Below are 115,343 nucleotides of genomic sequence, written 5' to 3' on the forward strand. Positions count from 1 at the left end.
CTGACCGACAAAGGATATTGCTCTACTAAAAGCTTGTATTATTATGGTGTGAAATTACACGCATTGGCTTTTAGACGCTTAGATAAAATCCCTTTTCCTGAGGAAATTCAAATAACTCCTGCCTCAGTAAATGATTTAACTGTATTCAAAGAAGCTTGGTCTGAGAAAACTAACAGGAATTTTTTTGGAGATAAAATATACAATAATCTAGATTTTTTTACTGAATTAGAGCAAAAGAAAAATTCGATTATGATGACTCCAATCAAAGGAATTAAAGGGCAATGTCAAGAAATCAAAAATAGAGATAAAGCTGCAAATGATTTGTTTTCGACAGCAGTATCAAGAGTTAGACAACCTATAGAAGCATTTTTTAGTTGGCTAATTCAAAGAACAGATATTCAAAGAGCTAGTAAAGTGAGGTCTGCCAAAGGACTGTTGATTCATATCTTCGGCAAAATCGCTTCCGCTTTTATAAACTTAACATTTTAACCCTTGATTCGCATAATATAATAGAAGAGAATCTAACTATTAGTTTTAATATGTTGTAGTTTCGCTTTTTTTAATGTCCCTTTTACCTGATTCTAATAGTATGTTGTTATTTTTCTTTTTAGCTTTTTCTTTTTCGGGAATATTATGTGCTTTTATTCTTTTAATTTTAAATAGGGTTGATGTATTTGCAAATCGGTTATTAGCGATGGGTTTGTTTAATATTTCTGTTGTTATTGTTTTGAACGGTTTAACGTATGTTGATGGTTTTTATCTTTCTTACCCACATTTGTATCGATTAGGTGTTTTTTCACAATATTTGCTGGCGCCTTTTTTTTATTTATATGTGCGAGCGACTATTAATAGAGAAGTTCGCTTTCGCAAATGGGACTGGCTTCATTTTATGCCGGCCCTGTTGCATTTTATTGAGTTTATTCCTTTTTATTTTATGCCAACAGATGAAAAAATAGCGTATTTAAAAATTGCTTTTTCTCATGTCGAAATACTTTCTGAGCAAAAAGAAGGTTTATTGCCAGCGAACCTTCATCCCCTTCTTAAAACAGGAACCGGTATTGTGTATGAGTTTTTTCAGGTACGTTTATTGTTTTTTTTCTACAAAAATGACTATAAATGGTCGAAAAAAAATAAAAGAGTTTGGAATTGGCTAATTTGTCTCACTTTTTTCCATAGCTTAACCTATCTTTTTGTTTTTGTTTTGTCTATTTTTCATATTGGAAGCGATATAAGAATATATGCGATTTTAACACTAAGTGTGGTTCAGTTTTTTTGTGTAATTACTTTAGTGTTTAATCCAAGAGTGTTGTATGGTATGAAAGAAACTTTGAATATGAATACAGCTATAGATGCGGACGATCAAACAGAATCAAGTTCAAAAAAATTTATTCTTTCTTCCGATAAAAAGAAGCTGTATAAGGTAGCATTGGAGTCTTTTATTGAGAGTCAAAAACCGTATTTAAAAAAAAATTATTCGATACGAGAATTTGCGATTGATTGTAATATCCCTGTTCATCATTTGTCTATTGTTATTAATGGGGAGTATGGTTGTAACTACACTGATTTTATTAATAGTTACCGTATCAATTATATTATTGTTCATCGGTATGATGAAAACTGGAGTTCCTTTTCATTCGAAGGGCTATCTTCTGAGGCTGGTTTTAATTCACGGAGCTCTTTTCTTAATGCATTTAAGAAAGTAACCGGTCAAACACCTTCGGATTATTTTGCGCAAAAAAAGCATAATAGTATAAAAAGTATTAAACCGATTTCTTTTCTGTAAAAACGGATCATCGATACATCTCCTTTAGCTACGCTGTAGACACAAGTTTAAAATAGAACACAGATAACACAGATTAACGTAGTTTTTTCTTTTTTTCGTAAAAATAAAACCTATCTGGATTCGACTTTACGTGAATTAATTTGTGATAATTTATGAAAGTTGAGTCTGATTTTTTTTTAATATTGGTGTCCAGACGGTAGCTAAAGGAGAAGGGGGTGTAATAAGGCTATCTTATTTATGTCTTTGGTATAACTTCTTGAATTTGAAATTTCTAATACTTTATTTTTTCCTCATAAAAGCAATTTTTAAGTTTAGTATCTTCCTTTGTATTGAATATTTGCATAATGACTAGTGCTGTAATCGTTTAAATTATTTTGACTCGTAAAGCAGACTGAGTAAATTTCCTTTTAGCCTCAGATTTAAAATATTTTCACTGTTTGTTTTCTAATAAACGGTTCTTTTTGCTGTATTCCGGTAAAATCCGTATAATCCTGGACGGAAATAAGCAACTGGTATTAGTAACGGATAGTCATAAAAGATCAGACTCCAAATTCCCGGATCACAATGGGGAAGCATTTTTTATTGTTTCTCAGTTTGGTCAAGAGTATAAATACCGTCCGCAATTAGTGGGACATTCGAAGTTGTCGTTATTGTATATAAGCACAATCTTTTTTAACTAGTATAATTTTTGGACTTCTCTCAAGAGAGGTATAAGTAATTAGAAAGATACAGTGTCGTAATATAAAATACGAGACCAATTAGTAAAAAGAGTTTTTGCCAATAATTTTAAGAATTAAAGAGATTTTTGGGCTAGCTGGCAAATTAATCTGCGGCAAAGAATATATTTAGGGCTCCATTACACTAAGATATTAAATTTTAGCCATTACTGAATTGGCATTAGGGAAAATTTTGGCATATGAAATGGTAACTAGAATGGACCATTTTTTTACATTAGATTCTGAGCTGTTTGTTGTAGAATTAAGTACCACAGTAGCCTAAATTATAATGGATTTTGTTTCAGTGCTTGTGACAGGTGTCCTTCATGCAAGCGATTAATTTTAAAAAATTTGTAAAACGGACTAAATAACCACTCATAATTGCTTCGTTTCGCCAAACAAGGCAGCAAATTCGCATCGTTTGACGAAATGAGGCAACAAATGCAGCAATGTAGTATTGGGGAATATTATTTACGTTTTACTTTTGGATCATATTTATGGCACTCGCAAATGTGTTGTGTTTGTCATTTATACTTTAAAAAGTAACAATTATAATCTGTCAGTTACAATTGTTGCTTTTGAGATTTGGTTTAAAAATGCCTGTTTGGGGTTTTTAAAAGACTAGACTTAATTCTTATACTTTAGACTCGAAATTTGAGGATATTTTTTTTAAAATAAAACTAATTAAAAATAATTACTATGAATGCACATTACAATATCACGATAATTGACGACGACTTTATTGATGTTTTAGCTTTAAAAAAAATAATTTCAGCGTATTGTATCAATATTAATTCAGTCATTCATATAGCCACTATCCAGGAGGCAATTATTGAACTTAACGAGAATAAGCCTGATATCGTTTTTATGGATGTTATATTTAAAGATTCAATTATTTTTGATTTTTTAGATGAGTTTAGTTTAGAGGATGTTCCGGTAGTGTTTATTTCTTCAGAAAAAGCGTATGCGGTAAATGCTTTCGAAAATAATGCTGTTGATTTTATTCTAAAACCATTTAAAGTAGAGAATGTAATTTTGGCAATCAATAAAGCAGTAAAGAGAATCAAGATGAATAACTTGTATTTGCAAGCTGATTTTTCTGTAGAAAATAGAAATACTCATAATGATTATTTAGCTATTTCATCTTTAAATAAAATTGATTTTATAAAAAAAGAGGATGTTATGTTTTGTATGGCTGATGGTAAGTACACTACTTTTTTCTTATTAGGGGGTAAAAAAATTGTATCAAGTAAAAATTTAGGAGAGTATGAGAAAGTCTTGGATAGTTCCTATTTCTATAGGATTCATCACGGATATATTATAAATATCAGATTTTTAATAAGTATTATCAAAAAAGACGGTGTTTATTGTGAACTAGCGAATAAAATTACCATACCAGTTTCCAAAAGGAGACAGGAAAGCTTTAACAAATTCATTAAGCTTAAAAACTAAATGAATATAGTAGTATTGAGGTCGGTATTTAAGCACATATCATTTCTTGATGAGTAATATTCTCTGATTTCACCATTCTTTTGATTAAATTGTTAAAGATTGTGTCTTTGTTTTGAGAACGATTAATTAGGTAACAAAATTCAGCAAAATATCTGTTAATATTATTCTCACTTACCCAAGAATAAGTTGTTCTTATCCAAGATTTCACTGGATGAATCATAATATGTAATGCTTTAAAATTAGACCCTTTATCACTTAATATTTGTGTTAGGTCATAATCCTTAGCAATAGGATTGTATCCTTTCCATTTGTCGGTCGTTATTCTTGCGTGTAAATCTATATGTTTTTCGAACATTTTTCTTAAAGATTTAGCGGAGTAATCGAGGATTTGAAAGGTATAAAAACGTTTTGCTTTTCCGTTATCTGTAAGTTCCAAAGCACATATGGCTTTTTTCTTTGTACTGTCATAACTTCGTCCGTGTTTACCTTCTTCATAGCCACCTACGACATATTCATCAACATTAATTACGCCAGTCATAGGGAAATTTCCACTTGATTTCATAGCCTCACGCACTTTATGCATAAATAACCTAGCGGTTCTTTGGTGAACGCCAAAACGAACTGCAGTTTGAGAAGCGGAAAGACTTTTTGTACTAGTTGACATTTCAAAACAAATAAAAAATGCTTTTTTCAAACCAAATTTTACTTTGTGGAATAAAGCGTTAGCCATTGCCGATTCAGTATCGCTACAAATATTACAAGTTCTCGCAAAATCTTTGCGGACTTGACTTTTTGTATAACCACACTTACTACAAACACAGTGCTCTGACCATTTTATTTCTGAAAGATATTCTCTACAATCTTGGTCTGTTTTGAATCGTTCAGCAAACTCTATGAGATTTTGTCCTTTAAAAATTTCCATTTTTTATATGTTTTACTAGACTTTAAAGGTGTGAATTTAAATGCCGACCTCAATAGTAGTATATTTTAGCCATGTGATTTCTGGAGGGGTTAACTTTAAATTTTCAATATAAATATAGAGCGATCATATGAATAGCCTATTTAATAAAAGATTGTGGATGTAGTTGCGGGAGAGTTCTTTACTTTCATATTTGGGCAATTATACTCCTTTTATTTACACTTGTTACTTTTAGATAGGAGTTATTATTGAAAATAGTAATATTTGAAAAAAATAGTTGTCATGCCACCTTTTTATCCATTTGAGTTTGGAACGTGTGTACAAAAGTTTTTTGTTTTTTGAAAAATGTCTGAGAGTACTTTTCGTTAAAGTTTTTTTTTATCAAGTTACAGGGGTAGTAGGTACTTCAATTTTTTTGGTTTGTTTACTTGAAAAAATGCAACATTTTTTTCTATCCTGTACGATGTTATTTTTTTGATAAACAAGCTTGGATTAAGTAGTATTTCAATTTAAGTATTTTAAATATTTTAGCAATGAAGAAGATAATTAAATATGTTATTAGTGCGGATGGAATTCCGATTTTGTTTAGTTGTGATATATTACATGCTGATGTGTTGCAAAGCAGTTCTATATCCGCAGGTTTTTTGATTCTGAGGTATGATGTTGCAAAGGCTGCTTTTTTAGTAAAATGTTTTGGAGAAAGTAGCTCTTTAAAAGTGAAATCAAAACTTGAAGTTGATGAAAAAATAATCGAAGATTTTTTTAATTTTTAGTTTAGGATTAGAAAAAAACGTATTTAGATTATTGGGATATTTAGCGCATTTAATGCAGCAGTAATTGATGGAATTTAGGGGTAACTAGCTCAGATGGTTTAAGGAAATGAATAGAAGAGGGCATTAAGTAATCAGCATTTTTTTAGGTTTTCGGATCACGTTCTAAAATTAATAATTGTTTACGATAGGCCAGGAAATAATGGTTTGCTAAGAAGCAAAAAAAATAAGTATGTGTGAAAAATAAACTCCTGATTTATGACTTTTCAAACGGTTGTAAATTCATTATTAAAAAAAATGAATTTGATTTCAAGAGCTTTTTTGAATACATAAGGGAGGAAGTTATTGATTATAATGATTTTGTTGCAGTGATTTTTATTGTCAACTATAGACTGTAGAACTTTTGGATATGATGCGGATTTATAAATAGGAGTGCTGATTTTTTTAAGGACTCGGATAATGCAAATCAGTAATGCTTTAGAAGAGTTAGAGGATACTATTTTTCTTGATTTACAACTAAGTCGTCAGGAAATGATAGATTATATAAAGTTTAATTTGAGGCTTTCCGGGGCTTCTAAGGTAGGTTAAACAACAAGATAAAAACACATTGTAATCCCTCTATTTATTGAGTTGTAAAGAGTTTTTTTATGTACAATTCTTATTTTAATTTGTTGGACTACCAATGTTGTTCGTTAATTAGTCCAATTGGGAGTTCAAGCGCAATGTTAGTAAGGTAAGGTTTATTTTGTCATTGTGAGGAAAGAAGTAATTACATCTGTTGCTCTAGTTAGGAGTTTTCATTTAAATGTCAGTTCGAGTGATTTTATAAATTATCGATAGCAGTTTATAAAATTGTATCGAGAACCGTTGTTTACTAAATAGCTTCTCGATACATTTTGACTTATTACGTTGCTGTTTTCTACCACAATCCTACAAGTCAAAATCCCGAAGTCTCGGGACGAAGTGACGTTGCTTGAAGATGCATACAGTCTGCTCAGCGTTTTTAGATTCAAAATCCTGTTTTAATTTTGATTAGCATGCGGCACATGATTTCAGTTCGCTTTTTATAAAAAACGTGTTATGTTTTTTTGAGATTGAATAATGCCGATATTGATACGGTTATTCCCTGAAAAGTGCACTTGTTTATTTAGGATGGTATTTTCACAAGAAAATGATTTTATTTGAGGTCATTATTACTGTAAAACTTAAAAACGTATGAAAAAATTTTTATTTATCATTGTGTTGTTCATGGGATTGTCGAGCTATGCGCAAGTAGGGGTTGGAACTTCTAATCCGGATACATCAGCTCAACTCGATGTGGTTTCGACAAATAAAGGAATTTTGATTCCTCGAATGAAATTAACGGGAACCTCGGATGTTAGTACTATAGCCAACCCAAAAGAAAGTTTGTTAATTTATAACACGGCAACTGCTGGAGATGTTGTTCCAGGATTTTATTACTGGAATTCGCTTAAGTGGGTTACTTTAGCAGGAGGTCTTTCAGGGAATGTTGCAATAAGTAGTGGAGGAACAGGGGCGACTACTGCTCCGGCTGCTTTGGCTAGCTTAGGAGCGCAGTCAATCGCTAATATTACTACAGTATTAGGAACTACCTTGGATCATTATCCTTCAGAAAGTGCGGTGACAACGTACGTCGATACCGAAGCCACTAGAGCTGCTACTGTTGAGTCGGGATTGCAAAATCAGATTTTTTCCGAAGTAAGTAGAGCTACTACTGCCGAATCGGGATTGCAAACTGCAGTTGGTTTAAAAGCATCAACGGCTAATGTAACTGCTGCGGTAGCTACTGAAACTACAAGAGCCACTGCTGCCGAAGTTGCATTGCAAGCGAACATAGATACTGAAGCAACAACGGCTAGAGCAGCAGAATTATTAAATTCTACAGCAATAACTAATGAAGCAACCACAGCTAGAGCAGCAGAATTATCAAATTCTACAGCAATAACTACTGAAGCAGCTACAGCTAGAGCAGCAGAATTATCAAATTCTACAGCAATAACTAATGAAGCAACCACAGCTAGAGCAGCAGAATTATCAAATTCTACAGCAATAACTACGGAAGCAACCACATCTAGAGCAGCAGAATTATTAAATTCTACAGCAATAACTACGGAAGCTGCTACAGCTAGAGCAGCAGAATTATTAAATTCTACAGCAATAACTAATGAAGCAGCTACAGCTAGAGCAGCAGAATTATTAAATTCTACAGCAATAACTACTGAAGCAGCTACAGCTAGAGCAGCAGAATTATTAAATTCTACAGCAATAACTACTGAAGCAGCTACAGCTAGAGCAGCAGAATTATTACAGCTAGAGCAGCAGAATTATTAAATTCTACAGCAATAACTACTGAAGCAGCTACAGCTAGAGCAGCAGAATTATCAAAAGAAGATAAAATTAACAAGACTATTGTTATTGACGCTACTGCTAATGATACAAAATATCCTAGTGCATTAGCTGTAAAAACGTATGTTAATGCTGTTCCTTCTTTTTATAATGCTGATGGTACTTTAACTGGAGCAAGAACAGTAACGCAGAATAATAATAACTTAACCTTTACTACAGGGACTGCACAACTAGTTATTGATGGTGCTTTGAAATTGAATGCGGCTGTTATACATAATTTTGTAACGACTACAGCTAATGCATATACTATTCCTGATAATGCAAATACGGTTTTATATAATGGTGTAGGGGCCTCTATTTTAACTTTGCCGACACCTTCTGCTGCAAATACGGGTATGGAAATTAAAATCATTAATGCCTCTGCTTCCGCAATTAATTGTACTGGATCTATTAGTGCTGCTTTTGTTCTTAATATTCAAGGAGGTACAGTTTGTCATGCTTTTTGTGATGGTACTTCATGGTTATTATATCAAAGTTCATTATAATAATTAAATTACCTAAAGGATGATACAGAAAATTTTTATAGTTATGTGTTGTTTGTTGTTGGTTCAAATTGGTTTTAGTCAAATAAAGATAAATACTAATATTGGTACTACAACTATGAATACGAACTCTGCTTTTTTGGATGCTTCTAGTTCACCTAGTTGGAATAATATTACTAATACTAATTTAGCTAAGGGGTTAGTTTTTCCAAGAGTCGATTTGACAACTATGGCGAATATGGCTCAGGCGGGAACTACGGGGCCTACTAATAATCCAAATCGTTTTGATGGGATGTTAGTGTATAATACCGCCACAGGAACATCAGGTATTGGATTAGTTGCGGTAAAACCCGGGTTTTATTATTACAGCAATAAATCAGTTACTCTAAACGGGGGGACCTGGCTTGCAGTTGTGTCTAAGGACGCTGTTGTGGCTACAAGTGTGGTAACTAAAACGGCCTCTTATGTAATTGTCGATAGCGACTCTACGGTATTGTGTAATGCTACTGGGGGTGGGTTTACGGTGTCATTACCTGATGCTGCCATTAATTCCGGGAAAACCTTTATAATTAGTAAAACAGATACCAGTGATAATGCACTAACGTTCTCTCCCTCCCTAAAATTTGCCGAGGGAGTTCTAGTCAGTGTTTTAAATTATACAAAAACACTAAAAGTGCAAAGCGATGGCACTAGTTGGGTTGTTGTCAATTAAGTAACAATTCGTAAAATAAATGGAATATTCTTAAATAACAATTAATAAATAACACATTATGAACAACAAGTACACAAAAGCATTAGCGATTTTATTATTCGCAGCTGCAGGAATTACAACGGCATCAGCACAAGTTTCTCAAAAGATAGGAGCAAACCCTTTTGCTCTTACAAAAAGTGCCGCTCTGGAGATCGAGAGTACTACAAAAGGTTTTTTGCCTCCTCGTATGACACCAGCACAACGTGATCTTATTGCTACCCCGGCAACGGGATTAACGATTTATAATATCACTGATAATTTATTGCAAGTGAATACAGGAACAACAGCGTTACCAGTGTGGAGTGCCGCTACAGTTACTGCAACTACACTTCTGGCAAAAGTTCTTGATTATACCGTACTTGGTACTGATGCTACCGTTTTGTTTGATGTTTCTGCTGCATCAGCAGGGCTAACCGTAACATTACCGGATGTTCTTGCTAACAAAGGTAAAATTTTCACCATCATTAAAATAGATGCATCAGAAAATAAATTAAAATTTGTCCCAGCATTAGTTTTTAATATAGAATATCCTGCGGTTAGTGAATTGAACTATGCTAAGGCGGTTAGAATTCAAAGTGACGGTTCAAAATGGAATGTTATTAATTAATATTTTTCATTTATGAAATTAAGGTTAACTGGGTTTATCCCAAAAACTAACTAACAATTTGAATCAAGGGTTGCGTTTATACTTTTTTTGGGGGTAAGTCACGGTCCTCATCCGTTTTTAAAGCGGGTGGGGTCTATTCCTCAAGAATAGCGGTATTTTATTTTAACCCTCTATAAACATTAATAAAGAATACCATTCTGACTATAAAACACTTAAAATCAGCTACTAATTAATCAAATCAATGGAGTACACCATTTTTTTTAACATTAATTTTCACCCAAAAGTTACAGTAAGAATTTTGAATGATTATTTGTCTATTAGGGTTCAAAGTGACAGAACAAACAGGAATGTTGATGATTACTTTTTAGGGCATTAATGCTAGTGGGTTATTTATTTTAATAGCCTTTATGTATTATGCTTAGAATGGGTTTATAGTCTCTTAATGCAGCATACAATAATTTATTTGCCATTACGGTATAGAATGCAAACAACAACAACAACAATAACAACAAAAGGAGCAATTAATGTGATTTCTCCAATTGTACAATGCTATATTAATTTTAAAAATTAATAGATCATTAAAATTTTACCCCAGCCCTCAATGTAATAAATTGGTAATTAAGTAATTGTTGAATAACATTCTCGGTTGCTTAATTTTAATTTTTAATCTCTATATTATTATGTATTCAAAAATAACAAAAATAGGTTTATTTTTTCTTTTCATTTGTTGCTGCATAAACAACGCATCGGCGCAAACGGTTCAGAAAATTGGAGGTACTCCTTTTAACGTAACCAAAAGTGCCGTCTTCGAACTAGAAAGTACAACCAAAGGATTTTTACCACCCCGAATGACGACCCTTCAGCGTAATGGTATTATAACTCCAGCTGTAGGATTGACTATTTTTAATATTGATACTATTGCATTAGAGATAAATACAGGAACGACACTACAACCGGTATGGAGTTCAGTGAAAGGCTATTTGCCTTTGGCAGGAGGAACGATGACGGGAGCTGTAGGTGTTAATGGGGCAACATTGACTTTAAATACGGATACTGCTGTTGCCAATACAAATACCACTACCATAGGAGGTGGGCTTGGCACAGGAACTATCACCCTTGGAGGTACAGCAACTCAAGCGATAAATATTGGTACTGGAGCAACTGGTACAAGTGTAAAAACAGTTACTGTAGGGAGTACAGTCAATTCTAGTGATACAACAATTCAGTCCGGTACAGGAGCTTTAAATTTAACACCAGCCGCAACAGGATCTATAGTTATAGGTAATGCAGCAGGATATGGAGAAGTCTCTTTAGGATCCTCTAGTAACACTCATGTTACTAGTGTAGGTGCAGCAACATCAGCAGGTGTATCTACTGTTAACATTGCAACAGGTGGTACAGGTAATAATAAAGTTAACATTGCAACAAGTTCAGCTGAAAATTTAGTTACTATTGGTAGTAGTGCATCACAAGTTGGTGTAGGCGGAACGCCAGTAACTTATGCAGCTTTGGCAGTGACTTCAACGACCAAAGGATTTTTGCCACCCCGAATGAATTCTGGAGAGCGAGATATTCTTGGAGGGACTCTTACTAAATTAGTAGATAAAGGAATGGTTATTTTTAATACAACTAATAATGCATTAGAGGTAAATACAGGAACTCCAGGTGCTCCGGCATGGACAGGTTTATCTAATTCGTACTTGCCTTTGGCAGGAGGAACGATGACAAGTACGGCAGTAATCCAGGGATCAGCATTGAAATTAAATGATGGAACCACTGGTAATCTTGTTAATACAACAGACATAGGAATTGGAGGTACCACAGGAACTATCACCCTTGGAGGTACAGCAACTCAAGCTATAAACATTGGTACTGGAGCCACTGGTACAAATGTAAAAACAGTTACTATAGGTAGTACAGTTGGTGCAAGTGCTACAACAATTCAGTCCGGTACAGGAACGTTAGGTTTAAAGCCAACAGGTACAGGATCTATAGTAATAGGTAATGCAGCAGGAACAGGAGATATTACTTTGGGATCCTCTAGTAATACTCAAGAGACTCATATAGGTGTAGGAACTGCTACTGGAATCGCTAAAGTATTCATTGGATCAAGTCGTGGAGGTGGTACTGGCGGTAGTGATGTTAACATAGGAAATATTGCTACCAATGTTTCTACTTATCCTTCCACTGTAAGAATTGCATCAGGAGCAGGTATAAATACGGTTCTTCTAGGGGGGGTTAGTGAATCAAGTACTACGACGATTCAGTCAGGTACAGGAACTTTAAGTTTAACACCAGCAGAAACAGGGCCTATTTTGATAGGTAATCCAGCAGGAACAGGATTAGGAACAATCACTTTGGGATCATCTACTGCTGCTCAAACTACTAATATAGGAACTGGAACGGGTATATCTACGGTAAAAATTGCTACAGGTTCAGATACTAATGCAAATTTAGTTACTATAGGAGGCGGTCTGTCACAAGTTGGTGTAGGCGGAGCGCCAGTAACTTATGCAGCTTTGGCAGTGACTTCAACGACCAAAGGATTTTTGCCACCCCGAATGAATTCTGGAGAGCGAGATATTCTTGGAGGGACTCTTACTAAATTAGTAGATAAAGGAATGGTTATTTTTAATACAACTAATAATGCATTAGAGGTAAATACAGGAACTCCAGGTGCTCCGGCATGGACAGGTTTATCTAATTCGTACTTGCCTTTGGCAGGAGGAACGATGACGGGTACACTTGGTATCAGTGGGACAGCATTGAATTTAAATAATAATGCTTCTACAAACGCCACTACCATAGGAGGGGGTAGTACCTCAGGTGCTATAACCCTTGGAGGTACAGGAACACAAATTATAAATATTGGTACTGGAACAGGGACAAAAACAGTTTCTTTAGGGAGTGATGCCAGTACGAGTGCCACAACGATCAAGTCCGGTTCAGCAGCATTAACGTTAACACCAGCCGCAGACCTAGCAGGAACAATAGTTATAGGGAATGCAGCAGGACTGGGACCTATCACTTTAGGATCGTCTACTGCAGCTCAAACTACTAATATAGGAACTGGAACGGGTGTATCTACGGTTAATGTTGGTACAGGAGGTACGGGTGCAAACTTAGTTACTTTAGGGAGCACTACTTCACAAGTTAGTATAGGTGGAATTTCATCAAGTACTACAGCGGCCTTAGATATAAATTCGACTACAAAAGGTTTCTTGCCACCACGATTGACTGCTTTACAGCTAACAACACTTAATAGTACATTACCAGCTTCAGGATTGACTATTTATAATACAGACAATTCTGCATTAGAGGTAAATATAGGAACTCCTGCTGTTCCGGTATGGAAATCAGCTACTAGTAATCCGTCTATAAGAATTCAAACGCTTAGTACTCCTCAACTTACATCAGCAGATTCGACTGTTTTGTTTGATACTACAAGTGCTAGCTTGACTGCAACTTTGCCAACTGTTACTACTGCATTAACCGGAAAGATATTTTTTATACGTAAAAATGATAATTCAACAAATACGTTGACTATTTCACCAGTATTAAAATTATCGGGAGTTACAACAACTGTTGTTTTAAATTATGCCAAAACTATCAAAGTGCAATGTGATGGTACTAATTGGATAATCATTGATTAATTTTTAGATATATAGAAGCAAAACTTAAGTGGGCAGGGAAGGCCTTCGAGTACAAAAAATAAGTTTACTCTTTGGGTTACTACAGCAGGAAAAATATAAAGTCTCTAGGTTCCGGTACACAAAGTGTATCGACTAGAGGAGTCTTACGGTTTTTGAGGGGCAATTGCTTGTAAGAATTTATTCGCTTTATTTTCCTGTTGGTGGTGGCCATCAACCGAGAGAGATGCTGTTTAAAATAAAACAGCATTGTAATTGTAAAGAAGGAAACTGGATACTGATACCACCGGATAGCGATTACATACAGAATGAATAAAAAAAGTAGTGTATAAATAGAGTAACTGATATTGATTATGTATAACAAACAATTAAAAAAAATTGTGTTGCTTCTTTTGATAGGAAGTTTCGCTGGAACGGTCTCTGCTCAGACTGCGTTAAAGCTGGGAAAGAATCCCTATCTGATCAATGCCAAAGCAGCACTTGAGGTAGAGAGTATTACCAAGGGTTTTTTGCCACCGCGCATGACTAAGGAAAAACGCGATGCGATTACCGCTCCACCTGCCGGATTACAATTGTGGTGTACGAATTGTAAAGATGCTGCACGTCCTGTAGTAGGTCAGCTTTGTGTTTATACAGGTACAAGTTGGATTGCGCTACCCACGATAACAATTCCTATTGTGACTACAATAGGTGTTGTTAAATCTAATGGAAATACTACTGCTACCATTACTGGTAAATTAGTAGACACATTTGGTAATAGTTCGCTTGAATCTGGGGTTGTATATAGAGTGTACACTTCAGATACTGATTTGCCAACTCTTGTAGCGGCTACAGGAGCAGCTACTGCACCTAATATAAAAATTATTTATCCAGGAGTGTTACCAGATATATCAGTAATAGTAAATGGCTTAAATGCCTCAACGATTTATTATTGGAGAACTTTTGTAAGGACTGCTGATGGTATTGGGTATGGTGATGCTAAGATGTTATAGCTTGCATACCTAATTTTGGTATAAATAATCCGTTGGATACAAGGAATAAAAATTTCGATTCATCGCGTAAATAAAAAATGAAACCACATAGAAACATAGAAAAAAGTGTTGGAGGGATATCCCAATTTTTGGTTTCACAGCGCTGTTGTTTTCTTGAAGTAGCGTCAAATGTCTTTCGAAATAAATGAAATCGATGGCTCTATGTGGTTAAAAAAGGAAACAAATTAAAGTACAACCAACGGGTTATATAAATTAATCAATAGAGTAACTGATACGGATTATGTATAATAAACAATTTAAAAAAATTGCATTGCTTCTTATAATAGTAAGTTTTGCAGGCACCGCCGTTGCGCAGGCACCAACTGATGTTCAGACTTTGCTAAAGCTGGGAGATAATCCCTATACAATTAATGACTATGCAGCGCTTGATGTAGAGAGTACTACCAAGGGGTTTTTGCCACCGCGTATGACTCGGTTACAACGTAATAATATTGTATCCCCAGTTGCGGGCTTACAGATTTGGTGTACCGATTGTAATGGTGCATCAGGATTACCCTATATCTATACGGGGACTGCTTGGGCTACTATTGCTTCAAGTGTCGCGACGAGTACGCTGACTACCGGAAAAAAATCAGACTCGAATTTTCCTACAATTTCTGATTGGAATGTTGTTACAATTAATGGTGTTTTGGTTCAACCTTCTCAGGCTTTGCCCACTGAAACTGGTTTTGTCTGGAAAGAGATTGTAAATGATGACTTTACTAGCTTACCTTATCTAGATGCTACTGGTACCGCTTCTGTCCCTGTTTATAAAAAAACCTCTACTACAACGCCAGTGACTACGGCAGGTAGTGCATTTACATCAGGAAACATTACTTTAACAACTCTATCATCCTGGATGAGCCCCTTTTATTTTAATACCTATGCAAAGACACCTTTAGGTATTGACTATGGGAATCCAATAGTTTTGAGCAATTGGCCAACTGCACCTCCTAATCCAACAGTTACGTTTGAGAACGGCAGCTCTTTGATGCCTGTATTTGATGGAATACTTACTATAAATGCAGGAACGCCTTTAGGTAAAGTAAAAGAGTATGGTTATATATGCAGTACAAATTCTGGTGCATCACCAACAACAGCAACGGCAGATACAAAAGGGGTGCTTTCTACACCTACTTCTCTTACTAATTTGGAAACCTATCTTTCAAGTGATACTTTTACAGCAAACTATAAGATAACACTTCCTACAACTAAATTTTTTGTTCCTGCTGTGGGTACTTACTATTTTAAATATTATATAATTGTTACAGTAGCAAACGTAGATCGAGTTGTGTATAGTGCTACCCCATATTCCTGGTACGCTGCTGCAGATCCTGTTACGGGCGGTAGTGCAGTAGCAACCTATGTTTCTGTAGGGGCTTTGACGCCAGCGCTTAACTTAGGTGTGCCTGCGTCTGCTGATTGTAGTTTTCCGGTTGTTTTTAATGTTAAAAAGACAGGGAGTTATTTAGGTTTTCAGTTTTATAATGCCACAAAAAGTGGTGCTACAACAGGTTTGAGTACTAGCAATGGTTCTAGTGGTACTTTTGAAGCTCCTCTTGGAAATAAAACTATTAATTTTAAGGTGACCGGTACTCCAGGAACCTCGTTGTTAGGGAATACTTTTGGTAGTATTGATAGGTTACCAGCAGCAGTGATTTTTGATACAGGCAAAATGCCTGAGGCTAAGGCTGTTTGTGATGGAACATCACCAACACCAATTGTTGAAGTTACTGGGCCCTCAGGAAGAATTTGGATGGACAGGAATTTAGGAGCCACTGCTGCTGCTGAGGCTTTTGGCGATATTAGGGGTTTTGGGTGTTTGTTTCAATGGGGTCGAGGTAATGATGGTCATGCCAATGTTACTTGGGGAGGAACTGGGGTTTTTACTAATGGCACCACTACAACATTATCCCCTACACTTACTCCGGAGCATAATAAATTTATACTTTCTTCAAGTGTTCCTTATGACTGGATGGCAACGAAGACTGATTTTCCTTTGAATTATATTAACAATCCATGCCCTTCAGGATTTAGATTACCTAATATTAATGAGGTTTTGAACGATTTTGGAAGTTTCGCTTCTGTGAATTCCGGCGACGGTTATGCAATGCTTAAGCTTATTGCCGGAGCTGCTGGGGCTCCTAATCATGGTCTTATTCAAGATATTTATGGACAGGTTACGAGGTATTCGACTCTTGATTGGGCGGGAGAATCGTATGTTCTAAACATACAATTAAGTAGTGGGGCTAAAGGGAGTGTTAATCAATGGCGCGGTTCTGGAATTCCAGTGCGCTGTATCAAAAATACGGGTTTTTTACCAACAGTTTACACAGGAAAAAGATCAGATTCTACGAATGCTCCTGTTTATGTATCTGAAAGCAAGGTGACTATAAAAGGAACTTTGCTTACACTTCCGGGTAGCGATTATGATGTCAATATAAGAGAAAGTGGAATTATCTGGAGAGAGATTACAAATGACTTTACTGCATATCCTGTGCTGCCAGCTAGAGGGCTTGTTGCTCTCCCGGTTTATAAGAGTGCTACTTCGTCTACAGTGAGTACGGTTAATGGATCAATAGAGGTAACGACACCATCTACTTATAACGGTATTCCTTATGTTTTAAACGCTAATCCTTATTATTATAGAGCCTATGTAATTAGTTTGAATGGTAATGTTGGTTATGGAGATCCGGTAATTTTTAATGTTGCACCTCCTAAATTTACAATCCCAACGGTTACCCCAGGAACTACAAAACCTACATTGGCAGGAACACTAACCGTTAATGCGGGTACAGCTCAAAATGTAGTAACGGAGTATGGTTATTGTGTAAGTACAACAAATCTGCCAACAAATAAGGTGCTGCTTTCTACAGCTGCTACTATTACTGGTCTTAATAGTTCACTTTCGGCAGAAACCTTTACGGCTAATCCCGTTATAAATCTGCCTGTAAGCAGTTATACCGTTACGCCTAATGTTACCAATTATTTTAGGTATTATGTTGTTGCAAGGGGAGTTACTACTTACAGTGATACTGTTTCCTTTATCCCAACGGGGTTATGATACAGTTGTACAAGGTGTAGTCATTGTTTACTATACTACAAATTATAGTTTAGATTTTCCCTTAGCAGGATTTATTTACTGCTAAGGGATTTTTTTTATTGCAGCGTGATGATTGCTGAATCAGTGGACTAAAAATTTCCCCGCATATTTCGCAGATGGAGCTGATTTGTGTTTGTAAAAAAAGGGTTCTGTAGGCCATGGATTATTTTAAGTTTTAGGACCGTAAGCTAAGCGGACTAACGATTAAATACTCGTACACGGATGACACTGATTTATATATAAAAAATCCGTTTTTAATCCGTTTAAATCCATGTCCTCCATGTACCATTTTCAACATTGGTACAAGTAACGGATTGTCAGAGTAAGTTTTAAAAGAATCGGTAAAAATTGGTGTAATTGCTTCGCCTGTTCGTTCGGGTCGTGGCTAACATTTTTTAAATAATTGGTCAAGAATTCGAAATAGTAGTAAGGACTATAAAATCACTGAATCTGAGCTCTAAATAGCTTCTCGATACATTTTGACTTAAGAAATTTGGTCTTTCTAACACAATCCTGCAAGTCAAAACACTCGAAGAGACGTTGCTTGAAGAGCGTTATGAGCTAATAATATTTTTTACTTGATGTCTCCTTGTTGTGGACACGCAAAGTATTTTTGCACTGTCGTTGCGTTGAGATCCGTTTTGGGGAATGGCGATGCACTGTAATCTATAATTTCGTATCAGTTATCCGTTGTAACAGACCAGTTGTTTATTTACAATTCTAGTTGGTTTGGTTTAGGTTATTTTTGTTTTTAAATCAGCATTTTAATGTTGCTATGTTTTTTTTTTAATAAACCACACATAATTTTATAAAAAAATCGAATGTGCTAAAAATCCGAATCGAAAATGAATTGGACCCAACACGTAAATAAATAAATCCAGTAACTAATACGGAACATGTATAATAAACAATTAAAAAAAATAGCATTACTTCTTATAATAGGAAGTTTTGCAGTAACGAGTTCTGCGCAGGAGGGGCTTGTGACCTTGTTAAAGATTGGGGAAAATCCTTATACAATCAATGATAAAGCGGCGCTTGAAGTAGAGAGTACTACCAAGGGTTTTCTGCTCCCTCGCATGACTAAACAACAACGTGATGCTATTGCTACTACTCCGCCTGTAGGTTTGCAGGTATGGTGTTTGGATTGTGATGGTACTACAGTGCCTGCATCGGGGCAGCTATGTGTTTATATGGGTACCTACTGGGCTCCTATTAAATTAGTTGTTCCATCCTGTAGTCTCACTACCGGAAATATATCAAGCGCGAGTAACTCTCCTGCCCCTGTAAGGGTGTCTGCTACTTCTGCCACAATCAGTGGGAAATTGGAAGAAGTGTCTAGTAATTTACCAACAGAAACAGGAATTGTTTGGAAAGAAATTATAGGAACCGACTTTGCTTCGTTGCCCTTTCTGGATGCTCTGGGTGCCGCTACTGTTCCTGTTTACAAAACTCAGGGTTCGACTGTGACTACGGTTGCTACTGTATTTTCAGTAAATATACCTACATTAACCTCTACAACATCAAATAAAAGTCCTTATTATTTTAGAACCTATGCCAAGACTGCCGCAGGCATTGAATATGGTAATCCCATAGTTTTTAGTTGTGATGCATATCCTGTTATGTCAGATCCAGTAGTTACTAGAGGAACGACTGCAAATCCTACGTTTGCAGGTACACTTACTGTTAATGCAGGTACACCTCAATCTTCAATAACCGAATATGGCTATTATAGCGGTGGAACTAGTTCACCAATAACAAATAAGGTGGTGCTTGGTTTTGGAACCTCTTTTGCGGCACTTAATGCGGATGCCTTTACGGCTAATCCTAAATTGAATATTGCTGTAAATAATTATGTTAATTCTGGTGGTGGTACTGTTTTTTTTAGGTTTTATGCTGTTGTATCCGGAACTCCTGTATATAGCAGTACTGTTAGTATTGCTCTAGAAGCTAATGCAATTTGTGATGGAACAGCTTCAACTTTTTTTTTACCTGTTACTTCTCCCACAACAGCTAAGATTTGGATGGACAGGAATTTAGGAGCTAGCCGTGTTGCAACTGCTATCAACGATAATTACGCTTATGGGTGTTTGTATCAATGGGGTAGAGGTAATGATGGTCATGCCAGTATTGCCTGGACTTCTAGTACCGCAGGAACTGCTAGTGCAACTACAACTACAGTGGCAACAACAGACACTCCTGGAAATGCCTCTTTTATACTTTCAAGTGACGACTGGGTTTCTCCTTTAAATAATAATTTATGGCAAGGGATTAGCGGGGTTAATAATCCCTGTCCTTCAGAGTATAGAATTCCTACTTCCGCAGAGTTTACCGCTGAGACTGCTATTACGAATAGTACAACAGCTTATAGTTCTGTCTTTAAGCTCCCGGCTCCAGGAGGACGCATGAGTTCTAGTGGGTCGCTATATAATACAAGTTCTAATGGAATTTATAGGACTAGTACCAGTACTGCGAGCACTTCGGGTGGTGGTATTACGGCATATTTTCTAAATATTGCTTCAGGTTCTGCTGTTCTTCAAGCTAATGGTGGGCGTGCTTATGGATTTTCTGTTCGTTGTATTAAAAACTAAAGCTTTTATTTTCTGTTCTTGGGGCAGAAAGTTTTAACCCGTATTGTGAAAAAAAAGGGGGTTTAAGACCATAAAAAAAGTCAAATCAAGTTTGTAATGGGTATAAACCTATTGGTATAGATTTTCCCTTAGCATGATTTTTTTCCTGCTAAGGGATTTTTTTATTGTAGCGTGATGATTGCTGAATCAGCGGGCTAAAAATTTTCCCGCAGATTTTGCAGATCCAGTAGAATGGTGATAGTAAATAATTATGTATCGAATTTACTAGTCTCGTAAATCTGCAATCAAATGGATTAAGTCAAAACCTAGTGAATCTCTGCCTTTAATGGCTTCTCGACACATTTTTACTTATTACATTTCTGCTTTCAAACATATTCCTGCAAGTCAAAACACTCGAAGCGACGAATTCCTGACTTAATGACATTATCCCATTTTTGCGATACGGTACAGAAGTGTCACCCTGAGGGAACTCGAAGGCTTTTACGGTGAACGTACCTTTGTACACTTAACAAGACTATTTAGATTCCCCCCACTGGCTTCAGTACGAATATTGCCTGTAATTTGCGGCAAATAAAGGGGCTCTTGAGGTCTTTCAGTCAGATCGCTAAAATGATGAGTTTTAATTGCATCGTGGGAGGTAGGATTGTGACAGGGCTGACTCAGTTATCATAAAACGTAATCTCTGGTGATTACTGTAATTTAAAATACCGCATCAGTTATTCTATATAACCTATCAGTTGTTTATTTTATAATTCTAGTTGGTCTGGTTTAGGTTTATTTTTGTCTTAGAAATCATCAATTTTTTTGTTTTAATGTTTTTTACGAATTATAAAAGCATTTTTTATTAAACGTATTGTATTGATTTAAACGGGATATATATATACTACTATGCAAATGAGAACAATTTCTTTTATTCTTTTTTTTCTTTCGGTTAGCGCTTTTTCTATTGCGCAATCACAACGCACTATTGTGGGGTTTTTACCTCAGGCAGTCGATAAAGAAATTATAATCAGGGGTTTTAATGTTGAAGGTGATAGTGAGTTAGCTACGGCTAAGACAGATGCACAGGGTAAGTTTAAGCTCGTGTATCCGTCGAGTTATGTTGGGGCTGCTTTGTTTGAAATTAAAGGGGCTAAAAGTGTTATTATATTATTGAATAACGAGGATTTTGAAATTAATTGGGGTAATCTTGAGGATTTTTCTAGCTTAAAGTTTATGCACTCTACAGAGAACAGTGATTTGTCTCGCGGCTTGCAATTGTATCAAAACATTGAAGGAAAAAAAGCCGGATTGATTTATTTAATTCCGCTTTATGTACTCGAGCCTTCTAGTCAGGCATTTTTTCAAAAAGAATTAAAAGTACAGGAGCAATTGTTTCGGGCTTTTTTAGAAGTGCTTCCTAAGAATTCGTATGCTGCATATTATATAAAATTGCGAAAACTGATTTCAGATATGCCGTTGACGGCAAGCAGGTATATGGATCGATTTCCGGAAAACGAAAAAGAATTTAATGCTTTGGATTTTGGAGATGCAAGAATGGAGCATTCCGGTTTATATAAAGATTTATTTGAGGGGTACGTTCAGCTAATGGAAAGTTTTGCAGGCGCTGATATGAATGCGTTAAATACGCATCTTAATGCAAGTATTGATGTGGCTCTTAAAAGTTTGAAAGATAAGCCATTGTTGTTGCAGGATATGAGTCAAAATTTATTTAACCTGTTAGAGAAACGCAGTTTGTTTTCGTCCGCAGAGCATTTGGCGCTGGCCATGTTAGACGAGAGCAGTTGTCAAATTGATGAAAAGCATCAGGCTTTGTTTGAGCAATACCGTAAAATGGCAATAGGTAAAATAGCACCTGATATTGTATTTCCGGAAGAGGTGAAAGGATATGATAAATTATCAGCGATAAAATCAAAATATAAGTTGGTCGTTTTTGGGGCGAGCTGGTGTGCAAAATGTACAGAGGAGTTACCTAAACTGAAGCCTTTGTATGAAAAATGGAAAAAGGAAGGGGTAGAAGTTGTTTTTGTTTCGCTAGATACTGACAAGACTGCTTTTGCTAGTTTCACAAAAGACTTCCCCTGGGTTTCCAGTTGCAATTATCAATCCTGGGATGGGCAGGCGGTTCGGGATTACTGCGTGTTTGCAACACCTACAATGTATTTGTTGGATGGTACTCAAAAGATCATGGCAAAACCATTATCGGCAGATCATCTGGAGGCTATTCTAGAAAGTTATAAACGGGATGTAGCAAAATAACAGGAGGTGTTTTACCACTTATATAGTGTGATGAACCACTTGTAACCTCTTGGCTTGTTTGAGTTGCGCAGGATGGTATATTTACTTTAATAAAGGGAGAACTAAGATGTTTCGAATCTGTTTAAAGTAGGTAGGAGGAAAATAATATAAATAGAAATTAATACTTAATTGATTATGGTAAAAAAAGAAAAAAGTAGAGTTAGTCTGTTGTCTCTTATAGCATTGGTACCTTGTTTGTGTCTTTCACAGTCTGCAGTTAACGACGCAAGTATTACAAGTAATATGGGTGTTGTTAGTGTAAAGGCTAATACAATTTTGAGTACGGTTTATTCGTTAAAAAATAATTTAGGGGCTGAGCTTATCAATGATGGGGAGTTGTTCGTATATGCTGACTTTAAGAATGATGGTAAGGTAGGATTTTCTCCTGGTCTGTCTTCTGGAATAACACGGTTTTATGGACAAAAATCTGAGGATCAGTTAATTTCGGGATTAGAAACAGCAGCTGTTTATAATGTGGAGTTTAATGGGCAGTCTGGTTTTAAAATGTCAAATGGATTGAATGTTTTTGGTAAGGCAGATTTTCAAAATGGGATTGTTAATTACGAGGCTTTGGCTTCGGGTATGGGGTGGCTTAATCAGTTGTCTTTTGAAAAAGGCGCAACTGCAGTAAATGCTGATGATGTCAGTTATGTTAATGGAGGTGTTATCAAGAAAGGAAATACCGCGTTTAGTTATCCAATTGGGGGTGGGGGTAAATACAGGCCAACTACTATTTCTGCTCCAAATGAATTAAATGCTGCTTTTGTATCAAAATATGTTTTTGAGAATCCAAATACTGTGGATCCCTTAGCGGCTAATTTAGATCCTTCATTGAGTTTAATTGATAATACTGAATATTGGGTGATTTTGAGAACGGATCCTGGTACCAGTAATGTTTTTGTGACTTTAAAATGGGATGAAGCAACGACTCCTTCCGCTGTATTTGCTGATCCTGTTGAAGATATTCATGTTGTGAGATGGGATAATGTAAAAAAGCTCTGGATAGATGAAGGTGGGGTAGTGGATTTCTCTAAAAAAGAAGTGGTTACCGTTTCACAGACGTTGGGTAATTACGGCGTGTTTACCCTGGCAAGAGTTGCGCCAATTGTAGCGCCCGAAAATATAGTTTTGTCTCATCCTGGTATTTCTCCTAATGGTGACGGTGTTAATGACGAGCTGGTAATTCAAGGTTTAGAATCTCACTCAGATAATAGAGTAACTGTTTTTGATCGTTTTGGTAAAATTATTTTTGATACCACTTCATACAATACGAAAGGAAATGTTTTTAAGGGATATTTAAATGAAAATAGCAATACAATTTTACCGTTAGGGGTTTATTTCTATACTGTTGATTATCTGAATGAATCTACTGGGCTTAGGGTTAAAAAATCGAATTATTTATATATAAATTTAAGGTAATGATGAATTTTACATACATAAAAAACAAGGTTACTTTTTTTTTATTTTTAATTGGTATTTTTGTCGTAAATGCTCAAGAGAATGAGCGATATACGCAATATTTATACAATCCAATAGGTATAAATCCTGCTGCTGCTGGAGCAAGTGAGATGAATACTTTATTTACTTCTTATCGTACACAGTGGGTAGGGGTTGCTGGCGCTCCGGAGACTATGGCGCTATCATTTAATGGTGCTACTAAAAATGAAAATGTGGGCTTGGGAATATCTGTAATGAATGACCAGATAGGTCCGTCTGTCCAGAGTGCTTTAGCGGTAGATTTTGCTTACAGTTTGAGATTGAATCCAAATTATAAGTTAGCTTTTGGGTTAAAAGCATCTGCTAACTTACTCAATGTAGATTTTACTAAATTGTATTTAAAGGATGGTACAGAGTCTGTTTTTGAAAATAATATTGATAATAAATTTTCTCCAAATATTGGAGTTGGTTTGTATCTGCATTCTGATAAAACTTCTATTGGTTTATCTGTTCCTAATCTGTTGGCAACAAAATTTTATGATAAATACTCCAGTAATGCAAGTAACAGTAGTATTGCTACAGATAATTTGAATATTTTTCTTACAGCGAATCATTTATTTGAGTTAGATTATAATTTAAAATTTAAGCCGGCATTACTGGTTAAAATAGTTCAAGAAGGTCACGTGCAAACGTATGCATCAGCAACTTTTTTAGTCAATGATGTATTCACCTTCGGGACGTCATATCGTTTTGGTGGAACCATAAATAGTCTTGTAGGGTTTCAGATTAATAATAGAGTTTTTATTGGGTATGGATATGATTTAGAAACAAGAAGTATGCGCAATTATAATACTGCTTCGCATGAAATTTTTATTAAGTTTAATTTATTTTCTAAAAATCAAATGACATCGATGTAGGTTCTTTTTTTTAATTGAGATTACGTTAACATTAAATTGAATGAATTAGTTTAGTGTTTGTTGGGTAGGTTGATAGGACCATTGAGATTTTTTTAAAAGTTTAGTTTTCTTTATTTTCTACCTAAAAATTAAATTCACTAATGTAATACTTGTTAGTTAATGAGTTAACAAGACCTAAAGTTTTTTGAATTAAATTTGTTTTTTATTTTGAGTCTGTCTTTTTTATTTTGAAAACGCATTTTTTGTGTTCAAAATATAAATAAGTCAGGCTCATTTTATTTTTAAGTGTTTTTTTGTAAGCTGTTGTGTTCATAAGGTAAAAAGAATAACGAGTCAATTATCGGACAGAATAAAATATTTTTGATACTCATTTTTTTCTTCATGATACAATTTTATCTGAAAAATGACCGCCACTTACGTATTTATAATGATAATTGTTTTGAGTTTTTTGACAGGTCTCTAGTGTCGTGACATAGTGTTTATATAGCGAGTTATTAATGTGCTTTTTATTGGTCTCAAATTATAGTTTGTAACGATATTATTAGCATAAAAATCAGATATAGGCAACAGATACCACCTACATTCCTATTGCAAAAGGATTTATGTATTTGACTGCGATTATAGATTTGAACACAAGATTTGTTTTGAACTGTAGTGTAAGCAACACAATGAGTGCCGACTGATGCGCCTTAAATTTTCAATACAGATTATAGTAGTCAATACACCAGTAAGGTTGACACCAACGTATTCTTCAGAATTAAACCTGATAGAAATTCTATGGCGTAGAATAAAATATCAACGGTTAGTTTTGATGCTTATAAGAAATACCAAAGCCTCAAAGAAAAATTATACTTTGTACTGAATAATTTTGAAAAAAAATACGACATTAAATTTTAACTATTACTTAGATACCAAGCGATTTGTAAAAATAATAATTTGTTAGCTCTTTGCCAATTTATTTAAAATTCGCAAAATTCAATTAATCCTTTTATGAAAAAATTCCTACCACTACTATTTTTATTCTGTTATGTCGCTTGTTTTTCTCAATCAGTAACGATCAACACAACTAATTATTCGGTCGAACAATTGATTAATCAAATTTTAATTAATTCTCCTTGTGTATCCGGAACTAACGTTAAATACAAAACAGGTTCGCAGTATGGCTCAACAAATGGTATTGGATATTTTGAAAACACCAATGCTAATTTTCCCTTTTCTAATGGTGTTGTTTTGTCCACCGGTGATGTTACAAAAATTGTAAGTCCAAATAACACTATTTTAATCGACGGAAATGCTGCTTGGACTGGTGATACAGATTTAGAGGCTAATTTACTATCACAATCAGGAATAACTATGAACTCTGTTAATGCGAGTTATATTGAATTTGATTTCAAACCAAAATCTCCAAATTTCGATTTCTCCTTTCTTTTTGCTTCGGAAGAGTATGGTACTTCGCAATGTAATTTCTCAGATGCATTTGCATTTCTTTTGAAAGATGTTACTGCTGGTGGCTCAAATGTAAATTTAGCTGTAATACCAAATACCACAATACCTGTTTCAGTGGAAACGATAAGAGATAATGCTTATAATACCAATTGCCTTTCTGCAAATCCAAGCTATTTTGGAGCTTTTAACGGCAGTGGATTTGGTCCTGCGATTAATTTCAATGGACAAACAATTCCGATGATAGCCTCAGCAACTGGTTTAAACACGAGCCACATTTACCGTATTAAATTAGTTATTGCTGATGGTGGAAATAATACGGCTTATGATTCTGCAATATTTATTAAAGCAAATAGTCTTAACATTGGACAAAATGTTTTGGGATTAGACTATACCGATGCTAACAAAAGTACAATTTGTCCCGGAAGCATTTTACCAATATTATCTGCTGCCAGTTTAGGAACCGGAACTACATTTGTATGGAAAAAAGAAGGAGTTGCCTTTTCACCAGCTCAAACGGGAGCTATTTTAAATCTCAATACTATTACTCCGTTAATAAGTTCTGGGAATCATACCTTTAGTGTCACTTACAAGGAGCCTGGTTGCACTGAAATAACTGATGAAATAACGATCAAAATTTATCCTACTATCGGAGCTATTGCAACTGTCCCTAATATTTACATCTGTGATACAGGAGCTGCTATTTATGATTTTGATTTAACAAAAAACACCTCTATTATAGTAGCGGGCAATAACAAATCAACTAATGCAGTTGGTGTTTTAGATGATTTACCTGCTGGAACAATTATCTCTTATCATCTTACAAATGCAGATGCAAATGCTGGGACTGAACTAATTGCAAGTCCTTTTACTGTTTTGAGTTCTGAAAGCGGAAAAAAAATTTATGTCAGAACACAAAATCCTACTACATTATGTTATGAAATACGCTCTTTTCAACTCCAGATTGTTCCACCTCCAACAATTGCAACTATTCCCGATAATATAACGGTATGCGCCAGAAACATAACGGATATACCTCTAAAAGCAAACTTCGACTTAGCGCCACAAAAATCTTCAATATTTGGATTGCAAAATACCACTTACAATATAATCTCTTATCATTCCTCTTTTGCGGGAGCCAATAATAATACAAATATAATAAATACTGGCGGTAGTACTATTTTACTGTCTTCTAGTACTACAATATGGGCTAGGCTCCAAAATATTTCAAATGATAACTGTTTTGTGGTTACCAGTTTTCAAATTACCGTAAGTCCACTACCGCTAGTCGATATTTTAAAAGATGTATTTGTTTGTACTTCGTATACTTTGCCAACATTAATAAATGTGGGAGCTGAATACTGGACAGATAAAAATGGAAGTGGTACACAACTTTTTGCTGGAAGTAGTATCGATGCCACTAGTGATATTTATGTTTTTAACCAATCTGGAATTTGTTCGAATCAAGATTCTTTTAAAGTTACCGTTGTTGATTTGGATGAAATAACCTCTAGATCATTTGTATATTTGACAGAATATAGACTCCCAGGATTACCTTATGGAAAATATTTCACACAGAGTGGTGGTACGACTACTCCAGGAAATACGGTATTAGCAGCTGGAACAATTATTAATACATCCGGAATAAACACCATATATGTCAGGTTTGAAGACAATACAGTCACACCACCATGTATAAAAGAAACTTCTTTTGTCATAACGATAATTCCAATCGCACTACTACCGGATTATACAAATCAATTTGGCTGTAGTTCATACACATTACCTAGTGATCCAAATGGAGGAATTTATTATTCGGGACCAAATAAAGGTCTTCCTATAATGGAAGCAGGTACTGTTATTAACTTGACCAAGACGATATACGTTTATAAAGATTTCTTGACCTTTTCTTCTGAAAAAACATTCACAGTTTATATTGGCCTTTCTGCTATTAATCCTCCATCGGATATTAATTCCTGTTCTGCTTATATTTTACCTTTATTAATAGTTGGTGATTATAGAACCAATTCAGGAGGAGATGGTTCACTTGTCGCTGCAGGAACATCAATTGATGCAACAACGACACTTTGGTACTATGTCAACGAAGAAAGTTGTATTACTGATTTACCATTTACGGTTACCATAAACACAGTACCATTACCAATTATGATTGATACAACTCCTCAATGTGATGTCTATTATTTACCGCCAGTAGCACATTCTGGTAATTATTTTACAGGCCCTTTAGGAACTGGAAAGATGTGTCCTGTAGGATTCCCTGTCACTACTACACAAACCATGTATTTTTATGATAAGGCTGTAACTCAAACTTGTTATTTAGAAGAAAAGTTTCTCATTACCATTAGTCCTTCACCATTGATTGATGCAAGGCCGGTAGAAGTTCTAAAATGTGGAGAAAATTATGTACTAGATGATTTAATAAATGGAGAATATTATGAATTTTCGGGAGGTCCTTCGCCTACAAATCCGATATTACCTCCTGGTTACACCATTTCATCTTCAAAAACAATATATGTTTACGCTCCTGCAGTTGCACCAAATACTTGTATCTCTGAATATAGTATATTACTTTTGATAAATCAAGTGGTAAATATTCAAAATCAATACGCATGCAATACGTATGATTTACCGGTAATAATTGGTCCTGGTGATTACTATACGGATACCAATGGTCCTCATGGTGCAGGTATAAAATTATCACTTCCCTACGCTCCGATAACCAGTACGACAAAATTATATATATACGCAGAAGAGAATAATAGAATTGCCTGTTTTGATGAAGATGATTTCACGGTTACCATTTACAATAGCCCTGTAATTCCTGCTATTGCTCCTGTAATAAGATGTGAATCATACGAATTACCTCCATTTATAGCTCCAATAACTAGCTACTTCACTCAATCAGGAGGGCCTGGCAAAACCAATATAAAGAAATTTCCCGGCGATTTAATTACAGCATCAAGAACCATTTATGCTTATGCAGAAGAGGGTATTCTATCAACCATTATTTGTCCGGATGAAAAACCAATAGTAATTACCATTATGTCAAAACCAAATCCAGTACTTGACGTGACTGTTATTTGCCATGATTTTGAAACTGGTATAGTTACTAATTCACATAGTATAAGTGGATACAATGCCCCTCAATATGCGTTTGAATGGAAAACGGAAGATGGTACTTTGTTAAGCACTGCTTCTGATTTTTCAACAAGTCAAATAGGGAAGTATACATTAACAGTAACCGATTTGTCTATATTTGGTTGTACATCGGATGCAGTTCCATTCACTGTTATTGAGTCTTCACCTCCAGCTTCCATATCCTTGACAACTTCTGGCTGGTTTACAGACAGTCAAACTATTACCGTAAATGCAATACCAAGCTTGGGTGACGGAAGTAATTTTCTTTACTCATTAGATGGAAGTTCTCCGCAAACTAGCAATATATTTACAAATGTAAGTCCTGGAACTCATGAAATAAGCATAAGTGATGCGCTAGGTTGTGGAGCTACAATTCCAGTTGTAATCAAACTCATAAATGCTCCTAAATTTTTTACTCCAAACGGAGATGGATTTAACGACACTTGGAATATAAGTGGAATACCAAATGGAGAAAACTTAAAATTATATATTTTTGACCGATATGGAAAATTGTTGAAAGAACTTTTTCCGAACGATTCCGGTTGGGACGGAACTTTCAAGGGATATTCGCTCCCAGCAGATGACTACTGGTTTTCTATCTCGTATACCGAAGACAATGTTTCTAAAGAGTATAAATCACATTTTTCTTTGAAAAGATAAAGTTTCGCGTTTATATATTGACAAATTCAAATTATAGAAAGATTAACTTTGCAATAATTTCCAATACAAGAGAGACAAGCAACAATACAATCTTTAATATCATGTTATTTTATTTTTATCATAAAATCACTAGTGTCCACTATAGATTAAAAAAAGTTCTTTGCAATTATCGTAAATCTGTATTTTAAGTCTCATTTTAGAGCGTGAGGATTTGAAATGAATCCTGTCATAAAATATTAATAGATGAAATAAAAGCGGCTTACCTTCAATCAAATTATTGTTTGGATATTCTACTTCTTCCTATTTCGATTTTTTTTAAGACATATGCGTTAATTCACTTTGCTCCGGAATCACATGCACAGTTTAAACCGGAATGGGGTGTTCAGTTTGCCCCGGAATATCCATTAATTGTCTCTTATTCAATTATCGATCTATTTTGTTTTTATAAATACAAGTAATAATTCAATGTTTTAAAATATTAATAATTGTATTTTTGTATGACATCTAAAAACAATAAAATCATGAAAAAGCATTTAATAGTAGGGGTTTTAGCTCTAGGTATTTTATCTTCTTGTGCAACTAATCCGCTTACAGGAAAAAAAAACTTAAATTTTGTTCCCAATAGTGAGTTGTTTCCAACCTCATTTCAGCAATATGGTACTTTTTTAAGTGAAAACAAAGTAATTACTGGAACTGCTGATGCAAAAAAAGTGGAAACAGTTGGTCTTCGAATTAAAGCTGCTGCAGAAAAATATTTAATATATTTAGATCAATCACAATATTTGAAGGATTACCGTTGGGAATATAAATTAATAGACAATAAAGATGTGAATGCCTGGTGTATGCCAGGAGGAAAAATTGTAGTGTATACCGGAATACTGCCTATAACTAAAGATGATGCGGGTTTAGCTACCGTAATGGGACATGAGGTTTCGCATGCATTAGCCAATCATGGAGCTCAACGTATGAGTGCTGCTCAATTGCAACAATTAGGTGCTGTAGGAGTTGCTGTTGCAACGGGAGGAAAAAGTGCTGAGAATCAACAAATTTGGCAACAGGCTTACGGAGTAACCACACAATATGGCGGAATGTTACCTTTTAGTAGAGGTCATGAAACAGAGGCCGATAAAATAGGACTTACTTTAATGGCTATTGCAGGATACAATCCAGAGGAATCAGTTGTTTTTTGGCAAAGGATGTCAGCGCAATCCGCTGGGCAAGCACCGCCAGAATTCATGAGTACACACCCCTCTGATGCTACCCGAATTGCGAATTTGAAAGCATTAATTCCTGAAGCTAAAGCAACAGCTGTAAAAGTTGGAATTATATACAGATAAAAATCATATTAATTAGTAAATCTAATTTTATACAAAAGCTTTTCTTTTTCAGAAAAGCTTTTTTTGTTTATCCTAACGGCGTGCTTATGATAACGGATTATTAATGTACGATTTCATCCCGTTTTGTCTAATGTTAAACAAAAAATAAATAAATTCGTAGCATAAATAAATGAAATATGAAAGGATTACAAAAAGGAGATAAAAAGCTTATTAACGCTTGGGCTTTTTATGATTGGGCTAACTCCGTTTATAGTTTAGTAATTTCGACAGCTGTTTTTCCCATTTATTATGAAACGGTAACAAGCGGAAACAATGGGATTGTTCATTTTTTTGGAACAGAATTTATTAATTCAACTTTGCTATCTTACTCTTTATCATTCTCATTTTTAGTAGTTGCTCTCTTATCACCAATATTGTCTGGAATTGCTGATTATACGGGTAACAAAAAACGATTTATGCAGTTTTTTTGTTACTTGGGTTCGTTATCAGTCATGAGTTTATTCTTTTTTAAGGGACAGGACACATTGTGGATTGGAATTTTAGGTACCATTTTAGCCAGTGTTGGCTTTTGGGGAAGTATTGTTTTTTATAATTCTTATTTGCCAGAAATTGCTTTTCCAGAACAACATGATCGAGTAAGTGCAAAAGGATTTATGTATGGTTATTTTGGTTCTGTAATTTTATTGGCGTTTAATTTGACGATGGTTATGATGCCTCAATGGTATGGGATAACAGATTCTTCTTTACCGGCGAGGATTTCGTTTTTATCTGTTGGTATTTGGTGGATTGGTTTTGCCCAAGTAACTTTTTATTATTTGCCTAATAATGTATTTCATAAAAAACCCGAAAAAGATTATATTTTTAAAGGATTAATAGCGCTTAAAGTTGTTTCAAAAAGTATAAAGAAACTAACAAAATTAAAACAATTCTTAACCGCTTTTTTTCTTTACAGCATAGGGGTACAAACAATGATATTATTGGCTGGTATTTTCTTTAAAAAAGAACTAGGAATTAGTACGAGTAAATTGATTATTATAATTTTATTAATAAATGTAATTGCTATTTTCGGCGCTTATTTATTTTCAAGAATATCAGAGAAAATTGGAAATATAAAAACACTAAAACTTACTGTAGCAATTTGGGCGTTTATTTGGTTTACGGTCTACTTCTTAGATGCTAAAAGTACATATATTGATATCCAAATTTATGCGCTTGGAGGAATGATAGGAATGGTTTTAGGGGCTATTCAATCCTTATCACGTTCAACCTATTCCAAGTTATTGCCTGAAACGGAAGATCATGCTACCTATTTTAGTTTTTTTGATGTTACTGAAAAAATTGCCATAGTGCTTGGTACATTTATTTTTGGTTTTGTAGCTTCAATTACAAACTCGATTAGGAATTCAATTTTTATATTGGCGATTTTCTTTGTATTGGGTTATATTGCTCTTAGTTTTATGAGTAAAAATGAAGACGGAAAAGATTAGTATATAATTATTATAACTAATTTTTCTCTCCTTCAGGATTAATCCAAAACTAAAATTTAATTATCAACCAGACAAATTACAAAAGCTGTTTCTTTACCTTCATTTTGATATGCCAAATACCCTCCGTGCGCTTCGACTATACTTTTAGATAAAGTCAAACCTATTCCGGCTCCTTCGTTACGAGTGGTAAAAAAAGGTAAGAATATTTTGCTTTCTATTTCTTTTTCAATGCCTTTTCCGTTATCGGTAATCTTAATAAAAATTCTTTTTTCTTTAACTTCTGCCGAAATAATAATCCGCTTTTTTTCTGTATCTGCCAGGGCGTAAATACAATTCGTCAAAAGATTAATCAATACATGTTCCATTTGTTGCATGTCAACATTTAGCCTGTGGTCGAAAGCAATCGTGTTTATGACTTCTATTTGTTCTTTTTTGAAAATTGGATCCATAATTTGGAAACTGTTTTCAACCATTTTCAACAATTCTGTTTTTTCTTTTTTGGGAGAAGGCAGCATGGCCAGTTTGCGGTAACTTTCAACAAATTGCTGTAGATGGTCGCTCCGCCTTAACATCGTGGCAACACTACTTTTCATATCGTCCAAGTCTTCCGTTGAAATGGTTTCCTGCTGAACTAAATCCTGTAGATTCTGAGAAAGTGACCGAATGGGAGTAATCGAATTCAACAATTCATGAGAAATAACTTTCATCAGATTGACCCAAGCCTCTTTTTCTTTTTTCTCGATTACATTTTGAATCGAATCCAGCAAAACGATAAAATAATCCTGATTGTAAATTTCACTCCTCGAAGTCTGCAGTACAAATGTTTGTCTGTCTTGTTGATTCACACGGATCTCTAATGACGTTTTAATTTCCTGAAAATCTTGCTCCTCGATAACTTCACACAAAGAAGGCAACTGATTTTTTAGATATTTCCATTTGGAAACTTTTGGAACGTTAAAATGTTTGGAAAAATAATCATTCATCAAAAATATATTCCAATCGGTTTCCTGTTTTTGCAGGATAATAATTCCAGTTTCAATATTGTTCAAAATAGAACGGTAAATAATGTCTTTTGAAACTTCTTCGTTTTGTTTGTTTTTTAGATTTTCATACAATTTGAATACGTTGGAATAATTTTTATACGATTTATGCTTTGAAAAATCAGAGGTGAAATCATTTTGCAAAATAGAAGTAATCGTTCTGTCGAAAAGTAAAAAGGCTTGTTTTACATAAAAATACATTTCAACGAGCAGTATAAAAATGATAAGGACACCAAATACGGCCGTGAAAACCAATCCTTTTTGAAAAAGAAAGAAGGAAATTCCGGTAGTCAAAAGAATAAGTAGCAATCTTATAAAAAGGAGATGGTATATTTTCCAGGATGTAAACATATTAGTTGGTGCTGATGTTATATTTTTCAATTCTTCGGTATAAAGCACCTCTTGACAATCCCAATTCCTCCGCCGTTTTACTGATATTGTTGTTGTTTTTCAATAGCATCTTTTCGACGGCTGCTTTTTCGATAGCCGACAGCTGAATATCGTCTGGATTATCCTCGTAAGTTGTTATTTGTTCTAAATCTAAGTCGGAAACCGAAATATGATTGTTCTCGCAAAGAATCACGGCGCGTTCTATTCTGTTTTCCAATTCTCTGATGTTTCCGTTCCAAGCATGTTTTTCGATTTGTTCCAATGATTTTTCATCAAAAGCGATTTCATCTCGTCCGTACTTAGCCATCATTTTTTGCAAGAGATAGTGAGCCAAAGGGATCTTGTCTTCGTTGCGTTCTCGTAATGGAGGCAAAACAATTTCCATAGTGTTAATGCGATAATATAAATCCTCCCTAAAGTTTTTATCTGCTACTTCTTGCTTTAAATTCAAGTTGGTGGCGGTAATAATACGAACATTCAAAGGTCTTGATTTGGATTCGCCCAATCGGGTTACTGTTTTGGTTTGAATAACCTGAAGGAGTTTAGCCTGCAGATACAAAGGAACATTTCCTATTTCATCTAAAAATATAGTTCCATTTTCAGCCAATTCAAAACGTCCCGGAGTATCTGTTTTGGCATCGGTAAAAGCTCCTTTGGCGTAACCAAATAGTTCGCTTTCAAAAATATTGGCATTCAAGGAACCTAAATCAACGGGAATAAAAGCATTATTTTTTCTTTCGGACTGCAGATAGATGTGATGTGCCAAAACAAATTTACCGGTACCATTTTCTCCAAGGATTAAAACATTGGCATCTGTCATTGCTACTTTATCAGCCAGTAAATAAGCTTTTTTTATAGCCTCTGAATTACCAATAAAGAAATCGTCAGTAGTAGCAACATCGATTAGTTTCTTTTGTTCTTTGCGTGATTTACTAACAGCTTGTCTTACAAGATTAAGCAATTTTTCGTTGTCCCAAGGCTTTAAAATATAATCAAAAGCCCCTGATTTTAATCCTTCAACAGCCGTTTCTACTTTACCAAAAGCGGTCATTAAAATAACAATGGTTTTTGGCGAAAGCGTTTTTATTTCCTTTAACAGATACAAACCTTCTCTTCCGTCCTCGAAACCTATTCTGTAATTCATGTCGAGTAAAACCACATCGATGGTGCTTTTTGACAATAATTCAACCACATTTTTTGGATTAGTGAGTGTATAAATGTTCTCAAAATGTTTTTTAAGCAGCATCTTAGCCGCAAAAAGGATGTCTTCCTGATCGTCAATCACTAAAATGCTTGCGTTTGTCTTTTTCATTAACTGTTCATTTTTGGACAAAAAGTGTTCAATACTGAACACGTGAAATTTGTATTAAAAGTAAAATATTTAAAAATCAGGCGATTGCAAGGTTTAAAATTTTGGCACGAAATTGCTTTGTACACTTGAAAATAGCAACAATGGACACCATCCTTCCTCGTAAAAATAATAAAAATAAGTATCTATTCATCGCATTGCCGCTTTTTTTGGTTTTTGGCTTTTTGGTTTATTCTTCAGTGACTAAAAAAAGGAGCCTGAATGTCAAAAGAGCAGAAATTACTATTAAAACAGTCGAAAATAATTTCTTTGAAGATTTTATCGTGTTTCAGGCAAAAGTAACGCCATTGAATTCTATTTTGATTAATATTACCGAAGGTGGCGCTGTTCAGGAAATTTATGTTGAAAATGGGGCGATGGTAAAAAAAGGACAAGCTTTGGCCCGACTTTACAATCCCAACACCGAGTTGAATTATATGCAACAAGAAACTGCCATTATCGAACAAATCAATAATTTGAACAAATCAAAACTCGATTTAAGAAACCAGGAGTTGAATTTGGCCAAAGATTTAATTGCAATAGAGCACGATTATTTGGATTCTAAAAATTTATACGATTTAAATAAGAAATTATTTGAGCAAGAAATCCTTTCTAAAAATGAATGGGAAAAAACAGTAGAAAATTTACGTTTCCAGAAAGAAAGAATGAAAATCATTAAGGAAAGTGTTACCAAAGAGAAACGGGCGAATCAAATCCAAATTGGACAACTGAATCAATCTATCGCTTTCATGGATAAAAGTTTGGGGATTTTGAGAACAAACAAGCAGCATTTTTTAATCTCAGCCCCGCTTTCAGGAAGACTTTCTTCTTTTGAACCGATCCTGGGGAAAACATACATTCAGGGACTAAGTATTGGGACAATTGATGTAATGAAAGGCTATAAATTGCTTGCCGATGTGGATGAGTTTTATTTGAACAAAATCACTGATGGCCAAAAAGGAACAGTCGATTTTAATGGAAAACCAATCCGTGTTCAGATTACGAAAGTCATTCCCGAAATAAAAAGTGGACGATTTGTGGTCGAATTGAATTTCACTTCCTCAGAAAGTTTGAATTTACAACAGGGATTGAGTTTTGGGGTTAAATTAAATTTGTCAGAAAAAACAAAAACAGTAGTGCTTTCCAAAGGAAGTTTTTATGAAGAAACCAATGGGAAATGGATTTTTGTTGTCAACGGCAGCAAAGGAGAACGAAGAGCAATCAAACTTGGGAAAGAAAATCCATTATATTATGAAGTTCTTGGCGGATTGAAAGCTGGCGAAAAAGTAATCACGTCATCGTACAAAGATTATAAACGGGCGGAAATATTAAATTTAGAATAAGAAATAGTAGGAAACATAAAAATAGCATCAATCAAAAAACGAACAATAGTATGATTCAAATTAAAAATCTTTCAAGAGTATTTAGAACCGAGGAATTAGAAACGAAAGCATTAAGTGAAGTTTCTATAACCATAAATCAAGGTGATTTTGTGTCCATCATGGGGCCTTCGGGAAGTGGAAAATCCACTTTATTAAATATTGTAGGATTGCTCGACAGCGCTTCCAGTGGAAGTTATCAATTGTTAAATCAGGAAATGATTGGATTGAAAGAAAAAGGAAAATCGAAAGCCAGAAAAGAAAATATTGGTTTTATTTTTCAGAATTTCAATTTGATAGACGAATTATCGGTTTATGATAATATCGAATTGCCATTGATTTATAACAAAGTTCCTTCTTCAGACAGAAAGAAAAAAGTAGAAGCAATTGCCGATAAATTAGGGATTTCACACCGATTAAAACATTATCCACAACAGCTTTCCGGAGGACAACAACAACGTGTGGCCGTGGCAAGAGCTTTAATTAACGATCCGAAAATCATCCTTGCCGATGAACCTACAGGAAATCTAGATAGCAAAAATGGAAATGAAGTTATGGAATTGCTCACTGATCTACATTCCAACGGAGCAACGATCCTGATGGTTACACATTCTGAGTACGATGCGTCTTTTTCCCAAAAAACAATTTTGATGAAAGATGGAATGATACTTTCAGAAAAAACAAATAGTCGTAATGTTGATGTGTTAATCAACCAATAAATTCTATCAATCATGCTAAAAAATTGGACACGAATATTTTTATACCATCTCAAAAACGAGAAGTTGTTTGCTGCTTTGAATGTTTTCGGCTTAGCGATTGGAATTGCAGGATTGATTTTCGCATTGCTTTATTGGAATGACGAACAAAGTTATAACGCTTGGAATCCAGAAAAAGATAATGTATTTCAGGTATTGATTGAAATGCCTGATGGAACCGTATCTGCAAATCAACCTCCGATATTAAAATCTTTGTTAGAAAAAGATCCTGAAATTGAAACTATCTTATATATGAAAGGGGATTATGTAAATGACCGAATTTTCTATAACGGAAAGAGTGAAGAAATCAACAAAATCATCAATGTTCAAAGTAATTTCTTTTCGTTTTTTCCTTTTAAAATTATTAAAGGAGACGCTATTTCAGCATTGAAAGATGAAACGAGTATTGCCATTTCGGAAGATGTTGCGAAAAGAGTTTTTGGTAACGAAAACCCTATCGGTAAACAACTAAAAGTTTTTTACGGAATGTTTGTTGTTCGCGCAGTTTATCGTATTCCTGGAAATTCGTCCATTGTTCCAGAGATATTGATTGACAGGATAGGAAGGAATTTAGATTCAAATAATATCCAACGAGATATTTTTAATTTTAAAGTCTTTCTAAAACTAAAAGCCTATTCTAACGCAGAGGATATCAAAAAGAAGATTGAACAAATATATTATAATGAATTAACGCTAAACAATGCGAAAGAACAAGGAATTACACCTGATGATGTAATTAAAAGAGATGGCCGTATTAAAATTATTTTGGAACCGCTCTCAATCGCCAGATTGCACTCCGTTGTTGATGGCTATCCAGAGGGGAGAGGTAACTATCAGTTTCTACTTATAATGGTTGGTTTATCTGTTTTAATTCTCATTTTATCCATTTTCAATTATGTCAATATGGCTACGGCCAATGCCATAAAGCGAGCCAAAGAAGTGGGTGTGCGTAAAGTAGTTGGTGCATCAAGAGGCAATATTATTAGTCAATTCATTTTTGAAACAATCCTTATCAGTTCGTTTTCTATTTTATTGGCATTGGTAATTGTAGAGTTAGGGTTGCCTTATTACAATGAATTTTTGGAAAAAGAATTAATAATAAACGGCAATGAATTTTATTTGCAATTACTTGTAATTTTTATGATTACCATTTTGGTTGCAGGGATATTTCCAGCGGTTTATATTTCCAATTTTGAAACCTTAAAAGTATTGAAAGGGAATTTCGGAAGAAGTAAAAGTGGCGTTTGGTTGCGCAACGGTATGCTGGTTTTACAATTTTCTATTGCGACATTTTTTATTATTGGATCTCATATTGTCTATCAGCAAGTCAACTATTTAAGCAATAAAGATCTTGGATTTAAGGGAGATCAAGTAATGTCTATAACTTTTACTCCCCCTGCTTCAGACTATTATCAGGAAGCGCCTTTATTGCAAAATATATTCAATAGATATACTACTATTAAACGGGAATTATCTAAGATAAAAGGAGTTGAACAGGCTTCGACAGGTATTGTTAAGTTTGGTGATGGCGCAATGTCTTCAAACGTTGCATATAAAGAGGTAAATTTTCAAGGACAAAATATGGCTGTTGATTTTGGTATGCTTGACATGATGAAAATTAAAGTGATAAAGGGCAGAGGTCTTGACGAAAAATTTGCTAGCGACACAATTAATTCAGTTATCATAAATGAAACAGCTCTCAAAATGATAAAGGAGAAAAATCCGTTGGGAAAAGAAATTGAATTGCTTGGAAAAAAATTAAAAATAGTTGGAGTCGTAAAAGATTTCAATCTATTTAGTCCAGAAGACCAAGTTCCGCCAATGACAATTTTTCATGCTACTTCCTTCAATATGTCTTACTCAGCCATTCGTCGAGTGTATGTAAAACTAAAAGCTGATGATATGGAAAATAGCATAGCCGATATCGAGAAATTATGGACTTCTAAAGTCAATACTGAATACCCATTCAAATATGATTTTGTTGATAAGGAGTACGCCAGAACCTATGAAACCTATGTAAAACAAAAGAATCTTTTTTCATTGTTAAATATTGTGGTAATTGGTATTGCGCTTTTCGGGCTGTTTGCTTTGGCTTCTTATTCGATACAAAGTCGGATGAAAGAAATTGCTATCAGAAAAACTTTGGGTGCAGAAACCAATACTTTGCTTAAAGAATTATCAAAACAATATATTTTGTATTGCATCATTGGGTTTTTAATCGCTTTGTTTCCAGTGTATTATTTGTTGAACAAATGGCTCGAAAATTTCGCCTTTAGGATTGACATCACTGTATTTCCATTTATTTTTGGATTCCTCATACTATTAGTTTTAACATTGATAATTGTGCTTTTAAAAGCCTATCAAGCAACAAAAACAGATGTTTTGAAATATTTAAAATATGAATAGAAAAACAGTTATAACACTTTTATTTTTAATTTTTAGTGCTTTTGCCAGCGGTCAAGAAAATTCTTGGTCGCTTACAAAATGCATGGAAACGGGTTTGCAGAATACTATCGAAATAAAAATTAGGCAGCTAGAAATAAAAAGAACAGAGCGATCACAAAATTCGGTTTTAAATCGAATGTTGCCAACTATCAATTTAAATGGACAACAAGGGTACATTTTAGGTTCCACGATTGACCCAGCCACTAATGCAAGGGTAAGTTCTAATTTTCAAAGTGATAATTTTTATCTCAATTCCAGAACGAATCTGATTGATTTCGGCGCATTTGCGAATGCTCAAAAAGATAAAATCAATATCGAACAAGCCAAAGCCGAAAAAGAAGTTTTAGAAAACGAATATAAACTGCAGCTTTTGGAAAGCTATTATCAGGCACTTTATACTCAGGAATTATCTAAAATCCAAAATGAACAACTGAAACAAGCTGCTTTTAATTTGGACAGAGTAACTAAAGAAGTAGCAATTGGTAGCAAACCTCAAAGCGATTTGTATGATATGCAATTGAGCTTTTCGGAGGAAGAAAACCGAAATTTGGAAACCGAACAATTGTATACTATTAAAAAAATGCAATTGTTCCAACTCATGAATGTTAGCGATACGAGCCTTTATGATGCAATTGTATTGGTGTCTTATTTTAACGAAAGAGCCACCGAAGATTTTGATCAACAAATATTTAATCCTAAAATAAAGCTTGCGGAACTCCAATACGAAAACAGTTTGAAATCAATTACCGTAGAACGCGCGCTCAATTTACCGGTGTTATCAGCCTATTATGGGTTTTCCTCTTTTTATTATAAAACTTTAAACCAGGGAAACACAATCGCGGACCCTTTTTTTACGCAACTACAAGCTAATAAAAGTCATCAGATTGCGATGCTATTGACAATTCCGGTTTTCAACGGATTTAGGAATACTAAAAAAATTAGTGCTTCAAAACTAGGTAGTGAAAAATCAAAGTTGGTTATAGAACAGACAAAACAACGGTTGCACAATCAAATAGAATTAGAAAATCAAAACAAAAGAAATTATACGGAGTTTCAAGATAAATTGAACCAAAAACAGTCTTATGCGAAGGCGTCTCTGGCCACTACCCAAGCCAAATTTGAAAGCGGAAAAGTGGAAGCTATTTTATATTCATTCGTAAAAAATCAATTTATTTCTGCAGAATATGAAGTGCTAAAAAACAACCTTCAGCTGCAATATGTAGACCTGAAGATTAATTTGTTAAAAAATAATAGTCTGTAAATTATAGGATGCAATTTAAAGCCCATTTAAATTGCAATGCTAACTTATTTAAATCCGGTAAAAAACGGTTTGTAAGTTCAGTATGAACCACAAAAAAACTCCATTAGAAATAATGGAGTTTTTTAAGTTTAAAGAAAATTACTTTTAAGAGTTTGAATCCTTAGAATGCAATTGGTGCTGCAAGGCAACTATCCGGAATGTCAAATGCTTTTACTAATGAGACAGCATCCGGCCTTATTTCCCAGCAAAGCTGATTGATCATCTTGCGTATGGCTTTTGTTTTTATCCCCTCCATGTAGCCATCTTCAAGATACCAGCCTTTATTTTTCTCCATTTGTGAAAGCGCATACAACTGGCATAATTTTGTCACTATTTCCTTGTTTTTCTGATCTTCAATAGCTTGTACGGCTTTTTGAAACTGCTCCAGAACAATTCGATCCAGATATGCCTGAGCCACATCAATCATTTGGTGCTGCACCACATTAAAGGCATCATAAGGTTCAAGTCCGCCATCAATCAGTTTTTTTAATCGTTTTGCTGCCGATGCCAATATTGTTTTTTCCCTATATTGAAAGGCATCCAGATGAAAGGCATCCTCTAATAAATGATCCTCATCTGTTTTTCGGGTTATAATAGGATTTTTTTTAGCAATAGCAGTTTTAGCAGTCTCAAAAACGTAATTTATTATACCCATAGCATCCATTTCTCCAAATGTCTTGCGGAATTCCGACAACCTGTTTTTAGCAACTAATTGCATTAATACCGTATTATCCCCTTCAAAGGTTGTGTAGATTTCGGTATCATTTTTCAAGGCATCGATCCTGTTTTCTGATAGGTATCCTTTGCCACCGCAGGCTTCACGGCATTCCTGCAAAATAGCAGTAGTACTCCAGGTTGAATACGCTTTCATTCCGGCAGCCAAGGCTTCAATTTCTGGCATTTCAGTTTCTGTTCGTTCTAGGTATCTATTTGTCACGTATTGCAACGCAAAATGAATGGCATACGTTTTTGCCAGCAAAGGCAGTAGCCTGCGTTGGTGTATTCTGTAATTTAAGATTGGAACTTCTGAACCGCCTTCGGGTCCAAATTGCCTGCGTGAGTCGCTATACTGTATTGCTATTGTTAATCCGGATTTGGCTGCCGCCAAAGCAGATCTCGGAATCCCAATTCGGCCGCCAACTAAAGTGCCTAACATCGTAAAAAAACGGCGATTGTCACTTGGAATTGGACTTTCAAATTTTCCTTCATCATTTACCGAAGCAAATCGATCCAACATGTTTTCTTTTGGAATAACGACATTTTCAAAACGAATGGTACCGTTATCAACGCCATTAAGTCCCATTTTATGTCCGCAATCACTAATAGTAATGCCTTTCAGGATTGTACTATTAGTATCCCGTATTGGAACAATAAAGGCATTTACGCCGTAATCCATTTCATCAATAATCAATTTAGCAAATACCGTAGCCATTTGACCGTGTACTGCCGCATTGCCAATGTATTCTTTCTGCGCCTTTTCATGTGGTGTATGAATGATAAACGTTTGGTTGTCGTGGTTATAAGTAGCAGTTGTTTCTAATCCTTTTACATTTGAACCGTGATTGGTTTCGGTCATGGCAAAACAGCCGGGCAACTTTAGCGAACCAATATCTTTTAAGTATTTGCTGTAATGTTTTTCGGTACCTAGTGATTGTATGCTCATTCCCCAAAGCCCGAATTGCACTCCAAATTTAATAACCAGACTTAAATCATGGTAGCTTAATGTTTCCATTATAGCAAAATAATCGGCACTATTTTCACCGCCGCCGTATTTTTTAGGATACGCCATATTTCCCAGATTTTCTTTTGCAAGAATTGTGCACCAATCGTATACTTTTTCACGATAAACCGCTATATCAGTCGAAGTTTCATAGGCAAAATCTGGTCGACTGATGACCGTTTTTACTTTTTTAATAATAGCAGCCTGTTTGCCATCCAGAATCTGAGTTAGTTTTTCTATGTCGAATGTGTTGCTCGTATGATAATTTGAAGTAACGGTTTTTGCCGTTTTTTTTAAATTTGAAACGGCTTCTTCACCTAAAATTCCCAAATCGTTTTCCAGTTTCATAAAATCAGTCGCAAGATCTTTGATAACAGAATTTTTTTCTGCAAGTACCATTGAAACATCAAATATAGATTTCAGCAAAGGATTCTGATCAATAGCAGTATCTATTTCAAATTTCCACTCCGCAAGTTCTATTCTTGAAGGAGGTGCTGAAACCGTTACTTTTGAAAGTAGATATTCCTGCTCTTTTCTGGAAATCCATTGTTGTGAGCGTATGAACTCTTGCAAAGTAACAAACTCTTTTTGAGTTAAAAGATCGTCTGACCAAGCAAGGTAAAATAAAGGAATAAAGGCTTTGAGTTTTGAATTTTCCATAGCACACTTTAATTAAAATAATATTTTCAGTTGGGTTAAGATAGAAAAAATTAATGAATAAAATGACGTAACAACGGGATACTTCTGTATTTAGAGCGGAAAATAACTCTCAAAAAGTATCAAAAAAATTAGAAAATACTGCAATTGGTTTTTCTTTAAGATTCATTAATTTTTATCAAATGAGAAGTATTAGTACTAAAAAAAGCTTTTAATTAATTCAAGGTCAAAGCTCCTAAAATTTCTTCTGATAAAAAAGGACCTCCGGGATATCTGGCCGTATAATCTAAATTCATCCAGATTTGGCCGCGTTCATCAACATGATAAAAGAGTTTTTTTTCTTTGCTTTCATTTACAAAAAGGATATTTTTAATTAGAAAATTTACTTTTTCTAAATCAGTAACTGAACCAATCAAAATTTCCGGATAAATATGCCCTTTGGTATGAATCAATCGCGGTGTACCGCCAATAGCTTTGATGCTGGCTGCCATTAATATCGAATGGTCATCGCAATCACCCGAAAAATAAAGTAAGGACTCCGTGGCTGTTGCTATATAATCCCCGCCTTTTGGATCGCTGACGTAGTTCCACCGATTGTTAATTTCTTTGAAAACTGCAAAACACTGGATAATAGTCCTGTAATCCGAATACCCTTTTATATCTTTAAAATGTTTTGACGTTGCCATAATTGCAAAATTTCTAATTTTAGGATTTTGATATTCTATCGCATTAATAATCTTAGATTTACTAGGGAAAGGAAGTAGCTTAGCAATGATAATATCTTGCGGATATGGATTGTCTGACATGGTATACATGATAGAATTGTAATCTTCAAAAACGCTGTTAAACCCATAATTTCCTATAGTAGAACCATAAATTAAAATTAAAAAATAAAGGATAATACAAAAAAGAATAATCGTTCTCATGAACCGCAAGAGCACTTGAATAACGACTATCATTACTATAAACAGAACGACTCTATCAATATTAAGAGGCCAATTTGGGTTGATTAAATTCTGATGTAAGATGATAAAAACCGGAATGGCAATCAATATGTTCAGGACAAAAATAATAACGTCGTCCCAAGGTTTTGCAACCTGAAATTTTTGTTTAATTCCTTGAAAATTGATTTTTTTTATTTTTATCATGGTAGCATAAAAACAATAATCTAGACTGCTTTTACAATGTCTTCAAAAGTACCTTTTTTCTCGATAATTTTAAGTTGAAAAAGCTGATTTTGAATTTTGTTTAACATTTCAACAGTTAATGGTTTTTGTGACCACTGTGTTAACGACAGCCATTCTTGAATATCTTCTATTTTTTGATTATAATTTAGTGCTAATGTTTTATCTATATTGGGAATATCTTTAAATTTACTCGTAGTTTGGTTTATAATTGATAAAATTTTTGAAATAACATCTGAATGTTTTTCAAGAATTTCTTTACGTACCGCTATTACAAAGCAAGGCCAAGGTGTTGGGCAATCCGCAATTCTACGAAAAATACCTTTATCAACTAATGGTTTGGTCATGAAACGTTCCCACATAAAATAATCTGCAGTTCCGTTTGTCAAGGCCTCGACAGCTCCATCAATAGTATTTACAATTTCAAATTGAAGAGTATCTGTTTTCCATCCCGAATGTAGACGGGACTGATTATCGGCATTGACATACGCCATTAATTGCGATCCAGAACCCAACCTAGAAATCGCAGCTTTAGTGTTTTTAAGATCAGCTAAAGTGTTGTATTTTGAATTTGCAGCTACGTGTATCCCCCAAATTAAGGGACTCTCTACATAAACTTGAACTATTTTACTTGAATTTCCAGCAACGATATCTTTTACGATTCCTTCGGTTAGTATTACAGCAATATCAGTTTCACAATCACGCAGCATTTGACACATTTTTCCGGTTCCTTCGGGAACATCGGTCCATTGTAAATCAATATTTTCTTTTTTAAAATCGCCGCTTTCAATGGCTAAATGCCAAGGTAAATTGAAATGTTCTGGAACACCCGCTATTTTTATTGTAGTCATTATGCGTTAGGATTATTTAATTCATACCAATTCCAAGAAACGCCTTCCTCCATATATTTTTCGGTCATTTTTAGTCCAATTTTTTGTAAAATTCTATTAGAAGCAATGTTTTCTGTATGTGCTGCTGCTTCCATAATTTTGATATGCATCTCATTAAAACCATAATCCAACCAAGCAAAACTCGCCTCACTGGCATATCCTTTACCCCAGAATTTTTCGTTTAATCGATAGCCAATGTCATAAAAATTAATTTTGTTGTTGACTATTTCTGTATTGAATTTTAAACCTGCCCAACCAATTAATTCCTTAGTTTCTTTTAAAATAACTACAAATCGTCCAATGTTATTTTGGAGGTATTGTGCTCTAACCAGTTTTATATAGGAATGTACTTCGCTAATATCCGTTAATGGTTTGTTCCAAAGATATTGATGGACCTTAGGGTTGCTGTCCATTTCAAATAATGCGTCGGCATCTGAAAATAGCATTTCTCTTAAAATTAATCGGTCGGTTTCTAAAATAAGATTCATGGCTTACTAAAAATTTCATGGTTAACGATTTAGTCTGGTAGCAGTGGTATTATGTCATTGCGAGGAATGAAGCAATCACACATTTATATCTTTAAAATTATTCAATTTTGCATACCGAATCATATTAGTGAAGGCTTCCTGATCTAGTTTGGGTATTTCCAGAATGGAGTTCAACAAAGTGGTATCGTATTCGTTGGCAGCTGTAGTAAAATACGGATTTAAATGTTTGCCAATGCTTTCATAATACAGTTTTTCGATGGTGTTTTTATATGCAAAATCCAGTGAATTTTGTATCAAAGTAAAATTAGTGTACTCCACTTCCCTCATGATTAACTGTAATCCATCTGCCATATTGAAACTTTTATGATGTACAATATTAAGCTGTTCAATATCGTCTCTTTGAAACGTATTTACAATCACTTTTGCCACATAATCCACCGGAATAATGTTCAAAACGGTGTCTTCGTTAACGATAAAACGCACATTTTCTTGTTCTCCTTTTCGTTGGGAAGTAAAATGAAAAAATTTTGCCAAAAGATAAAAAACCATATATTTTGAAATAAAATACGGATTTTCAGTTCCTAACATTTTGCCTCCAATCACACTTGGACGCAGAATTTGAAAAGGCAAACCAATTTTTTTACATTCTTGTGCTATAAAATTTTCCGAATGGAATTTAGCATTTTCATAGGCATTGCGATGCTCGGGTTTGAATCCTAAACTATGAAAATCATTGTCAATTAATCCTTTTCGGTTTCCAGATGAAAAAGCAGTTCCGATGTAGATAAACTTTTTTATGAAAGGATGAAATAGATTGAAAAGGGATTTTGTGATTTTAGTATTCTCTTCAAAAATCTTTTCGCGTTGTTCTTCATCGGTAGATAAATTCACAAATCCAGCCGAATGAATGAAATACGCATCTTTTATTTGGCTTGAAAAAGTGTCCTGAATGACAGCCAAATCAGTATCAATGATTTCAATGTATTCGTGCAGTTTTGCTATCCCTTTGTCTTTTATGATTTGTGGTGTATAGCTGCTGGATAAAAGTTCGTTTATTCTATCTAAAGCGGAGTTTTTTCCTTTATTTCGGGCAATAATAAATAGTTTTCCATCAATTTTAGTGTTGATGAAAAACTCCAGAATTTCATACATAATATGAGATCCCAAAACTCCTGTTGCACCTGTAAGTATTATTTTCATTATCATTTTGTTCTAAAAACAAATGTAGTTTTAAAAAAATTAAACAGCACTTTTTTAAAACTACAAATGGAGAAGATTTTGAAAATTAATTTCTCTATCCTAAAGCAATTTTTTCTAATGTATACGCAATCAATTCATCAACGGCTTTGTATGGATCTTTGCTAAATGTTCCCGAAGCACGATTGGCAATAATGGCGTTTAATGACAATGCATTGTGCCCTAAAAGTGCCGATAGTCCATAAATTGCTGCAGTTTCCATCTCCAAGTTCGTGATTTGGTTGTCACCGAATTTAAAATTATCCATTTTAGAATTCAGCGCTTCATCTTGAATATTTAAACGCAATACGCGGCCTTGAGGTCCGTAAAAACCTCCAGCAGTTGCTGTGATTCCTTTGTGCATTTTATTGCTTTCTATCATTTTTTCCAATTTTTCGGAACATGCGATTACGTATGGTTTTCCTTTTCGTAAATCCCAATTGGTGTGTTTTACAAAAGCATCTTCCATTTCAAGATTCGAAACTTCGTCAATCAAATAGGAGCGGAGCATGTTATCCAATCCTAATCCGAATTTTGATAGTACAAAACTGTCCACAGGAATATCCGCTTGTAAAGAACCCGAAGTTCCAATTCGGATGATATTCAATGAAGTTAGCTTTTCTTTTGGCTGACGGGTTTCTAGATCAATATTGACCAAAGCATCCAGTTCGTTAATAACGATATCAATATTGTCAGGACCAATTCCTGTGGACATTACAGTAATTCGTTTGCCTTTGAAAATCCCGGTTTGGGTTTTGAATTCTCTTTTTTGTGTCGAAAATTCAATACTGTCAAAAAACTGTGTGATTTTCTCCACGCGATTTTGATCTCCTACAAAGAGGATATCGTGTGCAATATGTTCTGGTTTTAAATTCAAATGGTAAACGCTACCGTCTGGATTTAATATTAATTCGGATGATTGTATCATTATTAAAGTATTTTTTCCTCTCCTTAGCCCTCTCCAAAAGAGAGGGAGCCGATTCCTGATTTAGATTGTATTCTTTTATTTCGTTTTGGTTCCTTCCCTTTGGGGAGGTTAGGTGGGGATTACCCTCCCACACGTTTTACTTTAAAGCCTTTTTCTTTTAAAATAATCATTATTTTATCGCGATAATCACCTTGAATAATGATAGAATCATCTTTAAAAGTACCGCCAACACTCAATTTAGTTTTAATTTCCTTAGCAAGAACTTTAAAATCGGCGTCGGTTCCTTCATAACCCTCAATTATAGTGGTTGCTTTTCCTTTTCGTTTTTCGAATTTGCAAATCATAGGCTCTTTTTGAACGTATAATTCGTGTGTCATTTCTTCAATCGGCTCTTCAGGCGATGGTTCGTGATCTGGAAAAAGGTTTTTTAATTGGTCTTGTAAGTCCATATTATATTTAAATTATTTTTTACCACATAGAATCATAGCCATATTTCATAGAATGATGCGTTTTACTTTTTTACAGTAAAACATTGCTATGTAAATTCAAAAATGGTTTGTATTATTCTGTTCTATCTATGTTTCTATGTGGTTAAAATTATGCTGTTTTCTTTAAGTCTCCACCATTAAAAAAAAACAAAAGACATTAAGCATACACTTAATGTCTTTTGGTATCTGAAGTAAATTTAAGTTTATTTTTTAATAAGTCCCAAATCTACTAAACGTTCGTATAAATAGGCTCCCGAAGTAATGTCTTCGAATTTTTTTGGATGTTCTGCATCAATACAGTTTTCCAAACAATTCAATTTCATATCACTCACCGGATGCATAAAAAACGGAATAGAATACCGTGAAGTTCCCCATAACTCTCTTGGTGGGTTTACCACCTGATGAATGGTCGATTTCAATTTGTTATTCGTATGACGCGATAACATATCACCCACATTGATCACTAATTCATCCGGTTCTGCAATGGCATCAATCCATTCTCCGTTATGATTTTGCACTTGTAACCCTTTCCCTTGCGCACCCATCAACAAAGTAATCAAGTTGATATCACCGTGAGCAGCAGCACGAATAGCATTTTCTGGTTCAGACGTGATTGGTGGGTAGTGAATAGGTCGTAAGATTGAATTTCCATCTTTGGCATATTGGTCAAAATAAAATTCATCCAAACCAAGGTGAATTGCCAAAGCTCTTAAAACATAAACACCGGTTTTCTCCAGCATTTGATAGGCCTCCTTACCGGCTACATTAAAACGAGGCAGTTCTTTTACTTCGACATTTTCAGGATATTCAGAAGCATATTTTGAACCTTCGGATACGTATTGTCCAAAGTGCCAAAACTCCTTCAAATCGCCTTCTTTTCTGCCTTTGGCATGCTCTGTTCCAAAAGAAATATACCCTCTTTGTCCGCCAATACCAGGAATTTCATACCCGTGTTTTGTTTCTAAAGGTAAAGCGAAAAAATTTCTGATTTCACCATACAATTCATCAACCAACTGGTCGTTTAAAAAATGCCCTTTGAGTGCTACGAAGCCAATATCTTCAAATGCACTTCCGATTTCATTTACAAATTTTTGTTTACGTTTCGGGTCGTCCGAAAGGAAATCACGCAAGTCAACACTAGGAATGTTTTGCATACTTTTAAATATTTTTTAATAACTTGAAGGTTAAAAACCTTGCAGATACAAATGTAAAGAATAATTTTATATCTGAATTTTAAAACGTACAAACAATGTAAAAAAATATAACAAAACAATATCAAACTGTTATATTTTTTTATCTTTGAACCATATAATAAAACGGGAAAAATGACCTTTGACAAAAAAAATCTTACTGACGATCAATTATTAGATTTATATAAAAGAATACTGAAACCAAGACTGATAGAGGAAAAAATGCTGATTCTTATCCGTCAGGGAAAAGTATCAAAATGGTTCTCTGGAATAGGTCAAGAGGCAATTTCTGTTGGTGTTACGGCAGTTTTAGATTCGGATGAATACATTTTGCCAATGCATAGAAACCTAGGAGTTTTTACCGGAAGAAACATTCCGTTGTACCGTCTTTTTTCGCAATGGCAGGGCAAAGCCAACGGTTTTACTAAAGGACGTGATCGCAGTTTTCACTTTGGAACCCAACAATATAAAATTATAGGAATGATTTCGCATTTAGGTCCGCAATTAGGTGTGGCTGACGGAATCGCTTTAGCCAATAAACTAAAGAAAAACGGAAAAGTTACTGCCGTTTTTACAGGCGAAGGAGCAACAAGTGAAGGCGATTTTCATGAAGCGTTGAATATTGCTTCGGTTTGGGAATTACCGGTTTTATTTGTGATAGAGAATAACGGGTATGGGCTTTCAACACCTACAAATGAACAATACCGTTGCGAAAACCTGGCCGATAAAGGAAAAGGCTACGGAATGGAAAGCCATATTGTTGATGGAAATAATATTCTGGAAGTTTATAATTTATTATCTGAATTAAAAGCTTCGATGAAAGAAAATCCACGTCCTGTTTTATTGGAATTTAAAACCTTCCGGATGCGTGGACATGAAGAGGCGAGTGGGACTAAATACGTTCCGCAGGAATTAATGGACCTGTGGGCGATTAAAGATCCAGTAGAAAATTATAGAAAATACTTGTCAGAAAATGGGGTTCTTACCGCGGATTTTGACGCTGCTTTACATGCTGAAATAAAGAAGGATATTGATGAAAGTTTGGCTATTGCCAATGCCGAACCAGAAATTGAAGCTACTTTAAGTGAAGAGCTAAATGATGTTTATAAAACGCATGTATTTGAACAAGTTAACCATTCAGAAAAAAAAGAAAATATTCGTTTTGTAGATGCCATTTCTGCCAGTTTGAGACAATCGATGGAACGCCATGAGAACTCAGTAATCATGGGTCAAGACATTGCTGACTATGGTGGTGCTTTCAAAATCACAGATGGTTTTGTAGCGCAGTTTGGCAAAGAGCGTGTCATCAATACGCCAATTTGTGAAAGTGCAGTGGTTTCGGCAGGAATGGGATTATCTATAAATGGCTATAAAGCAATTGTGGAAATGCAGTTTGCCGATTTTGTTTCGACAGGATTCAATCCAATTGTGAATTTATTAGCCAAATCACATTACCGATGGTTAGAAAAAGCAGATGTTGTAGTCCGAATGCCTTGCGGTGGCGGAACACAAGCTGGGCCTTTTCATTCGCAGACCAATGAGGCTTGGTTTACTAAAACACCGGGATTAAAAGTGGTTTACCCAGCATTTCCGTATGATGCGAAAGGATTGTTGAATACTTCCATAAACGACCCAAATCCAGTACTGTTTTTTGAACACAAGCAATTGTACAGAAGCGTTTATCAAGAGGTTCCTTCTGATTATTATACGATTCCACTAGGAAAAGCTGCTTTGTTGAAAGAGGGAGATCAGGTTACGATCATCTCGTTTGGTGCCGCAGTGCATTGGGCTTTGGATACTTTAGCAAAAAACCCTGAAATTTCAGCGGATTTATTAGATTTAAGAACTTTACAACCTTTGGATACCGAAGCTATTTTTGCTTCGGTAAAGAAAACGGGAAGAGTAATTATTTATCAGGAAGACAGTATGTTTGGTGGAATTGCCAGTGATCTTTCGGCAATGATAATGGAAAATTGTTTCAAATACTTAGATGCTCCTGTAAAACGAGTGGCAAGTTTAGACACACCAATTCCGTTTACTAAAGCATTGGAAGATCAATATTTGCCGAAAGGCCGATTCGAAAATGACCTAAAAGAACTATTGACGTATTAATTTTTAAATTATAAGTAGGTTATTTTTAGCATTTTAATTCTAAAAATAACCTAATATCCAATAAATAATTATGAAAATTAAAATTGTACCAAAACAGCCGCCGCCTAGTTTTTTGGCACCGTAACCTGCGAGAATTGTTTTAAAAAATCCGTTCATCCGTTTAAATTATTAAGGGCATAGTTCCACTTTATTTTATCGATTATTCAATTTTGCTTTTTCTTTAATGATATCGCTTATTTTTCGGTTTTCGATTTTGCTTTCTAGCCAAGAAATAATATCCAAATAAAGGAAAGCTCTTTTTTCATAGGTGTTTTTCTCCAGTTCTATAAATCTTGTTCTCATTTTTACAAATTCTTTTTTGATATCTGTTGGATAAATGGAGTTTAAATTTTTCAAAAACTTAATAATTTCTTTTTGCACTTCATGCAAATCATTCATTTTGATTAGGAATTTATAGGTGTTTTTCAATTGATTTTCCAGATAATAATCTTTTCCTAATTCATAATGAGCTATCAAACAGAGTAATCTGGCAAAACACATTAAATCTTCTCGCATGGAAAGATTTTTATTGTTTATGATTTTCTCCAAATAAAAAATACAATCTGTATATTTTTCATTCCCAAAATATATAGAAGCAAATTTATAGTAAAACAGCATTTCGTGGTGTTCATCAAGATGATCGGTATGTATTTTCAACTTGCCTAGAACTTCAGGAATTAAGTATTCTCCTTCTGCAAAAGTACCTTCCAGTATATGATAATTCAATTTATTATTATATAAATACAGAAATGATAAAGATGCAATATTATCATTTACAGGAAAATGGGAATCTTTTATGGTATTTTCCAGCAGTAATAAATATTTTTTGAATTTTGATTTGTACTTCAGCATGTATAGAGACTCCAATAAATAATGATTGCCTTTCAGGAAAAACACCGGATTTAAATGAATCATACTTGGGTTGTCATAAAAAAGAGTCACCCACTTTAAAGCATATTTGTAACAGGATAAAAAATCCTGAACTAAAAAGCTTCGCCAAAGATTGGCATTGTAAAACCAATATTTCTCTCTGAAACCGAACTTTTTCTCGTCAAATCTTGAAATATGCTTGTTGAAATAATCATCTATATAGGTGTATTCTTCGTCGCTTTTTACATATCCGGTTTTAAGCATAATACCGTACAATTGCAAGGATAAATTAGATAATTTACTGGAAATGGTATTGCGATAATTCAGTTCTTTAGCCTGAATAACCAATTCATCTGCGCGTCCTTGAATACTTCGGGTTATGTATTGGGATTCAATGAGTTTCTCAAATTCTACAATTTCATAGGCCATGAGTTTTTCGTCATTTTCCAACGCTAAAATCTTTGTTTTATCCAAGATTTTTAAACTTTGTTTGTACAGCCCTTTATTGTACAAAATAGCAGCAAAATCAATTTGTTCTCTAAGCTGATATCGAATATTCTGACTGGGAATATTCAATCGGATGCTTACTAAAATTTGTTTATATAAATACGATTTCAGATTGGATAATTGTACTTTTTTGATAATCCCACTTTTCAAAATAAGCTTCTCCTCATAGACTTCTGATTTGTCTAAAACATTAAATAATTCGATGAATTTTGTATTGGAACTGGTTTCTAATCGGCTGGCAAAAATCTTAAATTGTCTTTTTTCAGATTTTGAAAGCGATTTAATTAATACGAACAAGAAATCTTTTTGATGGTTAGCCATTGTAGAATAGTGTAGCTTAATGTTTTGTAATTCAATTGTTTACTAAGTTTTTTATTGCTTTATAAACAGTATATTTCATTAAATTGAGTTTTATATTAACGTAATGAAAGATATTTTTGTTATCAAGTTGTGAAATTACATTAAATAAATGAAAATGAATAGAGAGAAAGTTCAAATTTTTGATACCACCTTGAGAGACGGCGAACAAGTTCCGGGATGTAAATTAGATACCAATCAAAAACTAGTCATAGCCAATCGACTGGACGAAATGGGTGTTGACATCATCGAAGCGGGTTTTCCGGTATCTAGTCCAGGTGATTTTTTATCTGTTTCAGAAATAAGTAAAATTGTTAAGAATGCAGTTGTTTGTGGATTAACCAGAGCGATAAAAAATGATATAGATGTTGCGGCACAAGCCTTAATACATGCAAAAAGACCAAGAATACATACCGGAATAGGAACTTCGGAATCACACATTGTACACAAGCTGAATACTACCAGAGAAGATATTATTGCCCGAGCAAAATTTGCCGTTTCCCATGCCAAATCGTATGTTGAAGATGTGGAGTTTTATGCGGAGGATGCTGGCAGAACGGACAACGAGTTCTTGGCTCGAGTCTGTGAAGCAGTCATTAAATCAGGTGCTACCGTGCTTAATATCCCAGATACAACTGGCTATTGCTTGCCGGAAGAATATGGCGCAAAGATTAAATATCTAAAAGAAAACGTCACAGGAATTGATAAAGTAATCCTGTCATGCCACTGTCATAATGATTTAGGAATGGCTACCGCAAATTCAATTGCAGGAGCGGTAAATGGAGCCAGACAAATTGAATGTACCATAAACGGAATAGGCGAAAGAGCCGGAAATACAGCACTGGAAGAAGTAGTGATGATTTTCAAACAACATCCGTATTTGAATTTAGATACCAATATCAATACCCGTCAGCTGAATGAAATGAGCCGATTAGTATCTGAAAGTATGGGAATGATGGTGCAACCCAATAAAGCAATTGTTGGAGCTAACGCTTTTGCACACAGCTCCGGAATTCATCAGGATGGGGTAATCAAAAACAGAGCGACTTATGAAATCATGGATCCGTTGGAAGTTGGTGTCAATGAATCATCAATTGTTCTTACCGCCAGAAGTGGCAGAGCAGCATTGGCCTACAGAGCCAAAAAAGTTGGATATGAACTTTCAAAAATACAATTGGATGTTGTGTATATTGAATTTTTGAGGTTTGCCGATATCAAAAAAGAAGTCCTTGATGATGATATTCATCAAATAATTGAAGCCTGTAAAATGAGTAAGGAATTAATCCTCACCTAAAATATTTTGATTTCTATTACAATTTAAATCGCACTATTATGAATTTAAAAATAGCAGTACTTTCAGGAGACGGAATAGGTCCTGAGGTTACCTTACAAGCAAAAAAAGCGTTGTATGCAATTGGTGTGGTTTTCGATCATGAGTTTGTATTTGAAGACGCACTAATAGGTGCCGTTGCGATTGAAAAAACAGGAAATCCATTGCCAGAGCAAACATTGAATCTTTGTCTGAATACCGATGCTGTATTGTTTGGCGCTGTTGGCAATACAAAATACGACAACAATCATGATCCAAAATTGCGCCCTGTAAACGGCTTATTGAAATTGAGACAAGCATTAGGATTATATGCCAATATAAGACCTGTTAAACCGTATAAGGATTTATTAGATTTATCCCCTTTGAAAAGAAAAATCATTGAGGGTACTGATTTTGTGATTTTCAGGGAGCTTTCCGGGGGATCTTATTTCAGTGAAAAAAAGACGAATGCACAAGGCACATTAGCCTCTGATTTATGTGAGTATTCCGATGAGGAAATTATTAGGGTTAGTCATTTAGCGTTTAGAACAGCTCAGAAAAGACAAAAAAAAGTGACTCTGGTAGACAAAGCTAGTATTCTTGAAACGTCACGATTATGGCGAAAAGTAGTCCAGGAAATCAGCGAAAATTACCCTGATGTAACTTTAGATTTCCTTTATGTTGATAATGCCGCGATGCAAATCATTATTAATCCAAAACAATTTGATGTCATTTTGACCGAAAATTTATTTGGCGATATTTTATCGGATGAAGCTAGTGTAATCACAGGAGCCATTGGATTATTGCCATCAGCATCTCTAGGGAATTCCAGTGCTCTTTTTAAACCGGTACACGGCACTTTTTCTCAGGCAAAAGGCAAAAATACGGCCAATCCAATTGCCTCAATATTATCTGCTGCTATGCTTTTAGAACATTTTGGACTTCAGTTAGAAGCTAAAAAAGTATATGAAGCGGTAGAAAAAGCAATTGAATTAAATGTCGTCACAGCAGATTTGAATCCCTATTCTAAATTTGGCACCAATGAAGTAGGTGATTTTATATCCAATTATATTTTGAGCAAAGATGAATTATTGTATTTCAATAACGACAATGTTTACATAGGACAATCGACTATTGTTTAGGCAACACTCGTTGACTTTCAATAATTTTAAACAGATAAAAACCGACACAAATAAACCGACAATGGAATTAAATAAATACAGCAAGACCATAACACAAGATGAAACACAACCTGCAGCACAAGCAATGTTGTACGGTATTGGTTTGACTGAAGAAGATTTAAAAAAAGCACAAGTTGGAATTGTTAGTATGGGATATGAGGGAAATCCCTGTAACATGCACCTGAACGGCTTGGCTAAAAAAATAAAAACAGGAGTCTGGAAAGAGGACTTAGTAGGGTTGATTTTTAATACTATTGGTGTAAGTGACGGTATTTCAAACGGTACTGATGGAATGCGTTTTTCTTTAGTTTCCAGAGATGTAATTGCAGATTCTATTGAAACCGTAATGGGAGCACAATGGTATGATGCACTAATCGCTATTCCAGGCTGTGATAAAAACATGCCCGGTTCCGTCATGGCTATGGGAAGAGTCAATCGTCCTTCTATCATGGTTTATGGAGGCTCAATTCATTCTGGAAAATGGAAAGGGGAATCGTTAAATATTGTGTCTGCCTTTGAAGCATTGGGAAAAAAATTTAACAATACAATCGCTCCGGAAGATTTCAAAGGAGTGATTCAAAACGCATGTCCCGGCGCAGGAGCCTGCGGAGGTATGTATACGGCCAATACGATGTCTTCGGCTATTGAAGCTTTAGGAATGAGCTTGCCCTACAGTTCTTCTAATCCGGCATTAAGTGACGAAAAACAACAAGAATGCATTGATGCTGGAAAAGCAATCAGAATTTTGTTAGAAAAAGATATAAAACCTCGAGATATCATGACACGTAAAGCATTTGAAAATGCGATTACCATGGTAGCTGTTTTAGGCGGTTCTACGAATGCAGTAATGCACTTAATCGCTATGGCACATGCTGTAGATATTGAAATTACACTTAAAGATTTTCAAGATATAAGTGACAAAACACCATTACTTGCCGATTTGAAACCGAGTGGAAAATACCTGATGGAAGATCTCCATGAAGCTGGAGGAGTTCCCGCAGTAATGAAATATTTATTAAAAGAAGGATTGTTACATGGAGACTGTTTGACAGTAACTGGAAAAACTTTAGCTGAAAATTTAGCTGCTGTTCCGGATTTGAACGACGGTCAACAAGTAATACACGAAATCCAAAAAGCACTAAAAGCAACAGGAAACATTCAAATTTTGTATGGAAATCTTGCTGAGGAAGGCTGTGTGGCTAAAATTAGCGGAAATGAAGGGGAGTATTTTGAAGGAGATGCCATTGTTTATGAAAATGAACATGATGTAATAACTGGGGTTCGCGGGGGTGAAGTCAAACCAGGGAATGTAGTGGTCATCCGGTACTGTGGTCCAAAAGGTGGCCCCGGAATGCCTGAAATGCTTAAACCTACTTCAGCTATCATGGGTGCTGGTCTTGGAAAAAGCGTAGCCCTGATTACTGATGGCAGGTTTTCTGGTGGTTCACATGGATTTGTTGTGGGACATGTTACACCCGAAGCTTTTGAAGGAGGCGGTATAGCGCTCGTCAAAAATGGAGATATTATCACTATTGATGCAGTCAAAAATACAATCAATTTAAAAATATCGGATGCAGAGTTTGCACATAGGAAAGCAAATTGGATTCAACCTGAATTAAAAGTAAATAAGGGAGTTTTATTAAAATACATCAGAGCGGTCTCGAGCGCTTCGACAGGATGTGTAACTGATAAATAACTTCAAAATCAACGCCAATAGCAATAGCAAAATTGACATAAGCCTAAAAAAATAATAATGAAAAATAATACAATATCCGGCGCCGAAGCCGTTATTAGATGCTTATTAGAAGAAGGAGTAAATTTGGTTTACGGCTACCCAGGTGGTGCGATTATGCCCGTTTACGATGAATTATATAAATTTAAAGATCAATTACACCATGTTTTAGTACGTCATGAACAAGGCGCTACCCATGCAGCACAAGGTTTTGCAAGAGCGACTGGTAAAGTAGGAGTAGCGATAGCCACTTCAGGTCCGGGAGCCACAAATTTAGTTACCGGAATTGCAGATGCACAGATTGATTCGACTCCCATGGTGTGCATCACGGGACAAGTAGGGAAACATTTATTGGGATCTGATGCCTTTCAGGAAACAGATATTATTGGGATATCGACTCCGGTTACCAAGTGGAATTATCAAATTACCGAAGCTTCTGAAATTCCGGAGATCATGGCAAAAGCTTTTTATATTGCTAAATCAGGTCGTCCAGGGCCCGTATTAATTGATATTACAAAAAATGCTCAGTTTGACCAAATGGAATTCAGCTATAAAAAATGTACCAGCATCAGAAGTTACAATCCAAAGCCGATTTTAAATCTGGAAAAAGTTAAGGAAGCAGCTGCAATTATTAATACGTCCAAAAAACCTTTTATCGTATTTGGTCAGGGAATTATCCTTGGTGAAGCCGAAGAACAACTCAAAGCATTTGTTGAAAAATCAGGAATTCCCGCCGCTTGGACTATTTTAGGACTTTCGGCATTGCCTACTGATCATCCGCTGAATGTAGGGATGTTAGGGATGCACGGTAATTATGGTCCTAACGTTTTGACGAATGAATGTGATGTTTTGATTGCCCTTGGAATGCGTTTTGATGATCGTGTCACCGGAAATCTGGAAACCTATGCAAAGCAAGCAAAAGTAATCCACTTTGAAATTGATTCAGCCGAAATCGATAAAAACGTAAAAACAACGGTAGCCGTTTTAGCAGATGTAAAAGAGTCTTTGACCGCTTTACTTCCTTTTATCGAAAATAACACACATGAATCCTGGCACAATGAATTCAAAGAAAAATATGAAATTGAATTAGAAGCCGTAATCAATGACGAGTTAAAGCCTAAGAAAGAAGGAATTTCTATGGGAGAAACGATTGAAATGATTAACAAGCATTCTAAAGGAGATGCCATTATGGTTTCGGATGTAGGACAACACCAAATGTTTGCCTGTCGGTATGCCAAATTCAATTCGACCAAAAGTAATGTCACTTCAGGTGGTTTAGGAACCATGGGATTTGCATTGCCTGCTGCGATTGGTGCCAAAATGGGAATGCCAAATCGAGAAGTAGTAGCCATAATTGGAGATGGAGGGTTTCAAATGACCATTCAGGAATTAGGAACTATTTTCCAGACTAAAGTTCCTGTGAAAATTGTGGTCTTGAACAATGAATTTTTAGGTATGGTTCGTCAATGGCAACAATTGTTCTTTGACAAAAGATACGCTTCGACCGAAATGATCAATCCTAATTTTATAGCCATTGCTGAAGGCTATTACATCAAAGCAAAAAAAGTAACCAAAAGGGAAGATCTTGATGCGGCTGTTGCCGAAATGATGACTTCAAAAGAATCCTATTTCCTGGAAGTTATGGTAGAAAAAGAAAATAACGTATTCCCAATGATTCCAACAGGAGCATCGGTATCTGATATAAGATTGAGTTAATCCCCATCCCAACCCTCCCCGAAGGGGAGGGAGATTGAAAGAGAAATTGTTAATAGATTATATTTTTGAATTAGTAATAAAAATTATAAACATACCCTAAGCTAGTTTCGGCACTCCCTCTTTTGGAGGGGGCTGGGGGAGGATAAAAAACATGGAAAATAAAACATTCACCATTTCTGTTTATTCAGAAAACAACGTTGGCTTATTGAACAGAATATCTGGAATATTCTTGAAACGCCATATCAATATTTTGAGTTTAAATGTATCCGAATCGGAGATAGAAAGTGTTTCCAGATTTATTATCGTGGTGAATACTACCGAAAAATGGGTACATAACATTGTAGGACAAATCGAGAAACAAATTGAAGTCATCAAAGCTTTTTATCATATTGACGAAGAAACTATTTTCTTAGAAAATGCATTATTCAAAATTGAGTCGAGCTTGCTATTTGACGAAAAACAAATTCAGAATATCATCAAAGAAAGCCATTCCGAGATAGTTACAGTAGCCAGAGACTATTTTGTGATTTCAAAATCGGGACAACGTGCTGAAATTGAATCATTGTACGATAAATTAAAACCTTTTGGAATCATGCAATTTGTTCGTTCCGGGAGAATATCAGTTTCCAAAGCAAAAATGGAGATTTCAACATTATTAGAAAAACTTTCTTAAAAGTGTTCAGTCGCTATGTAGTTTGTCATTCCGACCAAGGAAGAATCTCAATCTAATAAGCATTAATTATTACAATTATTAAATTTTACAATCATTAAACAATAAAAAATGGCAAATTATTTCAATTCATTACCACTCAGATTACAATTAGAACAATTAGGTGTTTGCGAATTCATGGATCAGTCTGAATTCGTAGACGGAATTAAAGCTTTAGCAGGAAAAAAAGTAGTCATTGTAGGGTGTGGAGCACAAGGGTTGAACCAAGGGTTGAACATGAGAGATTCTGGTTTGGATATTTCTTATGCTTTACGCGCCGATGCAATTTCGGAACAAAGAGCTTCGTTTAAAAATGCGTCTGATAATGGATTCAAAGTGGGAACGTATGAAGAATTAATTCCAACAGCTGATTTGGTATGCAACCTTACACCAGACAAGCAACATACAGCTGTAGTTACGGCAATCATGCCTTTGATGAAAAACGGATCAACGCTTGCTTATTCTCATGGTTTCAATATTGTAGAGGAAGGAATGCAAATTCGGAAAGATATCACTGTAATTATGTGTGCGCCAAAATGCCCTGGATCAGAAGTACGTGAAGAATACAAGAGAGGTTTTGGTGTACCCACTTTAATCGCGGTTCACCCCGAAAATGATCCAAACGGAGCTGGTTTTGAACAAGCAAAAGCGTATGCGGTTGCTACCGGAGGCCACAAAGCAGGAGTTTTAAACTCTTCATTTGTAGCCGAGGTAAAATCAGATCTAATGGGAGAACAAACCATTCTTTGTGGAATGTTGCAAACCGGATCTATTTTATGTTTCGATAAAATGGTTGAAAAAGGAATCGAGCCTGCTTATGCTTCAAAATTAATTCAATATGGTTGGGAAACAGTTACAGAAGCTTTAAAGCATGGTGGAATTACAAATATGATGGATCGTTTGTCTAATCCCGCAAAAATTGAAGCGTATGAATTAGCAGATAAATTAAAAGACATCATGCGTCCGTTGTTTCAAAAACACATGGACGATATTATCTCTGGCGAATTTTCCAAAAATATGATGATTGACTGGGCTAATGATGATATCAATTTATTGACTTGGAGAGCTGCAACTGCAGAAACTAACTTCGAAAAAACAGCGCCAACAGCTGCACATATTTCAGAACAAGAGTATTTTGACAATGGTGTTTTGATGATTGCCATGGTGAAAGCGGGTGTCGAATTGGCTTTTGAAACCATGACTCAAACAGGAATTATTGAAGAATCAGCGTATTATGAGTCTTTACACGAATTGCCTCTGATTGCCAATACAGTAGCCCGAAAAAAACTGTATGAAATGAACCGAATCATTTCGGATACTGCAGAATATGGTTGTTATTTATTTGATCACGCCTGCAAACCATTGTTGATTAATTTTATGAAAACGGTAGATACTAATGTGATAGGGAAACCTTTTTCAACTTCAAATGGAGTTGACAATGCGGTTCTTATTGCAGTAAACAAAAGCATTCGTCAACATCCAATAGAAGAAGTTGGGGAGTGGTTGAGAGAATCCATGACTGCGATGAAAAAAATTGGATAAAAAAATTAGGAATTACCACACAAGAGGGTGTGTTGGGATTAGCGCTATACCATTGGTTTTATAATATTTTGAATTAGTTAAAATTTATTAAAGAAATAGTATGAATATAGTCGCTTTTACATTCACTTAACGTCGAGCGAGATTGAACGTTAAGTGAAGTAATCCCTAATGATTTATAAAAATGGTGCAGTGTAATAATGATTGATCTTAAATAAATCAACGCGAAAATTTTTTAACAATTGGTGTTTTATTACAACTGAATAGGTTGGTTATAGTTCAAATAAAATACTATTTGTCGTTGCTAAATTAATTGTTAGGGATTTTTTGTTGATACAAAAAGCGGAGGTATTTATATATTTCCGCTTTTTGTGTTTTACATATCCCCTCAAAAAAGTAAAAATTAATCATATTAGTAATTAAAAGCTATTTATATTGAATAATCCATTTTTTTTCCTGGGTATTTATAGTCTAAATAGTATTAGGAATAGACTTAGATTTAATACTTTTATAAAAAATTAAAACATGAGCTACTATAAAATTGAAAATTTAGAACAATATTTTAAACATTACAATAAATCAGTTCGTGAACCTCGAAAATTTTGGGGAAAAATAGCAGAGGAAAATTTTACATGGTACCAACAATGGGATAAAGTTGTTGATTTTAATATGGCTGAAGCCGACATAAAATGGTTTACTGAAGCCAAAGTGAATATTGTAAAAAATTGTATCGACAGACATCTTGCAAAAAGAGGCGAAAAAACGGCTATTATTTTTGAGCCGAATGATCCTTCAGAAGCAGCATTGCATATTACCTATAATGAATTGCATCAACGGGTCTGCAAAATGGCAAATGTGTTGCGTGAGCAAGGCATAAGTAAAGGAGATCGCGTTTGTATTTATTTGCCTATGATCCCAGAATTAGCCGTTTCAATATTAGCATGTGCCAGAATTGGCGCCATACATTCTGTTGTTTTTGCTGGTTTTTCAGCTTCTGCGGTATCAGCCAGAATTAATGATAGTGAATGTAAAATGGTTATTACTTCTGATGGTGGATTTCGTGGTAACAAAACAATCGACTTAAAAGTAATTGTTGATGAAGCGTTGGAAAAATGTCCTTGTGTTGAAAAAGTTTTAGTAGCCAAAAGAATTCATTCAAAGATCAATATGAAAGCAGGTCGTGACCAATGGTTGGAACCACTTTTGGATCAGGCTTCAGATAATAATGTAGCCGAAATCATGGATGCTGAGGATCCGTTGTTTATTTTGTACACCTCCGGTTCAACAGGAAAACCCAAAGGAATGGTTCACACCACTGCAGGGTATATGGTGTATACTGCCTACACTTTCAAGAACGTATTCAATTATGAAGAAAATGATGTTTTTTGGTGTACCGCTGACATTGGCTGGATTACCGGACATTCCTATATTCTTTACGGCCCGTTATTGAACGGAGCTACAACCGTAATTTTTGAAGGCGTTCCGTCTTATCCTGATTTCAGTCGCTTTTGGCAAACCATCGAAAAACACAAAGTTACCCAGTTTTACACGGCGCCAACTGCTATTCGTGCGCTTGCCAAAGAAAATATAGATTTTGTATTAAAATACCCATTGAAGTCCTTAAAAGTTATTGGGTCAGTTGGTGAACCTATAAACGAAGAAGCTTGGCATTGGTACAACAATCATGTTGGGGACAGAAGATGTCCTATTGTAGATACTTGGTGGCAAACTGAAACAGGAGGAATTATGATATCGCCTATTGCATTTGTTACCCCAACAAAACCTACTTATGCCACGTTGCCATTACCCGGAATTCAACCCGTACTAATGGATGAAAAACGAAATGAAATAGAAGGGAATCAGGTCGTTGGTAGTTTGTGCATCAAATTTCCATGGCCAGGAATTGCCAGAACAATCTGGGGTGATCATCAGCGCTACAAAGACACGTATTTCTCTGCCTTTCCAGGTAAATTTTTCACAGGAGACGGTGCTTTACGTGATGAGGTTGGGTATTATAGAATCACAGGAAGAGTAGATGATGTGGTAATTGTTTCCGGTCATAATCTGGGAACAGCACCTATTGAAGATGCTATAAATGAACATCCTGCTGTTGCGGAATCAGCCATTGTAGGTTTTCCTCACGACATCAAAGGGAATGCATTATATGGTTTTGTAATCCTTAAAGAAACCGGAGAAACCAGAAATAAAGAAAACTTAGCCAAAGAGATTAATCAGCATATTTCAGATCATATTGGGCCTATTGCTAAGTTAGATAAAATTCAGTTTGTTACCGGTTTACCAAAAACACGCTCCGGAAAAATCATGAGACGAATCCTTAGAAAAATTGCAGAAGGAGATTATTCTAATTTTGGAGATATTTCTACCTTATTAAATCCAGAGATTGTAGAAGAAATAAAAGAAGGAAAGTTGTAATGCCATTTATGTCAAAATAACAATTAGAACATCCAATTTATTAAATAGCGTCTTTTAATTCAAAACCCTTTCAAAGTTTAAACTTTGAAAGGGTTTTTTAGTTTAAAATGCAATATGACAAGATTGTATTTCATTCAAAGAAAATAAAATAGCTGTAAATACTAGTAGAAGATGTTAATGTAAACACAATGCGGAGCTGGTTTTTGACTGCTTAGAATAGGTAACCTATCTTTACCTTTAAAGCTAAATTTACTATGATTCAAATTGAAAAAAAATACAACATCGCACTCTGGTTAGACAAATGGTTTATTGAAGATTTTGGTTTAGATCCAATAGTGGCTTTGTATTTGAAACTTTTGACGCTTATTTTTGTATTGTTTATAATAAGTTTTTTGTCTTGGTATTTAACGAAAATAATTATAGTTCGTTTTGTGCACAAATTTTTTTTAAAAACAAAAGTAGTTTGGGATGATGTCCTGATAGAAAGAAGAGTTTTTGAAAAAATAGCCTATTTAGTCCCTGCTTTCATCATTATCATGGTTGCTCCATACATCTTTGGAGATTTTCCAAAAGCAATTGAGTATATAATTATTCTATCAAATATCTTTATAATTTTAGTAATAATACATTCTGTTATTACTGTATTATCAGTCTTTGATGAAATAGTGTCCAATACCTTAATTTTAAAAGACAAACCGATTAACAGTTACATTCAGGTACTTAAAATTGTAGTCTATTTTATTGGAGGAATACTGGTTTTATCCATCATGTTAGGCAAAAGTCCTTTCTATTTTCTAGGGGCAATGGGCGCCATGACGGCTATTTTACTTTTAATTTTCAAAGATACCATTCTGGGGTTTGTTGCCAGTATTCAAATGTCCGTGTATGATATGGTTCGGGTAGGGGACTGGATTTCGATGCCAAAATATGATGCGGACGGCGATGTGATGTCAATCAATTTAAATACTGTAAAAGTTCAAAATTGGGATAAAACGATCACTACAATACCCACTTATGCTTTTATCACAGACTCTTTCAAGAACTGGCGAGGTATGAGTGATTCTGGCGGGAGACGAATAAAAAGAGCTATTTATTTAAAAGTCAGTAGTTTTCAGTTTTGTGATGAAAAAATGCTCTCGCAATTCAAAAAATACAAACTAATTCAAAATTACATCACTCAAAAAGAAAATGAGGTACAAAAAACTAATTCGGAAATATTGGACAATGAGATCGTTTCAGTAAATATCAGGAGGCTGACTAATATAGGCGTTTTTAGAATCTATGCTGAAAAATACATTACGGCTCATCCCAGTATTAATAAAGACATGACTATAATGGTGCGTCAGCTAGAATCTACATCGAAAGGATTACCACTAGAAATTTATTGCTTTAGCGCAGAAAAAGAATGGTTAAAATACGAGACTATTATATCTGATATTTTTGATCATCTATTTACCATCACTTCTGAATTTGAACTCGAGGTTTTTGAGGAACCTACAGGAAATGATTTTCGGAATTTCAACCGGTAATTTAAGGGGTATCTTCAAAGACAATTGATGAAGCAATTGCATGTATTAACTAAAATTAAACAATAAGGCCAGTTTTTTTATCATTTGTTATACCCATACTAGCAAACAAATCCATAAATTTACTTTTGTATGAAAGATAAACAAGTAGTAATTATTGGTGGTGGGTTAGCTGGACTGACTTCGGCTATACATTTATCTAAATTAGGGCTTCAGGTGACGGTTATTGAAAAGAATAGTTATCCAAAACATAAAGTGTGTGGCGAATACATCTCTAATGAAGTGATGCCATATCTCAATTGGTTGGATTTAGATATAGCCCATTTAAAGCCGACACACATTACAAAACTTGAGTTTTCTACTGCAAGAGGAAAAACAATACAAAGTATTTTACCTCTTGGTGGTTTTGGCATCAGCCGTTTTGTTTTAGACGAATATTTGTATAAAAAGGCTATCGATAACGGGTGTACAATACTAAAAGATCAAGTAGAAAATGTTCATTTTGAGCAGGATAAATTTATAATAACCACGACAAATTTAATGGTTTTAGAGTCCCAAATGGTGATTGGTGCTTTTGGCAAACGTTCTATTATTGACCAAAAAATGAATCGAGAATTTATTCATAAAAAATCACCTTGGCTGGCCGTAAAAGCACATTATTCTGGGAAATTTCCCAATGATGTAGTGGGTTTGCATAATTTTAAAGGAGGCTATTGCGGTGTTTCTAAAGTTGAAAACGAAGTGATTAACATGTGTTATCTAGCCGATTATAAAACGTTTAAGCAGTTTAAAAACATTACTGAATATCAAAATACTATTGTTTCTCAAAACCCACACTTAAAAACCCTTTTTGAAACCAGTACATTATTGTTTGAAAAACCATTGACCATAAGCCAAATCTCTTTCAAAAAGAAACACGCCGTGGAAAACCATGTTTTAATGATTGGCGATACAGCCGGATTAATTCATCCTTTGTGCGGAAACGGAATGGCTATGGCAATTCATAGCGCCAAAATCGCATCAGAATTAGTAGTTCAATTTTATAACACCGAGATTAAATCCAGAGCCGAATTAGAAAAGCGATACCTGCAAGAATGGAATTTAAATTTTAAGGGAAGACTTAAAATGGGACGGTTTTTATCCAATATTTTACAAAAACAAAAACTTTCAGCAGTATTGATGCGCATATTAATTATATTTCCATTTTTATTGCTAAAAATTATAAAGAAAACACACGGAAAACCAATCACTCTTCACTCGTAAATGACACTAAATACCAAATATAGAACTGATAAACCGGAAATCATGGATGATTTTACCATGGAAGGTGAGATTTTACGTGATGCCTTAGATAAAATTGCCCGGATCAATCAGCTTTTAGGAGGAAACCAGTTAACTCTAAGAGGAGTACAAGAACTTGTTCAGGATTCCAAATCTAAAGAAATTGTTATTATAGACGTGGGTTGTGGTAATGGGGATATGTTGCGAACCCTGGCTGATTTTGGTCTTAAAAACAACCTAAATTTCCAGTTAATAGGCATCGATGCTAACAATTTTACAATTTCACATGCACGACAATTATCAGATAAATATGCTAATATCAGTTATCGCTGCGAAGATATTTTTAATGAATCATTTAATGATCTAAAGTATGATATTGTTTTGTGCACTTTGACGTTACATCACTTCAAAGACGATGAGATTATTCGATTATTGAAAGTTCTTTATAACAATACATCCATCGGAATTGTAATCAATGATTTACATCGTAGTGCCATTGCCTATCGATTATTTCAGGCATTATGTGTTGTATTTCAGTTGAATGCTATGTCACGAGAAGATGGATTAATATCAATTTTAAGAGGTTTTAAGAAAGAAGAATTGATAGCGTTCTCGAAAAAATTAAATTTTAAAAACTATAAAATTCATTGGAAATGGGCTTTTAGATACCAATGGATAATTTCAAAAATATGAGTGTAAAAATTAAAACCGTAACCAAACAGCTGCCTAAATATTCCAGAACAACAGCTGAAATAATTCCTTTTTTGGATGCTTGGCTAGTGGGACAAGACGAACGATTCATCAGAAAAGTAAAGAAAATTTTTGAAGGTGCAGCTGTTGACAAACGCTATTCCATAATGGATCCGATAGAGGTGTTTACCAAAACTTCATTTGAAGAAAGAAATGCTATTTATGTTCGTGAAGTCATTGATTTAGGTGAAAAAGTATTAGCAAAAGCTTTAAAAAAAGCAAATTGGAATCCGCAAGATTTAGATTATATCATCACGGTAAGCTGCACCGGAATTATGATTCCGTCTCTCGATGCGTATTTAATCAATACATTGAAGTTGCGTCAGGATATAGTAAGGCTTCCCGTGACCGAAATGGGTTGTGCCGCCGGGATTTCAGGAATTATTTATGCTAAAAATTTCTTGCAGGCCAATCCCGGAAAACGAGCTGCGGTAATTGCCGTAGAAAGTCCCACGGCTACGTTTCAACTCGATGATTTTTCGATGGCAAATATCGTAAGTGCTGCGATTTTTGGTGATGGTGCCGCTTGCGTTTTACTTTCCTCACATGAAGATGACGAAGGTCCTGAGATTGTAGCAGAGGAGATGTATCATTTTTATGATAACATCCACATGATGGGTTTTAAACTCACCAATTCTGGATTGCAGATGGTACTTGATATTGAAGTACCGGAAACGATTGTTTCTCATTTTCCAGATATTATTCATCCTTTTTTAGAAAAAAATAATTTAAAAATGGAGGATATTGACCATCTTATTTTTCATCCCGGTGGAAAGAAAATTGTGCAAACCGTTGAGGCTTTATTTTCTGGTTTGGGAAAAAATATTGATGATACCAAAGAGGTTTTGCGCTCCTATGGAAATATGTCCAGCGCCACAGTTTTGTATGTTTTAGAACAAATCATGGATAAGCAGCCTAAAAAAGGAGAAAAAGGATTAATGCTGAGTTTTGGACCCGGATTTTCGGCACAACGAATTTTATTGGAGTTTTAGCTCCCAAATGGGGAATAGAAAAACTATGAAAAAAGAAGAAATTATAGCCAAATTACCGTATTCCAAATCCTTTTTGTTTGTGGATGAAATTCTCCAAATCGATGAAAACGGAGTGGAAGGAACCTTTACTTTTGATGAAAATCTTGATTTTTACAAAGGTCATTTTAAGGAATTTCCAGTTACTCCAGGTGTAATTTTGATAGAAGTCATGGCGCAAATTGGATTGGTTTGTCTTGGCATTTTTTTGTTAGATAATTCATTTAGTTCTAGTACTTCAATTGCCTTAACATCAAGTGAAATAGAATTTTTAAAACCTGTTTTTCCAAATGAAAAAGTGATTGTAATTTCAGAAAAAATATATTTTAGATTTGGAAAATTAAAATGTAAGGTCATCATGAAAAACGAAAAAGGAGAAAATGTTTGCACAGGAACAATAGCGGGAATTATCCTCACCCCAACCCTCTCCAAAGAAGTGGGACTCAAAACCGAATTAAAATAAATTAAGCAACAGTATAATTTGATTCTTTTCAATATTTTGTCACTGTAGTACTCTATTTGGTAGTATTAAAATTATTATTTTTTTGCCATTGTTATTGAAATTGAATATTATTTAACATTAAAAAATGAACAAAAGAGTAGTTATAACGGGTCTTGGTGTAGTTGCACCAAATGGAGTAGGTCTTGATGCGTTCACTCATGCCATCAAAAACGGAATTTCCGGGATCAGGCACGACGCTGAGTTGGAGCGATTGCAATTTTCTTGTCAAATTGCAGGAAAACCCGAGGTTTCTGCGGAATTAGCAGGGCATTATTTTACGGAACTAGAACTTAGAAACTTCAATTCAACAGGGATTTTATATGGCGTAATTGCCGGAATTGATGCCTGGAAGGATGCCGGATTATCATTGGAAATTAACGAAGAACCGGATTGGGACAGCGGAACTATTTTTGGAACAGGAACTTCCGGAATTGATAAATTTCGCGAAAGCATTTATAAAATAGATGATTTACAAACGAGAAGACTGGGAAGTACAGCCGTAGCGCAAACAATGAATAGTGGTGTGAGTGCGTATCTGGGTGGAAAATTAGGACTTGGAAATCAAGTCTCTACTAATTCTTCGGCCTGCACGACTGGCACCGAAAGTATTTTAATGGCGTATGAACGCATCAAATCAGGGCAGGCAAAACGTATTTTAGCCGGAAGTACCAGTGATTCCGGCCCGTATATTTGGGGCGGATTTGATGCTATGAAGGTATGTACTTTTAAACATAATGAAACACCAAAACAGGGTTCTAGACCAATGAGCACAGCTGCTTCCGGATTTGTTCCCGGAAGCGGAGCAGGTGCTTTGGTCTTAGAAGATTTAGAAAGTGCGATTGCACGTGGCGCACGAATTTATGCGGAAGTTTTAGGTGGAAATATCAATTCAGGAGGGCAGCGCGGTTTAGGAACCATGACTGCACCAAATCCGGTTGCGGTGCAAAGATGCATTCAAAATGCTTTGACAAATGCCGGGATTTCAGCCAGTGAAATTGACGCAATCAACGGTCATCTGACAGCCACTTCCAAAGATAGTCTTGAAATTCAGAATTGGAGTGAGGCTTTAAATCGAAAAGGAATTGATTTTCCATACATCAATTCTTTAAAGTCGATGGTTGGACATTGTTTAAGTGGCGCCGGTAGTATTGAAAGCGTGGCTTCGGTACTGCAATTGCATCACGGATTTATTTTCCCGAATATCAATTGTGCCGATTTGAATCCAGAAATAACAGCACTAATTGATGAATCAAGAGTTCCACGACAACGACTTGATATAGAAATAAATACATTAGCAAAAGCCAGTTTTGGTTTTGGTGATGTGAATGGGTGTGTAATTTTTAAGAAATTTAAAAAATGAAAAAATGAACCGTAAATTCCCCAATTTGTGGTAATTTTTTTTGGCGTTAGAAAACGAAATGTACTTAAGTGCTGTAAAATCAATATTAATTATGAACAAACAAGAAACTATTCAGGAGCTAAAAGCCATTGTAAAACCATATATTCTGAATCAAGAAGCTTTTGACTCACTCACTGAAGATACGGATTTCATCAATGATTTAAAGATAAACTCCGCTAATTTAGTAGATGTTATTTTGGATATAGAGGAAAAATATAATATTTTGATTGATAACGAATCAATGGAACGCATGATAAATGTAAAAGCAGCTATGGCTATTATTGAAACCAAATTAGCTGAAAAAAGTAGTGAATCACCAGAAAAATGATAGGAAATGACCTTGTCGATTTGGCTTTAGCCAAAAAAGAAAGCAATTGGCAACGTAACCGCTTTTTAGATAAAATATTTACTAAAAACGAACAGCTGTTAATTTCTAATGCCGTAAATCCAGAAGTAATGGTTTGGAATTTATGGTCCAGAAAAGAGGCGGCTTATAAAATCTACAATAGGGAAACAGGAATTCGAGGTTTTTTTCCTTTGCAACTGGAATGTTTTTACGAAAACACAACATTAGGAACTGTTTGTATAAAAGGAAAAATATATTTTACCCAAACTAAAATAGATCAGGATTGCATTCATACCATTGCTGTTGCCGGGAAAGAGTATTTCAAAAAAATTGAAAACTTGAATTCCGCCGATGCTATCTTTAAAAAAAATGGAATTCCTTACCGTATTGATGCGCATTCAAAAATGGAGAAACCCGTTTCCATCAGCCATCACGGTCGTTTTTGGAAAGGAATAACCCTATGATTTTTTTGCAAAAAGCACTTTTTTTTTCATACAATAGGGCGAGATTTATAAACAATGGTTACATTTGAACCTGTTGCAATTTTAAAAACAACAAAAAGTATCTTTTATAACGTATAGCAATTTATATTTAATGCAAATCATTCATAAAATAGACGATTTTCTATTTACGCTTTTCCCGAAATTAGTCGGGGGGGGGGTAATTCATTATTAATCAGTGAATTAGAATCGTATTATACTTTTGGTTCTTTTGCCCCAAAAGTTTCCATTACTGAGGATTGGGTTACCATAACCATTGACACTTCGGCAATCCTGCTTCAAGAAAATGATTTCCGCAAAACGGTAGTCCTTTGTGAAAAAGGAAACTATCAAGAAGCAAAACCCATTTTACAAAATCTTATCGAGAACAATCCTACCAATTCGGAATTCCATCGAATTATGGGACAAATCCTGTCTGATCAAGGTCATCAGGATGCAGCGATAAATAGTCTGATTGATGCATTGCGCTGGGATTCTAAGAATCATTGGGCGTTGCTGATGATGGGAAATATTTTTGCTAAGTTCAAGAATGATATTCCTACGGCAATGTTGTACTATGATCAGGCTTTGGTGGTGAATCCAAAAGATGCTATTACAATGAATAACATTGGAGCAAACCTTATGCAACAAGGGAAGTTGGATGAATCCAAAAAATATTTTTTGGAAGCTATAAAAATAAATGATCACTATCCAAATACTCATTTTGCTCTTGGAATGTTAGCCGAAATTCAAAATGATTTAGAATCCGCTTTTGACAGTACTTTGAAAGCTATAAAATGCAATCCAAATAAAGATATACTGTACAAGAATTCAGTAAATCAGGCTTTTGATGTTGCCAATAAAATTATTTCTAACACTGATGGGAATTCGCTTTTTGCAGAATACAAGCATCAATTAGAATTTGATTGCGGAAAAGAAATTGATGTTCTAGTAGATTCTGAAATTCCAACGGCAGCCAAGATTGAGTTTGCTGAAAACTACAATCGGATTAAGCACATCGTTCGGTATAAACCCAATTATCCTGCCGTAGCACACTTGGTTCTGCACGAATTAGCGCATCTTGATTTTGTAATTCAAGCGAGAAAACGGGGATTAAATCAGCTTTTTACGGCTACTCCACAAAACAGAGCTGTTTTTTTGAAAACGGTACAACCTACTATTGCCAAGTTGCATGGAATGAATATTCCAGAGCAATCGATTACTCAATTCTGTACTGGTTTATTTGACGGGTTAAATTTGCAAGCCTACAATACTCCAATAGATTTATTCATTGAGGATTTTATATACAACGAATTTCCCCAATTGAGATCGTATCAATTTCTGTCGCTTTACGCTTTGATTCAAGAAGGCTTGAAAGCCGTAACTGATGTGACTGTTATTGAACTTTCGCCTGCAACACTACTTTCTAAATCTAAGATTTACAACTTGGTAAATGCCTTACAGTTTAAAGCATTATTTGGTTTAGATTTTATAAACGATTTTAATGCCACTCCAGCCGAATTGCGCAAAGCCGAAGATTTTTATGCTGAATTTCTCGAATACAAAGACAATCGTAAACCTGCCGAAGAATATGAATTGGTACAACATTGGGCCGAAGATTTACAGATTGACTCTTATTTTGAATTGGAAAATGAGGACGAATACCGCAAACGATCTGATGTAGATACTTTTATTGAAAAATTAGAAAAAGATCCTTTTGGTCTACACGACGATACTGCTTTCAAAGAGAAGGAAATGGAACAGTTTCTCAAAAACCAAGAACATATTGGGACTAATATGGCAGTCACGATGTTTATGGTTGATGCTTTGCAGTATTTTAAGGATGTACCGCTAGAGGAAGTCAAGAAAATAGCCTTTGAAATCGCAATGCAAGGGACACAAGGTTTTGACCCAAATCAAAAAAACTACATCGTAGGTAGCATTCCAAACAAACGGTTTTCGGGTTATCACATTTTAGCATATTATTATGTGAGTTGGATGTTAGCTGTTCCTGAAATGGTTTCTCAGTTGCAATTGCCTTTTGAAGAGGAATATAAAGTAGCATTGACACTTTTTAAATCGAAATAAAATGAATGATATTCCGAGCATTATTCAAGAATTAATAAAATTTAGAAATGAAAGAGATTGGGAACAATTTCATAATTCGAAAGATTTGGCTTTAGCTCTATCTATTGAAGCAGCGGAATTAAATGAATTGTTTCTGTGGAAAAAAGCAGAAGATGTAAATATTGATAAGCTAAAACAAGAATTGGCAGATGTTTTTGCATACGCTTTTTTGTTAGCCGAAAAATACAATTTAGATGTAAAAGAAATTGTACTTCAAAAGATTACGCAAAATGCAGCTAACTATCCAATAGATAAAGCAAAAGGGAACGCAACCAAATATGATGAATTATGATGCAATCATTTGAATTGTCTATTGAGGTTTCTGAACAATATGATTTTAATAAAGATTCATTGCCTAAAATAGCTCAAAATCCTTGGGTAAAAAATCAATGACCTTTGGTTTACTTTATACAAAATGAAACTAAACGAATTGCCTATGTAGGAGAATCAACAAATGCCTCTAGTAGAATCAAAAATCACCTAGCAAATCCAAAAAAAGCAGATGCATTTACAAAAATTTCAATAATTGGGAGTGATAAATTCAATAAATCAGCAACTCTTGATATTGAATCAAACTTGATTCAATACATCACTTCTGAAGGAACTTACGAACTTCAAAATGGAAATTACGGTTTAGTCAATCATAATTATTACCAACAAGATTTGTACAAAGATCTTTTTAAAGAAATTTGGAAAAAACTAATTGATAAAAAGATAGTTAGCAAGTCACTGGAAGATGTTGAGAATTCAGAACTTTTTAAATATTCCCCTTATAAATCTTTAAATGAAGATCAATATAGTTCTGTTCTTCAAATTCTTGATGGATTGTGTATCAAAAAATCCAATAGAATTTTTATAAAAGGGAGTGCTGGAACTGGAAAAACAATTTTGGCTACTTATTTAATTAAATTACTTAATTCAGATATTTCGGATGCTAATTTTGAAGATTTTAGTGATGAAGAGCTCAAGGAGATCAATTTCATTATTGCTTTTCAAAATAAATATCCAAAAGCAAAAATTGGATTGGTTATCGCCATGACTTCTTTAAGAGAATCATTACAAAATGTTTTCAAAAAAATTCCTGGTTTAAAAGCGTCTATGGTTTTAAATCCATCGGATACCTTTAAACTCAATGACAAATATGATTTATTAATAGTAGACGAAGCGCATCGGTTACGGCAATATAAAAATATAAGTTGGATGGGAGCCTTCCGGAAAAATAATCAAAAATTAGGATTAGATGACACCGGAACAGAGCTAGACTGGATAATTTCGAATAGTAAGAATCAAATTTTCTTTTATGATTCAGCGCAATCAGTAAAACCTTCCGATATAAATGAGGATCAATTTACCAGACTTTTGAATCAAGATGATACTTTGAAAATCGAGTTAACTTCTCAGATGAGAGTTAAAGGCGGAAATGATTATATTCGTTTTGTAGATCAATTACTTCATGTAAATCGCTTGGAGAAAACTATTTATTCACCAAATGAGTATGAGTTAATTGTTTTTGATTCTTTAAAAGATCTTTATAGCGAACTTGCAAAGAAGGAAGAAATAAATGGTTTGTGTCGTTTAGTTGCTGGATATTCTTGGCCTTGGTTATCCGAAAAAGATAAAACTGTAATGGATATTGAAATTGATGGTTTACAATTTCAATGGAATCAAACCCCTAAGGACTGGGTTAATTCACCAAATGCTTTTAAAGAAGTTGGCTGTATTCATACGACACAAGGATATGATTTAAATTATACAGGAGTTATTTTTGGAAAAGAAATAATTTTCAATGAATTTACACAGGAAATTGAAATTAATCCGAAGTTGTATTTTGATAAAAATGGAAAAAAAGGGATCTCAAATAAAGATGATCTTAAGGCTTACGTAATAAATATATACAAAACTATAATGTATCGAGGAATCAGAGGTACTTATGTTTATGCTTGTGATACTTCTTTAAGAAACTATTTAAAAAAGCATATTGATGTTTATAAAAAAGATTTTCCGTTCAGAATCGTACCTTTTGAGGAGGTAAAACCGTTTGTGAATTCAGTTCCATTAGTAAATATTTCAGCTGCAGCAGGTTCATTTAGCGATTTACAAGTTCATTCTGATTTTGAATGGGTCGAGTTACCCTTTAATACTTCAGTAAAAGAAGGCTATTTTGTATGTAAAGTAGTGGGCGAATCGATGAATAAAATAATTCCTAATGGCTCCTACTGTTTGTTTAAAAAAGATAGTGGTGGCAGTAGAGAAGGAAAAATTGTTTTAGTTGAAAGCACTGGCATACAAGACGCAGATTTTGGTTCAGGATATACAGTAAAAGAATATCATAGTCAAAAGAATATCGGTACTGAAAATTGGAGGCATGAATCCATATCGTTGAAACCATTATCTTTTGAATCAGAATATGAAAATATAGTATTAGATTCAGACAATTTAGTTGATTTTAGAGTTAAGGGAATTTTTATTTCGGTATTGTCTTAAATTTTTAAATAGTAAAGTTTAATTCCTCCAAAATGCGCTAAAAGGACAAAATTGAAATGCTATAAATGGAGCTACATATGTGATTCCCCCTTCGTCGGAATGACAATACTTTATAGAAATAGAGGCAAACCTATTAATAATAAGGTGTTTAAAATCAATTGTATGCAATATAGCAACCAAAATTTAAATCACTTAATCCCCAGTCTTGATTTTAATTTCAAAAACAACAAAGCGGTTTTATAAGCATCCTCAGCAGCTGAATTCCGTTCACTTACCGGAATATTATAAGCCGCACAAAGTTCCTCCAGAGAAAATTGTTTGTCATTGATATCAAGTAGTTTTCTGTGCATGACATCAATATCCAGTGCCTCATTTTTTAATCTGCCGCAGTCTAGTCTTTCCAAGGCCGCATTGATCATTTCCACATCAAAATCAATGTGATGTCCAACTAAAATGGAGTTCCCAATAAATTCAATGAATAATTTTATGGCATCTGCTTCTCCTAATTTTTTCATTTTACTTTCTACCAAAAACGTATTAGAAAGTCCATTATCATGAAAAAATTTATACTGTAATAAAACAGCTTCAAAGTTATCACCTATGACAATACTATTATCAATTACTGAAAAAGAGCCTATTGATAAAATAACATCTTTATCTGGATTCAAACCAGAAGTTTCTGTTGATACCACCACAAAGCGGGATGACTTTTTCTCAAATTTAGAAAGATAGGTTTTCCAAAAATCAGGATATTCTTTATTAATCTTTTTTATCCAGTCTAACATAATTATGAAAATTGAGTAAGTTGAAATTTACTTTTTATTAATTCTTCCAGTTCTCTCATAGGGAGTAAAGCATTTTTCAGTTTTTCTCGGTCAATTTTTGATAATTCCTCCAAATTTATAAATTGGCCTGAATCATCATTTTTTAACCCTTCTAAGGTTCGGAATTTTGATAAAGTCAAAAAGGCTTCGGCACAATTGAGATAAATTTCAGCATGTTTGGGATCCGTAATTGATAATTGTTTGAATCGTTGAAACGTATTGTTAATTCCTCGGATGTCGAAACTCAAAGTAAACAAACGGGCGCCATCAATCAATGGCATTAAAGCCTTAGTTTTAATATCAAATTTATCTTTATTTCTACCTTCTTCTTCGACATTGAATTTTTTGAAAAAACTAAGTGGAGCGTTTTTTCTTAAGGCATCATTTCCTAAGAAATCAAAAAATAACGTATTGTTTTTGGCATTTTTAAAGACTACATTACTTATCGCATCTTCAATTTTTTGCTCTCCAAAAATAATTTCATAATCAAAGAAAATACTGCTCAAATCAGTGCTGTTCTCACCAGGAGTATTCATCCAGCTGTCATATTGTTTGATCCAGTCCGTCAATGATTTACACCAAAGCATAGTACTTCCCATGTGACCATTTGGACAGAATTCATAGCCGATTTTTTCTAGAGTGGCTGTGGTTTTTTTTCCAAGTTTAAGAAAATAGTCTTTTACGTCACGATATTTATCAGCAGCCACATCTTCAAAAATCAAAATGCTGTCTTGATCCGTTAATAAAAGCTGTTCTTTTCGTCCTTGACTGCCAATACTTAACCATGCAAAACGGGCAGGAGGGGAACCTAAATCCAAAATGGATAATTCCACCGAGCGTTTAATGACTGCCAAATTAATTTCGCTGGCAATATTAAAAACGTGTGATAGCGGAATATTTTTAGAAATTGAAGTCTGAATCAGATCTGTTAATCGTTCCCGTATTTGTTTTAGTTCTTTTGGTGATTGACACCGTTTGATTTCTTTTATTAAAACTCCGGGATTATTTGCTTGAGCCACAATCAAATCGTGCTCAGAAATGATTCCTTTCACACTGGATTTATCTGTTCCATCCTGAGTTACACACAAATGAGTCACATTGTGTTTTAGCATCAGCAACTGTGCTTCTGCCAGAGAAACGTTTTCAACCACCGTGATAACAGGGGAGGACATAATTTTATCTACTGTAACGGTTACTGGATATCTGCCGGTAGCAATTTTTGATCGCATATCCGCATCAGTAATAATGCCCAAAGGGATAGTATTATCACATACGAGGATATTGTTTTTTAACGATTCGGTCATTATTTGAGCCACGTCTTTTACAATTGCTGTACTGGTCGTTTTTAAGGGAGCTGTATTATAGGCTAGCGATTGAAAATATTGCATTTCAGATTGCTGATCCGAATAGAATACATTATCAGAAATTAATTTTCCAATTAAATTTTCTTTATCTTTTGGATTTCGGGTGTTTACGGCAAAACTTTCTAATAAAAAGTTTAAAACTTCAGAATTATTAGCTACAAAAGGCCTGAAAGTAGCAATGGGAATAGCATAAACAATGCTTTCTTCTCTTGCTTTGGCCGTCATCATATAATTATTTTTGGCAAAAAAGGGACGCAGGCCAAAAATATCGCCTTCGGTACATTTATTTAATAGCGTTTCCTCAGCATCTGCTATGACCGATAAATTGATAACACCGGAAGCCACCACATAAAAACTGTCATGCAAAAGATCATTTATTTGAAATAATGTTTTGTGTTTTTCTAAATTTACAACGCGAATATTTGCTGCTATTTCAGATAATTCTTCAAAAGTTAAGTAGTTAAACGGTGGGTATGCTTTTAAAAAGTCAGCAATGTGCTCAGCAATTGAATTCATAATTTATGGAATAAATAAGTATCGATTGTAAAAATAACAAATTTAAAAATTATAACACCGCCATTATTGCGGCAAAACAATTAAATTATAAAATCCTTAATCTTTTCATAAAATAAGTATGGATTTTAAGGAATTAAAAGCTACTTGTTTTACTTTTATACGATAACTAAAACATTTTAAATCATGAAATTATTTAGAAAAATGCATTTTTCGTTTATTGCCTTATTAATTGTAAATTGTATAGCTGCTCAAGGAAAACCTACCAGCAGCAAAGAAGTAGCCACAGGGAAAATTAATGGTGCTACAATTACCCTCAATTATGGGAGTCCATCAGTCAACGGAAGAGAAATTTGGGGAAAATTAGTTCCGTTTAATAAAGTTTGGCGTGCCGGAGCAAATGACGCAACAACATTTGAAACAGATAAAGAGTTGACAATTGAAGGTACTAAATTGCCAGCCGGTAAATACTCTTTTTTTGTTATACCAAATGAAAAAGAATGCGTGCTTATTTTTAATAAAGAAGCCAAACAGTGGGGAGCATATAAGTATAAAGAAAAAGAAGACCAACTACGTATTACCGTTAAGCAAGAAGTTGCTGCTTCAGCTGCTGAAAAATTAGTTTATACGATCCGTGCTAATACTGTTGTTTTGAGCTGGGGCAATTGGAATATACCTTTTTCTGTAAAATAAAATATGACTAAGTAATAACCATGGTATAATGTCGTATTTTAAAATCAGGATAAAATTATGTAACAATATGATTTAAAGCTGTTTTACTTAAAGTTAATTCTTTTGACTTTACGACTTTTAAACTTTCGACTTACTTAAGTGTAACTAATCCCAATTAATTATTCCAGTCATGAAGTACCTGAGTTACCCTGGATTTCTATTTAATTACAAAAAAAATGATGTAATTCGTGGCATACTTTTTTAGAAATAATTTTTTAATAAATTTAGTACGATTTGCGGATTGTCACGAAATAAGTAATACCTATGGTATAATGTCGTATTTTAAAATCAGGATAAAATTATGTAATAATATGATTTAAAGCTGTTTTACTTAAAGTTAATTCTTTTGACTTTACGACTTTTAAACTTTCGACTTACTTAGAATTACTTTTAAATAGGAGGCTGTCTCAAAAAGACAGCCTCTTTTTTTTATAAAAAATTTTCTAAAATGTTTAAATTAAGTTTTTCTTAATGTAATTGAAACTGGTTACAGCAGATTCTATTGGATTTGGTTTGTAGTTAGATTCGTGTTCCAAAAAGAAACGTTTCAGTCCGGCACGTTCCGCTTGAGCAAAAATCCCCTTGAAATCTATTGTTCCTGTGCCAATTTCTGCATTCCAATCCGGATTTACTTTATCCATATCTTTTACGTGCCACATTTTGAAACGTCCCGGATATTTTTTGAATAATTCTAATGGATCATGTCCAGCACGAATGACCCAGTATAAATCCATTTCAAAATCAACCAAGTTTTTATCCGTTTCGTTTAATAAAATTTCATATCCATTCGTTGAACCGAATTTTGTAAATTCGAAATCGTGATTGTGATACGCTAATTTTAAACCTCCAGCTTTACAAAGCTCACCCACTTTATTAATTTGTAAGGCTAATTTTTTATAGGCATCACCAGTAGTTCCGCGCAATTCTGAAACGATGTAAGGTACTGTTACATATTCACTTCCTAAATAGTTGGCTGTTTCAACATAGGATTGTACAAGATCAGTTGAACCATCTTTGATCATCGAATTAAAATCAAAATGATTACTCGTAGCTTTTAGACCATTGTCATCTAATATTGATTTAAAATCGCGGACCGAAGTTCCAAAAAAGCCGTTGTCTACTGAATAACCAAAAGTTTCTACTTCAGTAAATCCAGCTTTTCCAACTTGTGCTAAAACACCTTTAACATCTTTGGGTAACGTATCGCGCAGTGTCCATAATTGAATCCCAATGGCTCTTTTTTTAGAGTCAAAAGCAAATGAAGGAGCAATGGCTAATGCGCCTAATGCTAAACCAGCATTAATTAAAAATTCTCTTCTTTTTATCATGGGTTATTTTTTAGAGTAGTTAAATATCACAAATTGCTATGGCCTGTTTCAATGAAGCCAGTTTGTCCGGGTTTTTAGGTACAAATTCTTGACCCACAAATCCCTTAAAACCAGTTTTTGCAATTGCTTTCATAATTGCAGTGTAATTTAGTTCCTGAGTATCATCAATTTCATTTCGTCCCGGAACGCCGGCGGTATGATAATGTGTAATGTAGTGATGGTTGTCTCTTATGTTTCTAATCACATCTCCTTCATCAATTTGCATGTGATAAATATCGTAAAGCAATTTGAAATTCTCAGAGTTCAAACGTTTCGCTAATTCCACTCCCCAAGATGTTCGGTCACATTGGTAATCTTTATGATCAATTTTGCTGTTTAGTAATTCCATTACTAAAATCACATTATGCTTTTCAGCCAATGGAATTAGTTTTTGCAAACCAACAATACAATTGTTCCAACCTTCTTCATCTGTTTTGCCTCTTCGGCTTCCGCTAAAACAAATCAGATTTTTATAACCGGCTTTTGCCACCAGTGGAATCATTTCCATATAATTTTTCAAGAGTGTCTCATGAAATTTAATATCATTAAAACCATCCAATAAATTAATTTCTGCACCGTTGCACATTGTAGAAACAAGATCATATTTCTTCAATGTTGGCCAATCTTTAGGACCTACTAAATCAATCCCAGTAATCCCCATCTTTTTGGATTCAATGCAAAGCGTATCTAAATCTATATCATTAAAACACCACCGAGAAACGGAGTGATTTATATTTCCTTTCAATTTACCCAATGGTGTTGCTGTTTCCTTTTTTGGCATAGCCAAAGCAGAAAATCCAGCAGGAATTCCCATCGCAACTGTTCCGGCTACTATTCCTTTTATGGCAGATCTTCTATTTAAATTAGCACTCATTTTTAATTTTTATACAGCAGAAGTGGATTCTTCTCCTTTGTTTTTTTCATTAAATAAAAGTGCAAAAAGTAAGAATACAGCAAACGCAATTCCAGCAGGAATAATCCACACCATTTGCCAGTTTACAGCCCCATCTGCCATTTTATAATTGTCCGTTATCCATCCTGCAACTGCAAAACCAATTAACATACCAACTCCGTAAGTGGCTAAAGTTATTAAACCCTGAGCAGCACTTTTGTATTTTTCTCCCGCTTTTGAATTGGTGTAAATTTGGCCCGAAACGAAAAAGAAATCATAACAGATACCGTGCAGCGCAATACCTATAATAAGCATAAAGCTTAAATCATTTCCATTGCCATAAGCGAATAAAACATAACGAATTGCCCATGCTAACATCCCGATTAAGATCGTTTTTTTGAAACCAAAACGGGTAAAAAATACAGGGATCAATAATAAGAATAATGCTTCGGATATTTGACCTATTGCCATTTTTCCAGTAGGATTTTCAACGCCTGATTCTGTCAAAAATGGATGTGCATTTTGGTAATAAAAGGCAAGAGGTATACAAATCAGGATTGACGATATAAAAAAGATGGCGAAGTTTTTATCTTTCAGCAATTTTAAAGCATCAAGACCTATGATATCTCCAATTTTTATTTTTTCTTCACTTACTTTTGGTGGTGTTTTTGGTAAAGAAAAACTGAATATACCTAAAATTAAAGCGGCTATTCCTGCTAAAAGGAAGGTGTTTTTAAGAAATCCTTGAGAAATTGCTTCCGCAGTATCCCAATGAAATATGAAGCTAATAGATAATCCTGCTAAAATCCAACCTATAGTTCCCCAAACTCTGATATTTGCAAATTCTTTCTCCGGATCTTTCATTTGATTAAAAGAAACTGAATTGACTAATGCTAATGTGGGCATGTATAAAATCATGTAACTCAGAACGTAGGTGTAGAACATACCAACTTCTTCTGACTGATACATTTGGTACATTAAAAATGCCCCAACAAGATGAAGTATTCCTAAAATTTTCTCCGCATTAAAATAACGATCCGCTATTAAACCTATAATAAAAGGAGCAATAATTGCGCCCCATGATTGTGTTGAAAAAATTGCAGCAGTTTCTGATCCTGATGCTTTTAGATTATTACCCAGAAATGTGCCCAGGGTTACAAACCATGCGCCCCAGATAAAAAATTCCAGGAACATCATTATGGATAATTTAATTCGGATGGTACTATTCATTAGTCAGTGGTTTTTTATTTTTTGGTTTTGGTTGTTTTTTTATTTTTTAGAGATCAATTACATACCCGCTTCACATCCGGTTGTAATTTTCATAGTATTCCATTCTTTGATCATAATGTTTCTGAACCATACATTATCTCCATGATCTTGTAGTGCAATTTTACCTTTTTTGAATGCAGCAAAACCTGGCCAAGTAGCAAATTTACTTCCGGCTACCAATGTTTTAAAATTAGCATCCCAAAGCGTAGTTTCAACTACTTTTACGCCATTCAATAACATTGTCAGTTTTCCAAATTTACATACAATGTCAACAGAATTCCATTCTCCTACTGGTTTTACTGGTTCTGAGGTGCTTTTTATTAAATCATATAAATCCCCTGAACGGTGTTTTTCAATTTTTCCGTCAGAATGACCGTCATTGTCCAATACTTGCATTTCCAGACCCGTTTCATAAGTATTTTTGAATTTTGTCAAATCCTCGTTTACATAAAAAATAATACCGCTATTGGCATTTGCCGCGACTTTCCATTCTAGTTTTAGATGAAAATTCTCGTATTCTGCATTAGTTACCAAATCGCCTCCTTGACCGTTTTGGGCAGCTGTAGGATCAAAATGCAACACACCTTCTTCCGCTTTCCAACCGGAACCAGCTGTTGTTTTTCCGTAACTGTGCCATCCCGTTGTGGATTGTCCGTCAAATATGGATTTAAATCCTTTTGGTATGGGCGCTTGCTGTGCATTTGCGGTTTGAATCAGTATCATAACAAGTAATGAAGTACAAATATTTTTAATCATTTTTGAATTTTTGAATTAATAATTAATCTTGCTTATAAAGTTAAAGCTTTCCAACCTTGACGATAATCCCGTTTCACAAATTGGTTCACTTCATCAAAATTTGTAATTCTCATGGCATCATTATCCCATAATAATTTTGCGGAACGTCCTGGGTACACTTCTTCTCCAAGCTCTTCTCGCATCACATCGTATCCTCTGATCGCAAGATTTGCCATCAATAAAGCTTCAGTTAAAGGACCGGCAATTTCAAAAGGAGAACTTAATTCTTTTTTCCCATAACCAGCAATAGCAGCTTCAATCCACTGCTTGTAATGTCCTCCGGAACCATCGATCACCCTTGCATATTTTTGAGCAACTTGGAGATTTTCATTTTTGCTTAGAGGAAGCAAACGCGGATTTAAACCGTAGGTATCACACATCATTTTTCCTTTTGTTCCTGTAAATAAGGTACCATTTCCACCGTCTCCAAAAATTTCATTCGAACCTAATTCGGAAGGTCTTTCCGGCTGAATTCCACCATCCATCCAGTGTACTGCAACGTCACCGTTTGTTTTCTCCGTTTTTGGAAAAGTTAAGGTAACATGACTTGAGGGAGGACAACTCTCAGGAAAATATCCTCTTTGAAACTCATCTACATATACAGAACCTACACTACATTGAACATCTTTAGCATATTTTAAATTTAACACACTAAAAGGTGCTTCTAACAAGTGACAGCCCATATCGCCTAATGCACCTGTTCCATAATCCCACCAACCGCGCCAGTTAAAGGGCACTAATTTATTTACATACTCTTTGTAAGGAGCTGTTCCCAACCATAAATCCCAATCTAATTCTTTTGGAATATCCGCTTTATTAGCAGACCAAGGAATTCCTTGAGGCCAAACCGGACGGTCTGTCCAAGCATGAATCGTGTGAACATCGCCTATTAAACCTGCTTCATACCATTCTTTCATTATTCTGGTACCATCATTGGAGGCACCTTGATTTCCCATTTGGGTTACCACTTTATATTTTGTAGCAGCTTGTGTCAAAATACGAGCTTCGTAAATATCATGTGCCATAGGTTTTTGAACATACACATGTTTTCCTAATTGCATAGCAGCAAGTGCTTGAATAGCATGATTATGATCTGGAGTTGAAACTGAAACGGCATCGAAATTTTTATGTTCTTTGTCTAACATTTCACGCCAATCGGTATAAAATTTAGCTTTAGGAAATGCATTTACACTTGCAGCGGCTCTTCTGGTATCTACATCACATAAAAACGATATATCCGCTTTTCCACTTCTGGCAAACATACTGACATCAAATTTACCTTGTCCACCAACACCAATACTGGCTATTGATAAACGATCACTTGGCGCAACAAATCCTCTTCCTAGAACGTGACGGGGAACAATCATAAAAGCTGCTGCAGCTATAGCGGTTGTTTTTATAAAATCACGACGGTTATTTGTAATTTTATCTTCTTCTTTTTGTTTCATTATTTTAATCCAGTTTAGTTTATAGCAAAAAATTGTGTAACATCATGATTTTATTTTCGACATTCTAGAATTATATTGACTCTTTAAAAGCGCCTTTTGATTTACTTTTTTAAGGATAAAATATACTTTGCCATAGAATTTGCCTCATTCTTTTTCAGTGAAGCATGCGCAGACATGGGAATTGAACCCCAAACCCCAGAGCCACCTTTTATTATTTTACCGGATAAATAGGCAACATTTTTATCATTTAAAGCATATTTTTTAGCAATGTCTAAGTAGGAGGGACCAATTAGTTTTTTGTCTAATTTATGACATCCGATGCAATCGGATTTAGCTATTAATTTTTCTCCTTCAGAGGTTTGAACAACAAGGTTTGATTGCGCAGTAGTTTCAATATATTTTTCTTCTGAATTATCATTGGAAAATGAGGTTAAACTAATTAGTGCAACCCCAAAAAAGAAATATTTTAATTTCATTTTATTGTATTTAAGTTTTTATAATCCTAAGTTTTTTTTGTTAAAAGCCAGATTTGTTTCTACTGCCGCAAAATCATCAAATGCTTTATCAGTAACTTTTATAATATGATTTTTTATAAATTCAGCACCTTCACGCGCTCCATCTTCCTGATTTTTAATGCAGCATTCCCATTCCATTACTGCCCATCCTTTGAAATCATATTGGGCTAGTTTGCTGAATATCGTTTTAAAATCAATCTGACCATCGCCTAGAGAACGATACCGTCCGGCACGATTTGCCCAGCTTTGGTAGCCTCCAAAAGTCCCTTGCTTTCCTGTAGGATTAAACTCGGCATCCTTTACGTGAAATGCTTTAATCCGTTCATGATAAAAATCGATATATTGGATGTAATCTAATTGTTGTAAAACAAAATGCGATGGATCGTACAACAAGCAAGCTCTGGAGTGATTATTCACCGCTTTCAAAAACATTTCATAGGTTTCCCCATCAAATAAATCTTCTCCGGGATGAATTTCGTAACAAAGGTCAACACCATTTTGATCAAACTCATTTAAAATGGGCAACCAGCGTTTAGCCAATTCGGCAAAACCATCTTCCACTAAACCCGGAGGTCGTTGTGGCCAAGGATGAAAATACTGCCAAAGTAGAGAACCACTAAAAGTGGCATGTGCATTTAACCCTAAATTTTGAGATGCTTTAGCCGCATATTTCAATTGTTGCACAGCCCATTCTTGCCTTGCTTTAGGATTTCCATGTACATTTACTGGTGCAAATGCATCAAAAAAGTCATCATAAGCAGGATGAACAGCCACTAACTGCCCTTGTAAATGGGTTGATAATTCAGTGATTTCTAGTCCGTAAGAAGCAATTGTTCCTTTTAGTTCATCCGCATAGGTTTTACTTTCTGCCGCTTTTTGTAAATCAATAAAACGGGTATCTAATGTTGGCATTTGAATCCCTTTAAAGCCTAAATCAGCAGCCCATTTACAAATCCCATCTAAGGAATTAAAAGGAGCTTTATCATCAATAAACTGTGCTAAAAAGACCGCAGGCCCTTGAATTGTTGTCATAATATTTGGTATATAAGAGGTCTACGAATTCCTAATAAATTACAAAACGTAGGAAGTCCATTTTTTATCCGATTGTGATGATGCGACTACGTTATCTATAAATGCCATTCCTCTCACTCCATCTTCAACAGAAGGAAAGTCTAACATTTCAGCAGTAGGTGCTGTGCCCTCTAATTTACAACCAAGCGTTAAAGCAAAGTTGCGGTAAATATTAGCAAATGCCTCTAAATATCCTTCTGGATGTCCGCCTGGAGTTCTACAATTATGTGTTGCAAATGAAGATAAATGTGCATAGTTAGATCCAGCTCTTAAAACCTGAGTTGGTTCATTTAACCACCTAACCGTTAAAGTGTTTGGATCATGTTGAAACCATTCGATTCCACCTTTTTCGCCATAAACTCTGATTTTTAAAGCGTTTTCTTCTCCAGCTGCTACTTGTGATGCTATTAAAACGCCTTTAGCACCATTGTCAAATTTCAATAGTACAGCTCCATCATCGTCCATTATGCGGCCTTCAACTAATGTGTTTAATTCTGCACAAACATCGGTAATTTTAGCTCCGGTGATATATTCGGCTAAATGAGAGGCGTGCGTACCAATATCTCCCATTACAGAACTTTTTCCGGATTTTTTAGGATCTGTTCGCCATGCAGCTTGTGCGTTTCCCTCTCTTTCGGATAGTGTACTTAACCATCCTTGGGGATATTCTACTAAAACTTTTCTAATTTTACCCAATTTTCCTTCGCTGACCATAGCTTTCGCTTGTTTGACCATTGGATACCCGGAGTACGTATGTGTTAAACAAAGTAGTAATCCTGTCTCTTCTACTTTTTGTTTCAATAGTTTTGCTTCTTCCAATGAAAAAGTCATTGGTTTTTCAATTACTACATTAAAACCATGCTCCAAAGCCATCATTGCAGGTGCAAAATGGGCAAAATTTGGAGTAACAATAGTAACAAAATCGATTCTTTCGTCAGCAGGTAAAGCCGCTTCCGCTTTAATCATTTCGTCATACGTTAAATATGTTCTTGATTCCGGAAGAAACAAGGCTTTACCAGATGCAATTGCAGTTTCTGGTTTTATACTTAATGCACCACACTTTAATTCAATTAGTCCATCCATATTGGCGGCTAAGCGGTGAATTGCACCTATAAAAGCATCTTGACCACCACCGACCATTCCCATTCTTAATTTTCTCATAATGATGAACCTAAATATTTCCTTTTTTTAATTCTTTTACTGCATAATCGCAGGCACGAGCCGTCAAAGCCATAAATGTTAATGATGGATTTTGACACGCAATAGAAGGCATACAAGAACCATCGGTAACAAATACATTACTAACTTCGTGCAATTGATTCCATTTATTTAAAACGGAATCCTTGGGGTCATTACCCATTCTGGCAGTACCCATTTCGTGTATAGCCATTCCAGGATAACAATCGTTATCATAGGTTTGCACATTTTTGATTCCAGATGCTTCCAGCATTTCTGCGGCATCATTCATCATATCTTCCCGCATTTTTGCTTCATTTTCTTTGTATTCACAATCAATAGCTAAAACTGGTTGTCCCCATTTGTCTTTTTTGCTATGATCGATGTACACTTTGTTTTCGTAATACGGCAGCATTTCTCCAAAACCACCTAATCCCATACTCCAGGAATCAGCAGGTAATGACATAGTCGATTTAAAGTTTTCACCAAAAGCCAATTCGGCAACTTCTTTATGCCAAGATCCTCTGCTGGCACCTCCTTGGTACCCAAAACCTCTTAAATAATCTCGTTTATCACCACCTACATTCTGATATCTTGGAATATAAATACCATTAGCTCTTCTTCCGTACGTGTATTTATCTTCAAAACCTTCAGCTGTTCCTTCTGCACCACAACGGAAATGATGATCCATAAGATTATGGCCTAATTGTCCGCTGGCATTACCCATTCCATTCGGATGCGCTTCTGAGGTTGAATTTAATAACAGGAATGTTGATCCTAAAGTGGATGCGTTTACAAAAACAATTTTAGCATAAAACTCCATCGTTTCATTTGTTTCTGCATCAATAACCATAACCCCTTTTGCCTTTTTGGTATCTTTATCATAAATAATATGATTCACAATTGAGTAGGGTCTCACGGTCAATCTATTGGTTGCCATTGCAGCAGGTAGTGTAGAGGATTGGGTGCTAAAATAGGCGCCAAATGGACAACCTCGACTGCATAAATTTCTGTACTGACAGCTGCCACGCCCTTTGTGGGGTACAGTTAAGTTAGCAGTACGACCAATTGTAAGAATACGGGTTTTATTATAATGTTTTTCTAATCTTTCTTTAACTGATTTTTCAACACAATTTAAATCCATTGGAGGCAAAAATTTACCATCCGGTAATAGGGGCCAATTTTCAGCTTGCCCACTTATTCCTGCGAATTTCTCTACATAATCATACCACTTGGTAAGGTCTTTATATCGAATAGGCCAGTCATTTCCATGACCATCTTTGGCATTATCTTCAAAATTATGGTCACTAAAACGGTAACTTTGACGGCCCCACATTAAAGATTTTCCACCCACATGAAATCCTCTGTACCAATCAAAACGTTTGTCTTCTGTATAGGGACATTCCAAGTCATTCACCCACCATTTTTCGGTAGCTTCATTGTATGGATAATCTCTTGTTTGAACAGGATGGGTTCTTTTTTGTTCTTCGGTAAGCTTGCCTGCGCGTTCAAATTCCCATGGTGCTTTCATGGCCGATTCATAATCTTTGATGTGCTCAATATTCATTCCGCGTTCTAACATCAAAACTTTTAATCCTTTTTCGGTAAGTTCTTTTGCAGCCCAACCACCACTAATTCCAGATCCTACAACAATAGCATCATACGTATTTTCCTCTTTCAAATTGGTATTTATATTCACGGGTAGTATTTTTTATTTAATAAAATAGTTTCTAACAGTAGGTTCTAATAAGACTAGTTGGTTGCCCAAGCTTTTTGTCCGGGTTTGTAGTCTGCACTACCATCGTAGCGTCCTGGAACAGGAAGGTATTCTCGTGCTTGTGTACAACCTATTTCTGAAGAATAATAGCCAAGAAGAGTCAAATCTCTAGCAATCAAAAAGAACGAAGGTGCTTTATCAGTTGCAATTGCCTCATCTCGTAATGAAGTCATTAATTGCTGACGCTCTTCAACTGACATTGATAAGAAATTCTTATTGAAATCTTTAGCGCATTTTGCTTGCATTTCCTGCATCCCGGAAGCAAAAATTTCTTGCATTTTTGCAGGATAACATTCTCTAATAATCATTGGAATAAAAGCACCCAGTCCTGCAGCTTTTGCTCCTGCCGAAGAGGCTGTAGTAGGTATAATGATATCGGCAAATTCAGCCAAAATTTCTTCATCTGCAGCAGAAAAAGATACGCTGTTTTTTTCTTTTTCGGGCAAAGTAAAACTTTCAAATAAAACGCCCATTGTTGTTGCTGAGATTGCGCTTCCCATCAAAAATGCAACGCTTTTAAGTGCTTCTCTTCTATTCATTTGCTAATTATTAAAATTATTGATTCTTCTTAATTTATTATAACATTACAATAATAAAGAAAAAAAAAACAGGTTAATTTTTTTTATGTTAAAATATTGAATAATTCCATATTTTTCAAATTATTAAGGGAATCACTTTCAAAAATTCATTAAACAGCAGTTGGAATCAATTAAATCAAGAAAAAAAAAATGTTTGAAGAAGCAAAAAAGAATAAAAAACGATTTTTAAATTATTTTTAATGTAAAATTAACAAGTTTTTAATTATAAAATATAGCTGTATTTTCTTTTCACAGCATTTCAATGTGTTAAAATGACGGTATTACTTAAATAACCATTTAAATAATCTAAAATATATTTCCTGTTTTGTAGTAAAAAAGAAGTTTTTATATTTTAAAAATAGGAAGCAATTTATATCTGCAACCCGCTAAAAAATGGAATTTTTGAAAGTTACAAAATGGAAGTATTATCTACCTTTCAAATAAGCCTAAAGTGCCACCAACCCAATCTTTATCTTTATTGAATTTCACGCCAATCATCTCGCCACGGCTTAAGCGGACTAAGTTGCAGAGTAGAGTAGGTGCGGCATCACCTTTTTTCCAAACACACAAGATTCGGACTTCAGCTTTTACTTTCCCTTCAGGAGCGTGTACAATAGGAAGATAATTTACTTTTTTTTGAAGAATATATAATTCTTTATCTACAACGGCTTCAATATCTTTTTTTGTGACATGAAAAATAACGCCCGTTCCTGAAAAAGAAAAAAGCGGTTTCAAAACATAGTTTTCTAAATCCTGAGGAATTACTGCCAAGTCACTCAATAGTGTCGTTTCAATACAATATTTTCCTTTTAAGAAAGGTAAAATAAATTTACTGATTCTGAAAAACCAGTTAGGATGTCCCGCCCATTCCACATCCAAATCATCTGAAAAACTAAAATTAAGTCTTAAATCTGTTCTCAAATCCAATTCATCAAAAATAACCCGATTGTAAATTCTTTTTACCAATATTTCATTGCCTGTTGCATTTTTGTAAAACAGTTGTTTTCCTTTTTTTATGAGTTCAGTAACACAAACTATAGGGATGCCAATGTCTCTTTTGCAGTAATAAAAATCAATCTTGGTATTTTGTTTTTCGGGTTCTATTTCAAGAAGAATAACATTTTCTTTTGGATGATGGTTGCAAATCGCTTCTTCTAAAATAGTAAGATATTCCTGTGGTTCAATAGTATTAATAAATGGAGTTAATTCGTTAAGAAATGGATAATGATTTTTAAATTTTTCGTACAAATGCATTTGATAATTGTACAAAGAGGGGAATCCCTGTACTTCAATTAGTTTTGGAATAAGTACTCCGTCTTCTTCACAAATTCCAAAATCAATTGCTAAAAAGGTAGTATGTTCATCCTCATTAGGAACAGTGTTATTTAGCTCTAATGATTTATTTGTAAGTGATTTAAAGTCGTTTTTCTGAATGAAAGCTATAACATCATTACAGCCTTCAATCAATTGTGCTTTAAGCTCCTTCGAAATAAAAAAGGGGGTTTCGCCTAACCGGAAAGTAGGCAGGTAATTAAAATCGGAAGCAATATCATCTTTGAATTCCTGATATTTTTTTTCTGTAAATTGAGTATTAAATAACTCCCGATATTTTGAAATCATTTTGAAATCGTATTAATTAGAAAGTGTCTTCTTTGTTTTCAGCAAGTCATTAATTGCTATTCGAAGGAAATTAGGAATCAAAGTTTCATTAGTTCTGTATATTTTATCATCATCTAATAAATCCTCCAGCATGTTTCTGAACTTCTTTTTTCCTTTCATATTCTTAATCTTTTCCTTTGCTTCTTTATTTCTTAAATGAGAAACAAAACTAATGGGATCCGCTTCCGGGTGAAATTGAGTACCCACAAAATAATCGGTAAAACGCACGGCCATAATTGCGCGTTCGTATTGTACATGATCCCTAATTTTCTCTAATGAAATAATTTTGGCTCCTTTTTTCGCAAAAATACTTAACTTGGGTTGAACCACTTGATAGTCTCTGGAATCTATCGCATAAAAAGGGTCTCCTAATCCCTCGAACAAGGGATCCACAAGTCCTTCTTTGGTTTTATGAATGGTCATCACCCCAAAAGAAGTGTCATTTCGTTTGGTAACCGTAGCCAATCCAAAATGCAAACACGCCATTTGAAAAGAATGACAAATGAACAAAACATGTTTTTTAATACTATTTTCAGTATTCCATTTATTCAAGGAATCGATAAATTCATAGTATTTTACATCCCAGTTTCCATCACCACTTAAGGGATTTCCGGGTCCTCCAGTTGAAATATAAATGTCAAATTTATTCTTGTCCGGCAATTCACATTTTACCCGAACATCAAATATTTCAAAACTAACAACGGGACTAAACCTATTGACAACATCAATAATACATCGCATTCCCTGGTTGGGTTCACCATTGTACATGTCCAGAAGGGCTATTTTTATAATTTTATTAGACATACTTTTTTTTAAAAAACAATGAACAAAGGTACTTTATATTTTATAATCCTTTCGTAAATTCTCCTGTTATGAAGTCAACCACACAGGAAAGATCGCCCGTTTCTTGAAAAATAGCCAGTTGCTTATCAGCACCGGTACCGTTTTTTAAAATTTCATGGACATAATTTATATCAGCACGACTTCCTAATTCATCCACCACATCATCAATGAAATCAAGCAGTTCCAGAATAAGCATTTTTGTTTCTACTTCTTTTTGCAAACCAAAATCGATCATACTATTCTCAATTCCGTAACGTGCCGCCCGAAATTTATTTTCTTTTATCAAAGCCAGTCGATACACATTAAAGCTAGTATTGTTCATGTTCAATTTGTAGAGTTTAGCTACAATTGCCTGAATAATAGCAACAATGCAAATGGTTTCATCCACTGTCAATGACATATCACAAATCCTGAATTCAATCGTATTGTAAAAAGGATGCAACCGTAAATCCCACCAGATTTTCTTTGGATTATCGATGCAATTAGTCTTTATTAATGTATCCAAATAATTCTCATACGAACTCACCGAATCAAAATATTCCGGCAAACCTGTCCTTGGAAACTTGTCAAAAACTTTCGTTCTAAAGGACTTATAACCTGTTTTTCTTCCCTCCCAAAAAGGAGAGTTCGTTGAAAGCGCAAAAATATGCGGCAAAAAATATGTGGCCTGATTCATTAATTGCAAGCCAATCTCCCGATTTTCAATTCCTACATGACAATGCATTCCAAAAATTAAATTTGAACGCGCTGCATCTTGCAATTCATTGACAATATCGTGATAGCGAGGATCATCAGTTATCGGTTGATCCTGCCATTTCGAGAAAGGATGCGTCCCGGCACCACCCACAATAAGATCTTGTTTGTCCGCTAATTCAACGATTTTAGAACGTAAAAACCGAATCTCATTTTTGGCATCATTCACATTATTGCAAATATTGGTACCCACTTCGACCACAGATTGATGCATTTCAGCCTTTACCTGCTCATTCAAAATGATCTTCGCACCATCTACAATTTTGGATAAATGCGACCGTAAATCTCTGGTTACAGGATCTATAATTTGATATTCTTCTTCTACACCGAGGGTGAAAACAGGTAATTTCTTTAACATAATTATTGTTTTAGTGTTCAGTCGCAGTCAAAGTTTACAGTCTGTTTACTGAATACTGTGACTGAAAACTATTTTACTGCATCTTTCATAAATGTTCCCCAAGTCAAATTCATCTTTCCGGATTTCTGTTTTTTTGCAGCAGCAATTGCCATTTTTGCAGCTTCCTCTACAACCCACTCAAAGTTTTCTGCACCTACCGAAGTTAATTCAGCATCTGGTGCTGGATTTCCAAAATCTATCGCATAGGGAATACCATCACGGACTGCAAATTCAACCGTATTAAAATCATAACCCAATCCTTTGCAAAGACGTAAAGTATAATCCTTAATAGTAGCTAATAATTTTTTATCCACAGGCGGCCCATCAAGTACATAACGCAAATGATGCGGATTTCTGGGTTCGTATTGCATAATCCTAACGGCTTTGCAACCCAAACAATAGACTCTGAAATACTCTGTAAAAACAATTTCTTCCTGTAGCATCATCACCAGTTGCCCCGTTTCCTTATGTTTCTCCCAAAATTCTTCGACATTTTCTAATCGATACACATTTTTCCAGCCACCTCCGGCATAGGGTTTCATATAAGCTGGAAAACCAATATAATGAAAAATTTCTTCCCAATCCATTGGGTATTTTAGGTTTCGGAATGATTTTCCAGTCGTATCCGTAGGATGTTCCGCCGATGGGAGAAGTACCGTATTAGGTAACGGAACTCCCAAAGTATCGGCCAATGAATTATTAAAAAATTTATCATCAGCACTCCACCAAAAAGGATTGTTGATCACATTCGTCCCTGTTAAAGCAGCATTTTTCAAATATGCACGATAGAAAGGGACATCTTGCGAAATGCGATCAATAATTACGGCATATTCTCCGTCTTGATTTTGAACTACTTTATCAATAACCACAGCTTCAGCTATGATTTCTTTTTCGTTTTTTGAATTGACACGATCTATGAAGGCTTGTGGAAATGTATCTTCCATTCCAAATAAAATTCCAATTTTTTTCATCTTGATATGTTTATAATTTTAAAAAAATTTTATTCTGGATAAATAATGTGGAAACATTTCGGTCCATACCGGCCAGTCGTGTTTTCGTTCCTGACGAATATCCAACCAATGATGAATGTTTCTATCGCTCAACACTTTACTTAGTTTTAAATTTGCATCAAAACAAATATCCCAATTAGACGTCCCAAGCACAATATCCATTTTCCATAATTCCGGATCATTAAGTCCATGTAAATAATCTTCCGGGCTGTTGTAAAACACATCATCGTCATGAAAACCATCCATAAAACTCTTGATATTAAAAGCGCCACTCATAGAAAACAAATGACTTACATAACCAGGATGTCTAAAAGCAAAATTTGCCGCATGATACCCGCCAAAACTGCAACCGGCAAGAGCCACTCTGCCTGAGGAGGTATTGTTCTTTATTTTTTCAACGATTTCGTGACAAATCATTTTATCGTACCTGACGTGGTTTTCTATACGATTTATAGGATATATATTTTTATTGTAAAAACTGTCTTTATCAATGCTATCAGGACAAAATATTTGGATCAAACCTTGTTCCAGATACCATTTTGCAGAATCAATCAATCCCATATCTTTATTTTCATGGTAACTCCCCATAGAAGTAGGAAATACAATTACAGGATATCCGGCATGTCCAAAAACCAACATTTCTATCGCTCTATTTAAATTAGGGGAATGCCATTTGAAATACTCTTCCTTCATGAAATTAGTTTTAACAATTATAATGAAAAAAATAACACAAAAATCAGATAAAATTATACTTAACCCATATTTATTATAAAAAAGATTAGGATTAATAAATTGGATCTAAATGGTAAAATTTGGATGAATAAAGAGCCGTTTTTTAAATTATAAACAACAAGGCAACGTGTTTTAAAAGCTCTATATTTTTAATTATAAGGTTTTTAGACCTAAAATAAGCCTTAGGATCTTTCCTATAATTACTATTTGATTAGAGAACCCTAAATTTCTAAAATAAGGAAGAAATAGCGCTAGTTGCTTTTATTAATTTCATACAGTGATACATGACTTTTTAATCGTTCTACAAGCATGCTCATCATTCTTTTATTGATATTGGAGGAGTTTTGTACATAAGCAGCATATTCATCGGCTGTAAATAAACCAATGATCATTCCTTTCAGAGAATTTCTAAACTTGATGTCTTTCTGGATTGCATTTTCCATGACGGATACTTTTTTATCAAGTGTATAACTGTAGAAATCAATTTTATTTTTGTTGACATAATTGAGGAAGGATGCTGCAAATAAGTCATTTTGCAACTTTAGAATGGGGCGTAACACCTCATTTTGAAATGATTCTTCTGTTGTGGATTGTGTGGTTACGGAACCTATTGTTTGTCCTCGGAATTCTTTTAAAAAAGTATCGCGTTCGTTCATGATTTTTTCTTTAAAAATAGAGAAAATAGCCGTAAGAAAAGTTTAATTTTACATTTATAAAGAAAAAATATGAAATTTCACACTAGAAAATGGGTAAAACCCGAAGATCTAAATCCTAACGGAACTTTATTTGGCGGTAAATTATTAGCTTGGATTGATGAAGAATTGGCTTTGTATACCATAATTCAATTAGAAAATACCAGAATCGTAACCAAATACATGTCGGAAATCAATTTTCGAAGTTCGGCCAGACAAGGTGATATTGTCGAAATTGGAATTGATGTTTTAAAATTTGGCACAACCTCACTCACGCTGAAATGCGAGGCACGAAATATGATGACACGCGAGACAATCATTACAATTGATCACACCACAATGGTTAACTTAGATGCGGATGGAAAACCTAAGGCACATGGAAAAACAGCAATTGAATATGTGAAAAACAGATTATTAATTTGATACGAAGTGCATTTATACTTTTTAAGTAAAAAAATTAAACCTGAGATTCACTTTCTGCAGTTGTTTCAAAAATTTCTAAATCAAAATATTTTATGGAAGCAATGATGTGATCAAATATATCCGACATGATGTATTCATAGTTTTCAAATCGCTTGTCATGTGAAAACGCATAAACCTCAAGCGGTACACCATGGGAAGTTGATTGTAACTGACGGCAAAGCATCAACATGTCTTTGTTTAATCCTGGATAATTGAACAGGTATTCCGTGATGTATTTTCGAAATAAACCTAAGTTTGTCAAATTTCGCCCATTAATAGCAATGGATTTGTCAATTTTATGTTTAGAATTATAGTCGTCTATTTCTAATTTTCGACTGTCAATATAATCCGATATTAGATGAATTTTTTTTAAATCATTTAATTCTGCTTCCTCTAAAAACCGAATGCTGCTTGTTTTTATCAGAATGTGTCTTTTGATGCGTCGGCCATCTGAATTCAGCATTCCGCGCCAGTTTTGAAACGAATCTGAACTCAAACTATAGGTTGGAATTGTGGTTGTGGTATTATCGAAATTTCGAACTTTTACCGTTGCCAGATTGATCTCGATGACATCTCCATCGGCACCAAATTTATCCATCGTAATCCAGTCGCCAATTCGAACCATATCGTTTATGGATACTTGAACACTAGATACAAAACCTAAAATGGTATCTCGGAATATTAATATGATTACCGCTGAAACGGCTCCTAAAATAGTTAAAAGCTCTTTTTTATCAATCTCAAATAATTTTGAAATGATTAATGTAATTCCAATTACCCACAACATAATCATGATTACCTGAATGAAACTGTCAATAGGTTTGTCGCTGTATCTTGGTTTTAGTTTTAAATAATCACGTAACGCATTGAAAATAGTTCGTATAATCCATAAAATCAGAATGATGATGTAGATTCCAACCAATTTCCCAAAAAAGCCTTCCCAATATTCAAATCGATCTAAAATTATTGGAACAGATTTGTAAATAAACAATAGTGGAATTAAATGTGCAATGTATTTAGCCGTTTTGTTAGTTACCAGCAAATCATCAAATTTGGTTTTGGTTTTTTGGGCAATAACGGCCATAATAGTAACTAAAACAAGTCTAAAAATTACGTAGATGACATACGCCAATACACACAAAACAATAATGTTCAGCACCAAGCTAAAATAAGAAGCCAGACTGTTCCCTAAGCCCCATTTCCTGAGTACTAGATATAGAAAAGTGAATATTTTTTCTATTAATTTATACATTTCGCAAGTATTTCTTTTCTATGTAAAAAGTCCCAAAAGGAGGAATTGACGCAATACAAATGATAAAATACTTTTTAAAATTCCACTTTTCACTAAACTTTAAAATTGTTGCCAAGATAATGTAAGCAGTAAATAATACGCCGTGAGCCATTCCAATGTGTTTGACATAAATAGGATCATTAAAAATGTATTTCATTGGCATAGCAAAGAAAAATAACAATAAGGCGGATATACCTTCTACTATTGCTGTAACCTTAAAAATCTTAAGCATTTATTTTTTTTTAAGTGATAATTGACAAAATTAAGGATTATCATTGATTTACCACGCATTGATTCCTAAAGTAAATTACTTTTGTAATCTTAAACTTTGATAATGAGCAAACGCGATTTAAAAAAATATGTAGCCGAATTGAATAAAGAACAACTCGAAGAGCAAATACTCGAATTGTACGAGAAATTCAGTTCTGTAAAAGTCTATTATGATTTTGTTTTTAATCCAAAAGAAGAAACGCTTTTGAAGGAATGCAAACTCAAAATTTCCAATGAATATTATCCTCTGAAAAAATCCGGAAGGCGTAGCAAACCTAAAACGAGGCGTTCCGTTGCCCAAAAATACATTAAGCACTTTACGCTTTTGGGAGTAGATCCTTTTGTAATTGCGGATGTAATGCTTTACAATATTGAAATAGCACAAACATTCTCATCAGAACAGGATATAAAGCAAGAATTATTTTTCAAAAGCATGTACAATTCCTTTCAGCAAGCCGTTGTTTTCTTGATTGCAAATGGAATACTTACTGATTTTAAACCCAGAATTAGTGCCATACACACTGAAACTATTTTGCAAAAATGGTACAATGAACCAGAATTTAATGCCATTTTAGAACGATTAGAATATTAAATCCTCACATAATTCAAATTTATTTAATCATTCCGTTTATTTTTAATAAAAATTGATACTTAAACTGTTTTTTAGGCGTATTTTTGCAAAAACCCAACAATAAGCAATGTCCCAAAACACTTTAGAAATAGAAATAGAAGACAAAAAAGAACTTTATGCGTACCAAAAAGGCGATATAGATGCCATCTTTGAGCGCATTGATAATGCACCGCCACAACACCATTTGTTATACCAATTGCCCACCGGTGGTGGAAAAACAGTGGTTTTTTCTGAAATTGTGCGCCGTTATTTATCGCAACATGATAAAAAAGTAGTTGTTTTGACCCACAGAATTGAGTTGTGCAAGCAAACCTCAAAAATGTTGAAAGGTTTTGATGTGAAAAACAAAATTATCAACAGTAAAGTAAAAGAACTTCCGGATCAAAACGATTATTCCTGTTTTGTAGCCATGGTGGAAACTTTAAAAAACCGAATCAACGATGAAAAACTGCATTTAGATAATGTAGGATTGGTAATCATTGATGAGGCACATTACAATTCCTTTCGTAAATTATTGAGCTCTTTCAAAAATGCTTTTATTTTAGGGGTAACCGCAACACCTTTAAGCTCAAATATCAAATTGCCAATGCATGAAAGCTACGATGAATTAATCGTAGGAGACACCATTAGTTCCTTGATTACAAATGGCTTTCTGGCCAAAGCAGTTACCTATAGCTATGATGTGGGTCTGACCTCCCTGAAAGTAGGGATCAATGGCGATTATACCGTAAAATCATCTGATGATTTGTACACCAATATGGCCATGCAGGAAAAGTTATTGCATGCCTACACGGAGAAATCATTAGGCAAGAAAACCTTGATTTTCAATAACGGAATCAACACCTCCTTATATGTATACGAAACGTTTAGAGAAGCCGGTTATGCCATTCGCCATTTAGACAACACCAGTAATAACGAGGAAAGAAAAGATATTTTACATTGGTTCAAGCATACACCTGATGCCATATTGACATCAGTGGGAATTCTTACTACCGGTTTTGATGAGCCTACCGTAGAGACCATAATCCTGAACAGAGCAACAAAATCGTTGACCTTATATTACCAAATGATCGGTCGTGGTTCCAGAAAATTACCTAACAAAGACATTTTCAATGTGATCGATTTAGGGAATAACGCCGCCCGATTTGGCCTGTGGAGTGAGCCGGTAAACTGGCAGCATATCTTTAAATCTCCGGAGTTTTACCTGGAAAACTTACGAGACGATACAGAAATAGAATTGTATTTTAAATACAGCATGCCACCGGAATTACGCGCTAAATTTACTAAAACAGAAGTAGTAACCTTTGATGTGGATGAAGAACACAAACTCATTATCAAACAAAATTTACGTTCCAAAGTAGTGCTAGAAAAATCCCTAGAGCAACATGCCGCCATGTGTGTGGATAATTCTGAAACCTTACAAGAAGCAAAAGCGCTGGGAAAAGAACTGGATGATGACATTGATTGTCGCATCAAGCGCTATTCAAAATGTTTGAGCCAGTGCAGTAAAAATTACCGCGAATGGCTAGTAGATGATTACAAATTGAAACTGGTATTATTGACCGGGAAAAAATACCGGGAAAAAATCATGAACGAACCGGATGAAGAGTAATATTTATTTTTCAAGGAGCTAATCCCGCTATTCGTTTCAATCTTTTATTTTTAAAGAAAAAATAAAAGGATTTTCACTGCTATCGGGGCTAAAATTACCGTTACAAAACAACTATTTTTTATAAAATATAAAATTCAAAAAAAATGCCAAAACAATTCTCTGATTTAGGAATTTCAGCACCAATAGTAAAAGCGATTACCGAATTGAAAATTGTTGTACCAACAGAAATTCAGCTAAAAACGATTCCGTTACTTTTGTCAAATACAACGGATATAGTTGGACTTGCTAAAACCGGTACCGGAAAAACAGCTGCTTTTGGATTGCCAATTTTACAATTAATAGATGTAAAATCACCTTTGATTCAAGCAGTAATTCTTGCGCCAACTCGGGAATTAGGCCAACAAATATTTAAAAATTTAGAGTCTTTTGCCACCTTTTTGCCTGAAGTTTCCATTGCAGCAACATGCGGAGGAATTCCAATCAAACCGCAAATAGAACGCCTTGCAACACCTACACATATTGTAGTGGCAACGCCCGGAAGATTAATTGATTTAATTCAGCGCAAAGCCATAAACTTAAAAGAAACCAGATTCCTCGTGCTCGATGAAGCCGATGAAATGGTGACTATATTAAAAGAAGGCTTAGATGAAATTATTGCTGAATTGCCAGCAGCGCATAAGACTTTTTTATTCTCGGCCACCATGCCCGGAAGCATAAAACAATTGATTCAAAACTATTTGAATAAAAACGTGGTACATGTCAGTGCCAATATGGAAACAGTAGGTAATCAAGGAATTGATCATCAATACATTGTGGTAAATCCTATTGAAAAACTGGACGTTTTGATGCATTTTCTGAATTCTAAAGAGGGTGAACGCGGTATCATTTTTTGTAAAACAAAAGCAGCAGTCAATAAATTAGCTAAAAACTTGGCTATCAATAGGTTTTCTTCTGGTGCATTACACGGAAGTTTATCGCAGGGAATTAGAGACCGAATCATGGAGCAATTCCGCGAAGGACATATCAATATATTAGTCGCAACAGATTTAGCAGCAAGAGGAATTGATGTAAAAGAAATTTCTTATGTAGTCAATTATCATTTGCCTGATGTGTATGAAGCATACGTACATCGTAGCGGTAGAACTGCAAGAGCAGGAGCAAAGGGACTTTCATTGACGGTATTGCAGCCGGAAGAAGTAGTTGAAATTGCTGAATTCGAAAAAGAATTGGGAATACAATTCAAAGAATTCAAAAAACCAACTCTTGCCAGTATTGAAGAAAATAATACGTTGTTATGGGCGAAGCAAATCTTCAAGACAAAACCCAATCATGACATCGCTACAGAATTAAAAGATAAAATAAAAACAGTTTTTCATCATTTGACGAAAGACGAACTAATAGAAAAGGTCCTGGCCAATCACTTGCTTCAAGCAAAAAATGAAGTCCTTTCAAAAACGGAGAAACCAATAAAAAAACAAAAAAGAATGAATTAATTCATTCTTTTTCATAAACTGTTAATGAGCTATTACAATTTCATCACCTGAAGTTGTAATGGTTTTTTTTATGTTTCGTTTTCCGATAATTAAAATAATCAATGCCAGTATTGTTGATGTTGTCATAATCAAAACCATTGGTAACATAGAGCTTTTTACAAAAACACCAACCGCAAAAGAGGCCAAAGCACCTAATCCCAATTGAATCGCACCCATCAAGGCAGACGCGCTTCCTGCATTTCTTGAAAAAGGAGCAAGAGTCAGTCCTGCTGTATTAGGATTAGAGATTCCTAAACACGCCAAGAATAAAAACAGCATGGCAATTGTTTCATACAAACCTAAAAGATCATTGATTGCTAATGTCAGAAATAAAACACTGATTACCGACTGTGTAATTAAGGCCCCAAAAATCATTTGTTCACTGGTAAATTTCCGTAATAAAAAAGAATTAAGCTGACTGGCGCTTATAAAACTCAAAGACATAAAGGCAAAAATCCAGCCATACGTTGTACCATCTACTTTGAAAATATCCATAAATAAAATAGGAGAGGCTGCTACATACGTGAATAAACCAGAAAAAGCGATTGCTCCTGTAAACGCATAGGTGTAAAATTGAGGCACTTTAACAATGCGTATAAAATTAGAAATAATTGGTTTTGGCTTTAATGAAATAGAAGTGTCCGGTTTGAAAGTATTAGGCAAAACAATTTGAGCCGCTACAAGAATTACAATTCCCATGCACATCAGTATAAAAAATACAGTATGCCAACCGTAATAAGTAGTAACATAACCGCCTACAGTGGGTGCCAGCATTGGTGAAAGCCCTACAACCAACATCAATAAAGAAAAGACTTTAGGTATCTCTTTTACAGGAAATAAATCCCGAACCATTGACACTGAGGCTACCGTAGCAGCACAGCTCCCAACAGCCTGAATGAATCTCAGCCCTATAAAAGTATCAATATCAGTGACAAATGCGCAGCCCAAAGAGGCTAATATGTAAACCAATAATCCAATAAAGAGCGGTTTTTTTCGGCCAAAACGATCTAATAACGGACCATAAAGTAATTGTCCAGCAGAAATTCCAATAAAATAACTGGATAATGTCATGGACACATTGGCAACAGAAGTATTCAAATCTTTAGCAATTCCGGCAAAACCAGGTAAATACATATCAATTGAAAATGGGCCAAGTGCGGTAAGAGAACCTAAAATGAGGATTAATTTAATGTATTTTTTTTTGTTCATTTCGGTATTATTCATTGAAGTCGCAATTTTTAATTTTTTGCAAAGGTAAATAATTAAGATGCGAATCAAACCACTTTCCACACTAATGTGATTTATGATAATGGACAAAGAGCTGCTAAATAAAATAAATTTAGCACCGTCATTGACCAGTAATGTGATAAAAGCAGAGTCAATACAATTTCTATAATTATACTTTAAAAACCAGCAATACTCCTGATAGAAATAATAGTCCTAAAATGATTCTTTTTATAAGCGCTTCATTAAGTTTTAAATAGACTTTTTTGCCCAGAAATAAAGCAAGAATAAGAAAAGGCACAACATAGAGGGAATTGTAAATTTGGTTCATAGTAATCACGCCACCTAAAACCAAAACGGGCATTCGCATCAGCGTAACCAAGCCTAAAGTACCAAACATGGTAGCCCTAAATGTCTTTATATCGTTAGTTTCATTCTGAACAATTATTACATATAAAGGACCTCCGGTAGAAAATAAACCAGAGAAGAAACCTCCTAGAAAACCCAAAAAGTGTTTCGTTTTTTTTAAAATCACTACTTTTTTTTTGACACGAAGGCTATTTAATACAAATAGGATAATAAAAACACCCAACGCCTGCTTTAAGATCAGCGGTTTTCCATAAACTAGAACCACTATTCCGGTAAGCACTCCAAAAAAGGAAGAAAAAGCAATTTTTTTTAATAAGCTTTTGTCTATATATTCCCACTCTTTATACACATAAATAGGAGAGGAGACCAAATAAAAAATAGAAAGATACGAAACTGCTTCAGATAAAGGCATAACTAACAACAAGAAAGGTAAAGCTATTAAAGCACCGCCGAAACCGATCATAGTTTGAATAAAAAATCCTGTAAAAATTCCAATTGTAAGCAGTAATAAAGTGTTATCCATGGTTCAAAAGTACTATTAGTACTATAAATATCTAAATTTAATCCATCAATAAACAAGTGATTTTCCGTTAAAAAGTTGTAATTTTAAGCGTTTAAAACTTTTTTAATGGTTGATACTCTAGATTTAAAAATAATAAAGCAATTAGAAATAAACTCAAGAGCTTCCTATGTAGAAATTGGGAAACAAATTGGACTTTCACCTTCTTCCGTAAGAGAACGCATTCAAAAACTGGAGGATGCTGCTATTATACAAGGATATAAACTTCAGCTGAACAACCAAAAACTGGGATTTGGATTAGAGGTTTTTATTCTGTTCAAGTTATTTAGTGGAAAACTACAGTTGTTTTGTGATCAGCTGAAAGATTTTCCAGAGATAAATGAGGTTTTTAGAATTACTGGACCCCAAAACATTATTATGAACGTCGTTCTAGTTGATCAAATGCACCTACAACAATTTATTGATCGGCTTTTAGTTTATGGAGAGCCTACAACTCACTTGATTTTATCTGATTTAAAAAAATAATATAGGATCGTCTGTTTCTTAAATCAAAAATTATTCCGTTACTATTAATAGTTTAGTTTAAATTTACGTTAGCCACCAAAACCAAGGTAAAGCGTCGTAACACAAAGAAATACTTTAAAACCATTAAAATGGCCTATATTTAGATTAAAACAGCATAAATTATAACAAAATAATGTGATTTTAAGCTTTTGAGACGTATTTGTCTGAAATCGGAAATGGTGTCAGCCAATCGTAAAATTATTTATAGCAAAAGACTGTAAAAATGATATCCTTCATGTTAAATAATTTAAGGAAGGATTGTAATCGTTTAATGTAACTAAACAGTGTGAGTTTTTTGGTCTAAATGTACTGTGTCTTTTTTGCGCTATAATTTATATTATGTAAAATAGCTTTTTTAATTATAATATAAACATAGTGTGCTTTAGAGATAAAAAAACATCACCCAATCAAAGCCCTCTTTACCCTCTTTCTTTATTTTTATCTTTTTACAAAACAAAACGATATGTATAAAATCTTGGGCCAACTCAACAAAATCATTTTACAGAGTTTCACCAAACAGGGATTGGATTTGGCTAAAGCCAAGAAATTGCAAATCGCGATTATTGCTTTAAGTATTACGTAATCACACGAACCTTAAATTAGTATGTAATTGCTACAAAAATTTCATTTCCTTTGATTTTTGTCCTTCCATTCAAGAAAGCTAATTCCATCAGGAAATTGCATTGCACGATTTCACCACCTAATTGTTCCACCAATTCACAAACTGCTCTTGCGGTTCCTCCGGTTGCCAATACATCATCGTGAATCAGAATTCTGTCTCCTTTTTTAATTGCATCAATATGGATTTCTAAAGTATCGGTTCCATATTCTAAATCATACGTTGCTGAAATAGTTTCGTAAGGCAACTTGTTTGGCTTTCGAACCGGAATAAAACCAACATTTAATTCCTGTGCAATCAAAATTCCAAAGAAAAATCCACGACTTTCCACTCCTATTACCTTGTCAATTTTTTTATCTTTCAAGGATTCAACCAGTATTTCAAGACATTTATTCCTTGCTTCGGGATTAATTAGTAACGGAGTGATGTCTTTAAACAAAATTCCTTCTTTAGGAAATCCCTGAATATCACGTATATACTTTTTTAATGGCATATTTTTTTGTTTTTTTACAATTTTAGACTTGCAAATTACACATTTATACTTATATTTGCACCCGCTAAGACGCCTTAATTAAGACATCAATAGCAAAAAAAGGCCTTGTGGCGCAACTGAATAGCGCACTTGATTACGGCTCAAGAGGTTACTGGTTTGAATCCAGTCAAGGTCACTTCAAAAATCCTTAAACATACTGATAATCAGTGGTTTAAGGATTTTTTACTTATAAATTTGTAGGGTTTTTGTATTATGGTTTTTGAAGTTGGTGCCTATAGATTTGTAACTTCTTGGGAAACACAAAAATTTATGGTAAATCGGCAACTATTTTGCCAAAAATTTAAATCTTATAAAATATCTAAACTTCCTTTGCCTTCTCTAACTACAACTGGCTCATCACCCGATAAATCAATAATGGTGGATCCTATATTGTCTCCATAACCTCCATCAATAACTAAATCAACCAGGTTTTGCCATTTCTCAAAAATTAGTTCCGGATCCGTGGTATATTCTATCACATCATCTTCATCATGAATTGAGGTAGAAACAATAGGATTCCCTAATACTTTAACTATTTCTAGAGCAATCGCATTGTCTGGAACCCGAATTCCAACGGTTGTTTTCTTTTTAAATTCTTTTGGCAAGCTATTATTTCCAGCTAAAATAAAAGTATACGGCCCTGGCAACGCTCTTTTTAATAATTTGAAAGTTGCCGTGTCTATCTGCCTCACATAATCCGATATGTTGCTTAGATCATGGCACACAAAAGAAAAATTAGCTTTATCCAGCTTTACTCCTTTTATTCTCGCTATGCGTTCCAATGCTTTGGTATTGGTAATATCACAACCCAAACCATAAACAGTATCCGTGGGATAGATCACTAAACCACCTTCTTTTAAAACCTTAACTACTTTGGCAATTGCTGCTTCGTTAGGTTTGTCTTCGTATATTTTTATAAATTGAGCCATTTTTTTTTAGTTTTTCATCCAATAATATCCAGTTTAGCAAAACGCAACAGTAATTTCTTTATTCCGCCTACTTCAAATTTGATTTCGGCTTTTTTGTCGGCTCCCACTCCTTCAAGGTTTAACACTTCGCCTTTCCCAAAACGTTCGTGCATCACTATATTACCAGCAACCAGTTTATTATCGAATAAATTAGCACTTCCTGAAGCAGCATTATTACTAACAGGTTTCAATTTACGAATATTTATATCCGATTTAGTTTCATTATCTGTATTATATTTGGTCGGCGGGGTTCCGCTAGCTGGTTTTGCCAGACGCAATCTAGATTTATCTACATCGCCAAAAATATCGCTATCAATCATTGGTTTATACCTGTAATTATTTTCAGGAGGTGTAATGTATTCCAGATATTGACTGTCGATTTCCTCAATAAAACGCGACGGTTCACTATCAGTCAATTTTCCCCAACGGTATCGTGATTGTGCATAGGTCAAATACGCCTGGTGCTCCGCACGGGTCAAAGCCACATAAAACAAGCGGCGTTCTTCTTCTAGTTCGCTTCTCGTGCTCATACTCATGGCACTCGGGAACAAATCTTCTTCCATTCCCACTACAAAAACATGAGGAAATTCTAATCCTTTAGCTAAGTGAATGGTCATCAACGCCACGCGGTCTTCATCACTGGTGTCTTTGTCTAAATCAGTTGCCAGAGCCACATCCTCCATAAATTCAGACAAAGCGCCACGGGCTCCATCCACTTCTTTTTGGCCATCTGTAAAATCCTTAATACCGTTTAGTAATTCCTCAATATTCTGAATTTTAGCCATTCCTTCCGGTGTAGCATCTTTTTTTAATTCCTGAATTAATCCTGTTTTTTTGGCAACATGATCCGCTAAATAAAACGCATCCTGATTTTCATTTATAGCCTGAAAACTCTGAATCATCGTAACAAAATCTAATAGTTTTTGCTTGGTTCCGGAATTCAGTTTTAAATCAATTCGCTCTATGTTTTGCATCACTTCAAACATCGAACGTTTGTAGTGATTGGCTGCAATGGTTAGTTTTTCGATTGTTGTATTCCCAATCCCACGTGCCGGATAATTAATTACCCGAACTAAAGCTTCTTCATCTTTTGGATTAATAACCAATCGTAAATAACACAAAACATCCTTGACTTCTTTTCTTTGATAGAAAGAAAGTCCACCATAAATCCGGTACGGAATATCTCTTTTTCTAAGCGCATCTTCCATAGCCCGGGATTGTGCATTGGTCCGGTACAAAATGGCAAACGCACCGTTAGGCATTTGATTTTGCATTTTTTGCTCCCAAATCGTACCGGCTACAAAACGGCCTTCTTCGTTGTCTGTTAAACTGCGGTGAACCTTTATTTTGGGACCAAAATCATTGGCGGTCCAAACGATTTTGTCCAGTTTTACTTTATTTTTATCAATAATAGTGTTTGCTGCTTCAACAATATTCTTTGTCGAACGGTAATTTTGTTCTAGTCTGAAGGTTTTTACGCCTTCATAATCTTTCTGGAAATTCAGTATATTATTGATGTTTGCACCACGAAACGCATAAATACTTTGTGCATCATCGCCGACCACACAAATATTCTGAAATTTATCGGATAAAGCCCGAACAATAAGATATTGCGAGTGATTTGTATCTTGGTACTCATCTACCAAAATATAGCGAAAACGGTTTTGATATTTGGCCAGAACTTCCGGAAAACGAGTCAGTAATTCATTGGTTTTTAATAACAAATCATCAAAATCCATGGCGCCTGCTTTGAAACATCGGTCCACATAATTTTGATAAATTTCGCCCATTCGAGGTTTTTTAGACATTGCATCCGCTTCTTGCAAATCAGGATCATTAAAATATGCTTTTACCGTAATCAAACTGTTTTTGAAATTTGAAATTCGGCTTAAAACCTGTTTGGGTTTGTACACATCACGATCCAGTTGCATTTCCTTGATTATTCCGGAAATGGCACGCAATGAATCCTGAGAATCATATATGGTAAAGTTTGAAGGATAACCAAGATGTTCTGCTTCTGAGCGTAAAATTCGAGCAAAAACCGAGTGAAATGTTCCCATCCAAAGATTTTTTGCCTCTCCGGCTCCCACGATATCCGAAATTCTTTTTTTCATTTCTCGGGCCGCTTTATTGGTAAAAGTAAGCGATAAGATACTAAACGCATCAACACCCTGACTCATCAAATAAGCAATTCTGATAGTCAACACCCTCGTTTTACCGGAACCTGCACCCGCAATAATTATCATGGGTCCGTCTTTTTGCAAAACGGGTTCACGTTGGGCTTCATTAAGTTGATCGATATATTTGTGCATGGAAAATTTTAAGTTTTATTATGCAAAAATAGCGATTTTGAATGAGGTTTTCAGTACCAAAAAACAACAATTGGCTAATTCATTTTGCGACTCTTCTTAATAAGATATTCTTGTATTTATTATCTCAAAAACACATCGTACGCAAAACGGATTAAAGTCCCAACAACTACAACTAGAAAAAAAATCCGAATAAAACTATTTCCCTTGTTAATGGCTATTTTTGCTCCAATCCATCCGCCTAATGCATTGCTGGCAGCCATGGGTAGTGCAATTGCCCAAATAATTTTTCCTTTTAAAATAAACAAACATATAGAACCAAAGTTTGTCGCCAGATTCACCATTTTCGCATTTGCGGAAGCGTGCAAAAAATCGAAACCCATAATGGCAATAAAAGCCACAACCAAAAAACTTCCGGTTCCCGGTCCGATAAATCCATCATATAAACCAACTACAAAACTGATTCCGATAGCATTACAAATTTGAGTTCTTGAGGAATGATTTTTTTCAATATGTTGTCCAAAATTTTTCTTGGCGTACGTGTAAACAACTAAAAAAGAAAGAACCACCAATAATAACGGTTTCATGAAATCATTGCTCACATACGTCAATAAAGTAGAACCCAAAAATGCCGATGGAAAGGCCAAAAGCATCATAATCGACAATAGTTTCCAGTTCATATCTACCTTTTTTAGATATTGATATGCTGCAAAGGAAGTACCACTAAAAGCAGGAACTTTCAAGGTTCCAATTACGGTTGCAACAGGAAGATTCGGTAATAAAACCAATCCCATAGGCGTTTGTATTAATCCGCCACCTCCAACAATTGCATCAATAAATCCAGCAGCAAAGGCCGCAATACAAAGTAAAGCCAAAACGTAAGTCTCCATCATAGTATTCAATTAAAATATTCTTGTTACGAACAACAAAAATAGCATTCGGTTTCATTTATTGCTATTAAATAGAAATTGATTTATACTCAAAAAAGTATATTTTTGCTAAATAATTTTCACATCAAAATGGATTCTACAAAAATCATAGAAATTCTGGGCTACACAATACCTTCACTAATTACTGGAGGTGTTGCTTATTATTTATTTAACGCTTATTTCAAAGACCAACAAAATACAAGACGCTGGTTATTACAAAAAGACGCTCAAAAAGACTTATTGCCTCTGCGCTTGCAGGCTTATGAGCGTATGGCTTTGTTTATGGAACGGATCAATCCTTCAAAACTTTTAGTTCGAATTACCCCTCTTTCAGAAGATAAAAACGAGTATCGCAATTTTGTAATTGCACAAATCGAACAAGAGTATGAACACAATTTAGCACAGCAAATCTACATTTCGGATGAGTGTTGGTCCATTATTGTTACAGCCAAAAATGCAACCATTCAAATGATTCGTTTGGCAACAACTAATGAAAGAGTAAAAGACGCAAATAGTTTGCGGGAAATTATCATTGAAGATTTATTAGAGAAACCTTCTCCAAGCACTGCAGCATTGGCTTATATTAAAAACGAAGTGGGACAATTGTGGTAAGAGTTATTTTATATCACTCATAATTTCACTTTTAGTCAATGCGTATTCGTAACCTTGTTTCCACCATTTTTTCATTTCTGTTTTGTTAAAAAAAAGCGCATTATCAGTCAAATGCGTTGGAGTATAATAAAAATTTATGGTTACATTATTATTCTTTGCTGCCAAAAGACCAATGGCAATGTCCTTTTTCTTTACCTGTTCGAGAACAGTCCCAAATAAATTTACCAATAAAGAGAAAGGGTTTCTACTGATAATTTTTTTACTAATTTGGGTTTCTGTTTGCAAGATAATAACATCAATTTCTGTTGCTCCTCGATTTATGGCTTCTCGAATTGGTACTAAATTGGTAAATCCACCATCGCCATAATCACTTCCTTTTTTATTAACCAAACTCATGAAGGGAAGATAATTACATGAAATCCAGATCCAATCACAAAACTCAGAATATTCAAAATCTTTAATTGACTTGTACTCCACTTCATTAGTGCTCAAATTGGAAACGGTAATGATAACATCTTTGCTCCCGGCTTTTAACTCTTTAAACTCTTCACGAGTAATGGATTTTCGAATTAATTTTCTCAAACTATGACTTTCTCCAAAAGTCTTACTCCCTCTGATGAGATTGATTAGTACATTAAAATGGTTTATCGAAATAACAAATACCCCATTTTTATTTTTTACAAAAAAAGGACGTCTACTAAAAATACTGGACTGATTTACAGAGGTAAAAATTTCTTTTATTTTTTCAATTTTATTTAAAGCCAAATGAGGAATCAGCAAACTTCCAGTTGAAGTTCCGACGAAAAGATCATATTTATCGGCTTCTTTTTCTAAAAGAAATTCTGCTACCCCGCCTGCAAATGCTCCTTTACTACCACCCCCTGAAATGACTAATGCTTTCATCTATTTTATATTGAAATAATAAATCTTATATTATTATCTCGTTAAAGTAATTAAAAAATCAATCTTTTCAATTGAAATTGCTCCTTTTCAATCAAATTTGGTAAAATCCTTTCGAATGAAAGCTGCATTTCTTTGTTTTTTAGCAAGGTTCTAATGTTGTCTCTCGCAAATTTTGAAAACTGCCACATTTGATGTGTTGATGCATTGATCAAGTTTTTCAAAACCGTGTCGTTTATTATTCCAAAAGTAAGAAGATTTTCCAAAGCATTTTGGCGTGTTGTCGCTTCATAAATTGAAGAAGAATAATTCACCAATTCCGTGATTAAATCCGTTTTGTCTGATGCATAATCTGGACTTGACAAGGCTAAGCTAAGCCACAAGGTTTTAAGATTATAATCATTAAAACCAATCCAGTCTTTGGATTTATCCAAATAAAGAGAGCGATATTCGGGGAAATTATTCCATAAATGATACAACGCTATTTCTTGGGTTTGATAGGAATGATCATCGAGTAAAGTCTCATATTGCAAACGGAAATCTTCGGGTATTTTAGTCAAAGTACTAGCTACAGCCTGACGCACTTGGAGATTTTCAGTTGTTAAAGCCAATGCCAGAAGTTCTTTTTTATCTTCCCATTTTTCATTTTTTAATTGATTTAAAATAACTTCTTTTACCAAAAAATAGACGTCAGATTGCATTGTTTTTTCAAGAAAATCCTTTTTCTCTGACAACGGTTTGTTTTTTAATTTATCGACTTCAAACAACGCCTGAATTGATTTGTTTTTAAGCAATAAACTATTGGCTTGTTGTGTATTGAAAACAGTAGTTTCAAGCCATACTTCACTAAAATTATCTAAATCATAACTAGATACTTTTTTGATTTCAGCAAAAAAATCTGTTGTATTCACATTTTGAAATGCATTTTTTTCTAAATAACTTTTTACCGCTTTTTTAAACGCCTTATCCCCTATTTCTTTGTGTAAAACAAAAAGTGCCCAAGCTCCTTTTTGATAAAAAGTCAATGAACTGGCTTTGGCATTCAAAACCGGAATGCTATCCGTTCTGGAAGCGTATTTTAATTGTGATGCCGACTCATATAATTTGGAATAAAAATAATCTTCTCCATAGATTTCCTTTTCGGCTAAAAGTGCATAATACGTTGCAAAACCTTCTTGTAACCAATGATGCTTGCTGCTTTCGGCAGTGACTAAATTCCCAAACCACTGATGTGCTAATTCATGCGCATTGACATTCGTGTAACTTCTGTCTTCAAAACCTGTAGAATCCACCACATAACGCGTGTTGAAAAGCGTTGCTGATGTATTTTCCATTCCGGCATACAAGAAATCTCGAACAGGTGCTTGTTTGTAAATTTCCCAAGGATACTTCACTCCTATTTCCTTTTCTAAGAAATCAAACATTTTTTTAGAGTTGCGATAGGTTGGTTCAAATTTGGAAACGTCTTTTAGTCCCAAATACATTTCTAAAGGAATTCCAGAATTTGATTTCTCGATTTTTTTTTCAAATTTACCGATGGTAAGCATCAATAAATAAGAACTCATTGGTTTTTGCATTTGGTATTGCCAAACCGAAAGTCCATCAAATCCAGATTTAAATCTCAAAGTTCCATTTGAAATTACCTGATACTCTTTTTTGAATATAATATTCAAATTGAAAACCACTTTTTCATTCACATCATCAAAACTCGGAAACCAATGACTGGTATATTTTCCTTGTCCTTGCGTCCAAATTTGTAAATTATCATTTGCTTCTGAACCCACGAAATACATCGTTTGTTTTGGCTTTGCCAAATACTGAAAAGTCAGGTTGTTTTTTCCATTTGTGAACGGAAATATAATTTGTAATTGTGTCTCAGTATTGCGAAAATTAATCGGTTTTCCGTTCAGTTTTACATCTGAAAATTCTATGTTTTGGGCATCAATTTTAATGGTATCTATAGATTTCAAAACATTAAAATCATAATTAACATCACCAGAAACAGTTCTTTCAATTGGATTTATTACAATTTTCCCTAAAACTGATTTAAAATCAACAAATTGGGTTTGTTGGGCGAATGTGAACGTGGAAATAAAAAAGAATAGGTATTTCATTCTATTTTGGATTTATGGAATCTGTATTCCAATTTTTAGGATTGTTTTTTATGTAATGATATACGGCATGGAATGAATTGTAATTGCGTACAATATGATCGTGATAATTTGATTGCCAAATGGTATTTATCATTGGTTGTTCCGGTTGTATGGTAGAGACGCACTGCAGTGCGTCTCTACGTCGGATGACGAAACAATTTCAATCAACAAATGAATATGATTGGGCATAATGACCCAATTATGAAAAAACCAACGTTCCCTTATTGTAATTGATTTCTACAATTCCGTTTCAATGATTTTTCCGTTATCGTTTAGTGTCATTTTATCATCAGCAATAGTTCCAAAAATGAATTCCCTATTCTGAGGAACCAAAGTAATGAAATAAATAGCTTTACTGGAATAATCCCAATTTTTAAATCGATTTGATTCGGTTTGATATCTATTTTTAAATAATGGCATTTAAAATTATTGCATGATTTCCAAAGTTACAAAGGTTTCCTAAACTAATCCGACAAATTTTGTAAGTTTACCTACAGAAAATTATAAGATAATTACATTGAAAAAGAAAGCCTTATTTAATTGGAGCAGCGGAAAAGA

Annotated in this window: 91 protein-coding genes and 1 tRNA gene (1 of these 92 running past the window's edge); 51 read left to right on the plus strand and 41 right to left on the minus strand. The window is 34.6% G+C overall.

The window, feature by feature from the left end:
- The 3 genes from EKM05_RS02035 to EKM05_RS02045 all read left to right on the plus strand — a co-directional run.
- Positions 1-489: transposase (locus EKM05_RS02035; RefSeq protein WP_158615129.1), on the plus strand; the 489-nt coding region annotated here is incomplete at its 5' end.
- A 100-nt stretch (positions 490-589) separates the two neighbouring features.
- Complete coding sequence (locus tag EKM05_RS02040; protein WP_126553177.1) at positions 590-1,783, plus strand: AraC family transcriptional regulator; 1,194 nt, start codon at positions 590-592, stop codon at positions 1,781-1,783.
- Between the two features lie 1,415 nt (positions 1,784-3,198).
- Entirely contained in the window at positions 3,199-3,951 is a 753-nt protein-coding gene (locus EKM05_RS02045) for a LytTR family DNA-binding domain-containing protein (protein WP_126553179.1), read from the plus strand.
- A 28-nt stretch (positions 3,952-3,979) separates the two neighbouring features.
- On the opposite strand, the gene EKM05_RS02050 is transcribed toward EKM05_RS02045, so the two are convergent.
- A complete protein-coding gene (locus tag EKM05_RS02050; RefSeq protein WP_126553181.1) occupies positions 3,980-4,873 on the minus strand; it encodes an IS1595 family transposase in 894 nt (297 codons plus the stop codon).
- 530 nt (positions 4,874-5,403) lie between these two features.
- Between EKM05_RS02050 and EKM05_RS02055 the strand changes: the two genes are divergently transcribed.
- The 15 genes from EKM05_RS02055 to EKM05_RS02125 all read left to right on the plus strand — a co-directional run bounded on the left by EKM05_RS02055 (position 5,404) and on the right by EKM05_RS02125 (position 33,017).
- On the plus strand, positions 5,404-5,643 hold the full coding sequence (locus tag EKM05_RS02055; RefSeq protein ID WP_126553183.1) for a hypothetical protein: 240 nt from the start codon (positions 5,404-5,406) through the stop codon (positions 5,641-5,643).
- Positions 5,644-6,855: 1,212 nt separating this feature from the next.
- The gene (locus tag EKM05_RS02060; protein WP_126553185.1) at positions 6,856-7,992 is read left to right on the plus strand and encodes a hypothetical protein; all 1,137 of its coding nucleotides are present in this window, start codon (positions 6,856-6,858) and stop codon (positions 7,990-7,992) included.
- 269 nt (positions 7,993-8,261) lie between these two features.
- Positions 8,262-8,552, plus strand: coding sequence for a hypothetical protein (locus EKM05_RS02065; protein WP_126553187.1), 291 nt, complete (start codon positions 8,262-8,264; stop codon positions 8,550-8,552).
- Positions 8,553-8,571: 19 nt separating this feature from the next.
- Positions 8,572-9,261 (plus strand): hypothetical protein, encoded by a 690-nt coding sequence (locus EKM05_RS02070; protein WP_126553189.1) that lies wholly within the window; start codon positions 8,572-8,574, stop codon positions 9,259-9,261.
- Between the two features lie 58 nt (positions 9,262-9,319).
- Positions 9,320-9,907 carry a hypothetical protein gene (locus EKM05_RS02075; protein ID WP_126553191.1) on the plus strand — a complete coding sequence of 196 codons (588 nt, stop codon included), beginning with the start codon at positions 9,320-9,322 and terminating at the stop codon, positions 9,905-9,907.
- Between the two features lie 680 nt (positions 9,908-10,587).
- Complete coding sequence (locus EKM05_RS02080; protein WP_126553193.1) at positions 10,588-13,560, plus strand: hypothetical protein; 2,973 nt, start codon at positions 10,588-10,590, stop codon at positions 13,558-13,560.
- Positions 13,561-13,910: 350 nt separating this feature from the next.
- A complete protein-coding gene (locus EKM05_RS02085; protein ID WP_126553195.1) occupies positions 13,911-14,549 on the plus strand; it encodes a hypothetical protein in 639 nt (212 codons plus the stop codon).
- Positions 14,550-14,859: 310 nt separating this feature from the next.
- Positions 14,860-17,652, plus strand: a complete 2,793-nt coding sequence (locus EKM05_RS02090) for a hypothetical protein (protein ID WP_126553197.1) — start codon at positions 14,860-14,862, stop codon at positions 17,650-17,652.
- 935 nt (positions 17,653-18,587) lie between these two features.
- A complete protein-coding gene (locus tag EKM05_RS02095) occupies positions 18,588-20,279 on the plus strand; it encodes an FISUMP domain-containing protein (protein WP_126553199.1) in 1,692 nt (563 codons plus the stop codon).
- Positions 20,280-21,173: 894 nt separating this feature from the next.
- A complete protein-coding gene (locus EKM05_RS02100; protein WP_158615130.1) occupies positions 21,174-22,538 on the plus strand; it encodes a TlpA disulfide reductase family protein in 1,365 nt (454 codons plus the stop codon).
- 174 nt (positions 22,539-22,712) lie between these two features.
- Positions 22,713-23,996 carry a gliding motility-associated C-terminal domain-containing protein gene (locus tag EKM05_RS02105; RefSeq protein ID WP_126553203.1) on the plus strand — a complete coding sequence of 428 codons (1,284 nt, stop codon included), beginning with the start codon at positions 22,713-22,715 and terminating at the stop codon, positions 23,994-23,996.
- Positions 23,996-24,931: a type IX secretion system membrane protein PorP/SprF gene (locus EKM05_RS02110; RefSeq protein ID WP_126553205.1), complete on the plus strand. Its 936-nt coding sequence runs from the start codon at positions 23,996-23,998 to the stop codon at positions 24,929-24,931. The genes EKM05_RS02105 and EKM05_RS02110 overlap by 1 nt, the downstream gene beginning before the upstream one ends.
- A gap of 990 nt (positions 24,932-25,921) precedes the next feature.
- The gene (locus EKM05_RS02115) at positions 25,922-30,193 is read left to right on the plus strand and encodes a T9SS type B sorting domain-containing protein (protein WP_126553207.1); all 4,272 of its coding nucleotides are present in this window, start codon (positions 25,922-25,924) and stop codon (positions 30,191-30,193) included.
- A 521-nt stretch (positions 30,194-30,714) separates the two neighbouring features.
- Positions 30,715-31,530 (plus strand): M48 family metallopeptidase, encoded by an 816-nt coding sequence (locus tag EKM05_RS02120; RefSeq protein WP_126553209.1) that lies wholly within the window; start codon positions 30,715-30,717, stop codon positions 31,528-31,530.
- 176 nt (positions 31,531-31,706) lie between these two features.
- Positions 31,707-33,017, plus strand: coding sequence for an MFS transporter (locus tag EKM05_RS02125; RefSeq protein WP_126459770.1), 1,311 nt, complete (start codon positions 31,707-31,709; stop codon positions 33,015-33,017).
- Between the two features lie 56 nt (positions 33,018-33,073).
- On the opposite strand, the gene EKM05_RS02130 is transcribed toward EKM05_RS02125, so the two are convergent.
- Together EKM05_RS02130 and EKM05_RS02135 are read right to left on the minus strand one after the other, a co-directional pair.
- Entirely contained in the window at positions 33,074-34,438 is a 1,365-nt protein-coding gene (locus EKM05_RS02130; RefSeq protein ID WP_370275720.1) for a PAS domain-containing sensor histidine kinase, read from the minus strand.
- Positions 34,410-35,759 carry a sigma-54 dependent transcriptional regulator gene (locus EKM05_RS02135; RefSeq protein ID WP_126553211.1) on the minus strand — a complete coding sequence of 450 codons (1,350 nt, stop codon included), beginning with the start codon at positions 35,757-35,759 and terminating at the stop codon, positions 34,410-34,412. Before EKM05_RS02135 ends, EKM05_RS02130 begins: the two co-directional genes overlap by 29 nt.
- A gap of 140 nt (positions 35,760-35,899) precedes the next feature.
- Here EKM05_RS02135 and EKM05_RS02140 point away from each other — a divergent pair, with 140 nt between their 5' ends.
- The 4 genes from EKM05_RS02140 to EKM05_RS02155 are packed head-to-tail and all read left to right on the plus strand — an operon-like array spanning position 35,900 to position 41,635.
- Entirely contained in the window at positions 35,900-37,138 is a 1,239-nt protein-coding gene (locus EKM05_RS02140; protein WP_126553213.1) for an efflux RND transporter periplasmic adaptor subunit, read from the plus strand.
- A 50-nt stretch (positions 37,139-37,188) separates the two neighbouring features.
- On the plus strand, positions 37,189-37,893 hold the full coding sequence (locus EKM05_RS02145) for an ABC transporter ATP-binding protein (protein WP_126459762.1): 705 nt from the start codon (positions 37,189-37,191) through the stop codon (positions 37,891-37,893).
- Between the two features lie 12 nt (positions 37,894-37,905).
- A complete protein-coding gene (locus tag EKM05_RS02150; protein ID WP_126553215.1) occupies positions 37,906-40,335 on the plus strand; it encodes an ABC transporter permease in 2,430 nt (809 codons plus the stop codon).
- Positions 40,328-41,635, plus strand: a complete 1,308-nt coding sequence (locus EKM05_RS02155) for a TolC family protein (RefSeq protein ID WP_126553217.1) — start codon at positions 40,328-40,330, stop codon at positions 41,633-41,635. Before EKM05_RS02150 ends, EKM05_RS02155 begins: the two co-directional genes overlap by 8 nt.
- Positions 41,636-41,795: 160 nt before the next feature.
- Here the strand turns inward: EKM05_RS02155 and EKM05_RS02160 are convergent, their stop codons facing one another.
- The 8 genes from EKM05_RS02160 to EKM05_RS02195 form a co-directional block, all read right to left on the minus strand.
- The gene (locus EKM05_RS02160; RefSeq protein WP_126553219.1) at positions 41,796-44,054 is read right to left on the minus strand and encodes an acyl-CoA dehydrogenase; all 2,259 of its coding nucleotides are present in this window, start codon (positions 44,052-44,054) and stop codon (positions 41,796-41,798) included.
- 212 nt (positions 44,055-44,266) lie between these two features.
- The gene (locus EKM05_RS02165; protein WP_126451587.1) at positions 44,267-45,199 is read right to left on the minus strand and encodes a transglutaminase; all 933 of its coding nucleotides are present in this window, start codon (positions 45,197-45,199) and stop codon (positions 44,267-44,269) included.
- Positions 45,200-45,219: 20 nt separating this feature from the next.
- On the minus strand, positions 45,220-46,086 hold the full coding sequence (locus tag EKM05_RS02170) for a substrate-binding domain-containing protein (RefSeq protein WP_126553221.1): 867 nt from the start codon (positions 46,084-46,086) through the stop codon (positions 45,220-45,222).
- Positions 46,086-46,613 (minus strand): GNAT family N-acetyltransferase, encoded by a 528-nt coding sequence (locus EKM05_RS02175; protein ID WP_126553223.1) that lies wholly within the window; start codon positions 46,611-46,613, stop codon positions 46,086-46,088. The genes EKM05_RS02170 and EKM05_RS02175 overlap by 1 nt, the downstream gene beginning before the upstream one ends.
- 75 nt (positions 46,614-46,688) lie before the next feature.
- A complete protein-coding gene (locus EKM05_RS02180; RefSeq protein ID WP_126553225.1) occupies positions 46,689-47,813 on the minus strand; it encodes an SDR family oxidoreductase in 1,125 nt (374 codons plus the stop codon).
- Between the two features lie 94 nt (positions 47,814-47,907).
- The gene (locus EKM05_RS02185) at positions 47,908-48,777 is read right to left on the minus strand and encodes a nucleoside phosphorylase (RefSeq protein WP_126553227.1); all 870 of its coding nucleotides are present in this window, start codon (positions 48,775-48,777) and stop codon (positions 47,908-47,910) included.
- A 119-nt stretch (positions 48,778-48,896) separates the two neighbouring features.
- The gene (locus EKM05_RS02190) at positions 48,897-49,226 is read right to left on the minus strand and encodes a translation initiation factor (RefSeq protein WP_126459745.1); all 330 of its coding nucleotides are present in this window, start codon (positions 49,224-49,226) and stop codon (positions 48,897-48,899) included.
- 242 nt (positions 49,227-49,468) lie between these two features.
- Positions 49,469-50,419, minus strand: coding sequence for an isopenicillin N synthase family oxygenase (locus tag EKM05_RS02195; protein WP_126459743.1), 951 nt, complete (start codon positions 50,417-50,419; stop codon positions 49,469-49,471).
- A 171-nt stretch (positions 50,420-50,590) separates the two neighbouring features.
- Between EKM05_RS02195 and EKM05_RS02200 the strand changes: the two genes are divergently transcribed.
- Positions 50,591-52,567 (plus strand): thiamine pyrophosphate-dependent enzyme, encoded by a 1,977-nt coding sequence (locus tag EKM05_RS02200; RefSeq protein WP_126553229.1) that lies wholly within the window; start codon positions 50,591-50,593, stop codon positions 52,565-52,567.
- A gap of 192 nt (positions 52,568-52,759) precedes the next feature.
- On the opposite strand, the gene EKM05_RS02205 is transcribed toward EKM05_RS02200, so the two are convergent.
- Positions 52,760-54,304 carry a hypothetical protein gene (locus tag EKM05_RS02205; RefSeq protein ID WP_126451594.1) on the minus strand — a complete coding sequence of 515 codons (1,545 nt, stop codon included), beginning with the start codon at positions 54,302-54,304 and terminating at the stop codon, positions 52,760-52,762.
- 154 nt (positions 54,305-54,458) lie between these two features.
- On the opposite strand from EKM05_RS02205, the gene EKM05_RS02210 reads away from it, so the two are divergent.
- The 18 genes from EKM05_RS02210 (at position 54,459) to EKM05_RS02295 (ending at position 76,881) form a co-directional block, all read left to right on the plus strand.
- Positions 54,459-55,634: a 2-isopropylmalate synthase gene (locus tag EKM05_RS02210; RefSeq protein WP_126553231.1), complete on the plus strand. Its 1,176-nt coding sequence runs from the start codon at positions 54,459-54,461 to the stop codon at positions 55,632-55,634.
- 38 nt (positions 55,635-55,672) lie between these two features.
- Positions 55,673-56,791, plus strand: coding sequence for a 3-isopropylmalate dehydrogenase (gene leuB, locus EKM05_RS02215; protein WP_126451596.1), 1,119 nt, complete (start codon positions 55,673-55,675; stop codon positions 56,789-56,791).
- Positions 56,792-56,852: 61 nt separating this feature from the next.
- Positions 56,853-58,526: a dihydroxy-acid dehydratase gene (gene ilvD, locus EKM05_RS02220; RefSeq protein ID WP_126451597.1), complete on the plus strand. Its 1,674-nt coding sequence runs from the start codon at positions 56,853-56,855 to the stop codon at positions 58,524-58,526.
- Positions 58,527-58,583: 57 nt separating this feature from the next.
- On the plus strand, positions 58,584-60,278 hold the full coding sequence (gene ilvB / locus EKM05_RS02225; RefSeq protein WP_126553233.1) for a biosynthetic-type acetolactate synthase large subunit: 1,695 nt from the start codon (positions 58,584-58,586) through the stop codon (positions 60,276-60,278).
- Between the two features lie 151 nt (positions 60,279-60,429).
- Positions 60,430-60,951 (plus strand): acetolactate synthase small subunit, encoded by a 522-nt coding sequence (ilvN, locus tag EKM05_RS02230; protein WP_126459729.1) that lies wholly within the window; start codon positions 60,430-60,432, stop codon positions 60,949-60,951.
- 108 nt (positions 60,952-61,059) lie between these two features.
- Entirely contained in the window at positions 61,060-62,529 is a 1,470-nt protein-coding gene (ilvC, locus tag EKM05_RS02235) for a ketol-acid reductoisomerase (protein WP_126553235.1), read from the plus strand.
- A 522-nt stretch (positions 62,530-63,051) separates the two neighbouring features.
- The gene (gene acs, locus EKM05_RS02240) at positions 63,052-64,959 is read left to right on the plus strand and encodes an acetate--CoA ligase (RefSeq protein WP_126459723.1); all 1,908 of its coding nucleotides are present in this window, start codon (positions 63,052-63,054) and stop codon (positions 64,957-64,959) included.
- Between the two features lie 254 nt (positions 64,960-65,213).
- Positions 65,214-66,488, plus strand: coding sequence for a mechanosensitive ion channel family protein (locus EKM05_RS02245; RefSeq protein ID WP_126553237.1), 1,275 nt, complete (start codon positions 65,214-65,216; stop codon positions 66,486-66,488).
- 129 nt (positions 66,489-66,617) lie between these two features.
- Positions 66,618-67,748 carry an NAD(P)/FAD-dependent oxidoreductase gene (locus EKM05_RS02250; RefSeq protein ID WP_126553239.1) on the plus strand — a complete coding sequence of 377 codons (1,131 nt, stop codon included), beginning with the start codon at positions 66,618-66,620 and terminating at the stop codon, positions 67,746-67,748.
- A complete protein-coding gene (locus EKM05_RS02255; RefSeq protein ID WP_126553241.1) occupies positions 67,749-68,459 on the plus strand; it encodes a methyltransferase domain-containing protein in 711 nt (236 codons plus the stop codon).
- A complete protein-coding gene (locus tag EKM05_RS02260; RefSeq protein WP_126553243.1) occupies positions 68,456-69,508 on the plus strand; it encodes a type III polyketide synthase in 1,053 nt (350 codons plus the stop codon). Before EKM05_RS02255 ends, EKM05_RS02260 begins: the two co-directional genes overlap by 4 nt.
- Before the next feature lie 25 nt (positions 69,509-69,533).
- Positions 69,534-70,007 (plus strand): 3-hydroxyacyl-ACP dehydratase FabZ family protein, encoded by a 474-nt coding sequence (locus EKM05_RS02265; RefSeq protein WP_126459708.1) that lies wholly within the window; start codon positions 69,534-69,536, stop codon positions 70,005-70,007.
- Positions 70,008-70,131: 124 nt separating this feature from the next.
- On the plus strand, positions 70,132-71,406 hold the full coding sequence (locus EKM05_RS02270) for a beta-ketoacyl synthase (protein ID WP_126553245.1): 1,275 nt from the start codon (positions 70,132-70,134) through the stop codon (positions 71,404-71,406).
- A 91-nt stretch (positions 71,407-71,497) separates the two neighbouring features.
- Positions 71,498-71,773, plus strand: coding sequence for an acyl carrier protein (locus EKM05_RS02275; RefSeq protein ID WP_126451608.1), 276 nt, complete (start codon positions 71,498-71,500; stop codon positions 71,771-71,773).
- Positions 71,770-72,255: a 4'-phosphopantetheinyl transferase superfamily protein gene (locus tag EKM05_RS02280; protein ID WP_126514932.1), complete on the plus strand. Its 486-nt coding sequence runs from the start codon at positions 71,770-71,772 to the stop codon at positions 72,253-72,255. Before EKM05_RS02275 ends, EKM05_RS02280 begins: the two co-directional genes overlap by 4 nt.
- A 309-nt stretch (positions 72,256-72,564) precedes the next feature.
- Positions 72,565-74,358, plus strand: a complete 1,794-nt coding sequence (locus EKM05_RS02285) for a tetratricopeptide repeat protein (RefSeq protein WP_255416482.1) — start codon at positions 72,565-72,567, stop codon at positions 74,356-74,358.
- 1 nt (position 74,359) lies between these two features.
- On the plus strand, positions 74,360-74,689 hold the full coding sequence (locus EKM05_RS02290; RefSeq protein ID WP_126459696.1) for a nucleotide pyrophosphohydrolase: 330 nt from the start codon (positions 74,360-74,362) through the stop codon (positions 74,687-74,689).
- 104 nt (positions 74,690-74,793) lie between these two features.
- Positions 74,794-76,881 carry a DNA/RNA helicase domain-containing protein gene (locus EKM05_RS02295; RefSeq protein ID WP_126553249.1) on the plus strand — a complete coding sequence of 696 codons (2,088 nt, stop codon included), beginning with the start codon at positions 74,794-74,796 and terminating at the stop codon, positions 76,879-76,881.
- Between the two features lie 188 nt (positions 76,882-77,069).
- Here the strand turns inward: EKM05_RS02295 and EKM05_RS02300 are convergent, their stop codons facing one another.
- Both EKM05_RS02300 and EKM05_RS02305 read right to left on the minus strand, forming a co-directional pair.
- Positions 77,070-77,666, minus strand: coding sequence for a 3'-5' exonuclease (locus EKM05_RS02300; RefSeq protein ID WP_126459690.1), 597 nt, complete (start codon positions 77,664-77,666; stop codon positions 77,070-77,072).
- A gap of 2 nt (positions 77,667-77,668) precedes the next feature.
- The gene (locus tag EKM05_RS02305; RefSeq protein WP_126553251.1) at positions 77,669-79,585 is read right to left on the minus strand and encodes a DUF294 nucleotidyltransferase-like domain-containing protein; all 1,917 of its coding nucleotides are present in this window, start codon (positions 79,583-79,585) and stop codon (positions 77,669-77,671) included.
- A 183-nt stretch (positions 79,586-79,768) separates the two neighbouring features.
- On the opposite strand from EKM05_RS02305, the gene EKM05_RS02310 reads away from it, so the two are divergent.
- Positions 79,769-80,275, plus strand: coding sequence for a DUF2911 domain-containing protein (locus EKM05_RS02310; RefSeq protein WP_126553253.1), 507 nt, complete (start codon positions 79,769-79,771; stop codon positions 80,273-80,275).
- Positions 80,276-80,766: 491 nt separating this feature from the next.
- On the opposite strand, the gene EKM05_RS02315 is transcribed toward EKM05_RS02310, so the two are convergent.
- The 16 genes from EKM05_RS02315 to EKM05_RS02390 form a co-directional block, all read right to left on the minus strand.
- Positions 80,767-81,642 carry a sugar phosphate isomerase/epimerase gene (locus EKM05_RS02315; RefSeq protein ID WP_126459684.1) on the minus strand — a complete coding sequence of 292 codons (876 nt, stop codon included), beginning with the start codon at positions 81,640-81,642 and terminating at the stop codon, positions 80,767-80,769.
- 19 nt (positions 81,643-81,661) lie between these two features.
- On the minus strand, positions 81,662-82,555 hold the full coding sequence (locus EKM05_RS02320) for a hydroxypyruvate isomerase family protein (RefSeq protein WP_126553255.1): 894 nt from the start codon (positions 82,553-82,555) through the stop codon (positions 81,662-81,664).
- Positions 82,556-82,564: 9 nt separating this feature from the next.
- Positions 82,565-83,803 carry a nucleoside permease gene (locus tag EKM05_RS02325; RefSeq protein ID WP_126553257.1) on the minus strand — a complete coding sequence of 413 codons (1,239 nt, stop codon included), beginning with the start codon at positions 83,801-83,803 and terminating at the stop codon, positions 82,565-82,567.
- Between the two features lie 57 nt (positions 83,804-83,860).
- Positions 83,861-84,598 carry a DUF1080 domain-containing protein gene (locus EKM05_RS02330; RefSeq protein ID WP_126514939.1) on the minus strand — a complete coding sequence of 246 codons (738 nt, stop codon included), beginning with the start codon at positions 84,596-84,598 and terminating at the stop codon, positions 83,861-83,863.
- A 32-nt stretch (positions 84,599-84,630) separates the two neighbouring features.
- The gene (locus EKM05_RS02335) at positions 84,631-86,085 is read right to left on the minus strand and encodes a Gfo/Idh/MocA family protein (protein ID WP_126553259.1); all 1,455 of its coding nucleotides are present in this window, start codon (positions 86,083-86,085) and stop codon (positions 84,631-84,633) included.
- Positions 86,086-86,186: 101 nt separating this feature from the next.
- Complete coding sequence (locus tag EKM05_RS02340; protein ID WP_126459669.1) at positions 86,187-86,561, minus strand: c-type cytochrome; 375 nt, start codon at positions 86,559-86,561, stop codon at positions 86,187-86,189.
- An 18-nt stretch (positions 86,562-86,579) separates the two neighbouring features.
- A complete protein-coding gene (locus tag EKM05_RS02345) occupies positions 86,580-87,632 on the minus strand; it encodes a sugar phosphate isomerase/epimerase (RefSeq protein WP_126553261.1) in 1,053 nt (350 codons plus the stop codon).
- Positions 87,633-87,671: 39 nt separating this feature from the next.
- Positions 87,672-88,832 (minus strand): Gfo/Idh/MocA family protein, encoded by a 1,161-nt coding sequence (locus EKM05_RS02350; RefSeq protein WP_233590863.1) that lies wholly within the window; start codon positions 88,830-88,832, stop codon positions 87,672-87,674.
- A gap of 10 nt (positions 88,833-88,842) precedes the next feature.
- Entirely contained in the window at positions 88,843-90,546 is a 1,704-nt protein-coding gene (locus EKM05_RS02355; RefSeq protein WP_126451623.1) for a GMC oxidoreductase, read from the minus strand.
- 53 nt (positions 90,547-90,599) lie between these two features.
- The gene (locus tag EKM05_RS02360; protein ID WP_126459659.1) at positions 90,600-91,163 is read right to left on the minus strand and encodes a gluconate 2-dehydrogenase subunit 3 family protein; all 564 of its coding nucleotides are present in this window, start codon (positions 91,161-91,163) and stop codon (positions 90,600-90,602) included.
- Positions 91,164-91,631: 468 nt separating this feature from the next.
- On the minus strand, positions 91,632-92,822 hold the full coding sequence (locus tag EKM05_RS02365) for a hypothetical protein (RefSeq protein ID WP_126553263.1): 1,191 nt from the start codon (positions 92,820-92,822) through the stop codon (positions 91,632-91,634).
- Between the two features lie 12 nt (positions 92,823-92,834).
- A complete protein-coding gene (locus EKM05_RS02370; protein ID WP_126553265.1) occupies positions 92,835-93,665 on the minus strand; it encodes a type 1 glutamine amidotransferase in 831 nt (276 codons plus the stop codon).
- A gap of 40 nt (positions 93,666-93,705) precedes the next feature.
- Positions 93,706-94,815 carry a carboxylate-amine ligase gene (locus EKM05_RS02375; RefSeq protein ID WP_126459649.1) on the minus strand — a complete coding sequence of 370 codons (1,110 nt, stop codon included), beginning with the start codon at positions 94,813-94,815 and terminating at the stop codon, positions 93,706-93,708.
- A gap of 68 nt (positions 94,816-94,883) precedes the next feature.
- Positions 94,884-95,825 carry a RimK family alpha-L-glutamate ligase gene (locus EKM05_RS02380; RefSeq protein ID WP_126459646.1) on the minus strand — a complete coding sequence of 314 codons (942 nt, stop codon included), beginning with the start codon at positions 95,823-95,825 and terminating at the stop codon, positions 94,884-94,886.
- Between the two features lie 18 nt (positions 95,826-95,843).
- Positions 95,844-96,557, minus strand: coding sequence for an esterase family protein (locus tag EKM05_RS02385; RefSeq protein ID WP_126553267.1), 714 nt, complete (start codon positions 96,555-96,557; stop codon positions 95,844-95,846).
- Between the two features lie 290 nt (positions 96,558-96,847).
- Positions 96,848-97,252, minus strand: a complete 405-nt coding sequence (locus tag EKM05_RS02390; protein WP_126553269.1) for a glyoxalase — start codon at positions 97,250-97,252, stop codon at positions 96,848-96,850.
- A 69-nt stretch (positions 97,253-97,321) separates the two neighbouring features.
- Between EKM05_RS02390 and EKM05_RS02395 the strand changes: the two genes are divergently transcribed.
- On the plus strand, positions 97,322-97,711 hold the full coding sequence (locus EKM05_RS02395; protein WP_126451631.1) for an acyl-CoA thioesterase: 390 nt from the start codon (positions 97,322-97,324) through the stop codon (positions 97,709-97,711).
- A 34-nt stretch (positions 97,712-97,745) separates the two neighbouring features.
- Here the strand turns inward: EKM05_RS02395 and EKM05_RS02400 are convergent, their stop codons facing one another.
- Complete coding sequence (locus tag EKM05_RS02400) at positions 97,746-99,002, minus strand: mechanosensitive ion channel family protein (protein ID WP_126553271.1); 1,257 nt, start codon at positions 99,000-99,002, stop codon at positions 97,746-97,748.
- Entirely contained in the window at positions 98,995-99,273 is a 279-nt protein-coding gene (locus EKM05_RS02405) for a DUF3817 domain-containing protein (RefSeq protein ID WP_126459634.1), read from the minus strand. The genes EKM05_RS02400 and EKM05_RS02405 overlap by 8 nt, the downstream gene beginning before the upstream one ends.
- A 102-nt stretch (positions 99,274-99,375) precedes the next feature.
- On the opposite strand from EKM05_RS02405, the gene EKM05_RS02410 reads away from it, so the two are divergent.
- The 3 genes from EKM05_RS02410 to EKM05_RS02420 all read left to right on the plus strand — a co-directional run bounded on the left by EKM05_RS02410 (position 99,376) and on the right by EKM05_RS02420 (position 103,047).
- A complete protein-coding gene (locus tag EKM05_RS02410) occupies positions 99,376-99,903 on the plus strand; it encodes a DUF6155 family protein (RefSeq protein ID WP_126553273.1) in 528 nt (175 codons plus the stop codon).
- A gap of 106 nt (positions 99,904-100,009) precedes the next feature.
- Positions 100,010-101,554 carry a DEAD/DEAH box helicase gene (locus EKM05_RS02415; protein ID WP_126553275.1) on the plus strand — a complete coding sequence of 515 codons (1,545 nt, stop codon included), beginning with the start codon at positions 100,010-100,012 and terminating at the stop codon, positions 101,552-101,554.
- 143 nt (positions 101,555-101,697) lie between these two features.
- Complete coding sequence (locus EKM05_RS02420; protein WP_126553277.1) at positions 101,698-103,047, plus strand: DEAD/DEAH box helicase; 1,350 nt, start codon at positions 101,698-101,700, stop codon at positions 103,045-103,047.
- A 21-nt stretch (positions 103,048-103,068) separates the two neighbouring features.
- Here EKM05_RS02420 and EKM05_RS02425 read toward each other — a convergent pair whose 3' ends face one another.
- Entirely contained in the window at positions 103,069-104,295 is a 1,227-nt protein-coding gene (locus tag EKM05_RS02425) for a multidrug effflux MFS transporter (protein ID WP_126553517.1), read from the minus strand.
- A 187-nt stretch (positions 104,296-104,482) separates the two neighbouring features.
- Positions 104,483-105,202 carry a sulfite exporter TauE/SafE family protein gene (locus EKM05_RS02430; RefSeq protein WP_199734573.1) on the minus strand — a complete coding sequence of 240 codons (720 nt, stop codon included), beginning with the start codon at positions 105,200-105,202 and terminating at the stop codon, positions 104,483-104,485.
- Between the two features lie 105 nt (positions 105,203-105,307).
- Here EKM05_RS02430 and EKM05_RS02435 point away from each other — a divergent pair, with 105 nt between their 5' ends.
- Positions 105,308-105,724 carry an Lrp/AsnC family transcriptional regulator gene (locus tag EKM05_RS02435; RefSeq protein ID WP_126459625.1) on the plus strand — a complete coding sequence of 139 codons (417 nt, stop codon included), beginning with the start codon at positions 105,308-105,310 and terminating at the stop codon, positions 105,722-105,724.
- 502 nt (positions 105,725-106,226) lie between these two features.
- A complete protein-coding gene (locus EKM05_RS02440; protein ID WP_197037188.1) occupies positions 106,227-106,346 on the plus strand; it encodes an SsrA-binding protein in 120 nt (39 codons plus the stop codon).
- A 16-nt stretch (positions 106,347-106,362) separates the two neighbouring features.
- Here the strand turns inward: EKM05_RS02440 and EKM05_RS02445 are convergent, their stop codons facing one another.
- Positions 106,363-106,875 (minus strand): adenine phosphoribosyltransferase, encoded by a 513-nt coding sequence (locus tag EKM05_RS02445; RefSeq protein ID WP_126553280.1) that lies wholly within the window; start codon positions 106,873-106,875, stop codon positions 106,363-106,365.
- A 101-nt stretch (positions 106,876-106,976) separates the two neighbouring features.
- On the opposite strand from EKM05_RS02445, the gene EKM05_RS02450 reads away from it, so the two are divergent.
- Positions 106,977-107,050, plus strand: a tRNA-Arg gene (locus EKM05_RS02450).
- Positions 107,051-107,222: 172 nt separating this feature from the next.
- On the opposite strand, the gene EKM05_RS02455 is transcribed toward EKM05_RS02450, so the two are convergent.
- The 3 genes from EKM05_RS02455 to EKM05_RS02465 all read right to left on the minus strand — a co-directional run bounded on the left by EKM05_RS02455 (position 107,223) and on the right by EKM05_RS02465 (position 111,081).
- Entirely contained in the window at positions 107,223-107,843 is a 621-nt protein-coding gene (locus EKM05_RS02455; protein ID WP_126553282.1) for an L-threonylcarbamoyladenylate synthase, read from the minus strand.
- A 14-nt stretch (positions 107,844-107,857) separates the two neighbouring features.
- Positions 107,858-110,194: an ATP-dependent helicase gene (locus EKM05_RS02460; RefSeq protein WP_126553284.1), complete on the minus strand. Its 2,337-nt coding sequence runs from the start codon at positions 110,192-110,194 to the stop codon at positions 107,858-107,860.
- A 119-nt stretch (positions 110,195-110,313) separates the two neighbouring features.
- A complete protein-coding gene (locus tag EKM05_RS02465) occupies positions 110,314-111,081 on the minus strand; it encodes a TSUP family transporter (protein ID WP_126553519.1) in 768 nt (255 codons plus the stop codon).
- Positions 111,082-111,210: 129 nt separating this feature from the next.
- On the opposite strand from EKM05_RS02465, the gene EKM05_RS02470 reads away from it, so the two are divergent.
- Positions 111,211-111,732 carry a hypothetical protein gene (locus EKM05_RS02470; protein WP_126514826.1) on the plus strand — a complete coding sequence of 174 codons (522 nt, stop codon included), beginning with the start codon at positions 111,211-111,213 and terminating at the stop codon, positions 111,730-111,732.
- 3 nt (positions 111,733-111,735) lie between these two features.
- On the opposite strand, the gene EKM05_RS02475 is transcribed toward EKM05_RS02470, so the two are convergent.
- The 3 genes from EKM05_RS02475 to EKM05_RS02485 form a co-directional block, all read right to left on the minus strand.
- Entirely contained in the window at positions 111,736-112,635 is a 900-nt protein-coding gene (locus EKM05_RS02475; RefSeq protein WP_126459609.1) for a patatin family protein, read from the minus strand.
- A gap of 50 nt (positions 112,636-112,685) precedes the next feature.
- Positions 112,686-114,746, minus strand: a complete 2,061-nt coding sequence (locus tag EKM05_RS02480; protein WP_126553286.1) for a M1 family metallopeptidase — start codon at positions 114,744-114,746, stop codon at positions 112,686-112,688.
- 276 nt (positions 114,747-115,022) lie between these two features.
- Complete coding sequence (locus tag EKM05_RS02485) at positions 115,023-115,205, minus strand: hypothetical protein (protein ID WP_126553288.1); 183 nt, start codon at positions 115,203-115,205, stop codon at positions 115,023-115,025.
- 97 nt (positions 115,206-115,302) lie between these two features.
- Here EKM05_RS02485 and EKM05_RS02490 point away from each other — a divergent pair, with 97 nt between their 5' ends.
- Positions 115,303-115,343, plus strand: partial view of a diphthine--ammonia ligase gene (locus EKM05_RS02490; RefSeq protein WP_126553290.1) — the beginning only. 697 nt of this gene lie beyond the right edge of the window; 41 of the gene's 738 nt are visible here — the first part of the coding sequence; the start codon lies at positions 115,303-115,305; the stop codon falls past the right edge of the window.

The sequence above is a fragment of the Flavobacterium sp. GSP27 genome (assembly GCF_003970395.1).
Lineage (GTDB): Bacteria > Bacteroidota > Bacteroidia > Flavobacteriales > Flavobacteriaceae > Flavobacterium.

Excerpts from the sequence above, each read along its gene's own strand:
- EKM05_RS02345 (WP_126553261.1), bottom strand. The coding sequence starts at position 87,632 with ATGACAACAATTCAAGGGCCTGCGGTCTTTTTAGCACAGTTTATTGAT.
- EKM05_RS02270 (WP_126553245.1), top strand. The coding sequence starts at position 70,132 with ATGAACAAAAGAGTAGTTATAACGGGTCTTGGTGTAGTTGCACCAAAT.
- EKM05_RS02125 (WP_126459770.1), top strand. The coding sequence starts at position 31,707 with ATGAAAGGATTACAAAAAGGAGATAAAAAGCTTATTAACGCTTGGGCT.
- EKM05_RS02405 (WP_126459634.1), bottom strand. The coding sequence starts at position 99,273 with ATGCTTAAGATTTTTAAGGTTACAGCAATAGTAGAAGGTATATCCGCC.
- EKM05_RS02350 (WP_233590863.1), bottom strand. The coding sequence starts at position 88,832 with ATGAGAAAATTAAGAATGGGAATGGTCGGTGGTGGTCAAGATGCTTTT.
- EKM05_RS02305 (WP_126553251.1), bottom strand. The coding sequence starts at position 79,585 with ATGAATTCAATTGCTGAGCACATTGCTGACTTTTTAAAAGCATACCCA.
- EKM05_RS02080 (WP_126553193.1), top strand. The coding sequence starts at position 10,588 with ATGTATTCAAAAATAACAAAAATAGGTTTATTTTTTCTTTTCATTTGT.
- EKM05_RS02170 (WP_126553221.1), bottom strand. The coding sequence starts at position 46,086 with ATGACTACAATAAAAATAGCGGGTGTTCCAGAACATTTCAATTTACCT.
- EKM05_RS02385 (WP_126553267.1), bottom strand. The coding sequence starts at position 96,557 with ATGAAGGAAGAGTATTTCAAATGGCATTCCCCTAATTTAAATAGAGCG.
- EKM05_RS02435 (WP_126459625.1), top strand. The coding sequence starts at position 105,308 with ATGGTTGATACTCTAGATTTAAAAATAATAAAGCAATTAGAAATAAAC.
- EKM05_RS02430 (WP_199734573.1), bottom strand. The coding sequence starts at position 105,202 with ATGGATAACACTTTATTACTGCTTACAATTGGAATTTTTACAGGATTT.
- EKM05_RS02340 (WP_126459669.1), bottom strand. The coding sequence starts at position 86,561 with ATGAAATTAAAATATTTCTTTTTTGGGGTTGCACTAATTAGTTTAACC.
- EKM05_RS02480 (WP_126553286.1), bottom strand. The coding sequence starts at position 114,746 with ATGAAATACCTATTCTTTTTTATTTCCACGTTCACATTCGCCCAACAA.
- EKM05_RS02245 (WP_126553237.1), top strand. The coding sequence starts at position 65,214 with ATGATTCAAATTGAAAAAAAATACAACATCGCACTCTGGTTAGACAAA.
- EKM05_RS02190 (WP_126459745.1), bottom strand. The coding sequence starts at position 49,226 with ATGGACTTACAAGACCAATTAAAAAACCTTTTTCCAGATCACGAACCA.
- EKM05_RS02300 (WP_126459690.1), bottom strand. The coding sequence starts at position 77,666 with ATGTTAGACTGGATAAAAAAGATTAATAAAGAATATCCTGATTTTTGG.
- EKM05_RS02155 (WP_126553217.1), top strand. The coding sequence starts at position 40,328 with ATGAATAGAAAAACAGTTATAACACTTTTATTTTTAATTTTTAGTGCT.
- EKM05_RS02335 (WP_126553259.1), bottom strand. The coding sequence starts at position 86,085 with ATGAAACAAAAAGAAGAAGATAAAATTACAAATAACCGTCGTGATTTT.
- EKM05_RS02360 (WP_126459659.1), bottom strand. The coding sequence starts at position 91,163 with ATGAATAGAAGAGAAGCACTTAAAAGCGTTGCATTTTTGATGGGAAGC.
- EKM05_RS02135 (WP_126553211.1), bottom strand. The coding sequence starts at position 35,759 with ATGAAAAAGACAAACGCAAGCATTTTAGTGATTGACGATCAGGAAGAC.
- EKM05_RS02085 (WP_126553195.1), top strand. The coding sequence starts at position 13,911 with ATGTATAACAAACAATTAAAAAAAATTGTGTTGCTTCTTTTGATAGGA.
- EKM05_RS02310 (WP_126553253.1), top strand. The coding sequence starts at position 79,769 with ATGAAATTATTTAGAAAAATGCATTTTTCGTTTATTGCCTTATTAATT.
- EKM05_RS02475 (WP_126459609.1), bottom strand. The coding sequence starts at position 112,635 with ATGAAAGCATTAGTCATTTCAGGGGGTGGTAGTAAAGGAGCATTTGCA.
- EKM05_RS02195 (WP_126459743.1), bottom strand. The coding sequence starts at position 50,419 with ATGCAAAACATTCCTAGTGTTGACTTGCGTGATTTCCTTTCGGACGAC.
- EKM05_RS02395 (WP_126451631.1), top strand. The coding sequence starts at position 97,322 with ATGAAATTTCACACTAGAAAATGGGTAAAACCCGAAGATCTAAATCCT.
- EKM05_RS02400 (WP_126553271.1), bottom strand. The coding sequence starts at position 99,002 with ATGTATAAATTAATAGAAAAAATATTCACTTTTCTATATCTAGTACTC.
- ilvC (WP_126553235.1), top strand. The coding sequence starts at position 61,060 with ATGGCAAATTATTTCAATTCATTACCACTCAGATTACAATTAGAACAA.
- EKM05_RS02375 (WP_126459649.1), bottom strand. The coding sequence starts at position 94,815 with ATGTTAAAGAAATTACCTGTTTTCACCCTCGGTGTAGAAGAAGAATAT.
- acs (WP_126459723.1), top strand. The coding sequence starts at position 63,052 with ATGAGCTACTATAAAATTGAAAATTTAGAACAATATTTTAAACATTAC.
- EKM05_RS02185 (WP_126553227.1), bottom strand. The coding sequence starts at position 48,777 with ATGATACAATCATCCGAATTAATATTAAATCCAGACGGTAGCGTTTAC.
- EKM05_RS02410 (WP_126553273.1), top strand. The coding sequence starts at position 99,376 with ATGAGCAAACGCGATTTAAAAAAATATGTAGCCGAATTGAATAAAGAA.
- EKM05_RS02265 (WP_126459708.1), top strand. The coding sequence starts at position 69,534 with ATGAAAAAAGAAGAAATTATAGCCAAATTACCGTATTCCAAATCCTTT.
- EKM05_RS02425 (WP_126553517.1), bottom strand. The coding sequence starts at position 104,295 with ATGAACAAAAAAAAATACATTAAATTAATCCTCATTTTAGGTTCTCTT.
- EKM05_RS02455 (WP_126553282.1), bottom strand. The coding sequence starts at position 107,843 with ATGGCTCAATTTATAAAAATATACGAAGACAAACCTAACGAAGCAGCA.
- EKM05_RS02180 (WP_126553225.1), bottom strand. The coding sequence starts at position 47,813 with ATGAAAATAATACTTACAGGTGCAACAGGAGTTTTGGGATCTCATATT.
- EKM05_RS02280 (WP_126514932.1), top strand. The coding sequence starts at position 71,770 with ATGATAGGAAATGACCTTGTCGATTTGGCTTTAGCCAAAAAAGAAAGC.
- EKM05_RS02465 (WP_126553519.1), bottom strand. The coding sequence starts at position 111,081 with ATGGAGACTTACGTTTTGGCTTTACTTTGTATTGCGGCCTTTGCTGCT.
- EKM05_RS02175 (WP_126553223.1), bottom strand. The coding sequence starts at position 46,613 with ATGAATCTTATTTTAGAAACCGACCGATTAATTTTAAGAGAAATGCTA.
- EKM05_RS02150 (WP_126553215.1), top strand. The coding sequence starts at position 37,906 with ATGCTAAAAAATTGGACACGAATATTTTTATACCATCTCAAAAACGAG.
- EKM05_RS02290 (WP_126459696.1), top strand. The coding sequence starts at position 74,360 with ATGAATGATATTCCGAGCATTATTCAAGAATTAATAAAATTTAGAAAT.
- EKM05_RS02390 (WP_126553269.1), bottom strand. The coding sequence starts at position 97,252 with ATGAACGAACGCGATACTTTTTTAAAAGAATTCCGAGGACAAACAATA.
- EKM05_RS02205 (WP_126451594.1), bottom strand. The coding sequence starts at position 54,304 with ATGGCTAACCATCAAAAAGATTTCTTGTTCGTATTAATTAAATCGCTT.
- EKM05_RS02320 (WP_126553255.1), bottom strand. The coding sequence starts at position 82,555 with ATGAGTGCTAATTTAAATAGAAGATCTGCCATAAAAGGAATAGTAGCC.
- EKM05_RS02100 (WP_158615130.1), top strand. The coding sequence starts at position 21,174 with ATGAGAACAATTTCTTTTATTCTTTTTTTTCTTTCGGTTAGCGCTTTT.
- EKM05_RS02070 (WP_126553189.1), top strand. The coding sequence starts at position 8,572 with ATGATACAGAAAATTTTTATAGTTATGTGTTGTTTGTTGTTGGTTCAA.
- EKM05_RS02095 (WP_126553199.1), top strand. The coding sequence starts at position 18,588 with ATGTATAATAAACAATTAAAAAAAATAGCATTACTTCTTATAATAGGA.
- EKM05_RS02485 (WP_126553288.1), bottom strand. The coding sequence starts at position 115,205 with ATGCCATTATTTAAAAATAGATATCAAACCGAATCAAATCGATTTAAA.
- EKM05_RS02470 (WP_126514826.1), top strand. The coding sequence starts at position 111,211 with ATGGATTCTACAAAAATCATAGAAATTCTGGGCTACACAATACCTTCA.
- EKM05_RS02260 (WP_126553243.1), top strand. The coding sequence starts at position 68,456 with ATGAGTGTAAAAATTAAAACCGTAACCAAACAGCTGCCTAAATATTCC.
- EKM05_RS02045 (WP_126553179.1), top strand. The coding sequence starts at position 3,199 with ATGAATGCACATTACAATATCACGATAATTGACGACGACTTTATTGAT.
- EKM05_RS02315 (WP_126459684.1), bottom strand. The coding sequence starts at position 81,642 with ATGATAAAAAGAAGAGAATTTTTAATTAATGCTGGTTTAGCATTAGGC.
- EKM05_RS02200 (WP_126553229.1), top strand. The coding sequence starts at position 50,591 with ATGACCTTTGACAAAAAAAATCTTACTGACGATCAATTATTAGATTTA.
- EKM05_RS02370 (WP_126553265.1), bottom strand. The coding sequence starts at position 93,665 with ATGTCTAATAAAATTATAAAAATAGCCCTTCTGGACATGTACAATGGT.
- EKM05_RS02165 (WP_126451587.1), bottom strand. The coding sequence starts at position 45,199 with ATGATAAAAATAAAAAAAATCAATTTTCAAGGAATTAAACAAAAATTT.
- EKM05_RS02160 (WP_126553219.1), bottom strand. The coding sequence starts at position 44,054 with ATGGAAAATTCAAAACTCAAAGCCTTTATTCCTTTATTTTACCTTGCT.
- ilvD (WP_126451597.1), top strand. The coding sequence starts at position 56,853 with ATGGAATTAAATAAATACAGCAAGACCATAACACAAGATGAAACACAA.
- EKM05_RS02050 (WP_126553181.1), bottom strand. The coding sequence starts at position 4,873 with ATGGAAATTTTTAAAGGACAAAATCTCATAGAGTTTGCTGAACGATTC.
- EKM05_RS02255 (WP_126553241.1), top strand. The coding sequence starts at position 67,749 with ATGACACTAAATACCAAATATAGAACTGATAAACCGGAAATCATGGAT.
- EKM05_RS02365 (WP_126553263.1), bottom strand. The coding sequence starts at position 92,822 with ATGATTTCAAAATATCGGGAGTTATTTAATACTCAATTTACAGAAAAA.
- EKM05_RS02210 (WP_126553231.1), top strand. The coding sequence starts at position 54,459 with ATGAATAGAGAGAAAGTTCAAATTTTTGATACCACCTTGAGAGACGGC.
- EKM05_RS02075 (WP_126553191.1), top strand. The coding sequence starts at position 9,320 with ATGAACAACAAGTACACAAAAGCATTAGCGATTTTATTATTCGCAGCT.
- EKM05_RS02140 (WP_126553213.1), top strand. The coding sequence starts at position 35,900 with ATGGACACCATCCTTCCTCGTAAAAATAATAAAAATAAGTATCTATTC.
- EKM05_RS02120 (WP_126553209.1), top strand. The coding sequence starts at position 30,715 with ATGAAAAAGCATTTAATAGTAGGGGTTTTAGCTCTAGGTATTTTATCT.
- EKM05_RS02460 (WP_126553284.1), bottom strand. The coding sequence starts at position 110,194 with ATGCACAAATATATCGATCAACTTAATGAAGCCCAACGTGAACCCGTT.
- EKM05_RS02115 (WP_126553207.1), top strand. The coding sequence starts at position 25,922 with ATGAAAAAATTCCTACCACTACTATTTTTATTCTGTTATGTCGCTTGT.
- EKM05_RS02055 (WP_126553183.1), top strand. The coding sequence starts at position 5,404 with ATGAAGAAGATAATTAAATATGTTATTAGTGCGGATGGAATTCCGATT.
- EKM05_RS02145 (WP_126459762.1), top strand. The coding sequence starts at position 37,189 with ATGATTCAAATTAAAAATCTTTCAAGAGTATTTAGAACCGAGGAATTA.
- EKM05_RS02105 (WP_126553203.1), top strand. The coding sequence starts at position 22,713 with ATGGTAAAAAAAGAAAAAAGTAGAGTTAGTCTGTTGTCTCTTATAGCA.
- ilvB (WP_126553233.1), top strand. The coding sequence starts at position 58,584 with ATGAAAAATAATACAATATCCGGCGCCGAAGCCGTTATTAGATGCTTA.
- EKM05_RS02415 (WP_126553275.1), top strand. The coding sequence starts at position 100,010 with ATGTCCCAAAACACTTTAGAAATAGAAATAGAAGACAAAAAAGAACTT.
- EKM05_RS02445 (WP_126553280.1), bottom strand. The coding sequence starts at position 106,875 with ATGCCATTAAAAAAGTATATACGTGATATTCAGGGATTTCCTAAAGAA.
- EKM05_RS02440 (WP_197037188.1), top strand. The coding sequence starts at position 106,227 with ATGTATAAAATCTTGGGCCAACTCAACAAAATCATTTTACAGAGTTTC.
- EKM05_RS02250 (WP_126553239.1), top strand. The coding sequence starts at position 66,618 with ATGAAAGATAAACAAGTAGTAATTATTGGTGGTGGGTTAGCTGGACTG.
- leuB (WP_126451596.1), top strand. The coding sequence starts at position 55,673 with ATGAATTTAAAAATAGCAGTACTTTCAGGAGACGGAATAGGTCCTGAG.
- EKM05_RS02110 (WP_126553205.1), top strand. The coding sequence starts at position 23,996 with ATGATGAATTTTACATACATAAAAAACAAGGTTACTTTTTTTTTATTT.
- EKM05_RS02420 (WP_126553277.1), top strand. The coding sequence starts at position 101,698 with ATGCCAAAACAATTCTCTGATTTAGGAATTTCAGCACCAATAGTAAAA.
- EKM05_RS02275 (WP_126451608.1), top strand. The coding sequence starts at position 71,498 with ATGAACAAACAAGAAACTATTCAGGAGCTAAAAGCCATTGTAAAACCA.
- EKM05_RS02060 (WP_126553185.1), top strand. The coding sequence starts at position 6,856 with ATGAAAAAATTTTTATTTATCATTGTGTTGTTCATGGGATTGTCGAGC.
- EKM05_RS02325 (WP_126553257.1), bottom strand. The coding sequence starts at position 83,803 with ATGAATAGTACCATCCGAATTAAATTATCCATAATGATGTTCCTGGAA.
- EKM05_RS02330 (WP_126514939.1), bottom strand. The coding sequence starts at position 84,598 with ATGATTAAAAATATTTGTACTTCATTACTTGTTATGATACTGATTCAA.
- ilvN (WP_126459729.1), top strand. The coding sequence starts at position 60,430 with ATGGAAAATAAAACATTCACCATTTCTGTTTATTCAGAAAACAACGTT.
- EKM05_RS02040 (WP_126553177.1), top strand. The coding sequence starts at position 590 with ATGTTGTTATTTTTCTTTTTAGCTTTTTCTTTTTCGGGAATATTATGT.
- EKM05_RS02380 (WP_126459646.1), bottom strand. The coding sequence starts at position 95,825 with ATGAAAAAAATTGGAATTTTATTTGGAATGGAAGATACATTTCCACAA.